The sequence below is a fragment of the Tessaracoccus sp. SD287 genome (assembly GCF_017355265.1).
GTDB lineage: Bacteria > Actinomycetota > Actinomycetes > Propionibacteriales > Propionibacteriaceae > Aestuariimicrobium.
This window is the reverse complement of sequence record NZ_JADIJQ010000006.1, coordinates 1-113,837: the sequence shown is the minus strand read 5'-3', so window position 1 is coordinate 113,837 and position 113,837 is coordinate 1. Positions and strand designations below refer to the sequence as shown.

Here is a 113,837-nt window from a genome sequence, read left to right as displayed (position 1 = left end):
CGGGTGCGGTTCGGTGTTGCTCACGGTCAGGACTGGTAGTTGCGCGGCTTGCCGAGCGCAGTGCCCAGTTCCACGTCGTCGGGGCCTGAGCCGGACCGCTCGTCGCGATTCAGCGCGGTGATGGCTGCCATCGCGTCGTCGTCCAGGGTGAAGTCCCCGAGCTGGAAGTTCTCGACCATCCGGCCGCGGTGGGTGGACTTCGGGATCACCACCTCGCCGCGCTGCAGATGCCAGCGCAGGACGACCTGGGCGGGGCTGCGGCCCACCCGGTCGGCCACCTCTTCCAGGGCAGGGTCGTCCAGGAGCCGGCCCCGGGCCAACGGCGACCAGGCCTGGGTGACGATGCCCAGCTCGGCGTGCACGGCACGCAGCGGGTCCTGGGTGAAGTAGGGGTTCACCTCGACCTGGTTGACGGCCGGGGTGACCCCCGTCGCACCAATGACGGCCCGCAGGTGCTCGGCCGTGAAGTTGGAAACGCCGATCTCGCGGACGCGTCCAGTGGCCTGCAACTCCACCAGGGCAGCCCAGGTGGCGACGTAGTCGGTGGTGCGCGGCAGTGGCCAGTGGATCAGGTAGAGATCGAGCACCTCCACCCCGAGGGCGTCCATGGAGCGGTCGAAGGCCGCCTTCGCCGCGGCGGGCTCGTGGTAGGGGTTGTCCAGCTTGGTGGTGACGAACAGGTCGTCACGAATGATGCCCGAGGACCGGATGGCGGCACCGACCTCGGCCTCGTTGCCGTACATGGCGGCGGTGTCGATGTGGCGGTAGCCCACCTCGAGCGCCGTCTCGACGGCAGCCCGGGCATCCTCGGGGGCGACCTTGTAGGTGCCGAAGCCGACGCGGGGCATGGCCGTGCTCCCGGCCAGGGTAATGGTGTCATCCATGGCCAAAACCTACCCCCCGCCGCCGGTCAGGTGGTGGCTGTCGGGCCTTCTGGGTCGGCGTCCCGATCTAGTCTTGGCGACATGGGGCATCCGCAGATGTTCAACGACGATGATCCGGTGCTGGCCCAGGTCCGCCAGATCTGTCTGGCGCTGCCGGGCGCCGCCGAGAAGATCAGCCACGGTCGGCCCGCGTTCTTCACCCGGAAGGTCTTCGCCTACTACGGCGGCTCGACCAGGCTCGACGGTGTCTGGCACGCCCACGACACCTCCATCCTGATCGTTCCCGGGCCAGAGGATGCGGAGGCGCTGGCCCAGGACGAGCGATGCTGGGTGCCGGCATATCTGGGTGCCCACGGCTGGCTGGGCCTCGACCTGACCGGGCCGATCGACTGGGCCGAGGTGGCGGAACTGGTCGAGGTCTCCTACCGCCAAACGGCCCCGACAAGGGTCACGGCTGAACTGGACGCAATGAATGGATGAACGGACAAGTTTTTTTCACGGGAACGGAATACAACCAGCCTCGACCCGGTTACACTCAACATAAGCTTGAATCTTCAACCACCCACTTCGCCCAGGAGCATCACATGACCGGTCTGACCACCATCAACGGCACCTTCACCCTCGACCCCTCGCACACCCGCCTCGGCTTCGTGGCCCGTCACGCCATGGTGACCAAGGTCCGCGGCTCGTTCGACGAGATCGAGGGCACCGCCTCGGGTGACGGCCAGAACCCCACCAGCGCCCAGATCCACGTCGTGGCCCAGGCCGCCTCGCTGAACACCGGCAACGCCGGTCGCGACGAGCACGTCCGTGGCGCCGACTTCCTGGACGTGGAGCAGTTCCCGACCGTCACCTTCACCTCGACCTCCGTCGACGTCGTCGACGAGGACACCCTGAACGTGACCGGCGACCTGACCATCAAGGACGTCACCAAGCCCGTCACCATCGCCTTTGACTTCAACGGCCAGGCGCAGGACCCCTTCGGCAACGTTCGGATCGGCTTCGAGGGCAAGACCAAGATCAGCCGCAAGGACTGGGGCCTGACCTGGAACGCCGCCCTGGAGACCGGTGGCGTGCTGGTCAGCGACGAGATCACCCTGGAGCTCGAGGTCTCGGCCATCAAGGCCGCCTGAGCCGCAGCACACCCACGCACCACGACCACCCGGGCAATCACCGATTGCCCGGGTGTTCTGCGTCCGACGGCAGCCTGGCCCTAGGCTGGGGCCCATGTCTGTTCAGCAACTGGTCGGTGTCGTCGGACGCGGTGTGTTCCCCGCAGGGCACCTGGTCATCACCGCCGACGACCTGGGCTTCACCCGCGGTGACGGCTGCTTCGACGCCACCCGCGTGGTCACCCGGGCCGACGGGTCGTCGACCATCGACAACCTGGACGCCCACTTCAACCGCTTCGATGCCTCGATCACCGGGGTCGGCGGCACCCCCATCGACCGCGCCGCCTGGCGGGCCACCATCGACGAGGCGCTGTCCCAGTGGACCACCCCCGGTGAGGCCGTGCTCAAGATCATGTACAGCAATGGCCAGGAGACCCAGTCGTTCACCGAGGGCACCCAGCGGGCCACCGAGGTCTTCACGCTGACCCAGATGAGCGCCAGCAACATCAGCGACCGCGCCGGTGTCGACGCGATCACCCTGAACCGCGGCATGTCCAGCGACGCCTTCACCGAAGCCCCCTGGCTGCTCGGCGGAGTGAAGTCCCTCGCCTACGCCGTCAACGTGGCGGCCAAGCGTGAGGCGCATCGTCGCGGTGCCCAGGACGTCCTGTTCACCAGCAGCGACGGCTACTGCCTGGAGGCCCCGACCTCGGCACTGGTGGTCCTGCTCGACGGCACGCTGGTCACCACCCCGGCCGAGGGCACCGGGATTCTGAAGTCCATCACCCAGCGGATGGCCTTCGCCGGTGCCGAGGACGCAGGTTTCGTCACCGACCATCGGCTGCTCACCGTTGCGCAGGTGCAGGACAGCAATGGCGCCTGGTTCCTCAGCTCGGTGCGTGGCGTGGTGCCGCTGCTGTCCCTGGACGGCCAGTCGCTGCCGCTGCACCGTGAACTGACCGAGCGGCTGCGTGTCTGGGCCCGCTTCACCGACCACTGACCGGCGGCGGGCTGAGCACCATGGAACTGCATGCCACCCGGGTTCGCCCAGGACGAGTGATCCACACCGCCCAGGCCCTGGTGGACGCCGTGGCCGAGGTGCCTCGCATCCCGCGTCGGGGCGGCAACGAGATGGCGACCCACTTCGCCCGGTACGCCGCCGGGGCAGTGAACATCCTGCTCGCCGCGCAGCGGCAGGGGGCCGAATGCGTCCACGCCGGTGCCGTCGGCACTGGACCCAATGGTGACCTGATCCGGACCACCCTGGCGGCGGCCGGCATCAGCGTCGCCGGCGACCCGGTGCGCGACCAGGACTCTGGCATCTGCTTCGTGATGGTGGAACCGGGTGCCGAGCGCACCTTCGTCACCACCCTGGGCGCCGAGCGCGAACTCACCGTCGAGATGCTGCAGGCCAGCAGCCCCCGCGCCGGTGACGTGGTCTGCGTCAGCGGCTACAGCCTGGCGGTCGAGTCCACCCGCATCCCGCTGCTGACCTGGTTGGCGTTGCTGCCCGACGGGGTCGGCGTCATCCTCGACCCCGGCGCCGCCTTCGAACACCTGGACCCCGACACCCACGCCACCATGCTGGGGTTGACCACGGTCTGGACCGGCAACATGGAGGAGACCCAGGCACTGACCGGGGTCGACACGATGGAGGCCGCGGCCGCCGCGGCAGCCGACCACCTGCCCGATGAGTCGGTGGTGCTGGTCCGCGACGGGGACCGCGGCTGCGCCCTGCACGTCGAGGGTCGGACGATGCTGGTACCCGGCTTCCCGCAGACCCCCGTCGACACCAATGGCGCCGGGGATTGCCACACCGGGGCCCTGATCGCGGCCCGCCAGACCGGTGCGACCTGGCCGGAGGCCTGCCGCCGGGCCAACGCGGCGGCAGCCATCAAGGTCACCCGTCGAGGACCCGACACCGCGCCCACCGCGGCCGAGGTGGACGCGTTCCTGGCCTCGTCGGCCGACTGAGCAGCACCCTTACGGGGCTGGCGACGCGCCCCCGAACGCCAACTCGAAACCCCGCAGGGTGTAGCCGGCGACCAGGTCGTCCCACTCGATGGTGGGTTCGCGCACGATCACCGGGGCCGCTGCCAGCAGTCGCACCAGCAGCACGTCGGTCTCGATGAGGGCCAGCGGTTGTCCCGGGCAGCGGTGGGCACCGTCGCCGAAGCTCAACCCCGCCGCGTGCACCCCGCGCGCGAGCGGACGGCCGGGACAGATGGCCATGGGTTCCTCGCCGACGGCTTCGGCGTCGGTATTGGTCTGGCGGATGCACAGGTCGACCAGGTCGCCGGGGGCCAGTTCGTGGGTGGCCTCGCCGTCGTTGATGGTCATGGCCACCTGCATCCGGCGATAGAGATGGCCCACCACGGGCTCGAGTCGAATGATCTCGTTGAGCACCTCGAGCCTGGCCGGCTGGTCGGCGGACTGGTAGCGATCCAGCAGGTCGGGGGTGGTCAGCAGGTGCCACAGCGCCATGGCGATGAACTCGCGGGTGGTGACCATTCCGGCGGTGCCGTAGGTCAGGCACTCGACCAGGATGTCGAGGTCGGTGTAGCCCTCAGCGATCAGGTGGCTGACCACGTCCTCCCCGGGTGCCTTCCGCCTGGCCCGGATCGCCGGGCGCACGTCGGCCAGGTGGAAGCGCACGATGGGGCCCAGCCCATGGAGGGCCGCCATCGCCCACTGTCGCCGGGAGCGGCCGAGGTCGGGCTGGGTGATGTCGAAGGGCGGCTGGTTGAAGAAGCTCACCAGTCGGCGGGCCATCCCCCGCACCGAGGAGTTGGTGAGACCGACCACCTGGCGGGTCACCTCCACCGAGTACAGCAGGGCCATCTCGTCGACCAGGCACCTGTTCTTGCTGACCGCCGCCTGCACCAACTGCTCGGCTGCGCCGGCCATCACCTCGCCGTACCGGTCGGTGACCACCTGGGGGGCGAAGAAGCGCCCCACCTTGCGTCGCTGGTCGTCGTGCAACGGGCCGTCGGAGATCAGGATCGGGTGGTGCTTGAGATAGCCGGTGGGGATGTACTCGGCGGTGAACCCGGCCTGGGAGGTGCCGCCCCTGGCTGCCAGCACCTGCCGTGCCGCAGCGTGCGAGCGGATGTGCCAGATGCCGGGTGCCCGCTCCACGGCAGGGGTCCGGGCCTCGCCGCCACGGTGGGCGCGGCGCTGGTCTGACGTCGGGTCCATCGTGCTCCTGTCGTGGTGGTGACCACCAGATTAGCCGTGGCGGCTTTCCCGGCTGGCTAGACTGCACGGCGACGCCGAACTCGGCCCATCTCACCGACGAAGCACGTCATCCACGACAGCACCACATCACTGGAAGGTCGACGCCCCATGGACCAGTGGCAGTACCTGATCCTGATGGCGGGGTGCCTGCTCATCACCCTTCCCCTGGAGTTCGTCCTGGGGGCCAGGGTCTACCGGTCGCCCCGACGGCTGCTGCTTTCGATGCTGCCGATGGTGGTGGTGTTCTCCGCCTGGGACGTGGTGGGCATCCTGCGCAAGCACTGGTGGTACGAGCCGCGGTTCATGTCGGGGCTGCACATCGGCCCGCTGCCGTTGGAGGAACTGGTGTTCTTCCTGGTCATCCCGATCTGCGGGCTGCTCAGCTACGAGGCGGTCGGGCGGGTCTTCGCCCTGGTCCGCGGCCGCGGGCGGTGGGGTTTCCGGTGGCGCGAGGGCCTGGTGCGGGTGGAGGACGCCGCCCCGTCGGCCGCGTCCCAGGCAGGAGTGCAGCATGGCTGAGTACACCGTGCTGACCGTCGTGGGCGTGGTCGCCGTCGTCGTCCTGGAACTGGTCTGGGCCCGCACCGGCATCTTCCGGTCCGCGCAGTACTGGACGGCCATGGGCATCATCTTCTTCTTCCAGATCTGGGTCGACGGCTGGCTCACGAAGTTGTCGGCGCCCATCGTCATCTACAACCCGGATGAGTTCAGCGGCGTCCGGGTGCCGTGGGACATTCCTGTCGAGGACTTCGGGTTCGGGTTCGCCATGCTCACGCTGACGATCATCTGCTGGCTGCGCCTGGCGCCGCGGAGGACGGCATGACCGACCTCGCTGCCGTCTTCGATCGCGGCGCCGACCACTACGACCTGCTCGTGTCGATGAACCCGGGCTACCATGCCCATCTGCGGTCGGCGGCGGCCGAGCTGGTCGGACGGATCACCCACCCCTCGCGTCCGTTGCGAGTGCTCGACCTGGCGTGCGGTTCGGGTGCCTCGACGCGGGCCGTCGTCGACCGTGCACCGGCCGGGACGCGGGTGGTCGGCATCGACTTCTCCCACGGCATGCTCGACCACGCGCGCAGCAAGATCTGGCCTGCCCACACCCACTTCCGGCATGGTCGGGTCGGCGACCTGGACGTCGACGCACTGGGTGCCGGATCCTGGCACGGCATCTTCGCCAGCTACCTGTTCCGCAACGTGGCGGCACCCGAGCGGGATGCGGCCATCGCCGAGTCCCACCGGCTGCTCGCCCCGGGCGGATGGCTGGTGACCCAGGAGTACTCGGTGGCTGGCAATCGTGGCGCCACCGCCGTCTGGGACGCCGTCAATGCCGCTGCCATCATGCCGTTGGCCCTGGTCGTCGATCGCAACCCCAGCCTGTACCGCTACCTGTGGCGCAGCGTCCGCGCCTTTGATTCCACGACGCAGTTCATGGACCGTCTTGCCCGCGCCGGTTTCACCGACGTCGCCTGCCGCACCGTGCCCGGCTGGCAACGCGGCATCCTGCACACCTTTGTCGCCCGGAAGGCTCACCATGACCAATGACCGTCCCGGATTCCCCGGCCGCGACCCACGGGCCGTCCTGCACCCCGCCAGCCCCGGCCAGTACCGTTCCACCGCCGACCATCACGTGGCCGTGGTCGGCGGCGGCATCGCCGGCCTGACGGCGTCGACCGTGCTGGCCGAGCGCGGCATTCGCGTCACCCTGCTGGAGTCCGACGACCGGCTCGGCGGACGGGTCTCGGCCTGGCCGCTGGACGACGGACGCACCATGAGCCGCGGATTCCACGCCTTCTTCCGGCAGTACTACAACCTGCGCACCCTGCTGGGGCGCGTCGACCCGGGGCTCGGGCGACTGGTCGGGGTCGACGACTACCCGCTCCAGCGCCCCGACGGGGTGCGGGACTCCTTCTCGAACATCCCCCGCACGCCGCCGTGGAGCATCCTCGGCTTCGTCGCCAAGAGCCCCACCTTCACCGCCCGTTCCCTGCTGCAGGTCGACGTGGGCACCGCCCTGGACCTGCTGCGCGTCCGGTTCCCCCGCACCTACTCCGACTACGAGGGCGAGTCGGCTGCCGCCTTCCTGGATCGGCTCAAGTTCCCGCCGGCGGCCCGCGACCTGGCCCTGGAGGTCTTCGCCCGGTCGTTCTTCGCCGACCCCGACGACTTCGCCGCCGGGGAGCTGGTGGCCATGTTCCACACCTACTTCCTCGGCTCGGCCGAGGGCCTGGTCTTCGACGTGCCCGACGACGACTACGACACCGCCTTGTGGTCGCCGATGGGACGCTACCTGGCCGACCTCGGTGTGGACGTACTGACCTCGACCCGGGTCGGGTCCATCGACGTCGGCCCGGACGCTGCCGTCCTCGACCTGCCCGGCGGCGAACTCAGCGTCGACGCCGTCGTCCTGGCGACCGACCCCCGCGCGGCCCGCGAGCTGGCGGCCGGCACCAACGCTGCCGTGTTGGCCAGTTGGCGCCAGGACGTGGCCCAGACCCGCAACGCCCCTCCGTTCGCGGTGGTGAGGCTCTGGCTCGATGGTCTGGTCAACCCCGATCGACCGGCCTTCATCGGCACCAGCGGCTACGCCGCCCTGGACAACGTCTCGGTGCTGGAACGCTTCGAGGCGGGCGCCGCGGAATGGTCGTCGCGTCATGGTGGCTCGGTCGTCGAACTCCATGCCTACGCCTGCGACCCAGCGGTGGCCGACGACCGGGCCGCCGCCGACGCTCTGGTCGCCGGCCTCGAGGAGCAACTGCACCGACTGTTCCCCGAGACCGCCCGTCTCGGTGTGCGGCACCGCGAGGTGCTGATCAGGGATGACTGCACGCTCATTGAGCCGGTCGGCTGGAACCGCAGGCCCGGGGTCAGCACCCCGTCCGACCGGCTGGTGCTGGCCGGTGACTGGGTTCGCTGCGACTACCCGGTGGCGCTGATGGAGCGGGCGGCCACCACGGGGTACCTGGCGGCCAATGCCCTGCTGGACCGCTGGGGCGTGCAGGGCCAGGACGTCTGGACCACCCCCATGGGCGGACTGCTCGCCCGAAACGCCACCTCGAACTAGTCCTGCGGCTGGGCCCAGTCGGCGTCGGTGATGTCGATCTCGCGGGTCATGTCCTCGAGGAAGCCGATCACCACCTCGCGCTCCTGGGGCGTCAGCCGTGCGGCCGAATTGAACCGTTTGGCCTGCTGGCGGCCCACCGTGTCCCTGGCGGACTGGTGGGTGGCGGGGGTGATCCGGATGACCAGCGCCCGGCGGTCGGAGGGGTGGGGTTGCCGGGTGATGTGGCCGCCACGGGCCAGTCGGTCCAGCAGTTTGGTGGTCGAGGCGGTGGAGATGCCCAGGTGAGCGGCAATCGCACCCGGAGTGGCCAGTTCGCCGCGGTTCTGGCTGACAATGAGGTAGTGAAGAGCCCGCATGTCGGTCTTGTTCAGCTTCATGTAGGTGGTCGAGGCCTCGCTGAGCCGCTCCTCGGCCTTCCGCAACGCCCCCAGCGCCCCCATCAGCCGATTGATCTGGGCCAGGTCCTCGGCGCTCATCGACGATCGGTCGACCAGGACGCTTTCAGGGTCGCCCGATTCCACGTGGTACACGCTCTGAGTGAAATCTGGGCGTTCCCGGTCGTCGGACATGACAGGACATTATCATTACCACTAGATTTACGCTTTGTTACTTACTAGACTAGCTAACTACTTCTCGTAGTGGTCGTCCACCCGTCGTCCCAACCCCAGGAGTTCGTATGTCCGAGGAACTGGTCGTCCTCGTCGACCACGACGGTCGCGACATCGGCAGTGCCGCCAAGGCCACTGTCCACACCCACGACACCCCGCTGCATCGGGCCTTCTCGTGCTACATCTTCAACGACGACGGCCTGGTGCTGCTGACCCGTCGGGCGCTGTCCAAGAAGACGTGGCCGGGAGTGTGGACCAACAGCCTGTGCGGCCACCCCGCCCCGGGTGAGTCCAACGGCCAGGCCATCCAGCGGCGCATGCGCGAGGAACTCGGAGCCGAACTGCGCGACATCTCGGTCGTCCTGCCCGACTTCGCCTACCAGGCGGTGGACTCCAGCGGAATCATGGAGAACGAGGTCTGCCCCGTCCACACCGCCCGCCTGGTCGGCGCGCTGCGACCCGAGCGCGCCGAGGTCGAGGAATGGAGCTGGGTGCACCCCCAGGGTCTGGTCACCGCACTCCAGGGCACCCCCGACGTGTTCAGCCCCTGGCTGCAACTGCAGGTGCCGCAACTGGCCGCCGGCGGCATCCTCGGCGGCGGGGCACGATCATGAGCCTGGCCGCCAGCGACGACCGCATCGCCGGTCGGCCGTTGGTCGAGGAACGCCTGCGCGAGGTCTTCGACCAGGGCCGAGCCCGGGCTCGTCGCTACGGTGAGCAGTTCGAGCAGTTGTGGACGTTGGCCGGCCGGACGGTGCTGGGCGGCAAGCTGGTGCGACCCATGCTGCTGGTCGACGTGTGGGCCGCGTTGTCGCCCACCGCCCCAGAGGAGCGCCGCGAAACCGTCATCGACCTGGCCGTGGCCCTGGAACTGCTGCACTACTCCTTCCTGCTGCATGACGACATCATTGACGGCGACCTGCTGCGCCGCGGTCGACCCAACCTGATCGGGGCGCTGCTCGACTCCACGGCCTCTGACCCGCGACGGGCGATGCACTGGGCCCATACCGGCGGCATCCTGATGGGCGACCTGCTGCTGGCCGAGAGCCACCAGGTCTTCGCCCGGGCCGAACTGCCCCAGCAGCAGCGGCTGCGGCTGCTCGACCTGCTGCAGCACACCGTCGTCGAGTCGGTGGCAGGCGAGCACACCGACGTCGGGTTGGCCGACGAGATGGTGGCCGCCGAACTGGCCACCATCCTGGCGATGACCAGCCACAAGACCGCCACCTACACCTTTGAGCTGCCGCTGCGAATGGCGGCCGTCCTGGCCGGCGCCCGTGAGGGCATCGAGGACCGGCTGGGGGCGATTGGGCTGCACGTGGGGCTCGGCTTCCAGCTGCAGGACGACCTGCTGTCGGCCTTTGGTGACCCCGACTGCCACGGCAAGGACCGGTTCTCCGACCTGCGCGAGGGCAAGCAGACCGCCATCGTCGCCCATGCCCGCCACACCCCCGCCTGGTCACGCATCGAACCCCTGCTGGGACGCCCCGGACTCACCGAGGAGCAGGCCGAGCAGTTGTCCCAACTGCTCGCCGACTGCGGCGCCAAGGCATTCGTCGAGGGACTCGTGGAGGAACAGCTGCGCTCGGCCCAGGCGCTGATCAGTGGCGGCGACCACGATCTGCCCGTGGGCGTACGTCGGGTCCTGATGGGAATGGTCGACCAGCTGAGAGGACGCCGGACGTGAACGACACCAACCTCGCCACCTTCACCCGCACCGCCGAACAGGCCGCCAACCAGGTGATTGCCTGTTACTCGACGTCCTTCGGTGCCGCCACCCGGCTGCTCGGCCCCCGGCACCGCCAGCACATTCGCAACATCTATGCCCTGGTCAGGGTCGCCGACGAACTGGTCGACGGCGTCGCCACCGAGGCGGGCCTGACCCTGGACGAGCAACGCGTCGCTCTCGACCGGTTCGTCGAGCAGACCCACCGGGCCGTGGCCAGCGGCTACAGCAGCGACCTGGTCATCCACGCCTTCTGCCGGACCGCCCGCGCCTGCGGGATCGACGCCACCCTGATCGACCCGTTCTTCGACTCCATGCGCGCCGACCTGGTGAACGCGGGCCACGACGGTCCCGCTGCCTTCGACGCCGACGCCCACGACAGCTACGTCCACGGTTCAGCCGAGGTGGTCGGGCTGATGTGCCTGCGCGTGTTCATCCGCGACCAGGCGCACAGCCCCGACCAGGTGCTGCGCCTCGAGCACGGCGCCCGGCAGCTGGGGGCAGCCTTCCAGGACGTGAACTTCCTGCGTGACCTGGCCGATGACACCAGCCGTCTGGGCAGGGCCTACCTGGGCACCTCGACCCGAATCACCACGGCCGATCGTGACGACTGCCTGCGGCGGATCCGCGGCCAGCTCGCCGACGCCGAAGCCGTCGTGCCGCTGCTGCCCCGCGATGCCCGCTCAGCGGTCAGGAGCGCCGCCGCACTCTTCTCAGCCCTGGCCGACCGGGTCGAGGTGACCAGTGTCGACGAGCTGTACCGGCGCCGGGTCCGGGTGCCGGATGCCACCAAGGCGGCCATCATTGCGCGCGCCGTGACCCGCACCCTGAAGGAGGGCCGACCATGACCCGCACCATCATCATCGGCGGAGGCGCCGCCGGGCTGGCCACTGCCGCCCTGCTGGCCCGTGAGGGACACCAGGTGCGGCTGCTGGAGCGCCGCGCCGACATCGGCGGCCGGGCCGGCAGCCTGGAACGCGACGGGTTCCGCTTCGACGTCGGCCCCTCCTGGTACCTGTTGCCGCGGGTCTTCGACCACTTCTTCGAGCTGCTGGGCACCACCACCCGCGAGCAGCTCGACCTGACCATGCTCGACCCCGCCTATGCGGTCTTCAGCGAACCCCAAGCCGACGGCAGCACCCGCGCGCCGCTGGTCATCCCCCACGGACAGGAGCGGGTGGAGGCGGTCTTCGAGGAGCAGGAGCCGGGTGCCGCGGCCCGGCTGCGGACCTACCTCACCTCGGCGGAGCGCGCCTCGGTGATGGCCGAACGGTTCTTCCTGTACAACCCCTTCACCCGATTGCACACCCTGCTGCATCCCGAGATCCTGCGGTCCCTGCCCACCCTGGTCGACCTGCTGGCCCGCTCACTGGGCAGCTTTGTCGCCCGCCGCTTCACCCACCCGGTGCTGCGGCAGGTGCTGGGCTACCCGGCCGTGTTCCTGGGCGCCAGTCCCTCGACGGCACCGGCCATCTACCACCTGATGAGCGCCCTGGACCTGGGCGACGGGGTGCAGTACCCCCAGGGCGGGTTCTGGGCCCTGATGGAACGCCTGGCCGCCCTGGCCCGGCAGCAGGGGGCCGAGATCACCACCGGCGCCGACGTGCAGTCGATCACCACCGAGCGCGACGGTCGACGCGGACGACGCGTCACCGGCGTCACCTGGCGCGACCCCGACGGCCTGCTGCACCACGAGGAGGCCGACGTGGTCGTGTCCGCCGCCGACCTGCACCACACCGAGACGGCACTGCTGCAACCCGCCGAACGCACCTTCCCCCAGAAGTGGTGGGACCGGCGCACCAGCGGGCCGGGAGCGGTGCTGGTGCTGCTCGGGGTCCGCGGCAGGCTGCCCCAGCTGCCCCACCACTCGCTGTTCTTCACCACCGACTGGGACGCCAACTTCGAGGCCATCTTCGGCGACCAGCCGCACGTGCCCGACCCGGCGTCGATCTACGTGTGTGCCCCCAGCAACACCGACCCCGACGTCGCCCCTGCCGGACACGAGAACCTGTTCGTGCTGGTGCCCGTGCCGGCCGACACCGGCCTCGGCCGTGGCGGCGCCGACGGCAGCGGGTCGGTGGCCGTGGAACGGGTCGCCGACGCCGCCATCGCGCAGATCGCCGCCTGGGCCGACGTGCCCGACCTGGCGGAGCGCGTCGTGGTCCGCCAGACCATCGGCCCCGCCGACTTTGCCGAGCAGTACCACTCCTGGAGCGGCGGCATGCTCGGCCCGGCGCACATCCTGAGCCAGAGCGCCATGTTCCGCGCCCAGAACCAGTCGAAGAAGGTGCGCGGCCTGTACTACGCCGGCGCCACCACGGCCCCCGGGGTCGGCGTCCCGATGTGCCTGATCAGCGCCGAACTCGTCCTCAAACGCCTCCGCGGTGACCATTCCGCGGGTCCCACTTCCCCCCATGCCCCAAGGAAACACCGATGAGCACAACCCCCACCCGGCGACGATGGCTGCGCGTGCTGCTGCCAGCGGTGCTGATCCTGATGTGGCTGGCGGGTGCCGCCATCGGCGGACCCTACTTCGGTCGCGTCGGCGAGGTCTCGTCCAACGAGCAGGCCAACTACCTGCCCAGTTCGGCCGATGCGACCAAGGTGCAGGCACTGCTCGGCGAGTTCAACGACTCCGACGCCATTCCTGCCATCGTCGTGTTCACCTCCGAGACGCCGCTGAGCGAGGCGGACCTCGGGGCGATCAGTGCCCAGGTCGCCGACCTGGCCCAACTGCAGGGTGTGGCTGAGGGCGTCTCGCCGGCCATCCCGTCCGAGGACGGCCTGGCGGTCCAGGCGTTCGTGCCGATCAGCAGTGACCTCGAACTCGCCGAGGTCGTCGCCGAACTGAGCCAGGTGCTGCGTGACGGGGCCCCCGACGGGGTCGAGGTCCACGTCACCGGCCCGGCGGGTTTCGCCGCCGACATCGGCGACGCATTCGCCGGCATTGACGGACTGCTGTTGGGGGTGGCACTGCTGGCGGTCTTCGTGATCCTGGTGGTGGTCTACCGATCGCTGCTGCTGCCCATCGTGGTGCTGGCCACCAGCCTGTTCGCGTTGTGCGTCGCCCTGTTGAGCGTGTGGTGGCTGGCCAAGGCCGACGTGCTGCTGCTCAGTGGGCAGACCCAGGGCATCCTGTTCATTCTGGTGATCGGTGCGGCCACCGACTACTCCTTGCTCTACGTGGCCCGATTCCGTGAGGAGTTGCGCAGTACCCGTGACACGTGGCAGGCCACCCAGGCGGCACTGCGAGGATCCTTCGAGCCGATCCTGGCCTCCGGCAGCACCGTCATCGCCGGCCTGCTGTGCCTGCTGCTCAGCGACCTGAAGTCCAACAGCACCCTGGGTCCGGTGGCCTCGATCGGCATCGTCTTCGCGATGCTGTCGGCGCTGACCCTGCTGCCCGCGTTGCTGCTGCTGCTGGGACGCGCCGCCTTCTGGCCGCGCCGCCCGCGGTTCGAACCTGATGTGGTGGCCGCCGAGCACGGCGTCCACACCGGCGGCCTGTGGTCGTGGCTGGGTCTCAAGATCAAGAAGCGAGCGCGGACCATCTGGATCATCACCGCAGCAGTCCTGGCCCTGGGCGTGGTCGGCGCCACCCAACTGAACGCCGTCGGGGTTCCCCAGTCCGACCTGGTGCTCGGCGAGTCGCAGGCCCGTGACGGGCAGGTGCTACTGGGCGAACACTTCCCGGGTGGCAGCGGCAGCCCCGCGATCGTCGTGGTCCCCCAGGACCGGATGCAGGACGCCGCCAACATCCTGCTGAAGAACTCCGGTGTCCAGGGGGTCAGCATCGTGGCCGCCGACTCCCCCAGCGGCACCGCCCCGGTGACCGCCGACGGCATCCAGCCCTTGGGCCAGCCGGGCACCCCGGCCCCCGCCCCGACCGTGGTGGACGGGCAGGTCATGCTGCAGGCCACCCTGGACGCTGCGGCCGACTCCGACCAGGCCGCCGAGACGGTGCGCACCCTGCGCACCGAACTGGACGCCGCGGTGCCGGGTGCACTGGTGGGCGGGGTGACCGCGACCGCGGTGGACACCAACGACTCCTCCATTCATGACCGGAACCTGATCATCCCGGTGATCCTGGCGGTGATCCTGGTCATCCTGGCGCTGCTGCTGCGCTCGATCCTGGCCCCGGTGCTGCTGGTGGCCACCACGGTGCTGTCCTTTGGCGCCGCCCTGGGGGTCGCGGCACTGGTCTTCAACAATCTGCTGGACTTCCCCGGGGCCGACCCGGCGGTGCCGCTGTACAGCTTCGTCTTCCTGGTTGCGCTGGGCATCGACTACAACATCTTCCTGATGACCCGGGTCCGTGAGGAGTCGCTGCGCCACGGCACCCGTCAGGGCATCCTGCGAGGGCTGTCGATCACCGGCGGGGTGATCACCTCGGCAGGTCTGGTGCTGGCGGCGACCTTCGCAGCGCTGTCGGTGATCCCGATCCTGTTCCTGGTGCAGATCGCGTTCATCGTCGCCTTCGGTGTGCTGCTGGACACCTTCATCGTGCGATCGTTGCTGGTGCCGGCGCTGTCATACGACATCGGACGCGCCATCTGGTGGCCGAGCAAGCTGTCCCGCCAGGACCCGCCGCAGCGGGCGGCCGAGGAACCGGCCGGGGAAGACGCCGAGGAGCCGGTCGCCGAACTCACCCACTGACAGCCGGCCCACTGACAGCCGGCCCACTGACAGACAGCCCACTGACAGACAGCCCGCTGACAGACAACAAAGCCGCCGCCGGACCCTGGTCCGGCGGCGGCTTTCTGCGTGGTTGCTCAGACGGCCTTGGTCCTGCGCGAGCTCAGGGTGGTCAACGCGACGGTGGCGATCAGGATGAGGACACCGAGCACGATGTGGATCATCTCGACGTCGGCCTCGCCGATCGCGAACTGGACGAGCAGCAGGATCGGCAGCGACAGGGCGTGGAAGAAGGTGCCCAGGTTGGCCTTGGCCTTGCCATAGCGCCAGGCCAACACCGCGGCGACGATCGAGAGAACGATCAGCAGGTACGCGATGCCCTTGTGCGCGTCGCGCAGGCCGTGGTTGTCCGCGGCGATGCCGATGCCCAGCCCCAGCATCACCAGCATCAGCACGGTGGTGGCCGCCGAGGCGTAGAACAGCGGCTTGCGCCGGGCCTCGACGCGGACGGGATCAACAGCGGTGGTTGTCGTGGCCACCGATTCAGGAGCGTGTGTCATGGGTCCCAGTCTAGGGCGGGGCCGGCGGCAGGGTTCCTAGTCCTCGGTGACCTCGAACTCCCAGCCCGCGATCGGGGCATAGGCGCTGGTGCCCGAGTACCAGGCCGTCGCACGTCCGGCGCGAGGCTCCACCTGAACCATCGCCGTGCCGTCCTCCACCTCGGCGGTCACGGTCTGCTCCTGGCCGTCCTCGTAGACCACCCGGACGACGACCGTGCCGTCGGGTGGTGGTGGTGCCCCGTCGGGTCCCTGGACCAGCAACCAGTAGGTGCCGTGGCCACGTTCCCCCACCCGCATCGTCGATTCGACGGCGGTGATCGTCCCCAGGGTTACCCCGGTCCCGGTCGTCGCTGTGCAGCCCGCCCCGGGCAGCCAGGTGCGCAACCACGTCCTGCCGTCGGGCCAGTGCGATTCAATGGCGTCCCAGATCGAGGTCGCCTTGGACTCCACTTCGAGGCGCACCATCCGGGTCTGGCCGGCCATCAGGTGCAGCCAGCGGTGGTCGACGTAGGACCGGTACTTCGTCGAGTCCTGGCTCACCTCGACCTGGGCGTCGATCGGGTGGTGGAACGGATTGTGCACCTCGATCAGCGACACCTCACGGGTGGCTGGCGACTTCGGCTTGGAGAAGATCTCGAAGTAGTTCGACTGGGCCAGGTTGTTGTCCACATCCGGCTCGTCGGCGGCTGCCCCGGGTACCCGCACGTAACGGTCGATCCGTGCCTGCACGCAGTAGTGGCGATCCTCGGGTGGCTGCCAGTCCACCTGGAACTCCACGGTGGCACCCGCCGGCACGTCATGGGTGACTCGCGGATCCAGGCCCGGGCCGGGCAGCGGCGTCCACCGTTCGGAGTTCTTGTCGTCGGTGTTGAACGGCAGCACCTGGAACCGGACCGACACGTTCGGGGCGGCCAGGCCACCCTCGTTGTGCACCTTGGCCACCACCCGGTTCGGTTCACCCACCAGCGGCTTGTTGAGCCATGTCGGGTCGACATCGCTGACCGCATGACGAATCTCGATGTCGGGGCTCTTGTGGTCGCTGAGCTCGCCGGCATTGTTGAGCAGCACCGGGTCGGGCTGGTCGACCCGTCCGATGTTGATCCTCACCCGGGCCACGCCCGCTGTGATCGAGACGACCTCGAGCATGAATCGTTGGATGTTGTTCTGGTTCGCGGCGTCCAGTGACTCGTAGTCCTCACCGGTGGCCAGCAGCGGGCCCTGCCCGTCGCCGTCGTCCAGCAGCAGGATGATCGGGCGGCGCGTGTCGGCGATGATCGCGGGACGCTCGTAGCTGATGGCGTCGTAGCCGATGATCTCCCCGCCGGCGGGGAAGGTGGTGGTGTCACCGATCCTGGCGGGTACGGACTGGCGCAACTCGAAGTACCAGGACAGGCGTGGCGCGATCCGCACCTCGATGGCCGAGAAGCGGCCTGCCGGCGGGGGCCCCGAGGCCACCGGCACCAGGTCGACCAGAATGTTGGTCTCGGCGAAGCCCACCGTGAAGCTGCGCACATGGCCTGGGTCCAGGAACCCCAGCAGCGTCTTGTGTCGGGCGCACAGGTGCGGCAGTCCCTGCTGGTTGCCCATCAGTTCACGCTGCCCCAGGTCACGTGCGGCCATCGCCGCCGGCCACCCGCTCATGTAGATGTCGTCGAGTCCCAGGGTGTGGCCCAGCTCGTGGGAACTGAGCTCGACGTGGGTGAACCCGAGGGTGGGCACGGTGGTGTGGTTGTGCGGCATGGTCACCTTGGCGAGTTTGACCGAGGTGTCCTTGCCCGCCGGATTCTTGACGGTGACATTCTGCGTCCTGCCGATGGACGCCCGTGGCCAGACGAAGTTGCCGCCGGCCGAGCGCATCACCATGAACACCGCGTCGACGGCGGTCCAGTTCACGTTCGGGGTGCCCTGCAGGGCGCCGACGACCCGATCGAGCACCTCGTCCTTGGGTGCCCAGTTGCCGTCCTTCATCACGTGCCAGTCCCCCCAGGTGCCGCCCAGGTTGACCGGGCCCAGCACACCGCCGGAGACCAGGGTCATGCCCATCCGTCCGCCGGACAGCTCGGTGAAGAAGGTGTCGACCCCATTGGCAGCGGTCAGCCAGTCGCGCCAGGTGGTCTGGGCGGTGGCAACGGTCGGCGCGGGGGTGGTGGCGGTGACGGTGGTCGGCCACAGGGCGTCATTGGTGTCGACCAGCACCATCACGACCCGCCAGTCGGCCAGGACGTTGCCGGCAGCATCCCGCGGACGCAACTGCCCGGCGTCATCGGTGCCCGGCACAGAGCTCAGGAACTTCATCAGCAGCGGTGGGTCGGTGGGGTTGTCGAGCCACAGTGGCGGGCCGTCGACCAGCGGACCTGCGTCGAAGTCGACGGTGAGGGTGGCCCGGCCCAGTTCCTCACCGCTGGTGGCGTCGCTGGCGACGACATCGGTCGCGCCCGTCAAGGCGCCGGCGAGCAATCTGATCGTTGGACGGGTCGGGTCGGCGTCGACCGCCGGATGGGTGCTGATCTCGACCAGCGGGGCGCCCTGGACAGTGATGTCGAGGTCGGCACGCGTGTAACCGGTGACGCCAGTGTCGATGGGGACGTCGACCCAGGCACCCGGCCACAGCGGGCCGTCCGGTAGTTCCAGGTGGACCTGGCCGTCGAGTCGGGTGGCGTCCATGCTGATCAGCCGTCCGGCGCCGGTGACGACCAGCCGGTCGCGGCAGATGAGGGCCTGCGAGGGTTGGCTGATGCCCCGTCCGACCAGGCGCTGCAGGGTGGGTGGTGCCTGGTGCAGGTCGACCAGGCCCACCCGGTGCGCCGGGGCGCGTTCGGTGACCAGGATGGCGGCGCGGGCGGCGCTGGTCCACGACAGCAGGAACGGTGAGACCAGGCCGCTGACGATGGTGGTCCGAGCACCGTCGGGGTCGATCCGGGTCAGGGCACCGGTGCCCTGTTCGGTGACGTAGTACTCGCCCTGCTCGCCGACGAGCAGGCCCAGGGGCTTGGCCAGGCCATCGACCACCACCTCGACCGCGCCGGTGGACACGGTGACCGCCAGGATGCGTCCACCGGCGTGGTCGGTGACGTGGGCAACGTCGTCGACCCAGACGACCGCGTGGGCCGACCCGAGTCCGGTGGCGACGGTGGTGGCGTTGGCGCGGCCGGGGTTGAGCAGGTCCTGGTGCAGCAGCACCCCGGCCTGCTCCACGACCAGCGCCGCGTCACCGGTGATGGCGATGCCCTCGGGGTGCAGGTAGCCGTCACCCCAGGCGGTGTACTCGCCGGTCTCGACGGTGAATGCGTGCAATGCGCCGCTCGACCAGTCGGTGGCCAGCACCGTCCGCTCGTTCCAGACGGTCGCTCCGATGGCGGTCGCAACGACTGCCTCACCCCACACCTGCAGTTCGGCCATGGCCGGATCCCTTCTCGCGGATTGGTGCTCCACGAGACAGGAGCAGGTGCGGGTCGCCCTGATACACGGACGCCGGTCTGCCGTCGGCCCCGGGTGGCTACGCTGGGGCCACCGGCGACCAGACAGGGGCCCACAGGGTGAGTGACAAGATCGTCATCTTCAGCGGTTCAGCGCACCAGGCGTTCGCCGAGGAGGTCTGCACGGAACTCGGGGTGCCGCTGTCGGGGTCGGTCACCAGCCGGTTCAGCAATGACTGCGTGCAGGCCCAACTGCTGGCCAACTGCCGCAAGCGCGACGTGTTCATCGTCCAGCCCCTGGTGCCGCCGACCCAGGAGCACCTGGTCGAGTTGTTGATGATGGTGGATGCCGCCCGGGGTGCCTCGGCCGCGCAGATCACGGCTGTGATGCCGCACTTCGCCTATGCCCGCTCGGACAAGAAGGACAAGTCGCGCATCTCGCTGGGTGGCCGGCTGGTCGCCGACATGCTGCACACCGCCGGCGTCAGCCGGGTGCTGACCATGAACCTGCACTCACCCCAGGTGCATGGCTTCTTCAGCTGCCCGGTCGACCACCTCACCGCCATTGGCGAACTGGCCAACCACTACCGCGGACGCGACCTGTCCCACCATGTCGTCGTCTCCCCCGACCTGGGTGCTGCCAAGCAGGCCAGCCAGTTCGCCCGACTGCTGAATCTGCCGGTGGCGGCGGGCCAGAAGCAGCGGCTGGCCGACGACCAGGTGGTGATCGACTCGATCGTCGGTGACGTGGCCGGCAAGCATGCGATCGTGCTGGACGACGAGATCGCCACCGGCGGTTCGATCCTCGAACTGGTGGACCGCCTCAAGGAGTTCGGCGCACTCGACGCTGCCGTGACCACCACCCACGGCCTGTTCACCGGCAAGGCCGTCGAACGGCTCAGCAACCACCCCTTCATCTGCGAGGTGGTCTGCACCAACACGGTGCCCCGTCCGAAGGACTGGCCCGGTCTGGTGACCCGCTCGGTGGCGCCCCTGTTCGCCGACGCGATCCGTCGGATCCATGCCGGCAAGTCGGTGTCCAAGCTGTTCCGCGGTGTCGACCCGACCCATGCGCCGCCGGTCGAGGACGGCCTGTTCTAGCGCACCCGCTTGGCCATCTCGACATGCCAGATCCGAGCGTCCAGGAATCGCTCCCGGGCGGTGCGCTGGTAGCCGAGCGAGGCGTAGAAGCCGGACGCGTACTCCTGGGCGTCCAGCAGCAGCCGCAGCGGGCCGGCGGTGTGCTCGGCAGCCAGTCGCTCCAGTCCCACCATCAGTTCCCGACCCAGTCCGGTGCCGCGGTGGCTGGCGGCCACCGCCACCCGTCCGAGGTGGGCGACGATGCTGTCCAGGTCTCCGGTGTCCGGGTCCGGGCTGTCCAGGTCTCGGCTGTCCGGGTCTCGGCTGTCCAGGTCGAGCAGTCGTCCGGCCGCGACCACCTCACCGTCCTGGAGCCCGACCACCCGCAGGGTGCCGGGAAGTTCGTCGCGGCCGTCCCACTCCTCGTCCTCGGTGACGCCCTGCTCGTCGATGAAGACCTCGCGGCGAATGCGGTGGTGTTCGTCCAGCAGGTGTTCGGTGTCGGCGATGACGACGTCCATGCGGTGGCCTTCCTCGGGGTCACGACGAGGGTAGTCGTCCTGGTGAAGGCTGACTCCGCGAGGCGCAGCGAACCTACGACGAGAGGGCAGCGAAACTACGGTGACGACTCGTCAGTGGGCAGAAATCCACCGACTACGGGATGAAATTCGCCACAGTCGAATGGTCACGAACGTCACCCGTGCACACTGCGGTCGCAGGGAGGCCCAGCGAGCCGACGACACAGCCGCGGCGACATTCCGGCGGCCGTCACCTACCCTCGAGTCATGAACCGAATCCACGTCCGACTGGTGGCCTCGCTGGTGGCGGCGCTGCTGCTGTCGGCCGGTGTACTGGTGAGCCCGCACCGGGCCGCGGCCTGCGCCTGCGGGGCGGTGATCTCCGAGGCCAAGGTCAGCGGCGAGGTCTCCATCCTGGCCTGGGACGGCAAGCGGCAGTCCATTGACATGTCCATGATGCTCGACCGGTCGACGAAGAACGCCGGATGGATCATGCCGACCCCGACCGTGGCCGACATCACCCTGGGGTCGAGCGACGACATCTCGGTGCTGGCCAGGGCCTCGGCGCCCCGGGTCGAGGTGAAGAAGGTCTTCCGGCCGCTCGACCACTTCTTCGGGGTGGGCTCGGACGGCACCGGCGCCGAGCCGCGCTCGACCGGCGCCCAGGTGCTGCGCACCGCCGAGGTGGGCCCGTTCACGGTGACGACGCTGACCGGCACGGACGCCGGTGCCGTCAACGACTGGTTGAGCAGCAACGGCTACCCCAGCCGCGACGACCTGGTCCCCGCCTTCCAGACCTACCTCGACCAGGGTTGGGTGCTGCAGGCGGTCAGGCTGACCGCCAGGACGGGCGGTACCGCGTTCCAGGAGGCACTGCCACCGCTGCGGATGACCTTTGCGACGGCGCAGCCGGTCTACCCCATCCTGTTGTCGGCGCAGGCCAGCATCGAGCAGAACCTGCGCCTCTACGTGCTGGCCGCGGGTCCGATGGCCGTCAGCCAGGACGCCAGCGAGCACCACCCGCTGAACCTGGTCTTCTCGGGGAAGATCCCCAGCGACCAGCTCGACAATCGTCTGGTCCCCGGTGACATGGTGCACCTCACCGCCTACGAGGCGTTCTACTACGACCCCGCCGACATCAGCCACGACATCACCTTCGCCGCCGACCCCCAGCTGAGCGACTACCAACAGGTGCACACCATCTACCAGAACACCGCCGGCGGGCTGGTCGGGCTGCTGGTGGTGGTGCTGCTGCTGGTGGCACCGGTCGCGGTGATCCTGCTGATCGCCCGACGCATCATGCGAACGGCCACGCCTCCCGCATAGGGCCGACGCCCTCCTCGATGAAGTACTCGTGGCGGAAGGCCAGCATGAAGAACTCCTCGGGCATCTCGAGCAACTGCTTGGCATCGCTCTGGCTGGCGTGCGCGGCCAGGGCCGCCCGCTTGCGCATCACGGTCTGGCTGACGTCGATCTTCCAGGCCAGTTCCGATTCGGGGGTGCCGAAGGGGTTGCCGTCGTCTGAGGGGGCATCGGGGTCAATGCCGATGTCGGACTCGGCGTCGTAGCCCTCGCGCATGGCGTCGCGATTCATCGTGGCCTGCAGCACCCGGGGCCTGGTGGCGGCCTGATCGGCGGCGGCGTTCATCACCTTGTGCACCATCACGTGGTCGGGGTGGCCGTAGTTGCCGTGCCAGTCGTAGCCGACCAGCACGTCGGCCTGCTCCTCGTCCAGGATCTCGGCGACGTCGCGACCCACCACCTGCGGGTCAACATTCATGAAGGCATCCGGGTCCTTGTTGCTCTGCCAACCCGTCATGCCCGAGTCGAGGTGGTCGAGGAAGACCACCCGGTCGACGCCCAGGATGGCGGCACTGTCCAAGGCCTCCCGGCGCCGGACGGCGGCCACCGACTCGTCGGCGTCACCGGTGGGGGTGCCCTGCGACCCGTCGGTGCAGCAGATCCACACCACCCGGTGGCCCAGGTCATGGGCCAGCGCCATCGTCCCGCCGGTCGAGGTCGCCTCGTCGTCCGGGTGGGCGTGCAGGAAGACCAGCGTGGCCATGGGTTCTCCGTTCGTGAGTCCCCCATCCACGGGGGTACCGCCCGATTCAACCATGGACGCGGCGCAGGGTCGCGCCGCGGACTAGGTTCAAGTCATGACTGATGTCGCACTGCCCAAGGGCGTGAGCATGGTGGACGAACCCATGCCCGCCGTCACGATCAGCACCCGCGCCGTCGAGGCGACGGTGACCCTGCAAGGTGCCCAGATCGTGGGCTGGAAACCGGCCGGCGCCGACCCGGTGCTGTACCTCAGCGAGGACTCGCGGTGGCAGCCCGGGGTCGCGATTCGCGGCGGCATTCCGGTGTGCTTCCCCTGGTTCGGGGGCGGACGAAACCACCTCGCCACCTCCGCGTCCCACCACGAGCCAGTGGTCACCTTGGAACCCAGCCATGGATGGGCCCGGCTGGTCAACTGGACGCTGGTCGACGCGTCGGCCACCCGGGACGGCACCGTCAGCCTCACCTGGGAGTTGTCCGGGGCGGCCCTCGCCAACCTGCCGTACGATCGCCACGTCCCGTCCGACGCGTCGGTGCGCTACACCATGCACCTGGGCGCCGAGTTGGTGCTGGAGTTCGAGGTCATCTCCGGCGGCAGCCTGATTGACGTCGAGACCCTGCTGCACACCTACCTGGCGGTCCCCGACGTCGAGCAGGTGACCATCAGCGGCCTTGACCAGTCCCCGTACTGGGACAAGGTCGAGCGCAAGGCCCGCACCCAGACCGGTGACCTGGTCATCAGCGGCCAGGTCGACCGCGTCTACGACACCTCGGCGACGGTCCGGGTGGCCACCGGTCAGCGCACCCTGGAGATCACCACCACGGGATCGAAGTCGACAGTGGTGTGGAACCCCGGGGCAGCCAAGGCGCAGACCATGGACGACTTCGATGACCAGGACTACCGGCGAATGGTGTGCGTCGAGTCCGGAAATGTCCTGCACAACGCCATCACGGTCGCGCCGGGTCAGTCGCAGGTGATGACGGTCAACTACCGGATCATCTGACGTGGCGGCACGATCGATCCCCGCCGAGCCCAGCTTCGTCACCACCTCGGAATCCGACGTCTGGCGCCGCCTGTGCCGACAGCTGGATGGCAGCACCCTGCTGGCGAACTTCCGGCTCACCGACCAGCACAAGGACCACGAGGTCGACCTGGTGGCACTGATGCCGGGGTCGGGCATCGTCACCATCGAGGTGAAGGGTTCCCACGTGTGGCACGACGGGGAGAACTGGCGGATCGTCCGCGCCGCCGGCACGGAGGTGATCCATCCGGTCGGCCAGGCGCGCGACTCCTGCTACTCGATGCGGCACTACGTCGAGTCAGACCCCCGCTGGGGTTCGCGGACTCGGGTGCGCTGGAGCCATCACGTGGTCCTCGCCAACACCGCCCTGGCCGACGACTTCGCGACCCCGGACTGTCCTCGCTGGCAGATCAGCGGCGCCAGCGACCTGGAGATGGTCGGTGATCGCGTCTGGGACACCACCTCGCTGCACCGCACCGACGCCCGAATCCCCGACGCCGACGACATCGACCTGATCCGCGACATCCTGACCGGACGCCACCTGCCGGGGATCGACCCGGTGGCGCTGGCCGAGGACCGGCAGGCGCTCAGCCACCGCCTGACCATGGAGCAGACCAACCTGCTGAAGGTCATCCGCCTGGTCAATCGGGTCGAGGTGCGCGGCGGCGCCGGCAGCGGCAAGACGGTCCTGGCCGAGCGCCAGGCCGCCGAGCTGGCGTCGGGGCAGTTGACCGGTCAGCCGCAGCGGGTCGCGGTCGTCTGCTACTCCTACGGTCTGGCCAGGCACCTCGCCGGCGCGCTGTTGGTGGGTTCGCGCAAGAAGCGGCCCGCGTTCGTGGGCACCTTCGAGGACCTGGCCCGCCAGTGGGGCGTCGAGATCACTGGCGACCGGCTGGACTCCCACTTCTGGGAGATCGACCTGCCCGCCCGGATGACCCAGGCCGCCGCCGGTCTGGGCCACGACCAGTTGTTCGACTCCATCATCATCGACGAGGCCCAGGATTTCGCCCACGACTGGTGGCAGGCCCTGCTGAAGGGGTTGAGGGACGAGGACCGAGGCGGCGTCTACGCCTACGCCGACGAACGCCAGCGGGTCTTCAACCGGTTCGGGCGTCCCCCCGTCGCCCTGGTGCCGCTGGTGCTCGACCACAACCTGCGCAACACCCGCCAGATCGCCCAGAGTTTCGTCCCCCTGGCACCGACCTCAATGAACCTGCGCGGCTCGGACGGGCCCGAGGTCGGATTCGTCCAGACCTCGACCGCCGAGGCGCTCGACGCGGCCGACGAGCAGGTCGACGTGCTGCTGGACGAGGGCTGGAACCCGCAGGACGTGGTGCTGCTCACCACGGGCAGACGTCACCCCGTGCAGGTCGAGCGGCAGCAGGCGATGGGCTTCGCCGAGTACTGGGATGACGTCGGCTCCCACGACGACGTCTTCTACAGCCACGTGCTCGGTTTCAAGGGCCTGGAGCGTCGCGCGGTGGTGCTGTGCATCAACGAGGACGGCACCCGCGACCGCAGCCGCGAACGGCTCTACGTGGGGCTGTCGCGGGCCACCGACCGCCTGGTCGTGGTCGGCGACCTGGCCGTCATCGAGAAGATGGGTGGCGCCGAGGTGGCGCAGCGGTTGGCCGGCCCCTCCCGGGAGCGCAACCCCCGCTGAGCGGTTCAGCCCTCGAGTTCGACGACCTCGAACTCGAACAACTCGGCCCCGGTGGCCACCGGCGGGCGCTCCGCGCCGGAGTCCGCACCACCATGGGCGGCTGCGGCCCGGTTGTCCCGCCAGGTCTCAAAGGCCTCGCGGGACGCCCAGGTGGTGACCACGAAGTAGCGGTCCTCGCCGGCGATCGGACGCAGCAATTGGAAGCTCTCGAACCCGGGCTCGGTGTCAACGGCGTGCTTGCGGGCGGCGAAGCGGGCCTCCAGTTCCTGGCCGCGACCCTCGGGCACGGAAATGGCGTTGATGGCGATGTAGGACGACATGCCACCAGCTTGGCACACGGGTCCGCAGCCTCGCCGGCGTCGCGCCGCTGACCCCCGGTCCGTGCCACCATGGGGGCCGACGTCGGCAGACAGGAGTCACCATGGCCACCGCCGGGAAGCAGTCCTGGGACAGGACACCAACGGCCAGGGCCCTGGCCGTCCTGGTGGTGATCGCCGTCGGCCTGGTCGGGTTCACCTCGCGCCAGGACGACGACAGCCTCGCCAGCCAGAGCGTCCAGGGGTTCTTCGAGACCCTGAACAAGCCGGGTGCCCGACCCAATGACTTCGCCAAGTACCTCACCGGGACGTCCACCACCAGGATCCGTGAGGCGACCACCAACAAGCCCCGTGGCCGCTACGGCGTCGACTCGGTCGGCGGGATCGTCAACAACACGGTGCGGGTGACGTTCACCCAGGACGGTGAACCCTTCACGGCGACGATGGCGGTCCGCAAGGTGGGCCGCACCTGGAAGCTGGACGACCCCTTTCCCACCGTGAGGTTCCAGGCTGAGGACCGAGACCTGCGGTTCGTCGTCGCCGACCCCGGCACCCTGCTGCGACCCGGACGCGACTACACGCTCTTCCCGGGTCGACACACCCTGGCCATCCCGCCGTCGAGATCCTCACCGGCGCGCGGCTGGGAACTGATCGAGCCACAGTTCGTGGCGTTGCCCGGACCGAAGAGCGAGGTGACCGTGCAGGGCAAGGTCATCGCCGACGTCGAGGCCGAGATCACCCAACGCATCAGCACCGCGTTCGCCGAATGCCTGGCCTCCGACGAGTTCCGCCCGGTGGGTTGTCCGAACCGGGCGGTGGTGCCGGTCTCGGCGGCAACCACCCCGCAGGTGCAGTGGAGCATCGACCCCAGCAACGCCCCTGGTCGACCGACCTTTCTGGTGGGCTCCTCGGTGCTGGCTCCCTGCTACGTCGTCAGCGGCACACTGTCCTACAGCTACCTCAACCGGGAAGGCGTCCGGGTCACCCGGCAGCTGGACGGGGATGGGGTCGTGGGCTGCACCGAGCCCGACAGCCGCGAGATCATCTGGCGCGACTAGTCGGGTCGCTCCCGTTCCGCGACGAGGTGACTGTGTGAACCGGGTTCAGAAGAGCTGCGGGATGCTGCGAGCCGCGGTGTAGAGCGCCACGACGACCAGCAGCACGGTGAAGGCCAACTGGAGTCGGGCAGGGCTCACCCTCGCGGTGATGCGGGCTCCGAGGAGGCTGCCCACCACCGAGGCGGCAGTGAAGGAGCCAATGAGCACCCAGTCGAGGGTGACGTCCTGGCCGAGGCGCGAGAACAGCGCACTCGCACTGTTGATGGTGATGACCACCAGCGAGGTGCCGACGGCCACCGGCATGGGCAGCCGCATGGCCAGCACGAGGGCGGGAACCACGACGAACCCGCCCCCGACACCGAAGAACCCGGTGAGCAGCCCGACCGCGGTGGCGGTCAGCAGCAGGACGCCCACGGCGCGGCAGTCGCAGCGGAACGGGCGCAGTGTGAGCATCGCGATGGCGCTGGCCTCGACCTCTGGCTGTCCTGCGGCCTGCCTGCGGGCAGGGGCCGGCTGCCGCCGGATCATCACCCCGGCGACGACGAACATGAGTCCCGCGAAGGCGACGAGCAGGACGTTCGGGGGCACCGCCGTCGAGAGCAACGAGCCGAGGAACGCCCCGCCGATGCCGAGGACGCCGAAAACGACGCCCTGTCCGAGACGTACCCGACCGGCGCGCAGGTGGGGAATCATCCCGATCAGGGTCGTGATGCCGACGATGACCAACGAGCCGGTCGTCGCGGCGCGGGCGTCGAGGCCCAGTAGGTAGACGAGGGCGGGGACGGTGAGGATGGAGCCACCGCCCCCCAGGGCGCCCAGGGTGATCCCGACGACGACCCCGATCGCAACGGCAACGGCGAGCGTGCTCACGCCGAGGCGGGCGCCTGGTCGGTGACGATCTCCAGCCCCGCGGCCTCGGCGGAGCGGTCGAAGCTGTCGTCGACCACGACCACCCGACGGCCCGTGGCCGCGACCAGGGACGCGGCGATGGAGGCGCGGTAGCCCGAGGCGCAGTGCACCCAGAGTTCACCCTCAGGCACCTCGTCCATGCGCTTGATGATCTCGTGGATGGGAAGGTGCACGGCGCCGTCGATGTGGCCCTCACGCCACTCGCTGACCCGGCGGACGTCCAGGACGGTGACGGACCGGTGGTGACGGACCTGTTCGAGGTCGGCGAAGCTGGCGCTGGGCAACGCGGCGAGCGGTGCGTCGGTCCAGTCCTCCGGCCGTCCGGTGGCGGCAGCAGCGGGCCGGTCGATGCCGATCCGAGTCAGTTCGCGCTGGGCCTCGGCCACCTGCTGCTGACTCTCGCCGAGGAGCGTGACCGGCGTGCCCCAGGGAATGAGCCAGCCCAGGTAGGTGGCGAACTGGCCGTCCAACCCGAAGTTGAACGTGCCGGGCGCGTGGCCCTTCGCGAAGGCGGTGCGGGTGCGCAGGTCCACCAGCCACTCGCCCGCCTCGAGCCGACGACGCAGCTGGTCCTTGTCAGCCCGCTCGGGCTCGGACAGGTCGGCGGCATCGGGGCCGGCGGAGTTGGCTGGGCCCATGTGCACGTAGTAGGCGGGGTAGGCATCCAGACCGGCGAGGGTGTCCGCGACGAAGTCCTCCTCATCCTGGGACATCACCGGGTTGATGCGCCGCTCGCGACCGATGGTGGACTCGGTGGTGTCTCCTCCGGCGGAGGTGGCGGCGCAGAAGCTGCCGAACCCATGGGTCGGCATGACCTTCGTGTCATCGCTCAGCTCGGCGGCCAGTCGGCGGGCGGAGCTGTACTGGTGCCGGGCGAGCTGGTGGGTGTGTGCCTCACCGAGCAGGTCCGGACGTCCCGTGGAGCCGAAGAGCAGGGAGCCACCGGAGAACACTGCGGGGTCCTCGCCCTCGAGGACGTAGGAGAGGTGCGTGAAGGTGTGCCCGGGGGTGTGCATGGCGCGGACGTGCATGCTGGGGCTGACCTCGACCACGTCGCCGTCGCGGATGCCGGTCCGCTCGAAGGAGACCTCTTCCTCGGCGTTGACGTAGTACGCCGCCCCGGTCTCGGCCGCCAAGGCGTGGCCGCCGGTGACGTAGTCGTTGTGGATGTGGGTCTCGAACACGTGGGTGATCACGACCCCCGCACTGGCGGCCTCGTCCAGGACGCGGTCAATGTCGCGCTGCGGATCGACGACGAAGGCGACCTCGCCGTCGTGTACCAGGTAGCTGCGGTCGCCGAGCGAGGGGGTCTCGATGGAGATGATCGTGGTGGTCATGGAGTTGGTCCTTCCGGGGGGCGGATGGGTTGGTGGGGTGGGGTGCTGCTCAGGCCCCGGCGTTCTGGCCGGTGACGACGCGATGGCCGGCGCGGATCCAGCCTGAGGTCCCGCCACTCACGGAGTGGGCGTCGAGCCCCGCTGCGCGCAGGTGCTCGGTCGCGCGCAGGCTGCGGTTGCCGCTGGCACAGATGACGTAGACGGGCTGGTTCGTCGGCAGGGCGGCGATCCGCTGCGGAACCTCACCCAGCGGGATGAGTTCCGCACCGGCCACGTGGCCTTGCACGTACTCGGCCGGCTCGCGGACGTCAAGGATGAACGCGCCCTTCGCTTTCGCGGCGGCGAACTGGTCGATGGACACCTCGGTCATATGAACGATCTCCTCACTCGGGAGGCGTCACCCTCCCTCACCAATGTGCGCGTTTCACGGACGGGAACCGTCAGCGTCGGCGCCGTCCCGTCTCCGGCCCGGACGCGGGTTGCAGTTCCCAGACCATGACACCACTATATACCCCCTGGGGTATCGCTGTGGGCATGGGTGGCCAATCTCCCCCTGGACCGCTCCCGCATCGCGCCGGTGCACATCTGCAACGGTGGCGCCCTGTTGCAGCGTGTGAAGCCGTGCACCTGCGCTCAACCGCTGCAGCTGTCTCCTGGGCGACGCCTGAGGGTGAGTGGTTGACGTCTGAGGGTGAGTCGTTGACGGTCCGAGTGGCGAGTGCCGATGAGGACGCGGCCCTGCAGCCCGTGTGGGGACGGGAGCGGGGCAGGGAGGCACGGGAGCGTCAGGACGCCGATGCGGGGGGGCCGCAGTGACCCACCTCGAACCCCCCGGGCCGGGACCCTCCGAGGGCGAACCCACCGTGCGCCCGACGTGGACCCTGCTGACCAACCATGGTCACGTCCTGCTGGCTGTCTGGAAGGCCGATGACGCCCGGGTGAGCGACATCGCGGCCCGGGTGGGCATCACCACCCGGGCCACTTTGACCATCCTCAAGGACCTCGAGGAGGCCGGGTACCTGCAACGCCGGCGCGTCGGTCGCCGGACGCAGTACACGATCGATGCCCACCAGCGCTTTCGTCACCCTGCCACCGCCGCCCATGAAGTCGGAGAGTTGCTGGTCATCTTCACACCCGATCAGCCATCAGGGGCCGAAGAAGTCCCTCCCGAGTCGGCACCGTGACACCGTGGCCACCACCTCGTCCCGGTCCTGCGCTTCAGCACGGGAGCCGGGCAGGGTGGGGACCGCCCTGACCCCGGCACCATGGCACCATGTTCGCGGAGGTGCCCATGTCCTACCCGCCGCACAACCCGCAATCCCCCGGCCAGCAGCAGCCCTGGGGCCCACAGCCCTGGGGTCAGCAGCCCCCAGTGCATCAGCCCCCGGTTCAACAACCCTGGGTCCAGCAGCCCGGCCACGACCCGTCCGGTGGCTGGGGCTCCCAGTACGCACAGTCATGGGCCCCATCCCCAGCGCCCAAGAAGTCCAGCACCGGGCTGGTCGCCATCCTGGTCGCGGTGGCCATCCTGATCGCCGGGGTCGGCATCTGGGCGGTGACCGCCACCGGCCGCAACAAGGCCGAGCCGGCCGTGCGGGAGTTCTTCGAACTGCTGAACACCCCCAAGCCGAGCTACTCCGAATTCTCCAAGCACGTCGCCGGCATCGACTTCAGGAACGTCTACGACGCGACGCGGCACTCCCCGGGCGGCACCTGGTCGTTGGTCTCGGTCGGGAAGGTCACCGACGACACGGTGCCCGTGACCTACAAGCACAACGAGCAGGAGTTCACGGCTGACTTCGCGGTGCGTCAGGAGGACAACAAGACCAAGCTGTACAAGCCCTTCACCTACGTCACCTTCAGCGCCGAGGAGCGGCTGCGCTTCGTGCTGGGCAGCAACGACGACATCGGTGTCTTCCTCGACCAGCAAATCGCCCTGTTCCCCGGCAGCTACACGATCACGCCGCTGCCCAGCTACACCGGGGACGCGCCGACCTGGCAGCCGAGCGAACCCACATTGGACATGCTGCCGGGCGCCATCAAGACCATCACCCTGCAACCGCGTCTGACCGACGACCACGCGGCCAGCACCAGCAAGGCCGTCACCGACGCCTTCACCACCTGCCTGCAGTCGGACAGCTTCTATCCGGTGAGCTGCCCGTTCCGCAGCACCCGGCCCGCCGACGCCGACTTCCCTGCCCAGGTGGTCTGGAGCATCACGCCCGCCGATGCCCCCAGCAAGCCCGTCCTGGACGAGAACTCCGGCGTCCTGAACCCCTGCTACCAGGTGCGGGGGATGATGGCCTACACCTACGCCACCCGCACCGGTGGCTCGAACCAGTCCACCCAGACCCAGGTCACGGCCACCGGTTGCGTCCGCACCTCGCTGGGCACCACGCGGGTGACCTGGAAGCGGTGAGCCGACCCGCACCTGGCGCACATGACGACGCGGACATGACAACGCGGACATGACAACGGCGCCCCGCACTGTGCGGGACGCCGTTGGGTTCCGGGACAGACCCGGGTGATGCGTCTGTCAGCTGGCCCGGGCAGCTGTTCGCTCGGGGGCCAACACCTCGCGCCACGAGGTGACCTCCGGGTGCTGGCGAAGGAGTGCGCGGCGTTCCCGTTCGGTCAGCCCACCCCAGATGCCCCATTCCAGACGGTTGTCGAGGGCTTCGATCAAGCAGTCCTGCCGCACCGGGCACCCCATGCAGATGGCAGCCGCACGCTTCTGCTGCTTGCCTTCGGGGAACAAGTCGTCCTCAGCGCCACGGCACCGAGCGAGCTCGACCCAGGACTGGTGGGTCTTCGTGGAATCAACCATGTACAGCCTCCTTTCGACATCGGTCGCCCGAGGGAAACCGAGGGTCGTACAATGTTTGTTCAACCTTGATGCCCTCACATTTCCACGGAAGGGCCAGCCTGTCCACCCCCCCTTTTGGCAGGTCTTGGGCTTCAAGGTTTGGTCACGAACTGTCCCGGCGGCGATATCGAGGACCGATCTGTGCCACAGTCCTGTCCGGTGAGCAGGTCGAGAGGAGGCGGGCGTGTACACGGTAAAACAGGTAGTCGCGATGACAGGACTGACCGCGGCCCGGCTGCGTGCCTGGGAGCGGCGCTATGGCGTGGTCTCGCCACGGCGCACCGATACTGCCTATCGCAGGTACAACGAAGAAGACGTGCAGCGGCTGCGCACAATGGCTCAGCTCATCGAGTCCGGGGTCTCCGCGTCGTCGGCGGCTGCCATCGTCACCTCCGACCCGCGAATCAACGACGTCCCTGCCGATGACCAGCCGCCGCCGTCCACCGAGCTCGCCGACGCCGCCGCCGCGCTGGACGTGGTTCGGTTGTCCAAGGTCCTGGACCGCGCACTGGGCCTGGACGGCTTCGAGATGGTTTGTGACGGCTGGTTGACCGAGGCCGTGGTCGAACTGGATGAGCGACGCCGCCGCGCCGAACTGCTGGACGTTCACGTCCGGGCCGCCGAGCAGGCGATCATCCTGCACCTGGGCTCCATGTTCGCCCAGGCCGTGACCAGCCCGACCCCGTGGCAGGCCCATCGCCAGCCGGGGGCGTCCCCCATGGTGCTGATCGGCCAGCAGGAGGCAACCGGACGCGACGTGGTGCCGATGCTGTTCTCGGTCGCACTGCGCCGCCACGGCGTCGACTCGCGCTACCTGGGCCGCGCCATCAGCACCGACGGCTGGCTGCAGGCGGTTCGCCAACTGCGACCCCGGGCGGTGGCGATCTCAAGTTCGACGGCGCGGGGACGACGCCAGGCACAAGAACTGTCGACCGTTCTCGCCGCGTCCAAGCCGCCGGTACAGGTGTGGCTGGGCGGGCCCGGGCACGACCCGTCAGAACCGTGGGTCCTGCCGATGCACATGCTCGGCGCCACCCATGCCATGCTCGGCCAACTCCGGGGCGGGGCACCCCGTTCGTCGCAGTGAGTCAGCCCACCGAGCAGCTGGCCGGGGTGCCCGGCGAGGCGCCGAACTCCACGCCCTGGAAGATCTGGGTGCGCGCCCACTCGTAGTACTTCTCGTTGCCGGGCTTGTCATAGGGGTTGTTCTTGGCGCAGCGGGCGACGTAGTAGCCGAGCACGTCGGCATAGGTCTCCATGTCGTTGTGCCCGTAGTCCGAGAACCGGCCCTCGCTGGCGTAGAGGCGGTGGAAGCTGGCCCAGTAGGCAGGGTCCTGGCCGCGGTCGACGCTGTAGGCATGGCCCATCTCGTGGATGACCAGACGCACCAACCGGCCCGGGTCGCCCTCGTCCAGTGCCTGCTGCCACTTGGCGAAGTCAAAGGTCAGCGCCCCGGGACGGGTCAGGCCCCAGTCACCCCACGCCCAGCTGCGGGTAGGAGCAGCGGCAATGGTGAGGGTGTTGTTGACCTTGGCCCGGGTCAGGGTGACGAAATCAGTGCAGCTCACGGCGTCCAGCGTCTGCCAGACGATCTTCACCATGGGGCGGTACTGCGGGTCGGTCCACCAGTCCCCGACCAGGCGAATGCCGAAGTTCTTCTGCAGCAGGTTGCGCGTGTGGGTGGGCGTCGCGTCCGCCGGCCACGTGAACCGGGCGGCGCACGGGTCGGGAATGCCGGTGACCGGTGTCACCTTGGGCGGGGCGATCGGCAGCGCCGCCGCCGGGGTCGCCACGGCGCCCAGCAGCACCAACACCGGAAGTACGATTCCGGCCAACCAACGGCCCACGCGCATGTCAATCCCCCTTTTGACCCATCACCACCCCGAAGCCTAAGAGAATCTCAGCTATTCTTCAACTGCTGGTGGTCAGATGACGCCGAGGGCGAGCATGGCGTCGGCCACCCGAATGAAACCGGCCACGTTGGCCCCGATGACGTAGTCGCCAGCGGCGCCGAACTCCTCGGCGGTGTTGATGCAGTCGTCGTGGATGTCGATCATGATCTGGCGCAGGCGCTCCTCGGTGGTCTCGAAGTCCCATGAATCACGGCTGGCGTTCTGCTGCATCTCCAGGGCGCTGGTGGCCACCCCGCCGGCATTGGACGCCTTGCCGGGCGCGTAGAGCACACCTGCTGCCTGGAAGACGGCCAGGGCTGCCGGGGTGGTGGGCATGTTGGCGCCCTCGGCCACCAGCTTGACGCCGTTCTTCACCAGCTCGCGGGCATGGGCCTCGTCCAGCTCGTTCTGGGTGGCGCAGGGCAGCGCGACGTCGGCCTGCACGTCCCAGATGGACGACCCGTTGCCCGCCGCGGTGTGAACGGCGTTGGGGCGACGCTCGGCGTAGTCGCTGAGCCGTCCGCGGTTGACCTCCTTGACGTCGATGAGGGTCTCAATGTCCAGACCGTCCTCGTCCACGACGAAGCCGGACGAGTCGGAACAGGCGACCACGGTGGCCCCGTACTGGATCGCCTTCTCGGCCGCGTAGATCGCGACGTTGCCGGAACCGGAGATGATGACCCGCTTGCCCTCGAAGGAGTCGTTCACCCGACGCAGCATCTCTTCGGCGAAGAAGACGGTGCCGTAGCCGGTGGCCTCCTTGCGGGCCTGCGACCCGCCCCAGGTGATGCCCTTGCCGGTGATGACGCCGGCCTCGTAGCGGTTCGTGATCCGCTTGTACTGGCCGAACAGGTAACCAATCTCGCGGCCACCCACGCCGATGTCACCGGCCGGCACGTCGGTGTACTCACCGATGTGGCGGTACAGCTCGGTCATGAAGGACTGGCAGAAGCGCATGACCTCGCCGTCGGACTTGCCCTTGGGATCGAAGTCCGACCCGCCCTTGCCACCGCCAATGGGCAGACCGGTCAGGGCGTTCTTGAAGGTCTGCTCGAAACCGAGGAACTTGATGATCGACAGGTTCACCGACGGGTGGAACCGCAGCCCGCCCTTGTAGGGGCCCAGGGCCGAGTTGAACTCCACCCGGAAACCGCGGTTGATCTGGATCTCACCCTTGTCGTCGACCCACGGCACCCGGAAGATGATCTGGCGCTCCGGCTCGCAGATGCGCTGGATGATCGAGCGGCCCGCGTACTCCTTGTGGGTGCCGACGATGGGGCTCATGCTCTGCATGACCTCGAAGACGGCCTGCTGGAACTCGGCCTCACCTGCGTTGCGCTGCAGAACGGTCTCGAAAGTGGGCTGCAAGCTGGGGTGCAGGCTGCTGGTGTCGCTCATGGTCATCCTCTAGGACGGGGCCCACGTCACCCGCCCAGGGCATTGAGAAACCAGGGTCGGGACGCCATTGGGCCTGCGGTCAGACTTGTCCACCCTACCGAGCGGGCGCCGATGGCGGAATTCTGGTCGGTCAGTGGATGATCGCGCACGGGTCGCGGTGACCCGGCACACTAGCCTGTCCCCATGGCACATTCCCCTGCAGGCGCATTCCCGGTCACGCCCAATTCCGCGGCGGTGTCCGAGGCGCAACTGTCCGAGATCATGACCAATCCTGGTTTCGGGGCGCACTTCACCGACCACATGGTGCTGATCGACTGGGAGGAGGGCCGCGGATGGCACGACCACCGGATCGTTCCCACCGGCCCGATCGCCATGCATCCGTCCTCGGCGGTGCTGCACTACGCGCAGGAGATCTTCGAAGGCCTCAAGGCCTACCGCCTCGACGACGACACCATCCGCCTGTTCCGTCCGGAGATGAACGCGGCGCGGATGGCGCGTTCGGCGGAACGGATGAGCATGCCGCCGTTGCCCGAACCGGTCTTCCTGAACGCCGTGCGCCAGTTGGTCGACCTCGACCGTCGCTGGGTGCCGGGGAACAAGCATGAGGAGAACCTCTACATCCGCCCGTTCACCTTCGCCACCGAGCGACTGATCGGGGTGCGGCCGGCCAAGTCGTACACCTTCTGCGTGCTGATGACCCCCGCCGGCGCCTACTACAACCAGCCGATGAGGTTGTGGGTGACACCGAACTACTCCCGGGTCGCCCCGGGCGGCACCGGCAAGGCCAAGACGGGTGGCAGCTACGCCGCGTCCCTGATCGCCGCCGACGAGGCCGCCGAGCAGGGCTGCGGCCAGGTGTTGTGGCTGGACGGCGCCGAGCACCGCTGGCTCGAGGAGTGCGGCACCATGAACATCATGTTCGTCACCTCCGACGGAGAATTGCTCACCCCGGAATCGCCCTCGATCCTGGACGGGGTCACCCGCGACTCGATTCTGCAGCTGGCACCCGACCATGACCTGGTCGGCGTGGAGCGTCCGATCAGCGTCGACGAACTGCGTGAGCGGGTCACCGACGGCAGCATCATCGAGGCCTTCGCCTGCGGCACCGCCGCCGTGGTCACCCCCATCACTGGTTTCAAGGCTCCCGACTGGCAGGTGCAGGTGGCCAATGGCCAGGTCGGGGAGAAGACGCAGGCGATTCGGACCAGCCTGCTCGACATCCAGTACGGGCGCGTCCCCGACAGCCGTGGCTGGACCCAGCAGGTCTGAGCTATTCGCTTCCTCGCCGCCGGTTCGCTGTGCCACAGTGGTGCCCATGACTGACCCGAAGACCGGCAACGGCACCGAGAGCCCCGACCCTCGCGACGCCATGCGCGAGGCGCTCGAGCGCAAGAAGCAGCAGCAGCACGGGTCGGCAGCCGCCGGACCGTCGAAGGGTCCGACTGTTCCCGGCGGCCCGCACGGGCAGGCCGGGGGCAAGCGCACCTTCCGCCGCAAGAGCGGCAGCTAGTCCGCCCCGTTTCCTACGATTCCACCAGTCCGGCAGGCGGTTGCAGCGAATGCACCGCCTGCCGGGTCTGTTCCCGGGCCGTCCTCAGCCGGGCCTGCGGGCCCGTCCCGGAGCGCAGGGCCTGGTTGACCGGATAGAGCCTGGCGTGGCCATCGGTGAGGTGGCTGGTCACCAGGGTGGGGATGTACTCGGCCCGGGTGACCATGAAACGGCCACGCTTGCCCGGCAGTGGCGCGTCCTGCTCGGTCCAGGTGAACCGCACGGTGATGCCCTCGAAGCCCCGCGGGACGGTGTCGTGGTGCTGGGCGACCATGTTGCCCATGCCGTAGACCACCCAGGTGTTGTCGACCATGGTGATGGGCTGGACGACGTGGACGTGCTCGCCGAAGACCAGGTCGATCTCGGGTGACTGGGCCAGGGCGGTGGCGCGGGCGACCTGGTCGACGCTGGGACGCATCTGGTACTCCTCACCACCGTGCAGGTGCGCCAGCACAATCTCGGCGCCGGCAGCCCTGGCCGCCCTGGCCCGCGCGATCATCGCATCGACGTCCCACAGGTCCACGCACCAGGGCTTGCCCGGCGGCAACCCGATGCCGTTCAGCCCATAGGTGCCGCTGACGACGCTGACCCTCACCCCGGCCCGGGTGATCACCAGCGGTCTGCCGGCGTCGACCTCGGTGACGTGGGTGCCGACCACCCCCATGCCGGCGTCGCGCAGCAATTGCGCAGTGCGCGCCAGCCCGGTGAAACCCTGGTCGAGGCTGTGGTTGGAGGCGGTCGTGGCCAGGTCCCAGCCCATGGTGGCCATCCACGCCGCGATCTGCGGTGGGGCGGCGAAGGACGGGTAGTTGCGGTAGGGCCCGCCACGCTCGGCGAAGGGCACCTCATTGTGCGCAATGGCCAGGTCGGCCCCCATGATGAGGGGCTTCATCGCGGCGAACATGGGGTCGAAGTCGAACTCGTCGCCCTTGCCGGTGCGCCGGTGGTCGTTCGCGGCGGTGAACCACAAGGTGTTGTGCCACAGCAGGTCGCCCGACATCACCGTGGTCAGCGACCGGGGCCGCACCGCCGGACTGCTGGTGGCCGGGCTTCGAGTGGTGGGGCTACGAGTGGCGGGGCCGCTGGCCGAGGATGCGTTGACCGACGGTGCCGTGGGAACCGAGGCGTCGGGTGGGTCGGCCGCGGGACGGACACACCCGGCCAGGCCCGCTGCGGCAGCGCCCAGGACGAGGCGTCGGGGCACCCGCCTGGACATCTGTCCTCCTGCCACCCGGTCCTGTCCGTGCACGACATCGGCGTGCACGAGATCGTGTGGGCTCCAGTCTATCCGGGGCTCCCGGTGTAACTCTTGGCAACCGCTGTGTCACGGGTCGAGGCCCGGTGTTTGAATGGGGACGTGACTGAACTCGACCCCGCCGCCAGCGACACCACCACCGTCGCGGCAGCTGCGCCCACGCCCCGGCTGGGACTCCTCACCAGTGGTGGCGACGCCCAGGGCATGAACGCCGCCGTCCGCGCCGTGGTCCGCAGCGCGCTGACCCTGGGCGCCGAGGTCTACGCCATCTTCGAGGGCTACCAGGGCATGATCGACGGCGGTGACGGCATTCGCGCCTTTGGCTGGGAGGATGTCGGCTCGATCCTGCACAAGGGTGGCACCGTCATCGGCACCTACCGCTCGCCGGAGTTCCGGGAGCGGGACGGGCGCCGCCGGGCCGCGCGCAACCTGGTGCAGCGGGGCATCGACCGCCTGGTCGTGATCGGCGGTGACGGGTCGCTGTCCGGCCTGGACCTGTTCCGCCAGGAATGGCCCAGCCTGCTGACCGAACTGGTCGAGTCCGGTGACCTCACCCCCGAGCAGGTGGCGGCGCACCCGTCCCTGATGATCACCGGCCTGGTCGGCTCCATCGACAATGACCTGGTCGGCACCGACATGACCATTGGCGCCGACACCGCCCTGCATCGCATCGTCGACGCCATTGACGCCCTGGCCAGCACCGCGGCCAGCCACCAACGTCGTTTCGTGGTCGAGGTGATGGGTCGCCACTGCGGCTACCTGGCGCTGATGGCCGCCATCGCCGGTGGCTGCGACTACGTGTTCATTCCCGAGAACCCGCCGCCGGTCGACTGGGAGACCTCGATGTGCGAGGGTCTGCGCCAGGGTCGCGCGGCCGGGCGACGCGACTCCATCGTCCTGGTCGCCGAGGGAGCCCGCGACCAGTCCGGCGCCACCATCACCAGCCAGCGCATCGCCGACGTCATCCGCGAGCAGACCGGCGAGGACGCCCGGGTCACCATCCTGGGACACGTCCAGCGCGGTGGCGCGCCCAGCGCCTACGACCGGTGGGCCAGCACCTGGCTCGGCTACGAGGCCGTCCAGGACGTGCTGCACGCCACCCCCGCCAGTGAGGCATCCGTGATCGGCATCCACGGCAACCGGACGACCCGGCTGAGCCTGCAGCAGTCGGTCGCCGACACCCACCGGGTGCCGACCCTGATCGAGAACCACGACTACGAGGGCGCCATGGCCCTGCGCGGCTCAAGTTTCGCCTCCTCGGCGCGCATCCATGCCGAACTCATCTCGACCACGCTGACCCAGGCCGTCCCGGGCTCCAAGCGCATCGCGATCCTGCATGCCGGTGGACTGGCCCCGGGCATGAACACCGCCCTGCGGGCCGCGGTCCGGCTCGGCATCTCCCGCGGGTTCACCATGCTGGGCGTGCGCAATGGCTACGAGGGCCTGCGCAAGGGCGACATCAACGAGATGAGCTGGCGAGAGGTGGAGGGGCTGACAGCCGAGGGCGGCTCGGTACTGGGCACCCGGCGCACCCTGCCGCAGGTCGAGGAGATGTACGCCATCAACCGCGCCCTGGAGGACCACCACGTCGACGCCCTGCTCGTGGTGGGCGGCTTCAATGCCTACGAGGGGGCATGGCGGTTGCACAACGAGCGCGGCCGCTACCCCGCCTTCAGCCTGCCCATCGTCTGCATCCCCGCCAGCATCGACAACAACCTGCCCGGCTCAGAACTGTCGATCGGTGCCGACTCGGCGCTGAACGCGATCGTCGACTCCATCGACAAGATCAAGATGTCGGGGTCGGCGGCCCAGCGCTGCTTCGTGGTCGAGACCATGGGCCGCTACTGCGGCTACCTGGCGTTGATGGGCGGACTGGCCGGCGGTGCCGAACGCGTCTACCTGCACGAGGAGGGCATCACCCTGGACGCGCTCACCGACGACGTCCACTGGTTGAAGAACGAGTTCGAGACCGGACGGCGACTCTTCCTCGCCGTCCGCAACGAGAACGCCAACGCCCACTTCACCACTGACTTCCTCACCCGCCTGCTCGAAGAGGCGGGCGGCGACGCCTATGACGTGCGGCAGTCGATCCTGGGCCACATCCAGCAAGGGGCGAACCCGTCCCCCTTCGACCGACTGATGGCGACGCGGCTGGTCAGCCGCGGCATCGACATCCTGGCCGGGGAACTCGCCTCGCCCGAGGAACCCAACAGCTGGTACATCGGGCAGGTGGGTTCGGCGATCGAGCAGGCGCCGCTGCAGCACATGCACGAGCAACTCGACCCGAAGTTCCGGCGCCCGAAGAAGCAGTGGTGGATGGCGCTGCGCGCCGTCCACGAGGCGGTCTCGGCAGGACCCCACCCCAACTGAGCTGATTCTTCGACTGCTCTCAGGATCCCGTGCGCGGGGCGCGATCCGGGGGGTGCGAATGGGGCAGGCGCCCTACTACTAGGCCATCAACTGGTAGTCAGCTGGTGCCGTCATGATCGCAGTCGGCACGCCCCAGTACCCGTGCTTGTTTTCGTAGATGAAGACCACGCCGTCCTTGCGCTGACCGACCAGGTCCCTCACTCCGTCGCCGGAAAGGTCACCGGCCGAGAAGGCCCGCGTGAAACCCTCCCAGCCGCGCCCGACCCGGGTGGCCGGGCCGATGCCTCCGTTGGAGGTACCGAGATAGGACCACAGCATTCCGTCCGAACGAATCGCCAGGATGTCGGAGCGACCATCCAGGCTGACGTCGCCGACGGAGAGGATCTGCGTCATGCCGTTCCAGTTCTTCCCGATGTGTTTGATGTCGGTCAAGCCATTGGCAGTCACCGTGTAACGGAACAGGGCTCCGTCCGAGGCGCGCCGAGCCACCACGTACTGGGTGGATCCCCCGGCCAGGTTGCCCGCCGGAACGATCTGGTCCATCCCGCCCCAGTTGCTGCCCATCTGCTTCCAGGCGGCCACAGAACCCCCACCCACTGAGCGGTAGAGCCACAGGGAATGGTCCGTGCCACGCCGCGCCAACAGGTCCGAGCGCCGGTCCCCGGTGAGGTCGTCGATTTGGGCCAGATATGTCATCGAGCCCCACCCTGTACCGACCACGCCGACCTCGCTGGCGGGGGCCTTGGCGGAGCCCCGGTGAAAGATCAACTGCCCAGCGCCATCGACGGCGAACAGGTCCCCGATACCGTCCCCGGTGTGGTCACCGAAGACACCCGAGGCCGGTGCAGGCGTCGTCTGGAGAGCCTTCTGCACAATGATGCCGTCGTAGTGACCGGCTCGTGAGCCGGAGAAAGGTACCTCATAGGTGCCCGGCTGCGAGTAGTTGAGCAAGCTCCCGCTGGCCGTCACGTGGGTGGGAGCGGTGACGACCACGGGCTTGCCTGCCTCGTCCAGAACGTTGATGCGGTAGGGCACGCCCACTTCCGCGGCCGGAAGGACGAGTCGTTGCCGCTCTGCCCGGACGATTCCTGGCGACGCCCAGGCCAGACCCGACAGGTCCGCCAACTGGTTCTCGATCAGCTCGACGTAGTACAGGGCTGTCAGTGTGTCCGGCACGTGCACAGTGGTGAGCTGGTTCGTGGCGATGTTGAGGTACTGCAACTTCACCAGGCTGCCGGGCAACGACAGGTTCGAAAGCTGGTTTTCGTGAAGTTTGAGAATTTCGAGGTCCACCAGTTCGGCGGGCACCATCAGCGAACTGAGCCGGTTCTCCGCCAACCCCAGCCTCCACAATTTCGTGGCTGTGGACGGGACCGTGAAGTCGGTCAACCGGTTGGAACCCAGTTCAAGGGAACGAAGCTCAGTCAGGCTCTCGGGGACTACCAGGTTCGGCAGCAGGTTGCTGGTGGCATGCACGCTCTGCAACCTGGTCAGCGTGTCCGGCAGGGTCAGGCTCGTGATCCTGTTCTGGTCGAGGAACAACGTGGTCAGCGACGTCAGGGTTTCGGGCGGGGAGAAACTCGTCAGCTCGTTCCAGGTCAGGTCTACGTACGCGAGACTGACCAGCGTTTCCGGGATGGTCAGGGAGGAGAGCTGGTTCCCCGTCGCCTCGATCCGCCGCAGACTGGTCAACGTGGGCGGGATGACCAGCGAGGTCATCTTGTTGCCATAGAGGTCGACGGACTCGAGGGCCGTCAGGTTCGCCGGCAGGGTCACCGCCCCCAGGTTCTGCCAATACACCTGGAGGTTGACGAGGTTCGGTGCATGTTCGAGTTCGGACAGATCGCGGATCGTGTCAGCCCGATCACAGAGCAAGCTCCTCACGTTGCCCAAATCTGCTGCCCTGAGCGGCGTCCCGGGAAGCAGAGCCAAATTCGCCGAGAGGCACACCCGCAACCCCGGATCGTCAATCGTGATGATGGGTGAGTTGGCTTCCCGAGGAAGGACACGAGCGTCGGCGATCGCGGGAGACATGACGGTCAGCAAGGTAATCAGGAGGACAATGAGCAGGCAAGGTCGGGGACGCATTGCGGGGCCTTTCTTGGCCGCCCTGAGCGTACGGGACCGCCCACTGAGGTACTTCACCACGCCGGTGTGGCAAGGGATCGGACTTGGACGAGAACATAACAGTCACCGCGTGGTCGATGGAAGACCGTTCGGGCAGAATCTGCAGCACATGCACGAGCAACTCGACCCGAAGTTCCGACGCCCGAAGAAGCAGTGGTGGATGGCGTTGCGCGCCGTCCACGAGGCGGTCTCAGCAGGACCCCACCCCAACTGAGCTGATTCTTCGACTGCTCTCAGGATCCCGTGCGCGGGGCGGGATCCGGGTGGCCGAAATGGGGGGTTTCAAAACTGCGTTACGACAGCGACCATGGTGCCATGACCCGTACACATTTCGGACGCACCCTGTTGCGCCGACTCGGTTCGGCCACCCTCGGCCTGACCCTTGCACTCGGCCTCGGGTTGGCCTCCTCCCAACCCGCCAAGGCCGCCGTCCCCCAGCCCGGAAACGTGCCCTGGGTGAACTTCGCAGATGGCGGCACCCAACTGGGTGTCTCCCTGCTCGTCAACTATCCGCAGCAGATGAGCGGGCACTGGCGCACGCACGTCAAGGTCTGCAACTACACCGGTGCGGCGCTGCCGGTGGGTACCTACACCTTCAGCTACACCAACTACAACTACGGCACGTTCTTCTTCACCGAGTGGACCGATTCGCTGCCCAACAGCTGGCTGGCGAACAACGCCTGCGTCAGCGGCGACTTGATGAGCACCGAAGAACCGCTGCAGATGGCCTTCCACAAGATCCTGAGCGGCCAGACGCGCATCGACATCCTGCCGGCCACCGAGTGGGAGGGCATCCTCAAGGTGCGCGAACCCAAGTCCCCGGGCACCAGCTATGTGCACGGCGACTACTCCGGGGACTCCCGGGCCGACCTCAACGGCAGCTTCGGCTTCAACTTCTACACCTTCCGTACGGTGACCCCGTCGCTGGAGCCCGTGTCCTTCCACATGTCCGATGTCGTGGGTCCCAGCATCACCTGGATGTCGAAGCTGCCCGACATGGACGTCAACGGCGCCTCCGACCTGTTGGTGCGCACCACCGACGGCAAGATGCACTTCCAGCGCATGATGGACGTCGGCAAGCGCGGATTCAGCAACCAGGTCGGCACCAACTGGAATGGGATCAGCATCATGGCCGTGGTGAACAAGCGCAGCACGGCCACCAACCAGCACCCGTGGCTGCTCGGACGGGCGGCCAATGGCGACCTGATCCGCTACCAGGTCAGCCCCACCGGCATCTACAGCGCCGCCAAGATTGGCCAGCACTGGAACGCCATCGCCAAGATCTTCAGCGTCGGTGACTTCTCCGGCGACGGCACCCCCGACCTGATGGCCATTGGCACCAACGGCCTGCTGTACCGCTACAACATGACCGCCACCGGCAACATCAGCTCGGTCAACGTGGTCGGCCACGGCTGGGCGACGTTCCTGCACGCCGTCAGCCCCGGCGACATGAACGGAGACGGTCGCTGGGACCTGGTGGGTGTGCGCAGCGACGGCAAGATGTTCTTCTACGCCAACGCCGGGCCCGGCCGCTGGAGTTCGGCACGACAGATCGACCAGAACTGGGACGGCATCCAGACGCTGGCCTGACACTCACGCCCTCGACCAGCGGCCCGTCCCGGAACCATCCCGGGGCGGGCCGCTGGTGCGACGCGAACTGGTCGAACGCGGCGGATCAGGCCTTGTTCGGGTGGGTCATGTCGGCGGGGACCACCCAGGCGTCGAACTCCTCGGCACTCAGGTGCCCCGACGCGATGGCCGACTCGCGCAGGCTCAGTCCGGCCTTGTGGGCGTGCTTGGCAATGGCGGCGGCCTTGTCGTAGCCGATGTGGCGGTTCAGGGCGGTCACCAGCATCAGGTTCTTCGACAGGTTGTCCTCGATCACCGCCCGGTTCGGCTCGATGCCGACGGCGCAGTGGGCGGTGAAGCTGCGGCAGCCGTCCGCGATCAGCCGAATCGACTCCAGCACCGCGTGGGCCATCACTGGCTTGAACACGTTGAGCTGGAAGTTGCCCTGGCTGGCGGCAAAGCCGACGGTCGCGTCATTGCCGAAGACGCGGGTGGCCACCATCGTCAGAGCCTCGGACTGGGTCGGGTTGACCTTGCCGGGCATGATCGAGCTGCCGGGCTCGTTCTCGGGGATGACGAGTTCCCCAATGCCGTTGCGGGGGCCCGAGGCGTACCAGCGGACGTCGTTGGCAATCTTCATCAGGGCCATGGCCGAGGTGCGCAGCGCCGAGGAGACCTCGGCCAGGGCGTCGTGGGCACTGAGCGCCGCGAACAGGTTCGGTGCCTGGACGAACTCGGTGCCGGTCTCCTCGCTGATCTTCTGGGCAGTCAGCGCACCGAACTTCTCGTGCGCGTTCAGTCCGGTGCCGACGGCGGTGCCGCCGATGGCGAGCTCACGCACCCCGCCCTCCGCCTGCTTCACGGCATTGATGGCGAAGTCCAGCTGGGCGACCCAGCCGCCGATGACCTGGCCCAGCAGCACCGGGGTGGCGTCCTGCAGGTGGGTGCGACCGACCATCACGACGTCGGCGAACTCGCGCGCCTTGCCGTCGAGGCAGTCACGCAGCTCGGCGACGCTGGGGTACAGCTTCTCGACGAGGTCCAGGACGACGGCAATGTGCATGGCCGTGGGGAAGGTGTCATTGGACGACTGGCCGCGATTGACGTGGTCGTTGGGGTGCACGGGGGCCTTGGAGCCGAGCTCACCACCGGCGATCTCAATGGCCCGGTTGCTGATCACCTCGTTGGAGTTCATGTTCGACTGGGTGCCCGACCCCGTCTGGAAGACGACCAATGGGAAGTGGTCGTCCAGTGTGCCGGCAATCACCTCATCCGCGGCCTGGACGATCAGGTCGGCCACGTCAGTGGGCAGCTCGCCCAGCTCGCCATTGGCCTGGGCGGTCGCCTTCTTCAGGATGCCGAGGGCGCGCACCATCGAGCGGCCCCAGACAAAGGTGTCACGGCCAATGTCAAAGTTGTGCAGCGAGCGCTCGGTCTGCGCGCCCCAGTAGCGGTCGGAGGCCACGTCAATGGGGCCCATGGAGTCCTTTTCGACACGAGTAGTCATGGGCTGAGCCTATGGTGTGGGCGGGTCGGTCCGACCGCCGGGGTCACCGTCCGGGACGCCGCGGCGGCGCGGCCAACGATCCTGAACGCAGCCTGAGACACGACGGCGTTTTTGTTCGCGCGCCTTGGTCATCCTGCCCCAAATACATGACTAGACTAACCAATCGTGGCCCGACCGAAATTGCACGACGAATCCCTTCGCCAGCGACTGCTTGAGGCAGCGACCGACCTGGTGGCCGAAAAGGGCGACACCTTCGCCCTGCGGCCCCTGGCAGAGTCACTCGATACCTCAACCACCGCCATCTACTCGCTGTTCGGCTCCCGCGACGCCCTGCTCGAGGCCGTCGCCGAGCAGGCCGTGAGCAGCTTCAGCGATGCCCTGGAGGCGGTGCGCGATGACGATCCGCTGACCTGGATCCTCGGGCTCGGCATGGGCTACCGCCGGTGGGCACTGGAGAGCCCGGCACGCTTCCACATCGTGTCCGACGGGCGACTCGACTCCGAGGCCGTCCTCTGCGCCAGGGCGCGGTCACTGGAACCCCTCGCGGCGGCGGTCCGACTGGCCATGGACGCCGGGTACGTCAGCGGTGAGATCGACGACATCTGCACCACCTGGTACGCGGGGGTGCACGGCTTCATCATGCTGGAGATCAGCGGTGCGCTGCCCGGCGGCGACGTCCAGTTCTCGCGGTTGGCCGACGCGCTGTTCCTGGGGCATGCCACCGAGAAGGGCATTGCCCGGCTCGAGGAGCAGTCCTTTGACGACCTGCGTCAGCGACTGAGCTTGCCCGAACAGGTTTGAGCATTTTTTCACGCGCACGGACCAGCGCGATAGTCTGTGCACCACGTGACCCGTGGGCGTGCCCGTGCGGGTCGTCTCGTTTCAAGGAGGAACCGACCCCATGACCGATGCCGCAACTCTCCACCTCGGCGACACCAGCGTCGACATGCCCATCATTCCCGCCACCACGGGGCAGAACGGCTTCGACGCCTCAAAGGTGCTCGCCAAGACGGGCCATGTGGCCTTGGACGTTGGCTTCGTGAACACCGCCTCATGCACGTCCTCGATCACCTTCATCGATGGTGACGAGGGCATTCTGCGCTACCGCGGTTACCCGATCGAACAATTGGCCGAGCAGTCGACCTTCCTCGAGGTGGCCTACCTGCTCATCTACGGCGAACTGCCCTCGGCCGACGAACTCGCCGAGTTCGAGGGCAAGATCGCTCGCCGGATGATGATCGACGAGCGCCTCAAGGAGGTGTACCGCGCCTTCCCGCGCGGCGCCCACCCCATGATGGTCCTGGCCGCCGGTGTCGTCGGTCTGGGCGCCTACAACCGCACCACCCTCGACCCCCACGACCCCGAGCACATCCAGGAGTCGACGCTGCGTCTGCTGGGCTCGATGCCGACCCTGGCGGCCTACGCCTACAAGAGCTCGGTGGGTGAGCCGTACCTGTACCCGCAGACCAAGCTCAGCTACGTCGAGAACTACCTGCGGCTGTCGTTCGGCACCCCGCAGGAGGAGTACCAGCTCGACCCGACCGTGGTCAGGGCCTTTGAGACCCTCTTCATCCTGCACGCCGACCACGAGCAGAACTGTTCGACCTCGACGGTGCGCATGGTCGGCTCGTCGGACGCGAACATCTATGCCTCGATCAGCTCCGGCGTCAACGCCCTGTCCGGTCCGCTGCACGGCGGCGCCAACCAGGCCGTCCTGGAGATGCTGGCCGACATGCGCCGCGACGGCATCGACACCAAGACCTTCGTCAGCCAGGTCAAGGACAAGAAGTCCGGACGCAAGCTGATGGGCTTCGGCCACCGGGTCTACAAGAACTACGACCCGCGCGCCAAGATCATCAAGGGCCACGCTGATGAGATCCTGCGTGCGTCGGGCAAGTCCAACGCCCTGCTCGACATGGCGTTGGAGCTTGAGGAAGCAGCACTGAACGATGAGTACTTCATCGAGCGCAAGCTGTACCCGAACGTCGACTTCTACACCGGTCTGATCTACGAGGCCATGGGCTTCCCGGCGCAGTTCTTCACCGCGCTGTTCGCCCTGGGTCGTCTGCCGGGTTGGATCGCCCAGTGGCGCGAGCAGGAGTCCGACCCGGCCCGCAAGATCGGGCGTCCGCGCCAGGTCTACACCGGTGAGGTGCTGCGCGACTACGTGCCGCTCGACCAGCGCTGAGCCATCCGCGAAGGGCCCCGACCACACGGTCGGGGCCCTTCGCGGTTCCCCCCGACCCGCCTCTGGGTAGCCTTGGACGAGTTGGTGCGTCCATCGAAGGAGAGTCATGAAGTCGTGCGGATCCATCCTGATCGGCGGCGCCATCGTCCTGGGCATTGGGCTCGTCGCCACCGGCAGCACCGAGAACTCAGCGAACTTCTTCACCGTCCTGGTGGTGATGGCCGTCATCGGCTTCGTGATCAGCAGGTCCAGCAAGAAGGGACCCGCCCCGTCAAAGGCCGCCGATGCCCAGCGGCGGCCGCGACCCGACCTGCGCGACCCACGCCAACCGCCCGGGTGGAGCCTGACCCAGCGCGCCGACTCCCTGGCGCAGGAGTGGAAGGGCAACCATCCGGTGCTGCCAAGCACCGGCATCTGGAACGTGCGCAGTGGCCGGGCCCACCGGCGCCAGGTCCACGTCTTCCAGTCGGCACGCACTTCACCGGCGCCCACCTTCATGATCTTCCGGATGCCCGACTACCACGGCCCCCTGTTCGAGGCCGTCAGCGACGGTCGCAACGAGGTGAACGTGCGCGGCTCGATGCCTCCGGGCGGCTCCGAACTGCTGAGCCGGATCGGCCCCCGCAACTTCCGCCGGTTGGGCGTGCTGCCCGGCAAGTTGTTCTGGATGGACGTCGGCACCCTCAGCGAGACCCAGGTGGCCACCTTCGTGGTCAGCAGGGTGCCCAGCATCGTCGAAACGGCGAACGAGCATTTGCCCCCCGGCAAGCCGGCCCAGCAGTCGAGTCGGCAGCCAAGCCGCCAGCCGAGTCGGCAGCGCCCGACCCAGCAGCGTCCGGCCCAGCAACGCCCAGCCCAGCAACGCCCCGCCCAACAGCACCCGCGTCCGGCAGCCCTGCCAGCAAGCAAGCTGCCCCACGATTTCGGGCCGAACCCCGATGACATCCTGCGGACCGCCCCCATTGAGCTGACCGAGCGACCGGCCCTCAAACCGGCCGCGGCTGATCCGGTCTCGGCGAGCCTGGAGAACCCGGAGCTGAGCACTGCGTGGAAGCCGATCGAGTGGACGCCTGCCCCGTTCGCGCTGACCGCACCGATGGGGTTGGGTGAGACGCCCTCTGCCGTCGAGGAGCTGGCGACCGGCTGGAAGCCGAGGGAGTGGACGCCGCCCACCTATGGTCAGCAAGGGGTCGGCGAGTGGAAGCCGGCGGCCGCGTGGCAACCGAACTACAGCACCACCGGCGAGGACTGACGGCTCACGCGGCAGGGACCCGGGCCACGAACACCGCGCCCACCGGGCCAGGCAGTTCCACCCCGTGCGCCACGCTGCCGTGGACCACGTCCCCGCCCATCGCCCTGGCGTAGCCGCGCGCAATGGCCAGTCCGAGACCGGAGCCCCGGCGCGAACTGGCCGTGCTGGGCAGGCGCACCAGACGGTCGAAGACCCGCTCACGGTCGTCGACGGGAATGCCCGACCCGGAGTCCATCACCGTCACCTCGACCATGGGGCGACCGTCCCCCGACACCTCGTGGCACACGATCCGCACCCAGCCCTGCGGACCCGCCGCGGTCGAGGCATTCTCGATGAGGTTGCGCAGCACACTGACGTAGCCGTGACGGTCCGCCATGGCGGTCACGTGGTCGCCCTCGATCTGCACGTCCAGCTGGGGCTGGGCCAGCCGCAGCCGCCGACGTTCGGCCTGCAGCAGGGGCATCACCGCCAACGGCACCGGGTCCACCTGCCCACCGACCTCGACGTGGGCGGCCTCCAGCAGGCTGCTGACCAGCTGGCCGCCGCGGCTGGCCTCGCGACCCAACAGGAACTCCAGTTCCTCGCGTTCCTGCCCGGGGGCGTTCTCGGGCAGGTGCACCAGGGCCTCGGCGGCCGCCTGGATGCCGGCCAGCGGCGTCTTCAACTCGTGGGCGGCGTCGGCCAAGAAGGCCTGGATCCTGGTGTGGGCGGCGACCGCGTAGGCCTCTGCCTCGGTGGCCTTGCGTTCGGAGCGCTCCAGTTCGTCCAGCATCCTGTCGACCGGGCGCAGTGCCGCGTCGGTCACCAACATCGTCACCAGCACCGACGCGGCCACCGCCGCCAACCCGACCAGGACCAGGCTGCGCTGCAACCGATGGTGGTCGGCCATGATCAGGTCGGCCGGCATCCACAGGGTCGCGGTGGCCCCGTCCAGGTCACCGCTGCCCTCGAGCAGGATGACCCGGTACCGGTGGTCGGTGCTGTCCAGAGGGTCGGGCAGGGGCGCGCCGAGTTGGCGTCCGTCGGCCGTGGTGATGCTCAGGCTGGTGGTGTGGGGGCCGAGTCGTTGCTGCAGGTTGGCCAGGTCAGCGGAGTCGGTCGCGACGCTGGCCACGGTCGCGGTACGTGCGTCGAGCGTGGCCGCCGTGGACCGCTCCAGGGCGCGGGCGTGGGCACGGCTCGCCGTATGGATCACGAGGGAGGTGGTGACCAGCAGCACGACGGAGATCGCGGCCACGATACGCGTCCGCATCGAGGCGCGATGCCTCACGATGGCTGGTCCAGTTTGTATCCCCGACCCCGCACCGTGTGGATGAGGCGCGGACCCAGCGCCTCGAGCCGGCGACGCAACGACGAGACATGCACCTCGACGATGTTCTCGTCATAGCCCTCGTAGCCCCAGATCGAGGTCAACAGGTGGGTCTTCGACACCACGCGACCCGGCGACCTGGCCAACTCGGCCAGAACCTTGCGCTCGGTGTCGGTCAGCGTGACCTCGACCCCGTCACGCTCGACCTTGGTGGCATCGTCGGCGATGTTCAGGTCAGCGACGGTGACCACGTGACCGTCGTCACCGACGCGGCGCAGCAGCGACTCGACCCGGGCCAGCAATTCGGACATGGTGAACGGCTTGGAGATGTAGTCGTCGGCACCCTCGGTCAGGCCACGCACACGGCTCTCGACCTCGTCGCGGGCCGAGAGCATGATGACGCCGGTCCGGCTGAGTCGACGCACCACCTTGAGCAGTTCGAACCCGTCACGGCCGCCGGGCAGCATGACGTCGAGAATCACCACGTCGGGTCGTCCCTGCACCAGCGCCGACTCAAGATCGGTCCCGTCGGCGAGGAGCTTGACCCGGTGCCCCCGGGACCGCAGCGCAGAGCCGACCGCCGCCCGGATGACGTCCGAGTCCTCGACGACAGCTACCCTGCTCACGCGGTTCATTCTGCACCGGCCACCGCGGCTGCGCCACGCTGTTCCGTATCTGGGACGTGGCGTCTCAAACACTGGTTGTCGTCGACAACTATGGTGATGACCACCCCCTTGAGGAGCCCGACCCATGTCCTCTGTGACCCGTTCCGTTCCCACGCCTCGGCTGCGCTGGCTGGCCGTGCTCCTGGCGCTGTGCCTGGCCCTCAGTGGCTGTTCCAGGATCGACGCCGATGACCCGGACGATGTGGGCACGACGCCGGGGGTGACCCACGGCAAGCCGCCGGCCGGTGAGCCCGAGGCCGTGGGGGCGGTCGACGCACTGGCCAACGCGCTGCAGACCGGTGATCTGTCCCGGCTGCCGGTCATCGGCGACCCCGCCACCGCGGCCAAGTTGGCCGCCGACGACTACGCCACCATCATGTCGGGCATGGACGGCTACAAGCCCTCGGTGGTGGTCCGACCGATCGACTACCGGGGCAACGGGGTGGCCAGCGTCACCCTGGAGCAGACCTATGCGATGGGTGACAAGCCGTGGCAGTTCACCACGACGGCCGGGCTGAACCTGGTCGCCGGCCAGTGGCGGGTGGTGTGGAAGCCGGAGATCGTCCACGAACAGGTGACCGCGACCACGCGGATGCGGCACACCCGGGAGTTGCCGACCCGGGCGCCGATCCTGGATGCCAGCGGCAAGGCCGTGATGGAGTCCCGCGACCTGTACCAGGTGGGTCTGGACAAGCAGAACACCCCGGCCACCCAGTGGGCGGACTCGGCCAAGCGCATCGCCGAGACGATGAAGATCGATGTCGTCGGCTACCAGCGCAAGGTCGCAGCGCACGGTGCCCTGGCCTTCGTGCTGGCCACCACGGTGCGCAAGAGCCAGGTGCCGGAGGCGCTGTACACCATTCCCGGCGCCACGACCGTCACCGTGGAGAGCACGGTGGCGGTGACCGATGGCTTCGCCGGTTCGCTGCTGGGGACTGTCGGCAAGGCCACCGAGGAACAGGCCAAGGCCAGCAAGGGCGCCTACGAGGCTGGTGACCAGATCGGTCTGACCGGCCTGCAGCTGCGCTACGACGCGCAGCTGCGCGGCACCAGCGGTCACCTGGTGATGCTGGTCAAACGCCGCAACGCCCCCTCGCCGGGGCCTTCGGAGCCTCCGCACGTCGACCTGACCCTGCATGCCCAGGAGCCGGCCGATGGCGCCCCGTTGCAGCTGTCGCTGAACACCGAGTGGCAGCAGCGTGCCCAGAACACCCTGGCCGGTGAGAAGCGGGTGGCGGCACTGGTGGCCGTCAATGCCAAGACCGGTGAGGTGATCGCCGCCGCCGAATCGCCCGCCGCCGAGGGGCAGCCGTTCGCGACCTTTGGGCAGTACGAACCGGGGTCGACGTTCAAGACCGTGACGGCCCTGGCGATGGTGCGCACTGGGATGAGTGCCCAGACCATGGTCGATTGCCCGGCCACGACGGTGGTCAATGGACGCACCTTCAAGAACTACAGCGACTACCCCGCGGGCAAGGTCGGACGGATCACCTTGTCGGACGCCTTCGCGCACAGCTGCAACACCGCCTTCATCAGGGCGGCGGCGGCCCTGCCCAAGGGAGCGTTGGCCTCGGCTGCCGCCTCGCTCGGGTTCGGCGTCGACTTCGATGGAGGCTTCCCGGTGTTCTACGGCCAGGTGCCGGCCAGCGACGACCCCGTGGTGAATGCCGCCAACGCCATTGGTCAGGGTCAGATCCTGGCCTCGCCGTTGGCCGTGGCGGGTCTTGGCGCCTCGATCGCTGGTGGCAGGACGGTGGTGCCATGGCTGGTCAAGGGCAAGCAGCCCACCGCCACGGCCGAGCCGCTGAACGCCAACGAGGTCGCCCAGATGCAGGCCATGATGAAGGCCACCGTCAATGGTGGGGCGGCCTCGTCCCTGGCCGGTGTGGTGACCGGTGCGAAGACCGGGACGGCCGAGTACGGCAACGCGAACCCTCCCCGGACGCATGCCTGGATGGTGGTGTACCGAGGCGACATGGCGATCGCGGTGCTGGTGGCGGACGGGACGTCCGGATCGAAGGACGCGGCACCCTTGATCAAGGCGTTCCTGCGTTAGGCGCGTCGCGGCGCCAGGTCGCCGGGGCGAGGTCTGACTCAAAGGACGCGGCGCCCTGATCAAGACGTACCCGGGCTCGATGGGAGTGCTCGCCGTTGCTCCCCCGAGAAGCGCGCTCCATGCCGTTGCTGCCCATCAGCGCATGCCAGTGACCCGCCGGGGTGACGGCGGGTACTGGCTGCTCGCGGTGTCAGCTGGCGAGTGCTGACGGTGCCGGATGTTCTTGTCGGGGCAGGATCTGGCCCGACGGGTCCTCGATCATCCAGGAGTGGGACGGCGTGACCAGGTAGCCGAACCCGAGTGGTGAGCGCCACAGAAAGGTGCCCGGTGAGGGCTGGGTGAGTTGCCAGCCGCCGAAGGTTTTCGCTCGATGCACCTTGCGGGACAGCGGGCCCAGGTTGCCGGGCCGAGTCGAGGGGGTCCGCCCGCCCTTGGTTCGACCCGCCGACGGCCGGTCGTCGAGCCAGCCATCACCAGCACCCTCGGCCCCGCCAACGCCAACGCGATCATCATGACCGTGACGGTTGTGGCTCTCGGCCAACTGGTCGATCCAGTGGTCACGGGTCGCATCCCAGGCCAGTGGTGGTTTCCACGTGATGGTGTGGTCCAGATCTGCATGCCGGGAGGTCTTCTTCGAGAACGGGAACACCTCATACGGATTGCGGAGCTGGACCCATTCGCGCATCCAGTGCGAACACTCATACGCATCGGTCGGAACCAGGTTGTCCGGATGCAGCACCGGCCTCACCGTCACCCGGGTGTGGCCCAGCAGGTCCTTGACCCAGCCGGCCAGCAGCGGACCCATGCCCTCGGTGCGGACCAGCCCGGCACCGGTCTCCAGACCCGAGCCGCTGATGTGCACCACGACCTCCGCCTTCGGCAACAACCGCTCCGGGTCGACGGTGACCATCCCGCAGGTATGACCCGGCTGACCCTCAGCCGGGCACACCTGATCCAGGTCCAGATCCGGCAACTGGTCGGTCAGCGCGGCTTGCAGCAACTGCAGGGCCCGCGCCGGGTTCGCCAACAGGCCCAGTGCCTGCGCGCGGCGGACGTCCAGGGTCTCGGTCGAGCCGCCCTGGCGCAGCAGGATCGCCAACCGCGTCAGCTGGCGGTCCAGCACCGTCGCATCCACCGCCCCCACCACCGCGGTCACGTCGGTCACCCCCAGGCAGGACTCGCCGAACTCCACCCGACGTCTGGCCAACTGCGCAGCATGGTCGGACTCGGCGTCCTCGCGCAGGGTCTCCATCACGCGGGCCTTGACCAATTCCAGCACCCGGGTGAACGCCATCGACTCGACCAGGATGTCGATCTCCTCGTCCAGGTCCAGGGCCTGGTAGTAGGACAACTTGTGGGTGGCCGACGCGAGTTCGCAGGCCTGCCACACCCGCAAACCACCGGACATGACCCGCGCCCACAGGTGAGGCAGCCGGTGCCGGACCGCCAGGGCCAAGCCGATCTCAATACGGACCTTCTCCTCCGACATCCTCAGTGCGGCGGCCACTTCGAGGGTGCAGAACTCCGCCACCCCAGGCGTCCCGTCCCCGCCCCACTGCATCAACCGCTCGGTACCGGCCAGCACCGGACCCTCATCAGGGACGTAGCGGTACTGGTCGGCGAACTCCGCGAAACAGCGGAACTGCTCGGCCTCGGCACGCTTCTTCGCCTCGAAGGCCGCATTCAACTCGACCAGCTTCTGCCGCGCACCCGCAGCACTGAAACACGGGCCACTGGTAGTTCTTGCGCTGGATCCCATTCGGACCACCCCGCCTCTGTGTGAACCATGCCCGAATCACCGTTGACTCGAACGTTTGTACTATTCTATGCCTTGGTGGCGCTGAGAACAACCCCGAATCAGGAATTCTCGGGCACTTTCTTGGCTGGAGCAGTGGCGCCCCTGGAACGGTGACGTCGACTGCATAGGCATCACTCGGGACGTGGGCACTCCACAATCGCGTGTCGCAGGTAGCCCAGACTCGGTTGTCAGCCGTTGCACGTCGGCATGGACGCGGCGTTCACAGAGCCGCGGGATGAGACAGCAGGTGCGCTGCAACAGGTCCCCAAGGTTCTCGACTTCAGGCAGAACCTGTTCCCACCCGATGACTGTCGGCGACGCAACTCACTTGGGCTGCCTTCACGGCCGCCAGCAGCCGGACCGGTCGCTCCCCCGCTGACCCACCGAGGCTGCCACCACCCAGCCCGAGCGTGGCGACGCTGCGGGCGGTGACATCGGCGGCAATCACCTGCCCGCCGCCCAGTCGGACCCGCACCCTCACCAGGGCACCTCGCGGTTCAACACCGACCACCTCCACCGGCCACACATTGCGGGCACTGCCATGGGGACGGTCGTCGGCAGGGTGCAGCACCACTGCGGCCGGGTCGAACAGGCCCATGGTGGGCTCCCCGACCGCCGGGGGATCAGCGGCGGATGGAATTCCGACCACGTCGTCGCCCCCGACCCGCAAAGTGTCGGTCGAGGTGGCCACGCCGACCAACCGGTTGGTGCCCAGCAGGCCGGCCAGGAAGGTCGATGCCGGACGTTCGGCCACGGCGTCCAGGGCACCGAGTTGCAGGACCCGTCCGCCCTCCAGGACGGCTACGTCGTCGGCCAGGGTCCACAGGTCCAGCGAGTCATGGGTGACCAGCACCACCGTGCGCCCACGCAACCGCTGCGCGAGCAGGGAACGCATCTGCAGAGCCGCCTCGACGTCGAGGGCGGCCAGCGGTTCGTCCAGCATCAGCACCGCCGGGTCGGTGGCCAGCGCTCGGGCCAGGGCGACCCGCTGGGCCTGTCCGCCGGACAGGTGGCGCGGACGACGACCGGCCAACTCGGCGAGCCCGACCGCCTCGAGCTCGACCATCGCCCGGGCGGCGGCATCCCTCGCACCGACGCCACGGGCGCGCACCCCGAAGGCGACGTTGTCGAGCACGCTGAGATGGTTGAAGAGCAGGGCACGCTGGGTCAACAGAACCACCCCCCGGCGGTGCACGGGCACCTGCCCACCCGCGCGGGAGACCACCTGGCCGTCGATCTCGACGACACCAACCCCGTCCGGACGCACCAGTCCGGCAATCAGGTGCAGCAGCGTCGACTTGCCGGCACCGTTGGGGCCGACGACCGCCAGCGTCCGTCCGGCGGCCCCCTCGAGTTCCAGGTCCACCCCCCGGGCCTGGACGCTGGCCGCGACCCGCCACGCCGCCTCGGTCATGCCCGACTCCACCGACGCTGCAGCAACGCGGAGCCGGCCATCAGGACCACGGCCACCACGATCAGGACCAACGCCAGCGCGAGTGCGGCGTCCAGGTCGCCTTCACGCTGCAGGTAGATCTCCAGCGGCATGGTCCGGGTGGTCCCCTGCAGGGACCCGGCGAACGTCAGCGTGGCACCGAATTCGCCCAGTGAACGGGCAAAAGCCATGGCGGCGCCGTTGACGATGGCGGGCAGCACCATGGGCAGGGTCACCCGGCGCAGCACCGTATTCGGGGTCGCCCCCAGGGTCGCGGCGACCACATCATGGTCGGGGTCGAGGGTCCGCAGGGCTCCATCGACGGCCACCACGAAGAAGGGCATCGACACGAAGGTCTGGGCGATCACCACGGCGGTGGTCGTGAAGCCGATGGTGATGCCGACCTGGTCGAGGTACTGGCCGATCAGTCCGCGGCGGCCCAGGGTGACCAGCAGCACCAGGCCGGCGACGACCGGCGGCAGCACCATGGGCAGCAGCGAGAGCGTGCGCACCACGAAGGCCGACCGTCCCGAAAGCCGCGACAGGTACAGCGCCAACGGCAGGCCGAAGACGATCGAGAGCAGCATGGAGGCCGCGCAGGTGCGCAGGCTCAGCCACAGCGCCGCGCGCGCCGGTTCGGTGTCGAGCAGGGCCGGCAGGCGCGCCCAGGGCAGGGTGACCAACAACCCGACCAGTGGGATCGCGAGGAACACGATGGCCAGTGCCGCTGGAATGGCCAGCCACCGGGGCAGGGCGGGACGGGTGCTCACCTGGTCACCCCTACGGCGCCAGGAAGCCATGGGCGGCCAGCACCCTTTGCCCCGCCGCGGACAGGACGTAGTCGAGGAACTTCTGTCCGCCGGCGTTGTTGGTCGGCTCGGTGGTCAGGGCGATCGGGTACGTGCTGATGACCTGCTCGGAACCCTTGATCTGGACAGTCGTGACCCGCTGACCGGCGGACGCGGCGTCGGTGGCGTAGACGACCCCGGCGTCGCCCTCACCGGTGGTGATCTTCGCCATCACGTCACTCACCTTTTGCTCCTGGGAGACCGGGCTCAGGGTCACCGACAGCTTCTTGGCCAGGGTCGCGGTGGCGTTGCCGCAGGGGACGGCCTGGTCGCAGATGACCAGCTTCTTGCCGTCCAGCGACGCGTCAAGGCCGGTGATGCCGGCCGGGTTGCCGGGCGGGGTGACCAGCACCAGGGTGTTTCGGGCGAAGATCGCGGCTTGGCCGACGAGCTCTTGGTCGGCAGCCTTGGCCATGGATGTCTCATCGGCGGTGGCCAACACGTCGGCCCTGGCACCCCCGGCCAGGTGCGCCACCAGGTCCTGGGAGCCGAGGAAGCTGAAGGTGACGTTGACGCCCTCGGCCGCGGTGAACTCGGGGGCCATGGTCTCGAAGGCGGACCTCAGCGATGCTGCGGCGAAGACGGTGACGACGCCGTCGTGGTTGCCCGCACCGGTGCTGGTGCCGCAGCCGCTGAGCAACAGCGCGAGGCCGACGAGTGGGGCGAACAGGCGTTTCATGGGTTGTCCGGACGGTCGATGACCACATTGGTGGCCTTGATGCGGGCGCTGGCAATCGTGCCGGGCTCCAGCCCCAGGTCGCGGACGGCCTCGGTGCTGACCAGCGCCATCACCCGATAGGGGCCGCACTGCAGTTCCACCGAACTCATCACCGTGTCGCTGACCACCCGGGTAATCAGCCCGGTGAAGACGTTGCGTGCCGAGGTGCCGTGCGGACGCTCGCTGTTGGCCCGGTCCTGCGCGAAACGGGCAAGGTCTGCGCCCTGGATCACCTGTCGGCCTGACCCGTCCGGGCTGGCCGACAGCTGCCCCTGGTCGATCCAGCGGCGCACGGTGTCGTCGCTGACTCCGAGCAGTTCACCCGCTTGGCTGATACGAATCTGCGTCACACCCGCCACTCTATCAGCGCGTCTGCGGCAGAAATATGGCAGGTTCTCCGAGTTTGCGGCGGAATGGGGCCGACGGCCTGCGAACGGAGGCCACAGGGTAGGTTGGGAGCATGCCCCAGGACCTCGCGACCGTGGTCACCGTGTCGGACCGGAGCGCCGCCGGCGAACGGCAGGACAGCTCCGGTCCGGTGGCCGTTGCCCGCCTGGAAGAGGCGGGTTTCCGCACGAATCTGCGCGTCGTCCCTGACGGTGCCGAGTCGGTCGCTGCCGCACTGCGCGAGGCCGTTGAGGTCGGCGCCCGGGTGGTCATCACCTCGGGCGGCACCGGCATCGGCCCCCGCGACCTGACCCCCGAGGGCACCCGTCTGGTCATCACCCGCGAGGTCAACGGCATTGCCGAACTGCTGCGCCTGCGCGCCATCGAGGTGGCCCCGCACGCAGCACTGGGACGCGGCACCGCCGGTGTCGTCGGCCAGACCTTGATCATCAACCTGCCCGGTAGCCCCCGGGCAGTCGACCAGGGGCTCGACGTGGTGCTGCCGCTGCTGCCCCATGCCCTGTCCCAGTTGTCCGGAGGAGATCACTGATGCCCGTCGTCCATGCCCACGTCAGCGAAGAGGTCATCGACGCCGAGAAGTTGCGGTTGTTGGTCGACTCCCCCACCGCCGGTGCGGTCGCGGTGTTCCTCGGCCAGATCCGCAACCACGACGCCGAGGCTCAGGGCGAGGTCGCCAGCATCGACTACTCCGGTCATCCCGACGCCGACGCCATGATCGGCCCCATCGTCGCGGCCGTCCTGGACGAGCTGGACCCGAACGGCGAAGCCCTCGTCAGCGCCCAACACCGCGTGGGCCACCTGGAGGTCGGCGAACTGGCCATCGTGGTGGCCGCATCCTCCGGCCACCGCCGGCTGGCCTTCTCGGTGTGCGAAACCGTGGTCGAGCGCATCAAGGCCGACCTGCCGATCTGGAAGCACCAGACCGAGGTGGACGGGCGCAAGGTCTGGTCGAATCTGGGCCTGGACGACGGCTCCACGGCAGGGACGGGGACATCATGACGCTCGAGGACAACTACGGACGGGTCCACCGTGACCTGCGGATCTCGCTGACCGACCACTGCAACCTGCGCTGCACCTACTGCATGCCCGCCGAGGGAGTGCCGTGGCTGCCACGCCAGACCCTGCTCACCCCCGAAGAACTCATGCGGATCGTCCGGGTCGGTCTGTCCCAGGGCATCACCGAGGTGCGGCTGACCGGTGGCGAGCCGCTGCTGCGTCCCGACATCGTCGAGATCGTGGCACGGATCGCGGCGCTGCAACTGCCCGACGGCAGTCACCCCGAGATCTCGATCACCACCAATGGCATCGGCTTGTCGAAGACTGCACCCGCCCTGGCCGATGCTGGCCTGACCCGGGCAAACATCTCCATGGACACCCTGGACCCGGAACGCTTCCACAAGCTGACCCGCCGCAACCGCCTCAACGACGTGATCGCCGGCATCGACGCCGCGCTCGCGGCCGGCCTGACGCCGATCAAGATCAACGCCGTGCCGATGCGCGAAACGAACCTGGACGAGGTCGCCGATCTGCTGGACTGGTGCCTCGATCGTGGGCTGGAGTTGCGCTTCATCGAGCAGATGCCGCTGGACGCCGGCCACATCTGGAACCGCAGCACCATGGTCACCCAGGCGGAGATGATCGAACTGCTGTCGGTCCGCCATGAGCTGACCCCCATCCAAGGACGCGGCGCAGCACCCGCCGAACGCTTCCTGGTCGACGGCGGCCCCGGGACGGTGGGCATCATCGCCTCAGTGACCGCGCCCTTCTGCGGGGCCTGCGACCGGCTGCGCCTGACCGCCGATGGTCAGCTGCGCAACTGCCTGTTCGCCCGCGGCGAGAGCGACCTGCGCGGTCCGATGCGTGATGGGGCCAGCGACGAGGAACTGGCCCAGATCTTCCACACCTGTCTGGCCGGTAAGTTGCCCGGGCATGGCATCAACGAGCCCGGCTTCCTGCAGCCCGATCGTCCGATGAGCGCGATCGGCGGCTGACGCGGCATCCCCGGCAAGGATCACTGCCTCGGCTCAGATGACTGCCTCGTAGCCAGAGCGCCCCAGAGATGTCCATGAACTCGGGATGATCACCCGTTGTGGGCTCGACAACCGCCACTTGCTGGACATTTCTGGGTGCTCAGTAGTGAGCGGTGCTCAACCCGCCGCGTGTTCGTGCGGGTGCTCGTGCTCGTGCTCGTGCGGGTTGCCCACCCGATGATCGTGGTCATGGGTCAGGGCATCGACCTGGTCCCAGTCCGGGCCGACCAGGGACACGGCGGCGGCCGGGAACAGGCTGTTGTCCTCGCGGTCAATGTGCTCGCGCAACGCGTCCTCGAAGACGCCGACCAGTTCCCGACGGCCCGCGTCAATCTGCTCCAGCAGCCCGTCCAGGGTGACGTGTTCGCCGCACAACTGGGTGACGTAGTCGACGAACTCGTCCTGCTGCTTCATGACGCTGAAGAGTCCGACCTCTTCGGCGCCGGTGTGCGGGCCCAGCAGGCCCGCCACTACTGCGACATGTGCGCGCACCTGCTCATCGGTTGCCCCGTCCTCGACGGCACGACGCAGTTCGCCGGTGGCATTGATGATCTCGACGTGCTCGTTCATGAATCGTCCGATCACGTCGATGGCGTCACAGCCGCAGTAGCTGCACATCAGCCTCGCACCATCTTCAGGCGCCACACCTCGGGGCCCTGTTCGACGTAGCTGATCTCGACGGTGCCATTGAACTGCTGGTCGATCTGGCGCAGCAGCGGCTGCGGGTCATGCGGGGCGGCCAGAATCATGGCGCCACCAGCCCCCAACTGGCCGAGCGCACCCAGGATCGCGCCGTGGCGAATCGCATGGGGAATGGCCCGGGCATCAAGTTCGGGCAGGTCCTGGTCGTGGTCACCGCAGCCGCACGCGTGCTTCTCGGTGATCGTCAGGGGGTTCTTGAGGGATTCTGTGGTCATGCGAGTACATTAATCCATGAGTGATGTAGCAATACCTCGGGGGTAGGTCATGACTGTGCACGGCACCGGCAACGGTCCACGACAGCGGACGACGCGACGGCTGTCGGCTGCGCGAGAACGCGTGCTGCGGGCGGTGGCTGGCCTGGCCGAGGCAGCCCCTGGCCAGTGGGTCACCCTGGACGTCGTCGCCCAGCACTTGGGCGGCCATCCCAACACCTCGCGCCAGCAGCTCTCGGCGCTGGCCGATGAGGGGATGGTCGAGGTGGCCTCCTTTCCCACCGGACGACCCGGTCGCCGACCCCAGGGTTTCCGCCTCACCCCACGTGGCCGCGCCGCCCTGGCCGAGCACGACCAGGCCGACGAGTACCGCGACCTCGTCGGTGCGTTCGCGACCTACCTCGTCGCCCAGGACCAGGACACCGCGCCCGAACATGCCCGCGCCATCGGCCAGATCTGGGGCAACCAGCAGGCCGAACACTTCACGGCCGCAGATGCGCAGCCCGGGCAGGCACCCATTGACGGGTTGATCGAGGTCCTCGACATGCTCGGCTTCTCACCGACCCGGACGGCCACCGCCGACGGCGAGGCACTGACCCTCAGCAGCTGTCCCCTGCTCGACCTGGCCGTGCAGCATCCCCAGGTCATCTGCGAAATGCATGAAGGCATGGTCGACGCCGTCATGCGCAACCTCGGCTCCCGCGAGGGTGTGGAACTGTTGCCGATGGCTGACCCGACGGGTTGTCGTATCCAGATGCGTCCTGAGTAACATCCGGGACCCGTAGCCGCGAGCATCCGCCACTGGCGCCCTGGACGGGCAGGATGGACCCATGAGTTATGCCATCATCCTGACCGCGACCGAAGAGAGCGGTACCTTCTTGTCCGAGGACGAGCAGACCCGCGCCCGGGGAGTGGAGACCTTCAACCGGATCGAGTCCCGCACCCGTCAACTGTTCGGCGACGATGCGGGCACCTGGAGGCCTACCGAGCCTGGTGCCGCTTCCTTCGGCGAGGTCACCGACCGTTCCACCGGACTGCAGGTTGTCCTCACCGGCGAGGGCGCGCAGGTCCGCTTCCCCACCGACGGGTACGCCGACGCCACGGCCTTGCACGAGCGAGCCCGCCAGGTCATCCGGATCGTCCAGGAGGAGACCGGCTGGGACGCCTACGACCCGCAGACCGAGCGGGACTTCGACGGCCGTTTCCACGTCGTCGACCGCCCCGTCGTTGCTCCCCTCGCCCCCACGACCGACGCCGAGTCCGAACCCGCACGAGCACTGCTCAAGAGCCTCAAGCGCAGGGCCATCACGTCCTACATCCTGGCAGCGGTGATTCTCGGCGCCGCCGTGTGGGACCTCACCGTTGGTTCGGTCGGGACGTTCACCTGGGTACTGCTGGTGATCGGGGCGATCAACCTGATCTCGGCTGTGGTGGTCACCGTTCGGACGAAGGGCCTCACCGACGTGTCAGCCTTCCGGTGATCCGGTCGGATTACCCGGCTTGCACCGGTCTACCCGAGTTCCTCTCCGGGTAAATCGCGGGAACCCGGGTATCTGCGCCACCCGGCCCGGGTCGGCGCCTATCCCCCGGCGAACGGCGGCAGCACGTCCAGCTTCGCCCCGGCGGTCAACACCGTGGCCGGGTCGCTGACCTTGGCACCGTCCAGGAGCAGAGAGCACCGCCCGACCACCTCCGCGAGACGTTCGCCGTGGCGCTCGGTCATCACGGCCAGCACCTCGGCCAGGGTGCCGGGCTCGAACTGCTCGGCAGTGGTGCCGGCAGCATCGGCTGCGGCGGCGAAGTAACGCACGTTGACCATTCAGATCTCCTTGTCAGAGGGGTGTTCTTCAAGTCCAGGGGGAACCGGGGCGGCGGTGGCGGCGTCCTCGACCACCCGCAGCAGGAAGTCGGGGTCCCCACCGGCACCGACCGCCACGCCCAGGATGAAGGCGCTCACCGGCGCCATCGGACGCGCCCCGGCATGGGCGACCTCGCGGGTCATGTCCAGCAGGGCGTCCTCGTCGACCAGGTCGGGATCGACCCCCACCGCGGCGCAGACCCGCTCAATGAACGGACGCCACGGCGTGCGGTCCTCGGGCGGGCTGCCGGTGGCCAGCCGGATCGCGGCGTTCCAGCGGGCGTGGTCGTTCCAGGTGTCCAGGTCGCGGGCGGCGTTCTCCACGTCCGCCTCGACCACCACCGGATTGAGTACGCCGACCATGCCACGCACCGACCGGTCCCGCGGGTCGCCGTAGGCCGCGACCGCGGCCTGCAGCGCCGAGGTGCGGTAAATCCCGAACAACCACTCCGGCTTGCCGGGTTCGCGGGCCAGGCAGTAGGCGTCGGCGGTCGCCGACCCGGACGCCAGGAGGTCCAGCAGGTGGTGGACCGCCATCGGCGCGCCCGGCAGGTCGCAGGCCAGCAGCAGCGTCCACTCGGCGGGTTCGGTCACCGCCGCCATCCCGGCCGCGATCCCGGCGGCCGGTCCGGTGCCCGGCGGGTCCTCCCGGGTAACCAGCACTCCGTCGGGAGCACTGACCGGTCCGACCACGACCGTCGTCCGGGCGCCGCTGGTGGCCTCGAGCACGCGATCGAGCAGGCGGACGCCGCCGACCTTGAGCTCGGCCTTGTCGACCCCGCCCAGGCGGGACCCCTTGCCGCCAGCCAGCACGATTGCATCAAAGCTCGCCTGACGGCTCGGGGCATCAAAGCTACTCGTCACGGCGCCACACCCCCGATCGCCCGCCCTCCTTGGCGAGCAGTCGCACATTGCTGATGTGGGCGTGGCGGTCGGTGCCCTTGATCATGTCGATCACGGCCAGCGCGGCGACGGCCACGCTGGTCAGGGCCTCCATCTCGACGCCGGTCCTGTCTGCCGTCCGGACGGTCGCGACGATCTCGACACCATGATCAACGACCTCGACCTCGACCACTGCCCCGTGCACGCCGATCACATGCGCCAGCGGCAACAACTCAGGGGTCTTCTTGGCCGCCTGGATGCCGGCGATCCGCGCCATGGCGAGCACGTCACCCTTGGGCACCCGGCCCGAGCGCAGCAGTTCGACCACCTCGGGACTGCAGAGCACGGTCCCGGCGGCGGTGGCTGCCCGCACGGTGGGCTGCTTGGAGGTCACGTCGACCATCCGCGCCTGACCGCTGGCGTCCAGGTGGGTGAAGGGGTGTTGGCTCATCGAATGCTCCTGATCATGACGACATCGCCGGCCTCGACCCGGCTGACCGTCGCCGGAACATCGGCGATGGCGTGTGCGCGGGTCAGGGCGCTGACCATGTGGGAGGCCGAGCCGCGGCGGTGGGCCGGACGCACCAGGCGCCGACCGGTGGCGTCATGCTCGACGGTCACGGGGATGAACTGTCGGCGTCCGGCCGGGGTGTCCCAGGCTTCGGCCGCGACGGCCGCCGACCAGGGCTGCTGCGGACGGCCCAGGAACTTCTCGATCAGGGGGCGGACGAACAACTCATAGCTGGTGGCAGTGCTGAGCGGGTTGCCCGGCAGCCCGAGCACCGGGGTGCCATTCCACCGGGCCCACCCCTGCGGCTTGCCGGGCTGCATCAACACATGCCGGAAGGTCCCCTCAGCGCGGGCGGCCAGGGCGATGCGGACGACATCATGGTCGCCGGCGCTGATGCCACCGCTCATGACGATCAGGTCGGCAGCTCCAGCCACCGCGTCCAGCCCCGCCGCAAAGGCCTGTGGGTCGTCGGGCAACCAGAGCCGTTCAATGACCTCGGCACCATCGTCCTCGAGGGAGGCCGCCAGCTGGGTCAGGTTCGATTCGTGGATCTGGCCGGGGCCAAGGCTGCCGCCCGGGGGCACCAGTTCGTCGCCGGTGGCGACCACGACGACCCGCGGACGCCGCACGACCGCGACGGTGCCCGAACCACTCGAGGCGGCAAGCGAGACGTGGTGGGGACCCAACAGTTCGCCGGCCTGGATCAGTTCCTGGCCGATGCTGAAGTCCTCACCCACGTGGCGCACATGCAGGCCCTCGCGTCTGGGCAGTTCATTGACCTGAACGCCGGGCTGGCCGGGGCCAAAGGCATCGGGATGTTCGGTGACGAACTCCCGCTGGATGATCGTGTCGGCCTGACTCGGCACCGGCGCACCGGTCATCACGCGCACGCATTCGCCGGGGCCGAGGGCGGGGTCCAGACCGGAACCGGCGGGGACGTCACCGACCTCACGCAGCACCTCGCCCACCGCGACCGAAGCGAACTGCACGGCGAAACCATCCATCGCCGAGTTGTCGAAGCCCGGCACGTTGACCTTGGCGGTGACCGCCTCGGCCAGGGTGCGGCCGGCGGCGTGGGCGACGGGTACGGATTCGGTCTCCTTCAGCGGGCTGACCAGGGCCAGCACCTCGGCGAGGTACTCCTCGACCGTCACCTGCAGGCGCTCAACCATGGCTCTGGGCCAAGGGGGCGCGGGCGACGAGCGGCAGGACCTGCGGAGTGGCGGTCAGGGCGTCCAGGTACAGCAGCCGACCGATCAGCGGGTCACCAACGCCGGTGATCAGCTTGATGGCCTCGACAGCCATCCAGGAGCCGGCGATGCCGGTCAGCGGCGCGAAAACCCCGACGTCGTCCAACTTGGTGACCCCCGATTGCTGGTCCTCGTCGAGCAGGTCGCGCAGACCAATGCCCCAGGACGTGCGGAAGACGGTGACCTGGGCGCGGGTGCTGCTGACCGAGCCGTAGACGACAGGCAGGTCGAGCGTGTCGGCGGCATCAGCCATGGCGAAGCGCACGGGCAGGTTGTCGGTGGCGTCGACGAGCAGGTCGTGGCCGCCCAGTTCGGCAACCGCATTGGACGGGTCCAATCGCAGGTCACGCTCGATGATTTCGACCTCGGGGTTGAGGTCGCGCAGCCGGTCGGCGGCACTGGTCACCTTGGGCACCCCGACGGTCCCGGTGCCGTGGACGACCTGGCGTTGCAGGTTGTGCACCTCGACCACGTCATTGTCGATGATGGTGAGCCGGCCCACGCCGGCCCCGACCAGGTAGGTGAGCACCGGGGAGCCCAGCCCACCGGCTCCCACGACGGCCACCGAGGCGGCCCGCAGCCGGGCCTGCCCCTGCTCGCCGATGGCGGGGATGGCGGTGGTGCGGCTGTGGCGGTGCCGTTCGTCGGGGGTCAGCTCGCGGGCGTCAGCCACCAGCGGCCCAGGGTGCGTTTTCACCGGTACGTGCTCCTCGTCGTTGCCTGCTCCCACCCTAGCGAGCGCGGTGTGAGCGCCTTCTGGGGGTAGCCACTACGGACGGTTACACCGCGCCATGGGAAGCACATCCGGGCCTTCCGCCCATCTGGACTGCTCGCCGAGCCCCACAGCGACCCAGACACCCTAAAATACCTCCCTGTGCAGCCTACGATCTGTGTTGTATCAGCGTCGCTGACCTAACTAGCCAGGGCAGCGAGATGGCCCAGCATGTCCGCCCTTCCAGACGCTTACGCGGAGAATCAGCCACTCCCAAGCCTGCGAACTATGGGCGGGCTCACTTCAACTGAATCGCCAATATTCACCCGGCCCACTTTCCACCTTCAGACCTCTACGCCACAACCATTTGTACTCCACCACCTTGCCCTGAAGAAAATTGCAACAGACCGTCGCAATATCCTCCATCATCTCAAGATCAACCTCCCAATCCAGGGCGGTAGGCACCCGATTCTCTGCGAAGAAGAGCGGCCCCACTGCCAACCCAGTATCAAGCACCAACCACATAATAGGTGAAGAAAGCCTCGCCTCAATCCAAGGATCACCCGCGCTAATCTGAAACCGGATGGCGACATCAACGCGCGGATGAAACGTCGTCGATGCCGTCGCCTCCGGAACGCAACGACTCACCGAATCAATCAGAACTCGACTCCACCATTCAACATCCATGAACTTCACCCACTCTACTTCTGCCACACGCATCCACGGCCCTGGCCTCCCCACAGTGTGCAATTGAGACTCTTTGTCTTGAAGTGCAGATCGACGCCCCCGTAACGGCTTTGAAAATGCCCATGGAATCGTGTTGCCTGCCTCTCAAAGCCGCTGGACTTCAACCAAAGACCCCTCCTGTGACCGAACGAGTGGGGCGACGGTGACGCTGCCTGACAGCTCCGCCAGCCACTACCCCCGCGTCTTCTCCTTCTTCCGGGTGCCCGGACGACTGCCGTCCCAGCCCGGCTTGTTCCAGGTGCCCTGCGGCGTCTGCATCCGCTTCGGGCCGGCGCCACTGGCATGGCCGGCCGAGCGGTAGACGATGTAGGGCCGGTTCAGGTAGCCGATCGGGGCGCTGAAGACGTGCACCAGCCGCGTGAACGGCCACACCAGCACCAGCAGGAATGCCGTCAGGGCATGCAACTGGAACTGGATCGGGGCACTCGAGATCATGCTGGCATCAGGCGACAGCGCGAAGATGCTGCGGAACCACACCGAGACCCCCTCGCGATAGTTGTACTCGTCGCTGAGCGTGGTGCTGATGGTGTTCCACATGCCGGTGGCGATAGCGATCCCCAACAGCAGGTACATGGCCTTGTCGTTCCGGGTGGTGGCATTGAACACCGCTTTGGTCGTGCGGCGACGAAACACCAGGATGGTGAACCCGACGATGATCATTGCCCCCGACACCAGGCCGCCGATGACCGCGACCAGGTGATAGTTGTGCTGGCTGATCCCGATCGCATCGGTCCACGACTTGGGGAACACCAGCCCCATCACGTGCCCCAGCACGGCGAACAGCACGCCGAAGTGGAACAGCGGGCTGGCGATGCGCAGCATCCTCGACTCGTACAGCTGCGAGCTGCGGGTCGTCCACCCGAACTTGTCGTACTTGTAGCGCCAGATGTGGCCGACGACGAAGACGGCCAGGGCGATGTAGGGGAAGATCACCCACAGGAACGTGCTCATGACATGACTCCTTGGCCTGCCGGGGCGAACGAGGGCATGGCCTCGTCATCGGGATGCGGGTTGAGCCGCGGGTCGAGGGAATAGGCATCCAGGCCGACCGTCTCGTCCGGCGGGCCCTGCATCATCAGTTCGGCGACGGCCTGTTCCTGCTCGCCCTGCAGCACCGGAAGGGTCGCCAGCAGCGCGTTCAGGGCATCCACCCATGCCGAGGGACGATCCAGCAGGCCGCGGTACAGCAGTTCGATGCCGGCCCGGTGGTCGTTCAGCAGCTTCCACGCCAACCCGACGTCGTCGCCGGTGGCGCCGAACTCCAGCACCACCGCCAGGTGGTCAGGCAGCTCGTCGTCGGTCACCTCGAGCCCGCCCCGGCGGAACGCCTGCTTGAACTGCACCAGGGCAATCCCCCGCTTGCGGGTGTCGCCGTAGGCGTAGTAGCTCAGGTGCAGGGCGCATTTGCGGGTGGTGTCAAAGGTGTCGACGTAATCGGTCTGCAGCGCCTTCAACTCGGTGCCCTCGAGGTGGTCCATCAACCGCTGCAGCGGCGCCGCCACCGGCTCGGGCAACCGCTGCACCAGCTGCCGCAGCACCGGCAGCTGGTCGATGCCCTCTGGGGTGGGGTAGTCCAGCAGCAGGCTGATCACCTGCCAGGCCACCCTCAGGTCGGCCTCGCCGAGCTCCGGTTCGGGATGCTTGCGGCGCGGCGCCACCGCATCGCGCTTGCGCAGCCCCGGGATGTTGAGCCACTGCCTCATGACCGGGCCCCACCATCACTGCGATGCTCCCCCGAGGTGCCGGGGTCCCCGTCCAGGCGCGGCGCGCCCGCCATGAACGGATGATTCTCCCCGGACGGCTCGGCGCCAGGAATGCCGTGCCGCGAAGCGGCTTCGGCGGGGCTGGCCTTGCCGGGCATGCCCTGCCCGTCCCATTCCAGGTAGCTGACCGAGCCGGGCACCTGCGACATGTCGTCGGCCTGCATCCGGGCCTTGGTCTCGCGCAGGGTCTGGATGGCGACCGGCACCGGACCACCGCCCGAACCGCCGCCGAACAGGCCGGACTTGTTCGACTTGCCCTCGCCGACGGGGCAGTCGGTGCCGAGCTCCTCCAGCGAGTGCGCCTGCTCCTTGTGGGCGCTGGGAATGACGTAGCGGTCCTCGTACTTGGCGATGGCCAGCAGCCGGAACATCTCCTGCATTTCCCGCCCGGTCATGTCGACGGCGTTGGCGATCTCCTCCTGCGGTTCCCGGTCGAGGTTGATGTCTCGCATGTAGGAGCGCATTGCCGCGAGCTTGTCGAGCACCGCACGCACCGGCGCCACGTCACCGGCGGTGAACAGGTTGGCCAGGTACTCCATGGGAATGCGCAGGGCGTCGATGGCGCCGAACAGGTTGCCGGCGTCCTCGGCGTCGTGACCGGTCTGCTGCAGCTGCTCGACCACCGGTGACAGCGGCGGGATGTACCAGACCATCGGCATCGTCCGGTACTCCGGGTGCAGCGGCAGCGCCACCTGGTAGTCCTGGATGAGCTTGAGCACCGGCGACTTCTTGGCGGCCTCGATCCAGTCCAGGGGGATGCCCTGGCGTTCGGCCTCGGCGGCGATGGCCGGGTCTCGGGGGTCGACGAAGACGTCACGCTGTGCCTCATACAGCTTGGTGTCATCGGTGGTGGACGCCGCCGCCAGCACCCGGTCGGCGTCGTAGAGCATCAGGCCGATGTAGCGCAGCCGGCCGACGCAGGTCTCGGCGCACACCGTGGGGATGCCGACCTCGATGCGGGGGTAGCAGAAGGTGCACTTCTCGGCCTTGCCGGTGCTGTGGTTGAAGTAGACCTTCTTGTACGGGCAGCCCGAGACGCACATGCGCCAGCCGCGGCAACGATCCTGGTCGACCAGGACGATGCCGTCCTCGGAGCGCTTGTAGATCGCCCCCGACGGGCAGGACGCCACGCAGCTGGGGTTGAGGCAGTGCTCGCAGATCCGCGGCAGGTAGAACATGAAGGTCTGCTCGAACTCGAACTTCACCTTGTCCTCGATGCCCTTCAGCATCGGGTCAGCGTGGCCGGTGGCGTAGGTGCCGCCCAGGTCGTCGTCCCAGTTGGCGCCCCACTCGGGCTTCATCGGCTTGCCGGTCAGCATCGAGTGAGGACGTGCGACCGGGAAGTTCTTCTGCGCCGGTGCATTCAGCAGGGTCTCGTAGTCGTAGGTCCACGGCTCGTAGTAGTCGTCGATGTCGGGCATCTTCGGGTTGGAGAAGATGTTGAGCAGCTTGTTGAAGCGGCCGCCGCCCTTGAGCTTGAGGCGACCGTTCTTCTTCAGCTCCCAGCCGCCCTTCCACTCGTCCTGGTCTTCATAGCGGCGGGGGTAGCCGAGACCGGGACGGGTTTCGACGTTGTTGAACCAGACGTACTCGGTGCCGGTGCGGTTCGTCCAGGCCTGCTTGCAGGTCACCGAACAGGTGTGGCAGCCAATGCACTTGTCGAGGTTCATGACCATCGCCATCTGAGCCATGATGCGCATGTCAGTTGTCTCTCTTCCCTGTCGAGTCTCAGTACTCGACGTTCTGCGAACGGCGGCGAATCATGGTGACCTCATCACGGTTGTTCCCGGTGGGCCCGATGTAGTTGAAGGCGTAGGCCAACTGGGCGTAGCCGCCAATGATGTGGCTCGGCTTGATCAGGATCCGGGTCATCGAGTTGTGGATGCCCCCACGACGACCATTGGCCTCGGTCAGCGGCACGTCGATCAGCCGGTCCTGCGAGTGGTACATGAACACGGTGCCCTTGGGCATCCGATGGGAGACGATGGCGCGGGCGTTGACCACACCGTTGCGGTTGACCAGTTCCACCCAGTCGTTGTCCCCGATTCCCACCTTCTCGGCGTCCTGGACGCTCATCCACACCTGCTGGCCGCCGCGCGAGAGCTGCTGCATGAACCAGTTGTCCTGGTACTGGGAGTGGATGGCCCACTTGAAGTGCGGGGTCAGGTACCTGACCGAGACCCCCAACTCGTTGGTCTGCCCCAGCGGTGTCTCGTCGAAGAGCTGGCTCATGTTCAGCGGACCGCGGTAGGTCGGCAGCGTCTCGCCCAGGGCCTGCATCCAGTCGTGGTCGATGTAGAAGTGCTGACGCCCGGTCAGGGTGTGCCAGGGCTTCAGGCGCTCGACGTTGATGGTGAACGGGCTGTAGCGGCGGCCACCGCTCTCCGAACCGGACCATTCCGGCGAGGTGATCACCGGGGTGGGCTGGCCAACGATCTCGTCGAAGGTGATGATCTTGCCCTCGTGTTCGGCGGCCAGGTCGTGCATCAGGTGACCTGTGCGCTTCTCGAGGGTCTTGAAGCCCTGGGTCGCCAGGTGCCCGTTGGTGGTGCCCGACAGCGCCATGATCGCCTCGGACACCTGGATGCCGCTGACCAGCTTCGGTCGTCCGGCATTGACCCCGTCGCCGCCGTGGACGCCGTTGCGGCCCTTGAGGTATTCGACCGCGCTGCTCACGTCGTAGGTGACCGACTTGGTGGTGGTGCCCAGCTTGTCGAGCAGCGGACCGATCGCCGAGTACTTCTGGCCGATCAAGGTGTAGTCACGTTCGACGGCTGTCAGTTTCGGCATGGTGACGCCGGGAATGGGCTCGATCTCACCCTTCTTCCAGTCGGCGGCGATCCCGTGCACGTTGGCCATCGCGTCGGCGCTGTCATGCATGATCGGGGTGGCCACGATGTCGGTACGGGTGCCCAGGTGGGTCACGGCCAGCTCGGACAGCTTGTCGGCCAGCAGCCCGAAGATGTCCCAGTCGGTCTTGGCCTGCCACGGCGGGTTGATGGCCGGGGTGAACGGGTGCACGAAGGGGTGCATGTCGGTCGTGTTGATGTCGTGCTTCTCGTACCAGGTCGCCGCCGGCAGGATCACGTCGGACATCAGCGTCGAACTGGTCATCCGGAAGTCGAGGGTCAGGACCAGGTCGAGCTTGCCCTCGGGCGCCTTGTCATGCCACTTGATCGACGTGGGACGCAGGTGCTCGGGTGCCTCGTCGGCGGTGACCGCGCTGTCGGTGCCCAGCAGGTGCTTCAGGAAGTACTCGTCGCCCTTGGCGGAGTTGCCGAACAGGTTCGCCCGCCACAGGGTGAGCGCCCGGGGCCAGTTCTCCTCCGCGTCGGGGTCGTCAATGGCGAAGTTCAGTGCGCCCGACTTCAGGTTCTCGGTGACGTACTCCCCGACCGTCTGCCCGGAGGCCTTGACGTCATCGGCCAGGGTCAGCGAGCTGCGGTCAAAGGTCGGGTAGGACGGCATCCAGCCCGACCGTGCCGACTGGGCGAACAGGTCGGCGGTCACGCAGCCCTCGAAGGCGTTGTTGCCGAGTGCCTTGGCCGACAGCGACTCGGCCGAGAAGGTGTCGTGGCGCCACTGGTTGGTGTTGATGTACCAGTAGCCCGTCTGGATCATCTGGCGCGGTGGACGCTGCCAGTCCAGCGCAAAGGCCATGTTCGCCCACCCCGTGATGGGACGCGCCTTCTCCTGGCCGACGTAGTGCGCCCAGCCACCGCCATTGCGGCCCTGGCAACCGGTGATGGTGGTCAGCAGGATCATCGTCCGGTAGATGACGTCGGAGTGGTACCAGTGGTTGGTGCCGCCCCCCATCAGGATCATCGAGCGGCCCTTGGTGTCCTCCGAGTTCTGCGCGAACTCCCGGGCGATGCGCGAGACGGTCTCGGCCTTGACCCCGGTGATGCCCTCCTGCCAGGCCGGGGTGTAGGGCACGGTGGCATCGTCGTAGTCGGCGGGCCACACGCCCGGCAGGCCCGGGCGTCCGACGCCGTACTGGGCCAGCAGCAGGTCGAAGACGGTGGTGACCACCCGGTCGCCGACCCGACGCACCGGCACCCCGCGGCGCAGTTCCTGGACGTCGCCCAGGGCGTCGTCGAAGGCGGGCATCACCAGTTCGGCGGTCTCGGTCGCCGTCCCGAGCAGCGACAGCGAGGGCTGCAGATCGCCCAGGTCGAGGTTCCACTTGCCGACCCCCTCGTCACCAAAGCGGTCGCCGAGGGTGCCGTTGGGGATGGCGGGGCCGTCGGTGGCGCCGTCCCACAGTGCCGGCTTCCACATGGCGTTCTCGCCGGACTGCTCGGCCGCCTGGAAGTCGCCGGCCACCAGGAACTTGCCGGCCTTGTAGGTGCCGTCGGCCTGCGGGTCGAGGGTGACCAGGAACGGCAGGTCGGTGTACTGCTTGCAGTAGCCGTCGAAGAAGTCGACGGTGCGGTCGACGAAGAACTCCTTGAGCACGACGTGGCCCATGGCCATGCCCAGGGCTGCATCGGTGCCGGGAGCGACCGGCAGCCACTCGTCGGCGAACTTCACGTTCTCGGCGTAGTCGGGGCTCATCACCACGACCTTCTGGCCGCGATAACGCGCCTCGGTCATCCAGTGGGCGTCGGGGGTTCGGGTCAACGGCACGTTGGAGCCCCACATCAGCAGGTAGCCGGCGTCCCACCAGTCGCCCGACTCGGGCACGTCGGTCTGGTCGCCCCAGATCTGCGGGCTGGCCATCGGCAGGTCGGCATACCAGTCGTAGAAGCTCAGCATCGAGCCGCCGATCAGGCTGGTGTAGCGGGCGCCGGAGGCGTGCGAGACCATGCTCATGGCCGGGATCGGCGAGAAGCCGGCGATCCGGTCGGGGCCGTAGCGCTTGATGATGTAGGTGTGCGCCGCAGCGACCATCTCGATCGCCTCGTCCCAGCTGGCCCGGACCAGGCCGCCCTTGCCGCGCGAGGACTTGTAGCGCTTCGACTTCGCCTCGTCCTGGACGATCGAGGCCCACGCCAGAACGGGGTCGCCGTGCTCGGCCTTGGCCTGCCGGTACATCTCCAGCAGCACCCCGCGGATGTAGGGGTAGCGCACCCGGGTCGGGGAGTAGGTGTACCACGAGAAGGCCGCACCGCGGGGGCAGCCGCGGGGCTCGTACTCGGGCTTGTCGGGGCCGGTCGACGGGTAGTCGGTCTGCTGGGCCTCCCAGGTGATGATGCCGTCCTTGACGTAGACCTTCCACGAACACGAGCCCGTGCAGTTGACCCCGTGGGTCGAGCGGACGACCTTGTCGTAGGCCCACCGGTCACGGTAGAAGGCGTCCGAGCGACCGCCCTCGTTGTAGATCGACCGGCTGTCCTCGGAGACCTTCGCCTTGGTGAAGAAGCGCCGGGTCGAGACCAGGGCCTGGGTGAGGGGGTCGTCCAATCCCTGCGGGCGACGGGACTGCGTGTCGGTCATGATGACGGGCCTTTCGTGGCGGGCGGGCGGTGGGCGAGGTTGCGACGGGTGGTGATGCGGGCCAGGCAGACGTCGGGACTGGTCAACGGGGTGAGCTTGAGTTCGGCGTCACCCTCGCCGAGCGCCTCGAGGGTGCCCTGGATGATGCCACGGTGGACGCCGCAGGCGACGTCCGGGTTGGTGTCGACCAGGTCGCGCAGCGGACAGTGGTGCAACTGCAGTTCTGCGGTGTGGCCGGCGTTGGTGGTGGTCAGCTCCGGGGCGTAGCCCCAGTCGTCCAGCACGTCGAGGAGCATCCCGATCTTGGAGAACCACTGGGACCGGTTGCGGGCCGGTGGGGCCTGCCCGGGGTCGAAGAGGGCGGCGGCATTGGCCTCCAGCCAGTGGCGGCCGGCCTGTTCGGCGGTCGCGGGGGTGCCGTCGCTGAGCGCCTCGGCCAGCACGGACGAGAGCTTGGAGTACGACTCGGTGCCGGCCACCGCCGGCAGCGGCCCGGGGCTGGCGGCGTAGCGACGCTTGGGCCGACCCACGTGGCCGCGCTCGTCATGGCCGCTGACCAGACCGACGTCGATGAGTTGGTCCAGGTGAAAGCGTGCGGTGGTGACGTGCAGGTCGAGGCGCTCGCCCAGCTCTGCTGCCGTCAGTCCGCGGGCGCGGGTCATCGGCTCGGCCGCGGTGGGCACCCGCGGCAGGTTCGCGAGCAGGTCGAGGATGTCGCGACGCACCGGTGAGGCCAGCACCGCGAGCGCGTGCCGAGGCGGGTGCCCCCGGTCCAGCGCTGCGCTCATCAACCTGCTCCATACCTGTTGGTGGGGGTTCGGACATCCATGTCCGACGGCATTTAGCGGAATGCCAGTGCGACGATGCAATCACATCACATCGAGGGCCGCAATCCTCCGAATCATTCAAATACGCGTGACAGTTCCGATGCAGAAAATTGCCCACCCCTCGCCCGCGCCGCCGACGGGGTGTGCCACAGTTTCCACTGGACTCTGATTTGGCGGAGACCATTGTTGACGATTCAAGGACCTCATGAACGCCACCCCTGTCACCGAACTGCCTGGCTCTGGTCGAGTACTGACCTGGTCCACCATCGCCTTCACCGTGATGTTTGCCGTGTGGCTCATGTTCGGCATCCTCGGTGTCCCGATCAAGCAGGAGTTCGGCCTCACCAACGCGCAGTTGACCTGGATCAGTTCCCTGGCCGTTCTCAACGGTTCGATGTGGCGACTGCCTGCCGGGATGCTGGCCGACCGGATCGGTGGCCGCAAGGTGATGCTGGGGCTGCTGCTGATCGGCGCCGCGGCCTCGCTGGCGGTCTCCTATGCCCAGAACTACCCGATGCTGCTGGTGCTGGCCTTCCTGGTCGGCTTCGTTGGCAACGGTTTCTCCGTGGGCGTGTCGTGGAACTCGGCCTGGTTCAGCCAGCACCGCAAGGGCTTCGCCCTGGGCCTCTTCGGTGCCGGCAACGTGGGCGCCTCGGTGACGAAGTTCATTGGGCCGGCCATCATCGCCGCCACCGCAGGCTCCACCTACTTCCTCGGCATCCGGGGCGGCTGGCGCCTGATCCCGGTCATCTACGCGGTGCTGCTGCTGGTGCTGGCCGTGTGCGTGCTGCTGTTCACCCCGGCCAAGGACCGCATCCCCGGCGAGGCCAAACCCATCAAGCAGATGCTGCGCCCGCTGCGCGACGTCCGGGTGTGGCGGTTCAGCCTCTACTACGTGGTGGTCTTCGGCGCCTACGTGGCACTGTCGGCCTACCTGCCGAACTACTACGTGACGGTCTTCGGCCTCGACCTGCAGACCGCGGCGCTGCTGACGGCAACCTTCATCTTCCCCGCCTCGCTGCTGCGTCCCCTCGGCGGCTGGGTCAGCGACCGTTGGGGGGCCCGCCGCGCCATGTACGCCACGTTCTTCGTGATGCTGCTGACCTCGGGAATCCTGATGATGCCCAACGGGCACCTGGTCGTGGCCATGCCCGACGGCAGCGAACGCACCTTCCTGCCCTACCAGATGAACCTGTGGCTGTTCGTCGCGCTGGTCTTCCTGATGGGCTGCGCCATGGGCATTGGCAAGGCAGCGGTCTACAAGCACATCCCCACCTACTTCCCCGACAACGTGGGTTCCGTCGGGGGCCTGGTGGGAATGCTGGGCGGTCTGGGCGGATTCTTCCTGCCCTTGATGTTCAGCTACGGGCAGCAGGCCACCGGAATGTGGTCCAGCGCCTTCGTCGTGTTGTTCGGCTTCGTCCTGGTTTCCCTGCTATGGATGCATTGGACGATCCACCGCATGCTGCACGACCAGTCCCCACAACTGGAGGATGTGATTGACCGGCCCGACGCCGGGTCCGACCTCCTCGTCACCACCTGAGAGGCACGACGATGACCACCACCCCGAACGCGGCAACGGCTCGGCGCGGCAGTGAATGGCTGGACTCCTGGGACCCGGAGGACGAGTCGACCTGGGACAAACGGCTGGCCTGGCAGACGCTGTGGATCACCACCTTCACCCTGACCATGTGCTTCGTCGCCTGGTTCCTGCCCAGCGCCATCATTCCCAAGCTCAACGCCATCGGCTACTCGTTCAGCAAGCCGCAGTTGTACTGGCTGGCCGCCACCCCCGGCTTGGCCGCCGGGCTGCTGCGGCTGGTCTGGATGGTGCTGCCCCCCATCATGGGCACCCGCAAGATGGTCGCGCTGACCACCCTGCTGCTCGTCTTCCCGGTGCTCGGGTGGGGCGTGCGGACCATGGTCCCCAATGCCCCGTACTGGGAGTTGCTGGTGCTGGCCTTCCTGGCCGGCATCGGCGGCGGCGCGTTCTCGGGCTTCATGCCGTCCACCTCGTACTTCTTCCCCAAGCGGATGGCCGGCACCGCACTCGGCCTGCAGGCAGGCATCGGCAACTTCGGCGTCTCGCTGGTGCAGCTGATCACCCCCTGGATCATTGGCTTCGGCATGTTCTGGTGGATGGGCATCAGCCAGCAGATGAAGTTCCCGGGCAAGGCCGACCAGCAGGTCTGGTACCAGGCAGCATCCTTCGTCTGGTTGCCGTTCATCCTGATCGGCGCGTTCCTGGCCTGGCGGTACCTGAAGTCGGTGCCCATCAAGGCCAACATCCGCCAGCAGTTCGACATCTTCAGCAACCAGGACACCTGGTGGATGACGATCCTCTACATCATGACGTTCGGCACCTTCTCGGGCCTGTCGGCGCAGTTCGGTCTGCTGATGATCAACCTGTACGGGGCCGGCAACGCCGCCATCGTGCAGGGCAGCGGGGCGTCCGCGCAGCTGCTGGTGCAGGGCTATGACGTGCCCGACCCGGTCAAGTACGTGTTCCTCGGGCCCCTCATCGGCGCCGGCGCCCGGGTGCTGTTCGCGCCGCTGACCGACCGGACCGGCGGCGCCATCTGGACCCTGGTCTCCGGCGTGGGCCTGGTCGGCTCGATCTGGTGGACCATCGGCGGACTGACCCCCGACACGTCCTCGGCCGAGGCGCTGGCGGCAGGCTTCGACCGCTTCCTGTACGGCATGCTGCTGATCTTCCTGTTCTCGGGCATCGGCAACGCCTCGACGTTCAAGCAGATGCCGATGATCTTCGAGAAGCGTCAGGCCGGTGGCGTGATCGGTTGGACCGCCGCCATTGCCGCCTTCGGGCCGTTCCTGTTCGGCATCGGTATCACGGTGATGGGGGTCGTGCCGTTCTACGTGGTCGGCATCGCCTGGGCCGTGATGTGCGTCGTCATCACCTGGGTGCGCTACGCCCGTCCGGGAGCACCCAAGAAGAGCTGACCCGGGGCACCCGCATCGGCCGGGACGGCACAATGGAACCCATGCTCAGCTCCTGGACGTGGCCCGACACCCTCATTGAGATCGGCATCATCGTGGCGACGATGGTCGTTGCCTGGCAGCTGGCGGTGGTGTCGTCGCGGCGGGTGGTGCGCGCGGCACTGTCCAAGCGCGAGCAGAACCGCAGCCTGCCGGGTCTGTCCGGCACCCGGACGCGGCGGCTGCTGGGCCTCGACCACCCCCGGCAGGTGCAGCGCACCAAGACCCTGGGGTCCATGCTCAGCTCGATCGCCGGCTTCCTGATCATCACGATTGGCTCGTTGATGATCCTCTCGACGCTGGGCCTGCCGATGGGTCCGTTGCTCACCTCCGCCGGGATCGGCGGCGTGGCCATTGGTTTCGGTGCCCAGACCCTGATCAAGGACTTCCTGTCCGGGCTGTTCCTGATCGCCGAGGACCAGTACGGCGTCGGCGACATCGTTGACCTGGGCGAGGTCAGCGGCACCGTCGAGGAGGTCGGGCTGCGGGTCACCAAGGTCCGCGACCCCAACGGCCAGGTCTGGTACGTCCGCAATGGCGAGATCATTCGCGTCGGCAACGTCAGCCAGGGCTGGTCGAATGCCCTGGTCGACATCCCGGTCGACTACAAGGCGAACCCCGACCAGGTCACCGCCCTGATCACCGGGGTGCTGACCACCCTGGCCGAGGAGCCGCAGTGGAAGGACACCCTGCTCGAGGCACCGCAGGTTCTCGGCGTGGAGTCCATCACCGGCACGGCCATGACACTGCGGGTGACGGCCAAGTGCGTGGCCAACCAGCAGTGGGGGCTGCAGCGCGAGATCCGGGAGCGCAGCAAGGTGGCCCTGGACGCCGCCGGCATCGGCGGCCCGACCCTGGCGTGGGGCGGGTCGCCCAGCCTGACCTGAGGTTCACGGGGTCCCGGCAGGGCCCGGTGCCCGAGCCTCCATGGTGCACCAGGGCGACATCGGCAGCTGATTGCGGTGATGCCATAATCGGGTAACTGTCCGCGCCGAGCACCAGGACCCTTCTGTGATCATCGCCAGTCCTCCTCCGGAGACGGTGTGCACCACACCGTTACCACGCCCCCTGCGGAGCCTGCTGACCGCCGACTCACAGCTGCCGACCCTGAGATGATCCTTCACCTGGTCCGGCACGGGCAGTCCACCTGGAACGCCGAGGGGCGCCTGCAGGGGCAGACGATGGACGTGCCACTCACGGAACTCGGACTGGCTCAAGCCCGTGACGCTGCGGTCAGGTTGGCCGGCACCACCCTGACCGCGATACTGACCAGCGACCAGCTGCGCGCCCGGCAGACCGCCGAGCTCCTGGCCGAACCCCACGGGCTGATCCCCCAGGCCACCCCGCTCCTGCGCGAGCAGGCCCTCGGCGAACTTGAGGGGCGGTTGACCTCGGAATTGATGCCACAGCCTGTCCCCGCGGGCCTCGACATGGCGGAGGTCGCCTGGGGCGGCGGGGAATCCTTGGCCGACGTCTACCAGCGGCTGCAGCGCCTGCTGGCGGAACTCCGTACCCGCTTCGATCGACATGGGCGGGTGATGCTGGTCTCCCACGGTGACACGCTGCGGGTGCTGCTTGCCCTGCTGGAGGGACGAACGCACCGGGAGATCGCCTGGTCCCCCATCACCAACTGCGCCGTCATCACCCGCGAGTACCACTGCTAGCGTCTGACCCATGCCGAGCCCACCCCACCCGCCCCCTTGGCGCACGCGCGCCGTGGGGATGGCGATCGGGCTGGGCGCCGACGCCCTGTGGGGTGACCCGCGACGTCATCATCCCGTCGCCTGGTTCGGAACCGCCGCCTCCTGGGCGGAAGCCCAGATGTGGGCCGATTCGCGCGCGCGCGGACTGTGGTTCACCGCCGTGACCACCCTCCCCATGGCCACTGCGGGGGTCCTGCTCGAGCGCTGCACCCGCCGCCATCCGTGGCTGCACGTGCTGGCCACGGCGCTCACCACCTGGACGGTGGTCGGGGCGCGCAGTCTGGCCCGCGAGGGAACCCTGATGGCCGAACACCTCGAGGCTGGCGACCTGCTCGCGGCCCGGGCGCGCCTGGGCAACCTGTGCGGACGTGACCCGGCAGGGCTGGACGAACCTGAACTCGCCCGCGCGGCCGTTGAGTCGATGGCCGAGAACACCGCCGACTCTGCCGTCGCCTCCATCCTGTGGGGGGCGGTGCTGGGCATCCCCGGCATGATGACCCACCGGTGCGTGAACACCCTGGACGCCATGGTCGGGCGCCGCAACGAGCGGTATGGCCGCTTCGGCACGGCCAGCGCACGCCTCGACGACGTCATGGACCTGGTCCCCGCGCGGGTCACGGGGCTGACCGCGTGCCTGTTCGCCGGCACTGTCGGCGGGGACCGGTCGCACGCCTGGTCAATGATGCGCCGCGACGCGCATCGTCATCCATCCCCGAACGGTGGGTGGTGCGAATCCGCGTGGGCGGGTGCTCTCGGCGTTCAACTGGGCGGTCGCAACGTCTACTCCAGCCGGGTCGAGGAGCGCCCCCTGCTCGGCGAGGGCCCCCGACCCCACGCACCTGAACTGCGGCGCGCAGCCCAACTGGTCGGCGTCGTCACCGGGGCCGTCGGTACAGCCGCCGTCCTCACACTGCTGACCGGAGGAGCACGACGATGACAGGTTTCCTGGTGGCCGGCACCAGTTCGGACGCGGGCAAGTCGCTGGTGGTCACCGGGTTGTGCCGACTGGCGCGGCGTCGGGGTATCGACGTCGTGCCGTACAAGGCCCAGAACATGAGCAACAACTCGATGGTCTGCCCGGACGGATCCGAGATCGGGCGCGCCCAGTACCTGCAGTCCATCGGTGCCGGAGTCGAGGCCTCGGCCCTGATGAACCCCGTCCTGCTCAAACCGGGCAGCGACCGCTCCGCCTTCGTGGTGGTCCGCGGACAACCCGCAGGCACGCTGGAAGCCGGCGAGTACGCCACCGACCGCCGGCAACTCGCCGAGGCGGCCTGGTCCGCGCATCGGGAACTCGCCGACGCCCACGAATTGGTCATCTGCGAGGGTGCCGGTTCCCCTGCTGAGATCAACCTGCGCTCCGGCGACTACACCAACATGGGGCTGGCCAGGAGATTTGACCTGCCGGTGGTGCTTGTCGGGGACATCGACCGCGGGGGGGTCCTGGCCTCCATCTTCGGGACGTGGGCTCTGCTCGACGCGGAGGACCGCCGCCTGATGGCGGGCTACCTGATCAACAAGTTCCGAGGGGACCAGTCCGTGCTGGACCCCGGCCTGACCGAGATCAGCCGGCGTACCGGTCTGGCCAACCTCGGAGTGCTGCCCTGGATCCGCGGCGCCTGGCTCGATGGCGAGGACTCCCTCGACCTCGGCCGCTGGCGCGACGAGTCCGTGAATCGACGCATTCCCGGGCAGCCCACTCCCCTCCGGGTCGCGGCCCTCGCCTTCCCCCGGATCTCCAACGCCACCGACCTGGACGCGCTGGCCCAGGAACCCGGGGTGGACGTCATCCTCACCAGCGACCCCGCCGAGGTCCTCGCAGCCGACCTCGCAGTGCTGCCGGGATCGCGCTCCACCACCAGCGACCTGGCCTGGCTGCGCAGCCGCGGCCTGGACGACGCCATCACCATGCGCGCCGAACGCGGGCTGCCCGTGCTGGGAATCTGCGGTGGATTCCAGATGCTCGCCCGACACATCGAAGACGGCGTCGAGTCCCAGGGCCACCATGCCGCACTCGGCCTACTGCCCGCCGACGTCACCTTTCACCCTGACAAGGTGCTGCGCCGCGCCAGCGGGCAGTGGCGGGGTCACCCCGTGGACGGCTACGAGATTCATCATGGTCGGTGCGCCGTCGACGCCGATGCTGAGGAATTCCTGGGCGGCGTCCACGTCGGCAGCGTCTGGGGCACCATGTGGCACGGCTCATTGGAGAGCGACAACTTCCGTCGGGCGTGGCTGACCTCGATCGCAGCACTCGCCGGCCGGGACTGGACCCCTGACCCGACGGCACGCGGCTTCGCCGAGCGACGCGAGCACATGATCAACGGGATCGCCGATGCGATCGAGCAGGCCGTCGACGTCGACGCCCTGTTGGCGCTCGCCCGCTGAAGTGCTACCCCCCTCGAGCCCCCCACAGGCCGTCTGCAAGGATGACCGGTGCATGGCCCCGCGAGGAACCCGGTGCAAGTCCGGGACGGTGCCGCCACTGTAACCGTGCCTGCACGGGAGTCAGACACTCGACCCATGCACTCCGACCCTCGGGCGCGCCACCCAGGAGGCAGACATGGCCCTTGCACCACCACCCGTCACACCCACGCCGGCAGCCGGGCTTCGGCTGATCGGCATCGGGGTCGGACCCGGTGACCCCGAATTGATGACGCTGAAGGCGCTCAACGAACTGCGCCGTGCAGACCTCGTCCTGGTCCCCGCGACCGAGGAATCGGCAGGTGGCCCAGGCCGCGCCGAGACCATCGTCCTGGACACCTGCCCCGAGGCACGGGTCCAACGTGTCCCGTTCTCGATGGCAGACCGCTCCGGGGTCAGCGACCGCCGCCGACAGGCCTGGTGGGACTCGGCCGAGGCCGCGGTCGCCGCCTTCGCTTCAGGCGCCCGCACTGTCGCCCTGGCGACCATCGGCGACCCCAGCGTCTACTCCACGTTCTCCTACCTCGCCGCACACGTGCGCGAACGACTGCCCTCGGTGCGGGTCGACCTCGTGCCCGGTATCACCGCCATGCAGGCCCTGGCCGCACGGAGCGGCACCCCGCTGGTGGAGGGCACCGAGACCCTCGCCCTGGTACCCGCCACGGCCGGACTCGACACCCTCGCCACCATCACCGACCTCATCGACACCGTCGTGGTCTACAAGAGCGGCCGTCGCCTCCCCGAGGTCGTCGCACTGCTCCGATCGCGTGGGCGCGACGCCGTCCTCGGCGTCCAACTGGGTCTGGAAGATGAGCACATCCTGCAACTGGGCGACGTGGTCGACGGCCAGCAGGCCCCCTACCTGAGCACAGTCCTGGCCCCCGCCAGCCGCACCAGCACCGGGGGCAGACTGTGACCACCAGCGACTCGTCCACACCCCGTGCGGGCAAGGTCACCTTCGTGGGTGCCGGGCCTGGCGCCGCCGACCTGATCACGCTGCGTGGCGCCCGCGCCATCGCCGAGGCCGACATCGTCATCTGGGCATCCAGCCTGGTCCATCCCGACATCGTGGCCACGGCCAAGCCGAGTGCGACCCTCGTCGACTCCGCTTCCGAAGCGCTCGAGGAGACCGTCGTGCACTACCGGCGCGCTGCCGCCGACCGGCTGCAGGTGGCCCGCGTGCACACCGGCGACCCCTCCATCTACGGTGCCATCGCCGAGCAGATGACCATGTGTCGCGATCTTGGGCTCGAGATCGAGACCATCCCCGGGGTCAGTGCCTTCTCCGCCGCCGCCGCCCGCATGAACGCCGAAATCACCCTCCCCGAGATTTCACAGTCGCTCATCCTCACCCGACTCGAGGGCGGCCGGACCCCAATGCCCCCGAAGGAGACGGTGCGCTCGTTCGCCGCCCACGGCGCCACCATGGCGCTCTACCTGTCGGCGGCCCGTCACAAGCAATTGCAGGACGAATTGCTGTCCGGCGGCTACCCGCCGCACACCCCGTGCATCGTCGGCTTCCGGGTCAGCTGGCCCGACGAACTGATGTTGCGCTGCCCGCTGTCGGCGCTGTCGGCGACGATGCGCGAGCACAAACTGTGGAAGCACAGCGTCGTCCTGGTGGGCCCGGCACTGGCTGAGACGAACCCGGGCACCCGCAGCCACCTGTACCACCCCGGTTTCCGACACGAGTACCGCAAGGCCGACCCCACGGCGCAGCGCCACCTGCGCGACCACGGCGCGGGCCCCGTCAGCGCCGCACCCACCCAGAAGGACTCCCAGTGATCCACGTACACGGCTACCTCGGCGAGCTCAGCCAGACCACCCGGGAACTGGCCCGCAGCTGCGCGCTGGTGGTGGGCGGGCGCCGTCATCTCGAGGCGCTCGACGTCGAGCCAGAGCGCCAAGTGGTGCTCGGTGCCCTGGCCCCGGCCCTCGAGCGAATCCGGCAGGTCGCCGACCAGGACGTTTTGGTCATTGCGAGCGGAGACCCCGGTTTCCACGGGATCCTGCGCCGCATCCGTCAGGACGGACACCGGGTGAGCGTCCGGCCGGCCGTGAACTCCGTCAGCGCAGCGTTCGCCGCCGTCGCGTTGCCGTGGGACGACGCCGTGGTCGTCTCAGCCCACGGCAAGCCGTTGCACAAGGCCGTCGCCGCCGCCCGCACCCACCCCAAGGTGGCCGTGCTGACCGAGCCGGACGCCGGCATCGTCCAGCTTGCCCAGGCCCTCGAGGGCGTCGAGCGGACCTTCGTGCTGGCCGAACGACTCGGTGAGTCCGACGAGTGCGTTCGGATCCTCACTGGCGAGCAAGCGTGTTCGCTGACCGACGTCGCCGAGCCAAATGTGGTGCTGATCCTCGACGGTCACCCCGACGATCCGGGTCTGGTCGCCGGCACACCAGCCAGGCAGCCGGGTCATCACCAGATCATCGGCCAATTGGTCAACTCCCCCGCCGCACGTCGCCACGCCGACCAAATCGACCGAGCACTGGGGGTGACCAGCCGCCGCTACGACGGCCCCGCCGCGACGTTGGTCGCTCGTGCATGGGCCGAATGTGACCTCATCGTCAGTCACCTGGCGTTGGGTGCGACCACCCGGCTGGTCGCACCCCTGCTGGCGGACAAGAAGTCCGACCCGGGCGTCGTCGTGGTGGACGAGGCGGGCCGGTTCGCCGTGCCACTGGTCGGCGGCCATGGCGGCGGCGCCAATGCCCTGGCCCACCGGGTCGGCGACGCTTTGGGCGCCACAGCGGTGATCACCACCGCCACCGATGCCCTGAACCTGCCGGCGCTCGACACCCTGGGGTGGGCGCACGCTGGGGATGTCGCCCGGGTCACTCGCATCCTCATCGACGGCGGCCCCGTCCGGGTCGACAAGGATTGTCCGTGGCCGCTGCCCCCGCTGCCCATGAATGTCACCCCGGACGTCGAGGAGCCATCGGCGCGCATCCTGGTCACCGATCGCGCCGCAGTGCCCGCGTCCGACCTGCCCACGGTGGTGCTGCACCCGCGCAGCCTGGTCGTGGGCATGGGCTGCAACCGCGGAACTCCCGTCGAGGCGCTGCGCTCGCTGCTGCACCAGACCCTGGCCGAACACGACCTGGCCCTCGAATCGATCAGCGCGATCACCACCGTCGACCTCAAGGCCGGGGAACTGGGACTGCTGCAGTTGGTCCACGAACTCGGGGTGCCGCTGGTTGACTTTCCCGCCGATGAACTCGCCGAGCAGGCCGTGCCCACCCCGAGCGCGCTGGTCCAGGGCCATGTCGGCACGCCCTCGGTCAGCGAGGCGTCGGTGCTGGCCCGGGGGGCGGAACTGATCGTTCCCAAGCAACGCACCAAGGACGCCACCTGCGCCATCGGACGTCTGCCGGCCCGCGGCCGCCTCAGCGTCGTGGGCCTCGGTCCCGGCGCGCGCGACCTGCTGACACCCCGCGCCGTGGATCGACTGCGCCAGGCCACCTTCATCGTCGGTTACGGTCCGTACGTGAAGCAGATCCGCGACCTCGCCCGACCCGGGACGCGCATCATGGCCTCGAAGATGGGCACCGAGGAGGCCCGCACGGCCGCCGCCATCGACGCGGCCCGCCGCGGCGAGAACGTGGCCCTGGTCTGCGGGGGTGACCCGGCGGTCTACGCGATGGCCTCCCCCGTTCTCGAGCAGGGCACCGAGGGAATCGACGTGGACATCGTCCCCGGCGTCACCGCCAGCCTCGCGGTCTCAGCCATCCTCGGCGCCCCGCTGGGCCACGACCACGTCACGATCTCGTTGTCGGACCTGCACACCAGTTGGGAGACCATCGAGCAACGCCTGCAGGCCGCCGCCGATGGAGACCTGGTGACGGTGCTGTACAACCCCCGCAGCCGCACCCGAACCCGGCACCTGCCGCGGGCGCTGGAGATCATCGGCGCCAAACGGAACCCGGGCACCCCGGTGGCCGTGGTGCAGAACGCCTGTCGCCAGCGACAGAAGGCGACGATGAGCACCATGGCCGAGTTCCAACCGGAGTGGGTGGACATGAACTCGTTGGTGGTCATCGGCTCGACCACCACCCGGTATGTCACCTCGGGCGGCGGCGAGCAGCGCATCGTCACCCCGCGCGACTACCAGTGGATGCCCGGCACCGGTCAGCCCGACAGTCACCAGCCCGACAGTCACCAGCCCGACAGTCACCAGCCCGACAGTCACCAGCCCGACAGTCACCAGCCCGACGCCGCCGGTGAGCAGGTGGCTCGCGACCTGGCCGTGCGGGTGCAGCGCATGCTGCCCGACACCGACGTCAGCGTCGGGTTCGTCGAATTGTCTGAGCCGTCGGTGACCGAGGCGTTACGGACCACCATGGCCCGCCTCGACGGACCCACCGACACCGGGGCGGCCCACGGCCGGGCCCAGGTGGTGGTGGTGCCGTTGATGCTGGGTACCGGAAACCATGTGCTCGTCGACATACCCGGTTTCATCGATGAGGCGCGCGCGGAGTTCCCGCACGTCAACGTCGACTACGCCCGGCATCTTGGCCCCGACCCCGCCCTGCAGCAGGCCGTCAACAAGCGCCTGGACGAAGCGCTGGGCGATTGGAGTCGCGAGGACACCACCTTGGTCTTCTGTGGCCGGGGTGCCGCGGTCGCCGAGGCCAACGCCGACCACGTGCGGTTGGCGCGAGTGCACTACGAGGTGGGTGGCTGGGCAGAGGTCGTGCCGTGCTTCATCCAGGTCACCGGCCCGCGGCTGCCCGAGGCACTCGACCAGGCCTACGCCAGGGGCGCCCGGCAGTTGTTGGTCATGGGCCACTGGATGTTCCCCGGCCGGCTGCGGACCTGGACCCGCGAACAGACCGCGGCGTGGGCCCTCGCCCATCCCGACGCCGAGGTGCGGATCGCCGACGTGATCGGTGACTGCGATGAGCTCGCCGGAGTGGTGGCTGCCCGCTACCTCGAGATGCGGCCCACACGTCGCGGCGACGGATCGCCCGTCTATGTGAGCGGCCTGTTGCTGGAGGCCCGTCCCGTCCTGGTCGTTGGTGGCGGCGCGGTCGCCGAGCGGCGGGTGCCGAGGTTGCTCGACGCGGGAGCCAAGGTACGACTGGTGGCACCCCAGGTGACGCCTGCGCTCGCCGACCTGGCCTTGACCGGCGCCATCGACTGGGAGCGGCGTGAGTTCGTTGACGCAGACCTGGACGGCACCTGGTACGTGATGGCCGCCACCGACAACCCCGCGGTCAACCGCCGCGTGGCCGAGGGCGCCGAGGTGCGCCACACGTTCTGTGTCCGGGCCGACGACGCCTGGGGCGGCTCGGCGTGGACACCGGCCACCTCCCGCGTCGGCGGTGCCACCGTCGCCGTCATCAGCAACCGCGACCCGCGAGGATCCATGGCCCTGCGAGACCGCATCCACCATCTTCTCGAGGAGCAGGCCTGAGCCGTTCCGTGGTTGGTGCCAGTGGTGGGCTCAGCCGAACGCCTGGCCGATGACGTTGCCGGAGCGGTCGAGGCAGAGGATGTCGACTACCACGGGGGCACCCTTGAGCACGGCCATCGCCTCCCGGTGGGCTGCACCAGCCACGAGGTCGCCCAGGGGTAGGCCGGCGGCGTCCGCAAGCTGCCAGGCCCCCATGGCTGTGGTGGATGTGGTGATCGCTGCGATCACGTGGTCGTCGGCTCCGTGCTGGGCGGCCAAGCGGGCCAACTGGCTGGTGTCGATGCGGGTGCGGTGGGAGTGCAGGTCCAGGTGGCCGTTGGCCAGTTTGCTGAGCTTGGCGAATCCACCCACGATCGACAGCCGTGCCACGGGGTGTCGTCCTACGTACTTGAGCACCGCACCGACGAAGTCACCCATGTCGAGCAGAGCCAGTTCGGGCAGGTCGAACAGTTCCCCGGCCACCCGTTCCGAGGTCGAGCCGGTACAGCCCGCGAGGTGGTCCAGACCGGCCGCACGGGCGACGTCGACGCCGCGCCGGATGCTGTCGATCCAGGCGCTGCACGAGTAGGGGACGACCACCCCGGTGGTGCCGAGGATCGAGATTCCACCGCGGATCCCGATGCGAGGGTTCCACGTGTGGCTGGCGAGTTCCTCCCCGTCGTCAACGCTGATCTCCACCACGACATCCGCTGGTACCTCCAGCCGGGCCGAGATCGCGGCCAGGTTGTTGCAGATCATGGCCCGCGGGCCCGGGTTGATCGCCGGCTCACCCACCTCGAGCGGAAGCCCGGGCAGCGTCACCCGGCCGACGCCGTGGCCGCCGACGAAGGTCACGCCGGTACCAGTCTCCCCACGCCGCACCCGCGCCCGGACCAGGGCCCCGTGGGTCACGTCCGGGTCATCTCCGGAGTCCTTGGTGACCCCGGCCATTGCCTCGTCGGCTGATCGGGATTCGACGGTCAGGGCGAACGCGGGACGGCGTCCCTGGGGCAGGTCCACCTCGACCGGGTCAGGGAAGCTGCCGGTGAGAAGTGCTTCCCACGCCGCGGTGGCGGCGGCGGTGGCGCAGGCACCGGTCGTCCAGCCCGGACGCAGCCCAGAACTGGCCAACTGTCCCCGCCGGCCCCCCATCAGCCCTCCTGACGGGAGGTGTTCATCCGCTCGTCGATGCTGGCGATCGCGTTCACCGCGGCCACCGTCATCGCACTGCCACCACGTCGGCCGAGAACCACGAGGTGCTCCAGGTCGAGGTCGCTGTCCACCAACGCCTGCTTCGACTCCGCTGCCCCCACGAACCCGACCGGGATGCCGACCACCGCGGCAGGGCGCGCACCCGTCTGACGGATCACTTCGAGCAGCCGGAACAATGCGGTGGGAGCGTTGCCGATGGCGACCACCGCGCCCTCCAGCCGGGGCACCCACAGGTCGACGGCAGCCATTGTCTTGGTGATGCTCCGTTCGGCGGCCACTGCCGCAAGCGTGGGGTCCTTGATGTGACAGACCACCTCATTGTTGGCCGGCAGGCGCGAGGTGATGATCCCCGTGGCCACCATCGACGAGTCGCACAGAATCGGCGCCCCGGCACGCAGGGCGACGTTCGCGGCACGCACCACACCCTCGCTGAATGCCACCTCATCGGCGACCCCCGGATCCCCCGCGGCATGCACCATTCGGACCACCACGCGCTCGACATCCTCGGGGAACCTGGCCAGGTCCGCCTCATGTCGGATGATGCGAAACGACTCCTCGTAGATGGAGGGCCCAGTCCTCAAGTAGTGATCATTCATCGCACCACCGTAAGCGACGGCTGACCGGCGCCAGGCGGCACCCCCCATTCCCGCACCCTGCCTCATCGTGGACAAAACGCAATGCAAGACTGTGGCAACAAGTCAATTTGGAGGGCCACCAGGAACCCGGGGTTCACATCCGGGACGGTCGCGCCACTGTGGTCGCTCATGACGAGCGAAAGTCAGAAACTGGACCCTCTTCAGCCCGGGACGCGTCATCCCGAGAAGGGTCCCAGCATGCATATTGCTGAGGGGTTCCTGCCCCCTGTCCAGTGCGCCATCTGGTTCGCGGTTTCTGCCCCATTCGTCATCCATGGTTCACGTGAGGTCGTCGCGCGCTCCAAGGGATCCCCTGAGAACAAGCTGCTGTTGGCAGCTGCCGGAGCATTCACCCTGCTGCTGTCGGCCATCAAACTTCCGTCCGTGACGGGGTCGTCGTCGCACCCCACCGGCACCGGCGCCGGGACGATCCTCTTCAAGCCACCGGTGATGGCTTTCCTGGGCACCGTCGTGCTGCTCTTCCAGGCCCTGCTGCTGGCCCATGGCGGACTGACCACGCTGGGTGCCAACGTCTTCTCGATGGCCATCGCGGGCCCGTGGGTGGGATACCTGGCCTACGCGCTGCTGAAGTCGGTCCGGGCGCCGTGGTGGCTCGGGGTCTTCTGCGCGATGGCCGTCGCCAACCTGGTCACCTATGCCGTCACCTCGCTGCAACTGGCCATCGCCCACCCCGATGCCCAGGGCGGCGTCAGCGCCGCTGCGGCGAAGTTCCTCGGGGTCTTCGCGTTCACCCAGGTGCCGCTCGCCATCGCCGAGGGCATCGTGGGAATACTGGTGTTCGGATTCCTGCGCCGGGTTGCCCCCACCGAGTTGGTGCGCCTCGGCGTGCTGCGTAGCCGGGAGCCCGTCCATGTCGAGGCGTGAGTGGGTGATCGGTGGGCTACTGGTGGCACTGCTGGTCGCGGTCTTCTCCATCAGTCTCGTCCTGGCACCGGAACCCCCAGACGGTCACGAGGCCTTCGGCGGTACTGACGCCGCGGTGACCAGGATGCTCGAAGAACAAGGCGTCGAGCCCTGGTTCGAGTCACTGCTGGTGCCCGGCAGCGGCGAGGTCGAGTCCGGCCTGTTCGCGATGCAGGCTGCCATGGGCGCGGGCCTGCTCGGTTTCGTCCTCGGCACCTTTTCTGCCCGACGTCGAGCGCACACCCAGGACCAGATCGTGTCCGGTCTGCCCCACTCAGCAGTGGGCGAGTCCGATGTCGCAAACCCTGAGCGCCAATGAGCACCCACCACGCCGCCATCGATGACGCCGCCTGGCACAGCCCGTGGCGACGTCATCGGGTCAGCGAAAAGGTTCTGCTGAGCCTCGGACTGGTCTTCACGGCTCTGCTCACCCCGGCCTGGCCCGGCAGCCTGCTGGTGGGTGTCGTGGCAGTGTTCCTGATGCTGGGCCCTGCACAGATCCGCCCCCGCCTGCTGGCCTGGGTGGCGGCGGCGCCAGTCGGCTTCCTGCTGATCGGCACCATCCCCATCGCCGTGCAGTGGGGTGCCGCCCCCGCAGGTTGGAGCGTCGGCATCGGTCACTTGCACCTCACCACCGCCGGCCTGCGGGTCGCCGGTGAGTTGTGGGGCCACGGGCTGTCGGGCACCCTCGCGATCCTGCTGCTCGCCACCACCACGCCGATGGTTGACGTGCTCACCTGGACGCGGCGCCTGCACATCCCCGACGCCCTTCTCGACATCGCCTCCTTGATCTATCGCCTGGTCTTCCTGCTGTTGTCCACCACGCTCGCCATCCGCGAGGCGCAACGCGCCCGCCTGGGCGAGACGGCCAGCCTTCGTCGCCGCTGGGCCACTGTCGCCGCCACCCTCGGCAGCATCCTGATCGGGACCTGGCAGCGCGCCACCCGCATGCAGGCGGGTCTCGAGGGTCGTGGCTACGAGGAGTCGCTGCACACCCTGGCCATCCATCGTCCGCGCAACTGGGTCTTCGTCAGTGTGAGTGTTGGGGGTCTGGCCGTGATCTGGGCAGTCTGCGGGGCGCTGGCATGAACCTGTTGGCCGCAGACCACCTGAGCGCCTCGTTCCCCGACCGACCGCCAGTCCTCGACGACGCCTCCCTGATCATCACTCGGGGCCGTCGACTGGCGCTGCTCGGCGCGAACGGTTCCGGCAAGACCACGCTGCTGCGCTGCCTGTCGGGCGCCCTACGCCCGGACACGGGTCGGGTCCTCCTCGACGGCGTTCCGCTGGGCCAGGACCGGGCGTCGTTGCGCCAGCACCGGCGCATGGTCCAACTCGTCCTGCAGGACCCCGATGACCAGCTCTTCTCAGCCGACGTGACCCAGGACATCTCCTTCGGCCCCTTGAACCTGGGTCTGGACCAGGCCGAAGCCCGAGCGCGCGTCCAGGAGACCCTCGGCCTGCTCGGCATCACCCACCTGGCCGATCGTCCCACCCATCACCTCAGCTACGGCGAGCGCAAGCGCGTCGCCATCGCCGGCGCGGTCGCCATGCATCCCCGCGTGCTGCTGCTCGACGAGCCCACCGCCGGGCTCGACCCCATCGGCGTCCACGACCTCCTCCAGACGCTGGCCGGCCTGAGCAGCACCGTCGTCCTGGCCACCCATGACGTGGACCTGGTCTTCGCCTGGGCCGACGAGGTGGCCATCGTGGCCGACCACCAGGTTCACCAGGGCACCACTGCCCTGCTCACCGACACAGGGCTGCTGGCCGCCGCCCGGCTACGACGCCCCTGGCAGGTGGACGTGCTTGAAGCCTGCGGCATCAGACCCCACCACCCGCTCCCCCGCACCGCCACCGATGTGGCAGCCATCCTGAAAGTCCACCAATGATCACCGACCGCGATTGCAGCGTCCTGGGGCGCAGCCCCGGCCTGCCCGACGACGTGTACGAGCATGACGGCCTGATCACCAAGCGACATGTGCGAGCAACGGCACTGGCCCACCTGCGTCCGCGTCCGGGCGAACTGTTGTGGGACATCGGCACCGGCGCCGCGTCGATCGCCATCGAGTGGTGTCGCGCCGCAGACGGCGCCACCGCCATCGGCATTGAACGCCACCTCGACCGGGCAGCGCGGGCCCGTTCCAATGCCGCCCGGCTCACCCAGGACGCCGTCCGCGTCATCGACGGGGCTGCGGCCGAGTCGCTGACTGACCTGCCGACCCCCGATGCCGTCTTCATCGGTGGCGGACTGGCGATGGAGGTGTTGGAGCAGGCGATGACCGCGCTGCGCCCCGGCGGGCGGATGGTCGTCCACGGCATCACCATCGAGTCAGAACTGCTGTGCGTCTCCGCTCACCGCCGCTGGGGCGGACAACTCAGCAGGATGCACGTCGAACTGGCCCAACCGCTCGCGTCCCTGACCGGTTGGACCCCTGCCCGCACCGTCATCCAGTGGGTCGGCACCAAGGGGGAATCATGACGCACGGCAGACCAATGGTCGTCCCGGACGACGGCCTGACCACCCGGGAACGCCGGCTGCGACCCATCGTGGCGGTTCACACCGGGGACGGCAAGGGCAAGACCACCGCCGCCTGTGGCATGGCCCTGCGGGCCTGGGCCCAGGGCTGGTCAATCGGCGTCTACCAGTTCGTGAAGTCCGGCTCGTGGCAGACCGGTGAGCAGGACGCCTTCGCCGGGTTGGCCCGCCTCACCCCGCCCGGCAGCGACGAGCCGGGCGGCCTGGTGTGGGAACGGATGGGCACCGGCTGGTCCTGGGCACGGTCCACCGACACCGACGAGGCATCCGAGGTGGCCCGCGCCGGCTGGGAGCACGTACGCGCCGGTATCGCCGAGGAACGCCACCGCTTCTGGCTGCTGGACGAGTTCACCTACCCGATGGCGTGGGGATGGGTGGACGTCGACGACGTCATCACCACACTCCAGGGCCGGCCCGGCACGCAGCACGTCGTCATCACCGGACGCCGCTGCCCACAAGAGGTGCTCGACCTCGCAGACCTCGTCACCGAGATGCGCAAGCAGAAACACCCCTTCGACCAGGGCCAGAAAGGACAGGTCGGGATCGAATGGTGAAGCTGCCCCGACTCGTCATCGCCGCGCCCGCCTCCGGGCACGGAAAGACCACCCTCGCCACCGGACTGATGGCTGCCCTGTCCGCCCGCGGGCAGGTCGTGGCGCCGTTCAAGGTGGGCCCCGACTACATCGACCCGGGGTACCACACGCTCGCCTGCGGTCGTCCCGGCCGCAACCTCGATCCCGTGCTGTGCGGGGCCGACCTGGTCGGCCCGCTGCTTGCCCACGGGGCCGCCGGAGCCGACATCGCCGTCATCGAAGGTGTGATGGGTCTGTTCGACGGACGTCTGGGGACACGCGGGGAGGCTTCCACCGCCCATGTGGCCACCCTCATCAACGCCCCCGTGCTGCTGGTCGTCGACATCCGCCACACCTCCCGAAGCGTGGGTGCGCTGGTGAAAGGCATGGCCACCTTCGATCCGGACACCCGGATCGGCGGGGTGGTCCTGAACCAGGTGGGCAGCCCTCGCCACGAGCAAGAGGCCAGGGACGCCGTCGCCGAACTCGACATTCTCGTCCTGGGTGCGCTGCCACGTGACCTCGGCATCACCGCACCCTCGCGTCACCTCGGACTGGTGCCCGCAGCGGAGCGCGACGACGCCGGTATCGCCGCCATGGGGGCGGCCATCGCGGCCCATGTCGACCTGGACGCCGTCCTGGCTCTCGCCACCACCGCGCCTGCACTGGACGCCTCCCCTTGGGACCCCACGCGGGTGGTGACTCCGCCCAGTGACGCCCGGCCGCGGGTGGCGGTCGCCGGGGGGCGCGCCTTCACCTTCCGTTACCCCGAGACCGACGAACTCCTCCGCGCGGCGGGATGTGAGCCGGTGGTCTTCGACCCGACCACCGACACGGACCTGCCCGAGGTTGACGGTCTGTGGCTGGGCGGCGGCTTCCCGGAGGTGCACGCCGCCGACCTGTCGGGCAATGCCTCGCTGCGCTCGCACATCCGCGAACTCGTTGATGCAGGCCTGCCGACGGTGGCCGAATGCGCCGGTCTGCTCTACCTCTGTGACTCGATCGACGGCGTCGACATGGTCGGTGCGCTCCAGGCGGACGCGGTCATGTCCCCGAGCCTGGCGATGGGCTACCGGCGAGCCACCACTTCTCGGCCGACCCTGCTCGGCCGACCTGACGAGACCATCACCGGCCACGAATTCCACCGCACCCGGGTCACCTTCCCCGAGGAAGGCGCCGCGTGGTCGCTGGACGGGCGCCCCGATGGCATCGCCACCAGCACCGTCCACGCGTCCTACCTGCACATTCATTGGGCCGGGCACCCGCACCTCGCCCAACGCTTCGCCGAGGCGGTGCATGCCCACGCTGCCGCTCGCCCGCCCCTCGGCGAACCCGACCTGTGGCACCACGGCGACCGCGACGTGGCCCCGGGGCTGGTGGACTTCGCCGTCAACGTGCGCCGGTCCGCCACGCCCGCGTGGCTGGTTGAGGAGCTGACCCAGGACGTCGACTGGGCCAGCTATCCCGACCCGTCCGCCGCCCGTCAGGCCATCGCCAACCATCACCGGGTGCCCGTTGAGATGGTGCTGCCCGTGGCCGGTGCCGCGGAGGCGTTCACCTTGATCGCCCGCGCGGTGTCCGGGACGAGCCTGGTCATCCATCCCCAGTTCACCGAACCAGAGGCGGCTCTGCGGACGGCGGGACGCCACCCCGATCGGCACGTCCTGCGCGCAGCTGACGACTTCACCCTGCGTCCGGTCGACGTGCCCCCAGCCGATCTGGTCATCATCGGGAATCCCACCAACCCGACCGGAGTACTGCACCACCGCGATGACCTGCTGGCTCTGGATGCCGGTGTGCTGGTGGTCGACGAGGCCTTCCTCGACGCCGTCCCCGGTGAACCCGGCACCCTGATCGGACCGCTCATGCCCCACCAACTGGTGCTGCGTTCGCTGACGAAGACGTGGGCGCTGGCGGGCTTGCGGGCCGGCTACGTGGTCGGCGAACCCGCACTGGTGCGCGCCCTGGCCGAGCAGCAGCCCCCGTGGTCGGTGTCGACGCCGGCGGCGATGGCAATGGTGGCGTGCCTGCGACCGGGCGCCGTCCGAGAGGCGACTGCCCTGGCCGAGGCCACAGTCCTCCTCCGCGCCGACCTGGTGGCCCGGTTGGAGTCGATCGGGCTGGCACCCGTGCCGGGCCGTGCCCCCTTCGTGCTGGTTGACACCCATCCGCTCTCCACGACATCCCTGCGGCAAGCCCTGGCAGATCGCGGATTCGCCGTGCGCCGTGGCGAAACCTTCCCCGGCCTCGGTCCCACATGGCTGCGCCTGGCCGTCCGAACCCCCGACCAGCACCAGGCGCTGGTCGCTGCCCTCATCACCCTCAAGGAAGAATCATGAAGCCTATAGCCGCTGGCGAAGTCATCCTCGTCGGGGGCGGCCCGGGCGACCCTGACCTGATCACGGTCGCCGGACTGCGAGCCCTTCAGCAGGCCGACGTCATCGTCCACGACCGCCTCGGACCCATCTCGTTGCTGGACGACCTGCCCGAACACGTCGAACTGATCAACGTCGGGAAGATCCCGCGTGGCGCCTTCACCCCACAAGAACGCATCAATCGCATCCTCATCGACCAGGCCGAGGCCGGCCGGAAGGTCGTCCGGTTGAAGGGCGGTGACCCGTACGTCTTCGGACGCGGCGGTGAGGAGTGGATCGCCTGCGCCGAGGCGGGTGTCCCGGTGCGGGTGATCCCGGGTGTCACCTCGTCGGTGTCGGTGCCGGCCCTGGCCGGGGTACCCGTCACCCACCGCTCACTGGTGCAGGGGTTCACCGTCGTCTCGGGCCACGTGCCGCCCGGGGATGAGCGCAGCAGTGTCGACTGGCCCTCGTTGGCCACCTCCAATACGACGCTCGTGCTGTTGATGGCGGTGAAATACCTGCCGGAGATCACGGCATGCCTGATCGACTCCGGGCTGGCGCCGGACACTCCGGCCGCCATCCTCGTCGAAGGCTCACTTCCCGACCAGGAGGCCCACTTCAGCACCTTGGGCGACGTGGCGACGATGGCCCGCGACAAGGGCATCCGACCCCCCGCCATCGTGGTCGTTGGTCAGGTGGCAGGCGGGCACCTGACCATGCCCGCTTCATGAGCGAGTCCCTTCACCGCCACCAACGCCTCGTCCACGGACATGACAGTGGTGCCTTCCGGCTGGGACGAGGGGCGTCGCAGCATCACGACGTGCGCCCCACACCGGCGCGCGGCGTCCAGTTTGGCCTCGGTGGCCACCCCGCCGGCGTCCTTGGTCACCAGCACGTCGATGCGGTGTTCGCGCATCAGCGCCACCTCGTCGGACAGGATGAACGGCCCCCGGGCCTCGACGAGACGCCAGGCGTCAGGCAGGGTGCCCTGCGGGGCTTCCGCGACGCGAGCGAGGACGAAGCTGCCACCCAGTTCGTCGACGTAGTCCAACGTGTGCTGGCGACCCACCGTGAGCAGGACCCGCTGGCCCAGACTGCGAGCGCGTGCCGCCGCAGCGGCATGTCCGTCGACCCAGCTCCACCCGGCAGCGTTGGGGTGGTCGGCCCAACTCGGCCGCTCCAGGCGCACCAACGCGGCGTCAGCGGCGACGCAGGCCTGGGCCGCGTTGGCCGTGATCGCCTCGGCGAACGGGTGGGTGGCATCGGCGACGACGCGACAGTCATGCTCACGCAAGAAGGTCGCCAGACCCTCGGCGCCGCCAAATCCGCCGCATCGCACCTCCACGCCCTCGGGCAGGCGTGGGTTCGCGGTGCGCCCGCCGAGTGAGAGCAGCACGGCATACCCGTCAGCCGCCAGGCCAGCGGCCAGCCGCCGGCCCTCCACCGTCCCCCCCAACACCAAGATCATGACGCCATCCAACCATCGAAAGGCCACACCCATGTTCGTGTCTCTGCTCCAGCAGACCCTCGATGCCATCACTCCCGTCGACGCCGCCGCCATGACAGCAGCCACGCAGCGACAGGACCAGTTGACCAAAGTGCCCGGTTCCCTGGGCGTCCTCGAACGGGTCGGCATCAAGCTGGCCGGCATCGCCGGCACCTGTCCGCCGCCGGTGCCCGAACCGGCCGTCGTCGGGGTGTTCGCCGGCGACCATGGCGTCTGCGCGCAAGGAGTCAGCCCTTGGCCCCAGGACATCACCGTCGGCATGCTGATGAACATGGCGGCTGGCGGTGCTGCCATCAACGTGTTGTCCCGCCACGCCGGTGCCACCACGCTGCTCACCGACGTCGGCGTCGCGGGCGATTACCCTGACCAGCCCCTCATCCGCCGGATGAACGTTCGCAAGGGCACCGCTGACCTCTCGGTCGAGCCCGCCATGACCCGCGAGGAGGCTGTCGCCGCCCTCGAGGTCGGCATCGCGACCGCGCAGCAGGCACTCGACGCCGGCGCCGCCTGCCTGATGACCGGCGAGATGGGCATTGGCAACACCACTCCCTCCAGTGCCCTCATCGCGGTCTTCTCCCGCGCCGAGGTCGCCGCCGTCACCGGTCGGGGTGCTGGAGCGAACGACGACATGCTGGCCCACAAGACCGAGATCATCGAACGCGCCCTACAACTGCACCAGCCCGACGCCTCCGACCCCCTGGGGGTCCTGGCCGCCGTCGGCGGCCTCGAGCATGCCGCCCTGGCGGGCTTCATCCTGGCTGGTGCTGCTCGCAAGGTACCGGTCATCCTGGACGGCGTCATCGCCTGCTCGGCCGCTTGTGTGGCCGTGGGCCTCAACGAGGATGTGCGCGGCTACCTGATCTCCGGCCACGCCGGCGTCGAGCCCGGTATCCGCACCGCTGTCCAGCATCTGGGGCTCGAGTCACTGGTCGACCTTGGGCTGCGTCTGGGTGAAGGAACCGGTGCCGCACTCGCCCTGCCGATGGTGCAGGCGTCGGCGAAAATACTTGTCGAGATGGCCACCTTCGAAGAGGCAGGCATCGGCGACGACAACTGAGACCGCTGGCCTCGGTGGGGCGATGGGAAGCCCCACCGTCCGCGCTCGATGCAGCAAACGCCGGTGACACAAGCCCACGAGACTTGGCCGCCGTCCCGATGGCTCACGCCTTGGCGTTGAAGGCGCGGGCTTCGGCGATCCAGAAGTTCAGGAACTCATCGCCGGCGATCGCCTCGGCGTCGATCCGCAACCACGCCGGACCCATCGTCCGTCCACCCATCTCGGCCAGTCGAGCCTCGCCACGCTCACGCAGCAACTGCTCGCTGCGGGCCGGGTCGATGCGAACCAGCAGCGTCGCGTCAGCGCCGACCGAGACCATCAGCCGCTCGTTCACCATGAAGGCCAGGCCGCCGAACATGGGCACCTCCTGCAGCGGGCTCTCGGTGACCAGGGCGGCACGGACCCGTCCCGCCAGGTCGCTGTCGGTGATCGTCATGTCCTCATCTGATCATTCAGTTCGCCCCGACGACGGGATGGGGCCGAATCCGTCCAGCATCCTTGGCTCGGCCCGGCGGTCATGGGCGGTCCGGGTGGGTCGTCTAGATTGGCAGCACCCCGCCCCTGCGACCACCAGGACTGCTGATGCCCGTGCCCGCCCGACCCCGCGTGGGCCTGCGACAGGTGTGGTGGGTGCTAGCGCTGTTCTTCCTGCAGAAACTGCTCTTCCTGGCTCTGCTGGTCGCCACCACCGAGCGGGGTTATCTGGCCGACATGTTCCAGTGGGACGGTCCGCGCTACCTGGAGATCGCCGTTGAGGGCTACCACTACCCCGCCTATGACGCGGCCGGCCACGAGATCAACTCCAACCTGGCGTTCTTCCCGCTCTACCCGCTGGCCGGACGCCTGCTCGCGCTGGCGCCGGGTCTCGACGTGGCCCATGCCCTGCTGGCCGTCTCCCTGCTCGGCAGCCTGGCTGCGGCCTGGGGACTGTTCGCCCTGGGCGTCCGGTTGGCCAACCGCGCCGTCGGTGTCGCCCTGGCCCTGGGCTGGGGACTGCTGCCGCGCAGCTTCCTGCAGGTGATGCCCTATTCCGAGGGACTGTTCACGGCGTTGACGGCCTGGTCGTGCTACGCCCTGGTGCAGCGCCGCTACTGGCTGGCCGGGCTGTTGTGTGCGCTGGCCGGGTTCACCCGCCCCACCGGTGCCGCCACCCTGGCCGCCGTCGGTGGTTACCTGCTGGTGTTGCTGGCGCTCAGCCTGCTGCCGGCCACCCGCCACCGGGTGGGCACCGCACGGGTCACCATCATCGGGGCCGGACTGCTGTCCACGTCCGGGTTGGCCCTGGCCTTCGCCCACGTGGCCTGGCGCACCGGCAGCCTCGCCGGGTACGGCGACATCCAGGAGCGCTGGAACCTGCGGATGGGGCCCGTGACGACGACCTGGCGGCTGTGGCGCGCAGCCCTGACCACCGAGCAGCCGACCGGGTATGAGACCACCACGGCGGTGGCCTGGACGCTGCCGGTCTGGACGATGCTGCTGGTGGCGCTGCTGCTGATCGCCTGGCGACGCCCGGGGTGGTGGCCGGTGGCCGTGCATGCCGCGGTGACCTGGCTGATGATGGCCGCCACCCAGACCTACTTCCATTCCCGGGAGCGCTACCTGCTGCCGGCCTTCGGGCTGGTCCTGCCGGTGGCGCTGGCGGTGTCGTGGGCCTGGGCCCGGGGGCGAGGACGGTGGCTGCTGCGGCCACTGCTCATCAGCTGCTGCGCCGTGGCGAGCGTGGCCAGTGCCTGGTGGGGCGTCGAGCTGGTCACCACGTCGAAGATTTCGCCGTGACCAAGATTTCGCCGTGATAATGCAACGAAACGGTCGCCATCGACGTGGATAGGGATGTGGAGACCGATTTCGAGCGGTGGGTTGCCGAGCACCAGGGACACCTGGTCTCGTATGCCTACTTGGTCTGCCACGACCGCGAAGAGGCCCGCGACATCGTCCAGGACGTGCTGCTGGCAATCCACAAGCGCTGGCAGCACCTGATCCGCGCCGGCGACCCGTTGGCCTATGCCCGCCGTTCCATCACCAATGCCACGGTCGACCGCTGGCGTCGACACGGCCGCCACGAGGCTCCCCTGCCGCCGACCTCCGAACGTCCCGAAGCAACCGACGAACCCGGACGAACCACCGACGCCGTGCTCGCCTGGCAGCTGTGTGGCGAACTGCCGCCGAGCCAACGGGCCGTGGTGGTGCTGCGCTACTGGGCTGACCTGCCCCACCAGGAGATCGCCATCGTCCTCGACATGCCCGAGGCCACCGTGCGCTCCCACCTGCACCGTGCCCTGGTGGCCATGCAGCCCCGACTCACCCGGGAGGACCTGAAATCATGACCGACGACCAGAACCCGCAGAACCTGACGCCCCCGGATTCCCCAGCTCCGGACGACCGCGCTCCGGACGACGGGCGGACAGAGCAGGCATTCCGGGATGCCTTCGCGACACACGCCGGCGACGTCAATTCGGAAGGCATCTCGGTTCCGACCCGGACAGGGCCCCGACTGCACTGGCTGGCGGTGGCCGCGGCAGTCATCGTGGTGGCCATGATCGGCGCGCTGGCGATCCGCCAGTTCAGCCTGAACGAGGTGGCAGACGGTCCGACGTCTTTGGTCAGCACGCCACCCCCGGCGACGGCGACCGGACCACAGCTGGGCTCGCTGCCGGCACCCGAACCCGGTTTCCAGTGGGTGTCGTCGCGCGACGTCGCGGTTCAGGTGCCCGGTACCTGGGGGTTTGCCAATGCCCCTCAATTCACGAACCTCTGCAGCCTGGAAGGGAAACCGCAGGAGGAGCCCTACTACTCCACCTTCACCGGCGTCGTGCCGATGGTGGCGATCGCCTGTCCCGGGACGCTGACCCGTGAGCGTGACGTCATGCATCTTCGGCTCGTTCGTGGCAACACGTCCGACCCCTTCCCTGAGTGGTACCGGGTCAAGGAGGTGAGCGGTATCCAGGTGGCCGTCGCCGTGCCCAGCGGTTCGGCCGAGGATGAGGCCCTCGCCGAGAAGATCCTGGCCAGTGCCATCACGTTCACCGCTGACCAGGCCGGATGCACGCCCCGCTCGCCCATAGACCGGCTGCCGTGGGTCCGTCCCGCGCCGGCCTCCGACATCGAGGTGCTGTCGGAGGTGACGTCGATCTCCGTATGCCAGTACGAACGTCCCACCACGGCGGCCGAGGACCAGCAGCCCGGGCCGAGATTGGTGGCCTCCGCGGTCATTCCTGCCGCCGAGGTTCAGGGACTGCTCCAGGCCATCCGGTCCGCTCCCGCGACCGACCCGGCGAAGGTCGCCCGATGCGCCGCGACCGCAGCACAGAATGACGGGCTGGTGTTGATGTTGCAGACCAGTTCCGGACCTCGCGAGCTGTACGTCTACGTCGACGACTGCCATGGCGGCATTGACGACGGCACCGCCGTGCGGACAACCATGGCCGACTGGTGCGGACCGGCAACCAGAACTGAACCCGTGGGGGTGCTGCAGATGAGCTCAAGGGTGGGCGAGGCATGCTTCCCACTCGCCCCGAGCCCGACGCCCACACCTGTGCCCCGGACCTCGCCAGCGCAGCAGCCATCGCCCACTTCCCCGCCCGCCGCGCTGAGTGGCCTGCCGGCACCCATGGACGGATTCCAATGGGTCTCCAGCCGGGACGTGGCCGTCCAGGTGCCCGCCGAATGGGACTACGCGACCGCACCCGGTGGCGATTGGTGTGGTGGCGCGAAGAATCGCTTCCCGAGCGTGCCCTACTACTCAAGCTTCACAGGGTCACTGGCGCGGATGGCGATCGGTTGTCCGGGCCCGCTGCCCCGTGAGCAGGACGTCATGCACCTCTCCCTGAGCAGCCCCTACGGTGACCCTGTCGACCTCCAGGCCTGGCACCGAACCCGCGACATGGGCAATGTCCTGGTCACGGTGGCGGTCCCCAGCGGTCTGGCGGCCGACGAGGCGCTGGCTGACAAGATCCTGGCCACGGCCACGACCTTCACCAGGGATCACGTCGGCTGCGCACCGCGCTCCCCCATTGACCTGTGGGCGTGGACCCGACCCACCGAAAAGTTCGACGTGACCGCCGTCGGCCAGATCGACTCCCTGAGTCTGTGCCAGTACCAGAAGTCTCCGGAGTCAGCCGCGGACACCGTCCCCGGCCCACGGCTGATCGCCTCGCAGCGCCTCACCGGCGACGCTGCCCGCGCGATGCTCAGCGCCATCCAACAATCCCCGGTCGGCGGCGGGCCCAACCTTCCGGACAGCTGCCTGGCGGAGTACCACGACACGTCGGCCATCGTCGTCCGCCTCGCCACCGCCCAAGGCGTCCGCGAGTTGTACGCGACCGTCGGCAACTGCCGCAACAATGGCATCGACGACGGGACGAACCTGCGCGCGGTGACCCCCGGGTGGTGCTCGCCGCTGTTCACCAAGCCGCTGCTGTGGAGTTCCATGAGTGGGGCGGTCGCGTCGCTCTGTGACCCTGCCGGTCAAGTGCCCGGCGCCACGCCCAGCCCCACTCGTTGAAACCAGGGTCAGGACAGCTTGGCCAGCGCCTGCTCCAGGTCGGCGATCAGGTCGTCCACGTGCTCGATGCCCACCGACAGGCGGATCATCTCCGGCGGCACCCCGGCCGCCTGCAGTTCCTCCTCGGTGAGCTGGGAGTGGGTGGTCGAGGCGTTGTGGATCACCAGCGACTTGGTGTCGCCGATATTGGCCAGGTGGCTGAACAACTCCAGGCCCTCCACCACGGTCGAGCCGCCCTCGCGTCCGGCCTTGAGCCCGAACGCGACCAGGCCACCGAAGCCGCCCTTCAGGATGCGCTGGGCCACCTGGTGGTAGGGGCTGGACTCCAGACCGGGGTAGTTCACCCACGCCACGGCGGGGTGCTGCTCCAGGTACTTCGCCACCGCCAGCGCGTTCTGCGAATGGCGCTCCATGCGCAGGTGCAGCGTCTCGATGCCCTGCAGGAACAGCCACGAGTTCATCGGGGTGATGGCGGCTCCGGTGTTGCGCAGCAGCACGGTGCGGGCCCGCAGGATGTAGGCGGCGGGGCCGGCCGCGTCGGTCCACACCACGCCGTGGTAGGCGCCGTCGGGGCCGGTGAGGTTCTTGAACCGGTCGGCGTGGGCCGTCCAGTCGAACTTCCCGGAATCGACGATGATGCCGCCCATCGAGGTGCCGTGGCCGCCCAGGTACTTCGTCGCCGCGTGGATCGCGACGTCGGCGCCGTGGTCGAAGATGCGGGTCAGGTACGGGGTGGGCACGGTGTTGTCGATGACCAGGGGCAGGCCCTGGGCGTGCGCCGCCTCGGCCCAGGCATCGACGTCCATGACGTTCAGCTGCGGGTTGCCGACCGTCTCACCGAAGACCAGCCGGGTGTTCTCGTCGACGTGCCGGGCCAGGTCCTCGGGCTTGTTGGGGTCGACGAACCGGGTCTCGATGCCGAACTGCGGCAGGGTGTGGGCGAACAGGGCGAAGGTGCCGCCGTACAGGGTCGACAGGGCGACGATGTTGTCGCCGGCCCCGGCCAGGTTCAGCACGGCATAGGTCACCGCGGCAGCACCGGACGCGGTGGCCAGGGCGCCGACACCACCCTCCAGCGCGTTCACCCGCTCTTCGAAGACACTCTGGGTGGGGTTCATGATGCGGGTGTAGATGTTGCCGGGGGTGCGCAGGGCAAACAGGTCTGCCGCATGTTCGGTGCTGTCGAAGACGTACGAGGTGGTCTGGTAGATCGGCACCGCCCGGGCATTGGTGGTCGGGTCGGCGGTCTCCTGACCGGCGTGCACGGCAAGGGTTTCAGGACGAAGAGTCATGGGCTCCATCGTTGGTCACGCCGGGGTCGTCCGCTAGGGGGGTCCACGAAATGCGGTGTTCGCCCGCGGCGAAGACGGCCGACCGCAACACTGTTCCAGATGGCCGTCCCGGGGCTACCCTGAGGCCATGTCGGAGCAGCCATCGCAGCGCCCCTGGCCGACACCTGCCCCGCCCCAGAGCCCCGTCCACCCTCTCACCGTCACCTCTGACAGCGTCACCTCGCGCCTCCCCACCTCGCAACCCGGCCAGCAGAACCTCGTCCCCCACGAACAGCCGGGCATTGTCGCCACTCCCGCCGTCCGACAGCCCGCCACCTGGCTGGCGGTGGCCGCGGTGGTCATGGCCACCGTCGCCTCGTGGGCCCTGGCTGCGGTGGCCCGACCGGCGCCGCTCTACCCGGACGTGCCCGCCGCCCAGTACGTGGCACCCTCGGGGCACCGCACCGTCCTGCGCGACGAGGGGGGCAGCTCGGTGGTCGAGACCTCCCACCTGCCCGGTAGCCAGGGATGGGTCGAGCGCTCCGAGGCGGGCTGGGGGGCGATCGGTGGCCTCGAGTTCGAGGACCTGCAGACGTGGCACTGGGTGACCGAGACCGAGATGGCCGAGGACTCCACGACCCAGACCTTCTACCACCTGGGCGAGCAGGGTCTGCGGGTCTTCAGCGGCGGCACCACCACGTTTGAGTTCTCGGCCATCCCGGCCGTCATCGAGCTGCCCCCGGACCCGACACCGGGCACCACCTGGCAGCAGGAGTCGACGCTGCACCTGATGGGGTCCGCCCGCACGCTGAAGCTCGTCCGCTCCGCCTCGATCGCCGCGTCGCCCCTGGGTGAGGACTGCATCACCGTCACCTACCAGGACACCATCGACGAGGAACCCAGCCAGTCCGCGATCACCCGCTGCCCCGGCCGTGGCATCGTCGCCTGGGACGGGGCGAGCCTGACCACCGAACCGTTGACCTGGGCCGAGAAGGCCCTGACCACCGCCAGTGCCTCGGTGGACTTCAGCGCGCTGACCCCGATGCAGTCGGCCATCAAGAACGGTACCCTCGACCTGACGCCGTCGCTGGGCTCGGCCCCGGTGCCGCTGGGCACCGGCTTCGCCTACATCCACCAGGTCAGCAACCAGCTGGGCTTCCTGAAGCCCCACACCGCCGACGGCGCCGACCTCGGCCTGCAACTGGGCTGGGTGCGCCGTCCCGGGCCCACCACCCTGGCCCTACTTGGTGCTGGTGATCTGGTCGTGGCCGCCACCAGCGACCGCCAACTGGTGGCCTACGACGTCGACGGCCTGATGCGCTGGCAGGTGCCCACCGGCGACATCGCGGGGCTGCCCCCGGTGCAACTGGACGACGACACCTTGGTCATGCTGACCCTGGACGGCTTCCTGACGGCCCACGACCTGCGCACCGGCGCGCAGCGCTGGCGGGTGGCCGCACCCGCAGGTGAGGTGCCGCTGAGCATCATCGAGGTCGACGGGCGTCCGATGACGGTGCTGGTCGCCGGGCCTGACGTGCACCTCTATGACGGTCCCGCGCTGTACCTGTCGTTCACGATGCTCGACCAGGTCACCTCGGTGGTGCGCACCCCGTCCGGGTTGGTGGTGGCCGACACCGGGGGGCTGGTCAGCCTGGTCGACCTGGACGGACGCGCCCACTGGTCCACCTGGACCGATGAGTGCACCCAGCTGACGGCCATCGGCGACTCCGTCTTCTGCCCCCAGGAGACCGACCTGCTGGCCTTCTCGGCCGCCACCGGGGCACCGCTCTTCACCCGGGCCCTGCATGCCCAGACCCTGTCCAGCGACGGGTCGCTGCTGGCGGTGCTCACCGCCGACGGCATCACCGTGCTGGATCCCTCCGGCGACGTGCGCTCCGTGCTCCCGATGGCGCCACGCCAGGCGTACTCGTCCTGGTTGGTGCGTGGTCGCGACAACCTGTGCGTGATCACCAATCTCAGCGAGTTCTTCCGATGGGGCCGACCGTGACCACCTTCGACCCCGATGCGACCGTGCGTCGTCCGCGTGCCACCGCGGCACCGGGCCCACCACAGCCACGGCGGGTGGCGCCCCGGACGGCGCCGACCCCGCCCGCCGGGCCGCCCCTACCGACAGTTCCCGGCCCGGCCGCGGCCTGGGTTCCACCGAAGCCGGGGCTGCGCACCGTCATCGCCCAGATCGGCGGCAAGGTCATCGTCGACCCGATCAGGGACGGCTTCCCCGACACCAGGCACTGGCCGCGGGGCTTGGTGTCGGTCATCGTGGTCGCCGTGTTCGGCATCCTGGTGTGCTCGGGCATGATCCTGGGCTCGGGATGGATTCGGGGCGCCGACGACCCTGTGCCGGTCGGTGGACAGCAGCTGGTCGGCAGTTGGTCGGTGATGGTGCTGTTGTGGCTGTGCGTGTTGACCATCGCCCTGGGCCTGACCGCCAACCTGCACATCCACATCGGGGCGCGCTTTCTGGTGCTGCCCCTGCTGCTGTCACCGTTCCTCAGCGTGCTCTCGATCGCGTTGTTCCCGCCCTCCTGGTCGGCCGCCGGCGGTGTCGCGGCCATCGTGGCCATCGTGGTGTTCACCGTGGCCAGGATCGGGCGGCGCTTCGCCTGGTTCGAGTTCCCGGTGCTGCTGGTGCTCTCGGCGTTGGCGGTCTTCGTCCCGATGGGCTCGGGGATCCACTTCAGCTACGACTTCCGCGCCACCATGCTGCTCACCCTGCTGGTCACGTTCACCACCCTGGCCACCCCGGCGCTGATCGTCACCGGCTACTCGGCGGCCCAGGTGGCGGTCTCGCTCTCGGAGTGGACCGCCGACCGGGTCACCCGGATGCTGGAACGCCCCGCCACCATCGCTCTGTCCCTGATGCTCGGTGCTGCCGTGATCATCCGGGGGGTGGCGCTGTCCCGGGCCGGCGACCCGTCCTGGAGCCCGGAGGTCTGGGTCACCTCGATCGCGGTGCTCACCGCGGCGCTGCTGCTGTCGCTGGGGTTGCTGCGGTTCCGCCGCGACAAGGGTCTGCACCCGGTCCCCCCGGAGGCGCTGGACAACGCCTGGACACCGCTGGCCTACCCGTTGGCGTTCCTGGTCGTCCCCCAGTTGGCGCTGAGCCTGCTGGCGATCCACGTCGACATGTACCTGGACATCTTCAAGATCGGCAGCCTCGACCGGGTCGTCGAGGCGACCCAGGGCACCATCGCCAATGCCGTGATGCGGGTCATCTCGGTGGGCGGGGCACTGTGGCTGGCCGTGGTCAGGGCCAGGCGCAATGACCGGATCACGCCGGTCGTGCTGGCCTGCTACTGCGTGCTGATGCTGATGTCGGCGGTGCGCACCCTGACCGGCGGGGCGTTGCGGATCATCTGGACGATCGACGCCCTGGCGGTGGCGCTGGTGGCGCTGACCTTCGTGATGGTGGCCCTGTTGTGGATCCGTGAGGGGCATCGCGAGGTGGTGTGGAAGCAGGTGCTGCTGGTCAGCGCCCTGGCCACCCTGTTCCGCTTCCGGGAACCGCTCTCGGAACCGAGTCTGGTCTTCGCCGGGGTCTCGGGCACCATGGTGATCCTGCTCAGCCTGTTCTGGCGCATCCTGACCGACGGGACCCTCACCCACGGTGACTCCCAGGCGCTGCCGCGGGCCAGTCGGGTGCTGTTCTTCGTCACCGCGGTCCTGCTCTCGGCGGTGACCCTGGCGTGGTCGGCACAGACTCGCATCACGGGCATGAACGACCATGCCCTGATCGGCTCCCTGGGCGACCACATGCTCGGCAAGCCGCTGATGATGGCCGCCGGCATCTGCGCGGTCATCGCCCTGGTCGGCCGGCTCACCGACGACGACCCGGGGCTGGCCCGGTTCGGGTCAGAACAGGGCCGGTAGCGCCTGCGCGGAGGTGTACAGCGCCACCCCGCACACAAGCACCGCGAAACCGATCGACAGTTGCCGATTGTTCGCCCTGGCCGCCACGGCCGCGCCCAGCAGCAGCCCGACCACGGCGAAGGTGACCAGGGGGGCGACCAGCACCCACGGGGGTTGCACACCCGACGGTTCCGAAACCCACCTGGTCACCAGGGCCGCCGCGCACGAAATAGCTATCACCATCAACGAGGTGCCCGCCGCCTTCCGCATCGGCACCCCCAGCACCAGGGTCAGGGCCGGGACGATCATGAAGCCACCGCCCACCCCCAGGAATCCGGTCAGGAAGCCGACCACCGAGGCGACGGCCGCCACCTTGGCCACCTGCGCCCAGTCGAAGCGTCCCTCGGCCCACACCGGACGCGACTCGTGCACCGCGCCGGTGGGCGGCGTGACGAGTTTGCGCACCATGGTGAACCCCGTCACCAGCATCAGCACCGCGAAGCAGGCCATCAGCACCGCCGCGTCCACCCGGTGGGCCGCCAGCGCGCCCACCGCCGACCCGGCCACGGCCGCAGCCCCGAAGACCAGACCCTGGCCGACGTCCAGGCGCCGCTGCCGCCACGCCAGCCACGCCCCTAGAACTCCGGTGACGCCGACGACGACCAGCGACCCGGTGGTGGCTTGCAAGGGGGTCTGGTGCACCGCGTAGACGAGCACCGGCACGGCCAGGATCGCCCCGCCGCCGCCCACCGTCCCCATGCTGAACCCGATGGCCAACCCGGCCACCACCATGATCAGGAGTTCGAGGATGCTCACGGTCCCACCCTAGTTCCGGGCGACGGCATCCCAGCAGACTGCCCCAGGACCGGCTAACCAGGTGACTTCCAGCCCTGAAAGGCTCATCCTGGGGCATTCTGCTGGGTCCTCACCGCCCCGCCAGCGTCACGGCCCCCTAGCATGGGCGGTGCAGCCATCCCTAGGAGAAGCCCATGTTGGTCCTGATCACCGGCGGCGCCGGATTCATCGGCAGCACCGTCGCCTCGGCGTGCCTGGACGCCGGTCACCAGGTCGTCCTGCTCGACGACTTCTCCACCGGACGCCACGAGTACGTGCTGGGTCGTCCGGTCCACGAGGGTGACGTGGGCGACCGGGCCCTGCTGGACCGCGTCTTCACCGAGCACCGGATTGACGCGGTGGTGCACTGCGCGGCGAAGATCGTCGTGCCCGAGTCGGTGGCCGACCCGCTGGGCTACTACGAGAACAACGTGGCCAAGACCATCACCCTGCTGCAGGCGATGGCCGCCCACGGGGTCGACCGGATGCTGTTCAGCAGTTCAGCCTCGATCTATGCCACCAATGAGGTCTTCCAGGTCACCGAGGAGTCTCCGCTGGACCCGGGCAGCCCCTACGCGACGACCAAGTTCATGGTCGAGTACGTGCTGCGGGACACCGCAGCCGCGACCGACGTGCGGGTGATGAGCCTGCGCTACTTCAATCCGATCGGCGCTGACCCGCAGTTCCGCACGGGGCTGCAGACCGAGAAGCCCAGCCACGTGCTCGGCAAGATGATCGAGGCGTGGCAGAACCACGACACGTTCACCGTCACCGGCGTCGACTGGCCCACCCGGGACGGGTCGGGCATCCGCGACTACATCCACGTCTGGGACCTGGCCCGGGCCCACGTCGCCGCCCTGGAACACTTCGACCAGGCCACCGCCAATGAGCCCTACCAGGTGGTCAACCTGGGCACCGGCAAGGGCGCCACCGTCAAGGAGTTGGTGCAGGCCTTCGAGGCCGCCACCGGTGAACCGTTGCGCTCCACCGACGGGCCGTCGCGCCCCGGGGACGTGGCCGGCGCCTACACGGTCAGCACCAAGGCCGCCGACGTGCTGGGCTGGACCGCCGAACTCACCGAGGCCGACGGCATCCGCGACGCCCTGGCCTGGCTGCCCCGCCGACGCGAACTGCTCGGCTTCTGATCGGGCCAGCACATAGGGTGACTGCATGAAGAAGGTCATCCTGGTCGTGCTGGCAACCCTCGGAGTGGCCGTGGCCATCGCCGCCCGTCGTGAGGTGCGACGCGCCGAGGCCGAGGCCGCGCTGTGGGCGGAGGCCACCGACCCCATCGAGTGACCCTCAGCGTTCCTCGCGGGTGCAGCTGCTCCACTCCAGCCGCAGGGTGCGGTCACGGCCGTGCACCAGGATGCGGTCGGCGCCGCGGGCGGCTGCCACCCAGTCGTTGTCGTGGCGCCAGTAGTGCGGGTTCTGGGCGACCCCGTCCACCAGGAAACGGCCCTTGAACTCCAGCCGGTACTCGTGGGGACGCTGGGTGGTGGTGGTCGAGTTCGAATGGTCGACGTTGAAGACCATCGCCCCACGCAGGTGGTGCAGCGTCGACGTCTTCAACATGGCCACGAAGGACTGCAGGCTGCTGAACTCGCTCAGGTCCGAGGCCACCACCGCCCACCCGGTGACCAGCCCCCGCTGCACCAGCTCGGTCTGACTGACCAGTTCGATGCGTTGCAGCGAGACGATGCCGACCAGGCTGGTACCGATCCGCCCGGCCACCAGCCGCGCGCCCAACGTCGTCTCGTCGAACTTCACGAACGGGAAGTGCAGGTGGCTGTACTCGTGGCGCCGGGCCTCCAGGTAGCCGCGCCGGGTGCGCAGGTCGTGCAGCGCCAGCAGGACGTTGTTGAACTGCCCGACGGCGGGGTTCACGCCATTGCCCACCCAGGTCGTCGGTGATGGCGGACGACCCTCACCGGTCAGGTGCGTCGACCCCGGATGGGTCGAGAAGATGGAGATGTCGCGCGGGAAGGCAGCGTGCCACAGGTGCTGCTGGTCGCCGAATTCCCCCGGCCGGTAGTTCTGCGCACTGGAGATCAGGTAGTTCGGGGTGCGGTAGGTGAAGACATTGGCCCGGTGCAGGGCGGTGCCCGAAATGATCGGGTTCAGCGCCCGCAGCAGTGTCCGCTGGGCCGCCGGTGACTTGACCTTGGAGAAGGCCACCAGCGGACTGAGGAAACGGTTCTCCTCGAGCCGGTAGCGGGTCAGCGCCTTCATGGTCAGGGTGATCGTCTCGGGGGTGACGTAGGCCTGCTGCCCCCAGGCGGTGCGCACCAACCGGGTGAAGCGCTCCTCCTCCGGGGCGTTGCCCAGGCGGCGGTTCACGTCGTCAATGGCCTCGTCGACGTCACGCCCCTGACTGGTGCGGATCTGGCGGGCACCCTCGGCCTGGGCGATCTCGACGATGACGTCCGGCACCCGGTACTTCTCCCGGGCCACGAAGATGGCCGACAGCTGGTCGTGGTCGAACCGGGGCGGCGAGGCGAACGCCGAGGCCAGAATCACCTCGACCTCGGCCCGGGTGGGGTCCATCTTCTGCGGGCGGTGCACTCGTCCGCCGCTGGCCGCGAAGTGTCCCTGGAAGCGGTGCAGCGCCATGTCGAGCAGCAGCAGGTCGAGCACCATCGCGGCCCGGGTGGCCAGGTCGTCGTTTTCGGCGTGGTCGACCAGGGCCACCAGGGCGCAGGCCATCAACTCGTAGTAGGTGTTGGACAGCCATTCGCTGAAGCCGTGGTGGTAGCGGTCCTCGAGCCACTCCAGCAACTGCTGGTGGGCGTGGGCGCGCTTCATGGCGCCCGTGCGTCCGTCGTTGGAAAAAGTCTCGTCGGGATAGAACTGCCCCGCCAGGTACTCACAGGTCGCGAAGAGCAACTGGTGGTTCTCGGTCCAGGTGCACATGCCGTCGCGGCCGGGCTCCTCGATGCCGTACCGGAAACCGAGGACGGCGCTGCGCACCTGTTCGCGGGTCACGGGCGGCAACACGTCGCTCGAGGTGTGCAGCAGCTTCAACAGCACCAGCATCCTGTGGTCGGACAGGTCAAGGCGGGCGTTGACGAAGTCGAGCATCTGGTAGAGCCAGGCGCGGTGGATCGGACTGGTCTCGATCTGGCCTGCGAGCGCACGGTAGCCCCACGCGGCGGCACCGTGGGCAGGCACGAGGGGGATGCCCATGACGCGGCCACTGTCATCGGCGGGGACAGGCTGGACGCTCATTGGTTCTCAGGCTAGTCCCGATGGGGCTGTTGTGAACATCGTTCGTACGGTGGACACAGGGCCCGCCGGGTCAAAGCATCCCTCAGTCTGACGGCCCGGGTCAGTGCCGCGACCTAGGCTTGCTGCGATGAGTTTTCCCGCAGGGCCACGACCCGCATCGTCCGAGGACTCCGCGTTCAAGCTGAACGCGGTGCTGGTTGCTGCTGCCAGCGTGCTGCTGGGCGTGCCCCACCTGGCCATGCTGGCCTACGGGGGCGAGGGCCTGATGGCCTACGTCACCGGCCAGACCATGATGGTCAGCCTGTTGTGGCGACGCCGCAACCCCCGGCTGATGCTGACCATCGTCACCATCGCGGGCATCGTCCAGATGCTGACGGTGACCTGGCCCACGGGCTTCCTGGTCGCCATCCCGATCGCGGTCTACTCCTACGCCCGGTGGGTCGAGGGACGCCCGCGGCTGGTGCTGCTGATCGGGTGCGCCGCCGCGGTGCTGGGACCGCTGTCCTGGTTCCCGGGCCTGTTGAACCGGATGGCCGCCCAGTACGAGTCGGTCACCGGCGAGGTGATGTCCCTGGTGCTCTTTGTGCTGGTCTGCGCCGGTCTGGTGGTCACCCCCTACGCCTTCGGACGGCGGGTGCGTGACGCCGCCATGGTCAAGGAGCAGCGGCTGCGCGCCGAGCAGGAGCACTACCAGTCCCTGCTGCGTGGCCGCGAGCATGCCGCCCGCATCGCCGAGGTGAACACCCGCAACCAGATCGCCCGGGAGTTGCACGACATCGTGGCCCACTCGGTGTCGGTGATGATCGTCCAGGCCGAGGGCGGCCGGGCGATGGCCGCCAAGAAACCGGAGGCCGCGGCCGAGGTGCTCACCACCATCGCCGAGACCGGACGCGACGCGCTCACCGAGATGCGCCGACTGGTCGGCGTGCTGCGCGGCGGCCCCGACCAGCACGTCGACTACAACCCCACCCCGGGCGTCGATGACCTGCCCAGCATGGTCGAACGGGCTGGGGACCGGGTCGCGCTGCACCTGTCCGGTCAGCCTCGTCCGCTGTCGCCGGCGATGGAACTGACCATCTATCGGATTGCGCAGGAAGGCGTCACCAACTTCCTCAAGCACGCCGGCCCCGAGGCCCGCTGCATGGTCAGCCTCATCCATTCCCCCCACCAGGTCGTGTTGACGGTCACCGACAACGGTCTGGGCGCAGCGGCGACCAGTGACGGCGCCGGCCACGGGCTGCAGGGCATGCGCGAACGGGTCGCGGCCATGGGCGGACGCCTGACGGCACTGCCCCAACCCCACGGAGGTTTCATGATCAGAGCCGAGTTCCCCACCCCGGACGGCGACCCCTCGACCGGTCGCCATCCGAGCCCCGGCCAGCGGCCGCGTCCTGCCCCTGGCAGCCCGATGCCCGCGCCCCCACTGCGTGCGGAGCTCCGCCTTGCGCGCTCCCCTCCCCTCG

General features: G+C 68.6%; 105 protein-coding genes and 1 riboswitch (1 of these 106 running past the window's edge). Of the genes, 60 read left to right on the top strand and 45 right to left on the bottom strand.

Features of this window, described 5'->3' with window-relative positions:
- Together IPV09_RS04135 and IPV09_RS04130 are read right to left on the bottom strand one after the other, a co-directional pair.
- Positions 1-24, bottom strand: the start of a protein-coding gene (locus IPV09_RS04135) for a pirin family protein (RefSeq protein ID WP_207473899.1). Its footprint begins 954 nt before the window's first position; the window shows 24 of its 978 coding nt (coding positions 1-24); the start codon lies at positions 22-24; its stop codon lies off the left edge, out of view.
- Positions 25-26: 2 nt separating this feature from the next.
- A complete protein-coding gene (locus tag IPV09_RS04130) occupies positions 27-884 on the bottom strand; it encodes an aldo/keto reductase (protein WP_207473898.1) in 858 nt (285 codons plus the stop codon).
- Between the two features lie 81 nt (positions 885-965).
- On the opposite strand from IPV09_RS04130, the gene IPV09_RS04125 reads away from it, so the two are divergent.
- From IPV09_RS04125 to IPV09_RS04110, 4 genes are all read left to right on the top strand, one after another.
- Complete coding sequence (locus tag IPV09_RS04125) at positions 966-1,364, top strand: MmcQ/YjbR family DNA-binding protein (protein ID WP_207473897.1); 399 nt, start codon at positions 966-968, stop codon at positions 1,362-1,364.
- Between the two features lie 104 nt (positions 1,365-1,468).
- Entirely contained in the window at positions 1,469-2,017 is a 549-nt protein-coding gene (locus IPV09_RS04120) for a YceI family protein (protein WP_207473896.1), read from the top strand.
- A gap of 151 nt (positions 2,018-2,168) precedes the next feature.
- Positions 2,169-2,996: an aminodeoxychorismate lyase gene (locus IPV09_RS04115; protein WP_207473903.1), complete on the top strand. Its 828-nt coding sequence runs from the start codon at positions 2,169-2,171 to the stop codon at positions 2,994-2,996.
- Positions 2,997-3,016: 20 nt separating this feature from the next.
- Positions 3,017-3,970, top strand: a complete 954-nt coding sequence (locus tag IPV09_RS04110; RefSeq protein ID WP_207473895.1) for a PfkB family carbohydrate kinase — start codon at positions 3,017-3,019, stop codon at positions 3,968-3,970.
- 9 nt (positions 3,971-3,979) lie between these two features.
- Here IPV09_RS04110 and IPV09_RS04105 read toward each other — a convergent pair whose 3' ends face one another.
- Positions 3,980-5,194, bottom strand: a complete 1,215-nt coding sequence (locus IPV09_RS04105) for a cytochrome P450 (RefSeq protein ID WP_207473894.1) — start codon at positions 5,192-5,194, stop codon at positions 3,980-3,982.
- 147 nt (positions 5,195-5,341) lie between these two features.
- Here IPV09_RS04105 and IPV09_RS04100 point away from each other — a divergent pair, with 147 nt between their 5' ends.
- From IPV09_RS04100 to IPV09_RS04085, 4 genes are read left to right on the top strand one after another with little or no spacing between them, the layout of a single operon-like run.
- On the top strand, positions 5,342-5,752 hold the full coding sequence (locus IPV09_RS04100; protein WP_207473893.1) for a lycopene cyclase domain-containing protein: 411 nt from the start codon (positions 5,342-5,344) through the stop codon (positions 5,750-5,752).
- Complete coding sequence (locus IPV09_RS04095) at positions 5,745-6,056, top strand: lycopene cyclase domain-containing protein (protein ID WP_207473892.1); 312 nt, start codon at positions 5,745-5,747, stop codon at positions 6,054-6,056. Before IPV09_RS04100 ends, IPV09_RS04095 begins: the two co-directional genes overlap by 8 nt.
- On the top strand, positions 6,053-6,778 hold the full coding sequence (locus IPV09_RS04090; protein WP_207473891.1) for a class I SAM-dependent methyltransferase: 726 nt from the start codon (positions 6,053-6,055) through the stop codon (positions 6,776-6,778). Before IPV09_RS04095 ends, IPV09_RS04090 begins: the two co-directional genes overlap by 4 nt.
- Complete coding sequence (locus IPV09_RS04085; protein ID WP_207473890.1) at positions 6,768-8,297, top strand: FAD-dependent oxidoreductase; 1,530 nt, start codon at positions 6,768-6,770, stop codon at positions 8,295-8,297. The genes IPV09_RS04090 and IPV09_RS04085 overlap by 11 nt, the downstream gene beginning before the upstream one ends.
- Here IPV09_RS04085 and IPV09_RS04080 read toward each other — a convergent pair.
- Positions 8,294-8,827 carry a MarR family transcriptional regulator gene (locus IPV09_RS04080; protein WP_207473888.1) on the bottom strand — a complete coding sequence of 178 codons (534 nt, stop codon included), beginning with the start codon at positions 8,825-8,827 and terminating at the stop codon, positions 8,294-8,296. The genes IPV09_RS04085 and IPV09_RS04080 overlap by 4 nt on opposite strands.
- A 146-nt stretch (positions 8,828-8,973) precedes the next feature.
- Here IPV09_RS04080 and idi point away from each other — a divergent pair, with 146 nt between their 5' ends.
- The 5 genes from idi to IPV09_RS04055 are packed head-to-tail and all read left to right on the top strand — an operon-like array spanning position 8,974 to position 15,287.
- Positions 8,974-9,519: an isopentenyl-diphosphate Delta-isomerase gene (gene idi, locus IPV09_RS04075; RefSeq protein WP_207473887.1), complete on the top strand. Its 546-nt coding sequence runs from the start codon at positions 8,974-8,976 to the stop codon at positions 9,517-9,519.
- Positions 9,516-10,592: a polyprenyl synthetase family protein gene (locus IPV09_RS04070; RefSeq protein WP_207473885.1), complete on the top strand. Its 1,077-nt coding sequence runs from the start codon at positions 9,516-9,518 to the stop codon at positions 10,590-10,592. The genes idi and IPV09_RS04070 overlap by 4 nt, the downstream gene beginning before the upstream one ends.
- Positions 10,589-11,479: a squalene/phytoene synthase family protein gene (locus tag IPV09_RS04065; RefSeq protein ID WP_207473883.1), complete on the top strand. Its 891-nt coding sequence runs from the start codon at positions 10,589-10,591 to the stop codon at positions 11,477-11,479. Before IPV09_RS04070 ends, IPV09_RS04065 begins: the two co-directional genes overlap by 4 nt.
- On the top strand, positions 11,476-13,068 hold the full coding sequence (gene crtI / locus IPV09_RS04060; protein WP_207473881.1) for a phytoene desaturase family protein: 1,593 nt from the start codon (positions 11,476-11,478) through the stop codon (positions 13,066-13,068). Before IPV09_RS04065 ends, crtI begins: the two co-directional genes overlap by 4 nt.
- Positions 13,065-15,287: an efflux RND transporter permease subunit gene (locus tag IPV09_RS04055; RefSeq protein ID WP_207473880.1), complete on the top strand. Its 2,223-nt coding sequence runs from the start codon at positions 13,065-13,067 to the stop codon at positions 15,285-15,287. Before crtI ends, IPV09_RS04055 begins: the two co-directional genes overlap by 4 nt.
- Before the next feature lie 116 nt (positions 15,288-15,403).
- Here IPV09_RS04055 and IPV09_RS04050 read toward each other — a convergent pair whose 3' ends face one another.
- Entirely contained in the window at positions 15,404-15,826 is a 423-nt protein-coding gene (locus tag IPV09_RS04050) for a hypothetical protein (RefSeq protein WP_207473878.1), read from the bottom strand.
- A gap of 36 nt (positions 15,827-15,862) precedes the next feature.
- Entirely contained in the window at positions 15,863-19,225 is a 3,363-nt protein-coding gene (locus IPV09_RS04045) for a hypothetical protein (protein ID WP_207473877.1), read from the bottom strand.
- Between the two features lie 137 nt (positions 19,226-19,362).
- Here IPV09_RS04045 and IPV09_RS04040 point away from each other — a divergent pair, with 137 nt between their 5' ends.
- Positions 19,363-20,343, top strand: coding sequence for a ribose-phosphate pyrophosphokinase (locus tag IPV09_RS04040; RefSeq protein ID WP_207473875.1), 981 nt, complete (start codon positions 19,363-19,365; stop codon positions 20,341-20,343).
- On the opposite strand, the gene IPV09_RS04035 is transcribed toward IPV09_RS04040, so the two are convergent.
- Positions 20,340-20,843, bottom strand: coding sequence for a GNAT family N-acetyltransferase (locus IPV09_RS04035; protein ID WP_207473874.1), 504 nt, complete (start codon positions 20,841-20,843; stop codon positions 20,340-20,342). The two genes, IPV09_RS04040 and IPV09_RS04035, sit on opposite strands and share 4 nt — an antisense overlap.
- A gap of 264 nt (positions 20,844-21,107) precedes the next feature.
- Between IPV09_RS04035 and IPV09_RS04030 the strand changes: the two genes are divergently transcribed.
- Positions 21,108-22,166 (top strand): DUF2330 domain-containing protein, encoded by a 1,059-nt coding sequence (locus tag IPV09_RS04030; protein ID WP_207473872.1) that lies wholly within the window; start codon positions 21,108-21,110, stop codon positions 22,164-22,166.
- On the opposite strand, the gene IPV09_RS04025 is transcribed toward IPV09_RS04030, so the two are convergent.
- Positions 22,138-22,905 carry a PIG-L deacetylase family protein gene (locus IPV09_RS04025; RefSeq protein WP_207473870.1) on the bottom strand — a complete coding sequence of 256 codons (768 nt, stop codon included), beginning with the start codon at positions 22,903-22,905 and terminating at the stop codon, positions 22,138-22,140. The genes IPV09_RS04030 and IPV09_RS04025 overlap by 29 nt on opposite strands.
- A gap of 94 nt (positions 22,906-22,999) precedes the next feature.
- Between IPV09_RS04025 and IPV09_RS04020 the strand changes: the two genes are divergently transcribed.
- Together IPV09_RS04020 and IPV09_RS14575 are read left to right on the top strand one after the other, a co-directional pair.
- Entirely contained in the window at positions 23,000-23,905 is a 906-nt protein-coding gene (locus tag IPV09_RS04020; RefSeq protein WP_207473869.1) for a D-hexose-6-phosphate mutarotase, read from the top strand.
- A 1-nt stretch (position 23,906) separates the two neighbouring features.
- On the top strand, positions 23,907-25,586 hold the full coding sequence (locus IPV09_RS14575) for an ATP-binding domain-containing protein (protein ID WP_207473868.1): 1,680 nt from the start codon (positions 23,907-23,909) through the stop codon (positions 25,584-25,586).
- 5 nt (positions 25,587-25,591) lie between these two features.
- Here IPV09_RS14575 and IPV09_RS04010 read toward each other — a convergent pair whose 3' ends face one another.
- Positions 25,592-25,906 (bottom strand): antibiotic biosynthesis monooxygenase, encoded by a 315-nt coding sequence (locus tag IPV09_RS04010; protein WP_207473867.1) that lies wholly within the window; start codon positions 25,904-25,906, stop codon positions 25,592-25,594.
- Positions 25,907-26,007: 101 nt separating this feature from the next.
- On the opposite strand from IPV09_RS04010, the gene IPV09_RS04005 reads away from it, so the two are divergent.
- Positions 26,008-26,961 carry a hypothetical protein gene (locus IPV09_RS04005; RefSeq protein WP_207473866.1) on the top strand — a complete coding sequence of 318 codons (954 nt, stop codon included), beginning with the start codon at positions 26,008-26,010 and terminating at the stop codon, positions 26,959-26,961.
- 45 nt (positions 26,962-27,006) lie between these two features.
- On the opposite strand, the gene IPV09_RS04000 is transcribed toward IPV09_RS04005, so the two are convergent.
- Genes IPV09_RS04000 through IPV09_RS03990 form a run of 3 tightly spaced genes read right to left on the bottom strand, consistent with a single transcriptional unit; the run spans position 27,007 to position 29,577 of the window.
- Entirely contained in the window at positions 27,007-27,831 is an 825-nt protein-coding gene (locus tag IPV09_RS04000; RefSeq protein ID WP_207473865.1) for a sulfite exporter TauE/SafE family protein, read from the bottom strand.
- Positions 27,828-29,207, bottom strand: a complete 1,380-nt coding sequence (locus tag IPV09_RS03995; RefSeq protein WP_207473864.1) for a rhodanese-like domain-containing protein — start codon at positions 29,205-29,207, stop codon at positions 27,828-27,830. The genes IPV09_RS04000 and IPV09_RS03995 overlap by 4 nt, the downstream gene beginning before the upstream one ends.
- A 49-nt stretch (positions 29,208-29,256) precedes the next feature.
- The gene (locus tag IPV09_RS03990) at positions 29,257-29,577 is read right to left on the bottom strand and encodes a rhodanese-like domain-containing protein (protein ID WP_207473862.1); all 321 of its coding nucleotides are present in this window, start codon (positions 29,575-29,577) and stop codon (positions 29,257-29,259) included.
- A gap of 442 nt (positions 29,578-30,019) precedes the next feature.
- On the opposite strand from IPV09_RS03990, the gene IPV09_RS03985 reads away from it, so the two are divergent.
- Both IPV09_RS03985 and IPV09_RS03980 read left to right on the top strand, forming a co-directional pair.
- Positions 30,020-30,391 (top strand): winged helix-turn-helix domain-containing protein, encoded by a 372-nt coding sequence (locus IPV09_RS03985; RefSeq protein ID WP_207473860.1) that lies wholly within the window; start codon positions 30,020-30,022, stop codon positions 30,389-30,391.
- A gap of 89 nt (positions 30,392-30,480) precedes the next feature.
- Positions 30,481-31,626, top strand: coding sequence for a hypothetical protein (locus IPV09_RS03980; protein WP_207473858.1), 1,146 nt, complete (start codon positions 30,481-30,483; stop codon positions 31,624-31,626).
- Positions 31,627-31,743: 117 nt separating this feature from the next.
- On the opposite strand, the gene IPV09_RS03975 is transcribed toward IPV09_RS03980, so the two are convergent.
- The gene (locus tag IPV09_RS03975) at positions 31,744-32,034 is read right to left on the bottom strand and encodes a WhiB family transcriptional regulator (RefSeq protein WP_207473856.1); all 291 of its coding nucleotides are present in this window, start codon (positions 32,032-32,034) and stop codon (positions 31,744-31,746) included.
- Positions 32,035-32,257: 223 nt separating this feature from the next.
- On the opposite strand from IPV09_RS03975, the gene IPV09_RS03970 reads away from it, so the two are divergent.
- Positions 32,258-33,160, top strand: a complete 903-nt coding sequence (locus tag IPV09_RS03970; protein ID WP_370590212.1) for a MerR family transcriptional regulator — start codon at positions 32,258-32,260, stop codon at positions 33,158-33,160.
- Position 33,161: 1 nt separating this feature from the next.
- On the opposite strand, the gene IPV09_RS03965 is transcribed toward IPV09_RS03970, so the two are convergent.
- Entirely contained in the window at positions 33,162-33,926 is a 765-nt protein-coding gene (locus IPV09_RS03965) for a hypothetical protein (protein ID WP_207473853.1), read from the bottom strand.
- 72 nt (positions 33,927-33,998) lie between these two features.
- On the bottom strand, positions 33,999-35,369 hold the full coding sequence (gene gdhA / locus IPV09_RS03960; protein WP_207473852.1) for an NADP-specific glutamate dehydrogenase: 1,371 nt from the start codon (positions 35,367-35,369) through the stop codon (positions 33,999-34,001).
- A gap of 177 nt (positions 35,370-35,546) precedes the next feature.
- Between gdhA and IPV09_RS03955 the strand changes: the two genes are divergently transcribed.
- Entirely contained in the window at positions 35,547-36,632 is a 1,086-nt protein-coding gene (locus IPV09_RS03955; RefSeq protein WP_207473851.1) for a branched-chain amino acid aminotransferase, read from the top strand.
- Positions 36,633-36,678: 46 nt separating this feature from the next.
- Positions 36,679-36,873 (top strand): DUF5302 domain-containing protein, encoded by a 195-nt coding sequence (locus IPV09_RS03950; RefSeq protein ID WP_207473850.1) that lies wholly within the window; start codon positions 36,679-36,681, stop codon positions 36,871-36,873.
- Positions 36,874-36,886: 13 nt separating this feature from the next.
- On the opposite strand, the gene IPV09_RS03945 is transcribed toward IPV09_RS03950, so the two are convergent.
- Positions 36,887-38,128: a CapA family protein gene (locus tag IPV09_RS03945; RefSeq protein ID WP_207473849.1), complete on the bottom strand. Its 1,242-nt coding sequence runs from the start codon at positions 38,126-38,128 to the stop codon at positions 36,887-36,889.
- 207 nt (positions 38,129-38,335) lie between these two features.
- Here IPV09_RS03945 and IPV09_RS03940 point away from each other — a divergent pair, with 207 nt between their 5' ends.
- Positions 38,336-40,537, top strand: coding sequence for a 6-phosphofructokinase (locus IPV09_RS03940; protein ID WP_255521196.1), 2,202 nt, complete (start codon positions 38,336-38,338; stop codon positions 40,535-40,537).
- A gap of 78 nt (positions 40,538-40,615) precedes the next feature.
- Here IPV09_RS03940 and IPV09_RS03935 read toward each other — a convergent pair whose 3' ends face one another.
- On the bottom strand, positions 40,616-42,571 hold the full coding sequence (locus IPV09_RS03935) for an FG-GAP-like repeat-containing protein (protein ID WP_207473848.1): 1,956 nt from the start codon (positions 42,569-42,571) through the stop codon (positions 40,616-40,618).
- A gap of 408 nt (positions 42,572-42,979) precedes the next feature.
- Here IPV09_RS03935 and IPV09_RS03930 point away from each other — a divergent pair, with 408 nt between their 5' ends.
- Positions 42,980-44,254 (top strand): VCBS repeat-containing protein, encoded by a 1,275-nt coding sequence (locus tag IPV09_RS03930; RefSeq protein ID WP_207473846.1) that lies wholly within the window; start codon positions 42,980-42,982, stop codon positions 44,252-44,254.
- An 85-nt stretch (positions 44,255-44,339) separates the two neighbouring features.
- On the opposite strand, the gene fumC is transcribed toward IPV09_RS03930, so the two are convergent.
- Entirely contained in the window at positions 44,340-45,740 is a 1,401-nt protein-coding gene (gene fumC / locus IPV09_RS03925) for a class II fumarate hydratase (protein ID WP_207473844.1), read from the bottom strand.
- A gap of 165 nt (positions 45,741-45,905) precedes the next feature.
- Here fumC and IPV09_RS03920 point away from each other — a divergent pair, with 165 nt between their 5' ends.
- From IPV09_RS03920 to IPV09_RS03910, 3 genes are all read left to right on the top strand, one after another.
- Positions 45,906-46,541, top strand: a complete 636-nt coding sequence (locus tag IPV09_RS03920) for a TetR/AcrR family transcriptional regulator (protein ID WP_207473841.1) — start codon at positions 45,906-45,908, stop codon at positions 46,539-46,541.
- Between the two features lie 100 nt (positions 46,542-46,641).
- Complete coding sequence (locus IPV09_RS03915) at positions 46,642-47,928, top strand: citrate synthase (RefSeq protein WP_207473839.1); 1,287 nt, start codon at positions 46,642-46,644, stop codon at positions 47,926-47,928.
- 106 nt (positions 47,929-48,034) lie between these two features.
- The gene (locus tag IPV09_RS03910; protein WP_207473838.1) at positions 48,035-49,180 is read left to right on the top strand and encodes a hypothetical protein; all 1,146 of its coding nucleotides are present in this window, start codon (positions 48,035-48,037) and stop codon (positions 49,178-49,180) included.
- Positions 49,181-49,184: 4 nt separating this feature from the next.
- On the opposite strand, the gene IPV09_RS14570 is transcribed toward IPV09_RS03910, so the two are convergent.
- Both IPV09_RS14570 and IPV09_RS03900 read right to left on the bottom strand, forming a co-directional pair.
- Positions 49,185-50,417 carry a HAMP domain-containing sensor histidine kinase gene (locus IPV09_RS14570; protein WP_207473836.1) on the bottom strand — a complete coding sequence of 411 codons (1,233 nt, stop codon included), beginning with the start codon at positions 50,415-50,417 and terminating at the stop codon, positions 49,185-49,187.
- Between the two features lie 29 nt (positions 50,418-50,446).
- Entirely contained in the window at positions 50,447-51,115 is a 669-nt protein-coding gene (locus tag IPV09_RS03900) for a response regulator transcription factor (protein WP_370590210.1), read from the bottom strand.
- A gap of 124 nt (positions 51,116-51,239) precedes the next feature.
- On the opposite strand from IPV09_RS03900, the gene IPV09_RS03895 reads away from it, so the two are divergent.
- Positions 51,240-53,210: a penicillin-binding transpeptidase domain-containing protein gene (locus IPV09_RS03895; RefSeq protein WP_207473832.1), complete on the top strand. Its 1,971-nt coding sequence runs from the start codon at positions 51,240-51,242 to the stop codon at positions 53,208-53,210.
- 190 nt (positions 53,211-53,400) lie between these two features.
- Here the strand turns inward: IPV09_RS03895 and IPV09_RS03890 are convergent, their stop codons facing one another.
- The 5 genes from IPV09_RS03890 to IPV09_RS03870 form a co-directional block, all read right to left on the bottom strand.
- Entirely contained in the window at positions 53,401-54,897 is a 1,497-nt protein-coding gene (locus IPV09_RS03890) for a DUF222 domain-containing protein (RefSeq protein WP_207473830.1), read from the bottom strand.
- A 391-nt stretch (positions 54,898-55,288) separates the two neighbouring features.
- The gene (locus IPV09_RS03885) at positions 55,289-56,422 is read right to left on the bottom strand and encodes an ABC transporter ATP-binding protein (RefSeq protein ID WP_207473828.1); all 1,134 of its coding nucleotides are present in this window, start codon (positions 56,420-56,422) and stop codon (positions 55,289-55,291) included.
- Entirely contained in the window at positions 56,419-57,210 is a 792-nt protein-coding gene (locus tag IPV09_RS03880) for an ABC transporter permease (protein ID WP_370590209.1), read from the bottom strand. The genes IPV09_RS03885 and IPV09_RS03880 overlap by 4 nt, the downstream gene beginning before the upstream one ends.
- Before the next feature lie 10 nt (positions 57,211-57,220).
- On the bottom strand, positions 57,221-57,967 hold the full coding sequence (gene modA, locus IPV09_RS03875; RefSeq protein ID WP_207473823.1) for a molybdate ABC transporter substrate-binding protein: 747 nt from the start codon (positions 57,965-57,967) through the stop codon (positions 57,221-57,223).
- On the bottom strand, positions 57,964-58,356 hold the full coding sequence (locus IPV09_RS03870; RefSeq protein ID WP_207473822.1) for a TOBE domain-containing protein: 393 nt from the start codon (positions 58,354-58,356) through the stop codon (positions 57,964-57,966). Before IPV09_RS03870 ends, modA begins: the two co-directional genes overlap by 4 nt.
- A gap of 110 nt (positions 58,357-58,466) precedes the next feature.
- On the opposite strand from IPV09_RS03870, the gene IPV09_RS03865 reads away from it, so the two are divergent.
- The 3 genes from IPV09_RS03865 to moaA are packed head-to-tail and all read left to right on the top strand — an operon-like array spanning position 58,467 to position 60,405.
- Entirely contained in the window at positions 58,467-58,943 is a 477-nt protein-coding gene (locus IPV09_RS03865) for a molybdenum cofactor biosynthesis protein B (protein WP_207473821.1), read from the top strand.
- Positions 58,943-59,413, top strand: a complete 471-nt coding sequence (locus IPV09_RS03860; protein WP_207473820.1) for a molybdenum cofactor biosynthesis protein MoaE — start codon at positions 58,943-58,945, stop codon at positions 59,411-59,413. Before IPV09_RS03865 ends, IPV09_RS03860 begins: the two co-directional genes overlap by 1 nt.
- Positions 59,410-60,405, top strand: coding sequence for a GTP 3',8-cyclase MoaA (gene moaA / locus IPV09_RS03855; protein WP_207473819.1), 996 nt, complete (start codon positions 59,410-59,412; stop codon positions 60,403-60,405). The genes IPV09_RS03860 and moaA overlap by 4 nt, the downstream gene beginning before the upstream one ends.
- Before the next feature lie 156 nt (positions 60,406-60,561).
- Here moaA and IPV09_RS03850 read toward each other — a convergent pair whose 3' ends face one another.
- Complete coding sequence (locus IPV09_RS03850) at positions 60,562-61,062, bottom strand: hemerythrin domain-containing protein (RefSeq protein ID WP_207473818.1); 501 nt, start codon at positions 61,060-61,062, stop codon at positions 60,562-60,564.
- On the bottom strand, positions 61,062-61,361 hold the full coding sequence (locus IPV09_RS03845; protein ID WP_207473810.1) for a DUF2249 domain-containing protein: 300 nt from the start codon (positions 61,359-61,361) through the stop codon (positions 61,062-61,064). Before IPV09_RS03845 ends, IPV09_RS03850 begins: the two co-directional genes overlap by 1 nt.
- Before the next feature lie 49 nt (positions 61,362-61,410).
- Between IPV09_RS03845 and IPV09_RS03840 the strand changes: the two genes are divergently transcribed.
- Positions 61,411-62,127 carry a metalloregulator ArsR/SmtB family transcription factor gene (locus tag IPV09_RS03840; RefSeq protein ID WP_207473808.1) on the top strand — a complete coding sequence of 239 codons (717 nt, stop codon included), beginning with the start codon at positions 61,411-61,413 and terminating at the stop codon, positions 62,125-62,127.
- A 61-nt stretch (positions 62,128-62,188) separates the two neighbouring features.
- Positions 62,189-62,839: a hypothetical protein gene (locus IPV09_RS03835; protein WP_207473806.1), complete on the top strand. Its 651-nt coding sequence runs from the start codon at positions 62,189-62,191 to the stop codon at positions 62,837-62,839.
- Between the two features lie 98 nt (positions 62,840-62,937).
- Here IPV09_RS03835 and IPV09_RS03830 read toward each other — a convergent pair whose 3' ends face one another.
- The 11 genes from IPV09_RS03830 to IPV09_RS03780 all read right to left on the bottom strand — a co-directional run bounded on the left by IPV09_RS03830 (position 62,938) and on the right by IPV09_RS03780 (position 75,308).
- Positions 62,938-63,177: a MoaD/ThiS family protein gene (locus IPV09_RS03830; protein WP_207473804.1), complete on the bottom strand. Its 240-nt coding sequence runs from the start codon at positions 63,175-63,177 to the stop codon at positions 62,938-62,940.
- Positions 63,178-64,080, bottom strand: a complete 903-nt coding sequence (locus IPV09_RS03825; RefSeq protein WP_207473802.1) for an NTP transferase domain-containing protein — start codon at positions 64,078-64,080, stop codon at positions 63,178-63,180.
- Positions 64,070-64,549: a cyclic pyranopterin monophosphate synthase MoaC gene (gene moaC, locus IPV09_RS03820; protein WP_207473800.1), complete on the bottom strand. Its 480-nt coding sequence runs from the start codon at positions 64,547-64,549 to the stop codon at positions 64,070-64,072. Before moaC ends, IPV09_RS03825 begins: the two co-directional genes overlap by 11 nt.
- On the bottom strand, positions 64,546-65,781 hold the full coding sequence (gene glp, locus IPV09_RS03815; RefSeq protein ID WP_207473798.1) for a gephyrin-like molybdotransferase Glp: 1,236 nt from the start codon (positions 65,779-65,781) through the stop codon (positions 64,546-64,548). The genes moaC and glp overlap by 4 nt, the downstream gene beginning before the upstream one ends.
- Positions 65,774-66,556, bottom strand: a complete 783-nt coding sequence (locus IPV09_RS03810) for a HesA/MoeB/ThiF family protein (RefSeq protein WP_207473796.1) — start codon at positions 66,554-66,556, stop codon at positions 65,774-65,776. The genes glp and IPV09_RS03810 overlap by 8 nt, the downstream gene beginning before the upstream one ends.
- A gap of 318 nt (positions 66,557-66,874) precedes the next feature.
- Positions 66,875-67,267, bottom strand: a complete 393-nt coding sequence (locus IPV09_RS03805; RefSeq protein WP_207473794.1) for a hypothetical protein — start codon at positions 67,265-67,267, stop codon at positions 66,875-66,877.
- 222 nt (positions 67,268-67,489) lie between these two features.
- Entirely contained in the window at positions 67,490-68,269 is a 780-nt protein-coding gene (gene narI, locus IPV09_RS03800) for a respiratory nitrate reductase subunit gamma (protein WP_207473791.1), read from the bottom strand.
- Positions 68,266-69,021 (bottom strand): nitrate reductase molybdenum cofactor assembly chaperone, encoded by a 756-nt coding sequence (narJ, locus tag IPV09_RS03795; RefSeq protein ID WP_207473789.1) that lies wholly within the window; start codon positions 69,019-69,021, stop codon positions 68,266-68,268. Before narJ ends, narI begins: the two co-directional genes overlap by 4 nt.
- Positions 69,018-70,781, bottom strand: coding sequence for a nitrate reductase subunit beta (gene narH / locus IPV09_RS03790; RefSeq protein WP_207473788.1), 1,764 nt, complete (start codon positions 70,779-70,781; stop codon positions 69,018-69,020). Before narH ends, narJ begins: the two co-directional genes overlap by 4 nt.
- 28 nt (positions 70,782-70,809) lie before the next feature.
- A complete protein-coding gene (locus IPV09_RS03785; RefSeq protein ID WP_207473787.1) occupies positions 70,810-74,520 on the bottom strand; it encodes a nitrate reductase subunit alpha in 3,711 nt (1,236 codons plus the stop codon).
- Positions 74,517-75,308 (bottom strand): metalloregulator ArsR/SmtB family transcription factor, encoded by a 792-nt coding sequence (locus IPV09_RS03780; RefSeq protein WP_207473786.1) that lies wholly within the window; start codon positions 75,306-75,308, stop codon positions 74,517-74,519. Before IPV09_RS03780 ends, IPV09_RS03785 begins: the two co-directional genes overlap by 4 nt.
- Before the next feature lie 244 nt (positions 75,309-75,552).
- Here IPV09_RS03780 and IPV09_RS03775 point away from each other — a divergent pair, with 244 nt between their 5' ends.
- The 9 genes from IPV09_RS03775 to cobJ all read left to right on the top strand — a co-directional run bounded on the left by IPV09_RS03775 (position 75,553) and on the right by cobJ (position 87,888).
- Complete coding sequence (locus IPV09_RS03775; protein ID WP_207473785.1) at positions 75,553-76,890, top strand: nitrate/nitrite transporter; 1,338 nt, start codon at positions 75,553-75,555, stop codon at positions 76,888-76,890.
- Between the two features lie 11 nt (positions 76,891-76,901).
- Positions 76,902-78,308: an MFS transporter gene (locus tag IPV09_RS03770; RefSeq protein ID WP_207473784.1), complete on the top strand. Its 1,407-nt coding sequence runs from the start codon at positions 76,902-76,904 to the stop codon at positions 78,306-78,308.
- A 32-nt stretch (positions 78,309-78,340) separates the two neighbouring features.
- A complete protein-coding gene (locus IPV09_RS03765; RefSeq protein WP_370590208.1) occupies positions 78,341-79,231 on the top strand; it encodes a mechanosensitive ion channel family protein in 891 nt (296 codons plus the stop codon).
- A gap of 225 nt (positions 79,232-79,456) precedes the next feature.
- A complete protein-coding gene (locus IPV09_RS03760; RefSeq protein WP_207473781.1) occupies positions 79,457-80,008 on the top strand; it encodes a histidine phosphatase family protein in 552 nt (183 codons plus the stop codon).
- A 10-nt stretch (positions 80,009-80,018) separates the two neighbouring features.
- Entirely contained in the window at positions 80,019-80,984 is a 966-nt protein-coding gene (locus tag IPV09_RS03755) for a cobalamin biosynthesis protein (protein WP_207473780.1), read from the top strand.
- Positions 80,981-82,435 carry a cobyric acid synthase gene (locus IPV09_RS03750; protein WP_207473779.1) on the top strand — a complete coding sequence of 485 codons (1,455 nt, stop codon included), beginning with the start codon at positions 80,981-80,983 and terminating at the stop codon, positions 82,433-82,435. Before IPV09_RS03755 ends, IPV09_RS03750 begins: the two co-directional genes overlap by 4 nt.
- 62 nt (positions 82,436-82,497) lie before the next feature.
- A riboswitch (cobalamin riboswitch) is annotated at positions 82,498-82,565 on the top strand.
- A 45-nt stretch (positions 82,566-82,610) separates the two neighbouring features.
- Positions 82,611-83,387 (top strand): precorrin-2 C(20)-methyltransferase, encoded by a 777-nt coding sequence (gene cobI, locus IPV09_RS03745; protein ID WP_207473778.1) that lies wholly within the window; start codon positions 82,611-82,613, stop codon positions 83,385-83,387.
- Positions 83,384-84,256 carry a precorrin-4 C(11)-methyltransferase gene (gene cobM / locus IPV09_RS03740; RefSeq protein WP_207473777.1) on the top strand — a complete coding sequence of 291 codons (873 nt, stop codon included), beginning with the start codon at positions 83,384-83,386 and terminating at the stop codon, positions 84,254-84,256. The genes cobI and cobM overlap by 4 nt, the downstream gene beginning before the upstream one ends.
- Positions 84,253-87,888, top strand: coding sequence for a precorrin-3B C(17)-methyltransferase (gene cobJ, locus IPV09_RS14565; protein ID WP_207473776.1), 3,636 nt, complete (start codon positions 84,253-84,255; stop codon positions 87,886-87,888). The genes cobM and cobJ overlap by 4 nt, the downstream gene beginning before the upstream one ends.
- A 30-nt stretch (positions 87,889-87,918) precedes the next feature.
- Here cobJ and IPV09_RS03730 read toward each other — a convergent pair whose 3' ends face one another.
- Together IPV09_RS03730 and IPV09_RS03725 are read right to left on the bottom strand one after the other, a co-directional pair.
- Entirely contained in the window at positions 87,919-89,019 is a 1,101-nt protein-coding gene (locus IPV09_RS03730; protein ID WP_207473775.1) for a cobalt-precorrin-5B (C(1))-methyltransferase, read from the bottom strand.
- Positions 89,019-89,675, bottom strand: a complete 657-nt coding sequence (locus IPV09_RS03725; protein ID WP_207473773.1) for a precorrin-8X methylmutase — start codon at positions 89,673-89,675, stop codon at positions 89,019-89,021. Before IPV09_RS03725 ends, IPV09_RS03730 begins: the two co-directional genes overlap by 1 nt.
- Before the next feature lie 237 nt (positions 89,676-89,912).
- Here IPV09_RS03725 and IPV09_RS03720 point away from each other — a divergent pair, with 237 nt between their 5' ends.
- From IPV09_RS03720 to cobA, 8 genes are read left to right on the top strand one after another with little or no spacing between them, the layout of a single operon-like run.
- Complete coding sequence (locus IPV09_RS03720) at positions 89,913-90,599, top strand: energy-coupling factor ABC transporter permease (protein ID WP_207473772.1); 687 nt, start codon at positions 89,913-89,915, stop codon at positions 90,597-90,599.
- Entirely contained in the window at positions 90,586-90,957 is a 372-nt protein-coding gene (locus IPV09_RS03715; RefSeq protein WP_207473771.1) for an energy-coupling factor ABC transporter substrate-binding protein, read from the top strand. Before IPV09_RS03720 ends, IPV09_RS03715 begins: the two co-directional genes overlap by 14 nt.
- Positions 90,954-91,727, top strand: coding sequence for a cobalt ECF transporter T component CbiQ (cbiQ, locus tag IPV09_RS03710; protein ID WP_207473770.1), 774 nt, complete (start codon positions 90,954-90,956; stop codon positions 91,725-91,727). The genes IPV09_RS03715 and cbiQ overlap by 4 nt, the downstream gene beginning before the upstream one ends.
- Positions 91,724-92,530, top strand: a complete 807-nt coding sequence (locus IPV09_RS03705; RefSeq protein ID WP_207473769.1) for an energy-coupling factor ABC transporter ATP-binding protein — start codon at positions 91,724-91,726, stop codon at positions 92,528-92,530. The genes cbiQ and IPV09_RS03705 overlap by 4 nt, the downstream gene beginning before the upstream one ends.
- Positions 92,527-93,120, top strand: a complete 594-nt coding sequence (gene cbiT / locus IPV09_RS03700; RefSeq protein ID WP_207473768.1) for a precorrin-6Y C5,15-methyltransferase (decarboxylating) subunit CbiT — start codon at positions 92,527-92,529, stop codon at positions 93,118-93,120. The genes IPV09_RS03705 and cbiT overlap by 4 nt, the downstream gene beginning before the upstream one ends.
- Positions 93,117-93,731, top strand: a complete 615-nt coding sequence (gene cobO, locus IPV09_RS03695) for a cob(I)yrinic acid a,c-diamide adenosyltransferase (RefSeq protein ID WP_207473767.1) — start codon at positions 93,117-93,119, stop codon at positions 93,729-93,731. Before cbiT ends, cobO begins: the two co-directional genes overlap by 4 nt.
- Entirely contained in the window at positions 93,725-96,088 is a 2,364-nt protein-coding gene (locus IPV09_RS03690) for a cobyrinate a,c-diamide synthase (protein WP_242681203.1), read from the top strand. Before cobO ends, IPV09_RS03690 begins: the two co-directional genes overlap by 7 nt.
- Positions 96,085-96,837 carry a uroporphyrinogen-III C-methyltransferase gene (gene cobA, locus IPV09_RS03685; RefSeq protein WP_207473763.1) on the top strand — a complete coding sequence of 251 codons (753 nt, stop codon included), beginning with the start codon at positions 96,085-96,087 and terminating at the stop codon, positions 96,835-96,837. Before IPV09_RS03690 ends, cobA begins: the two co-directional genes overlap by 4 nt.
- On the opposite strand, the gene IPV09_RS03680 is transcribed toward cobA, so the two are convergent.
- Entirely contained in the window at positions 96,798-97,574 is a 777-nt protein-coding gene (locus IPV09_RS03680; RefSeq protein ID WP_242681202.1) for a cobalt-precorrin-6A reductase, read from the bottom strand. The genes cobA and IPV09_RS03680 overlap by 40 nt on opposite strands.
- 31 nt (positions 97,575-97,605) lie before the next feature.
- Here IPV09_RS03680 and cobT point away from each other — a divergent pair, with 31 nt between their 5' ends.
- The gene (cobT, locus tag IPV09_RS03675; protein WP_207473759.1) at positions 97,606-98,670 is read left to right on the top strand and encodes a nicotinate-nucleotide--dimethylbenzimidazole phosphoribosyltransferase; all 1,065 of its coding nucleotides are present in this window, start codon (positions 97,606-97,608) and stop codon (positions 98,668-98,670) included.
- 103 nt (positions 98,671-98,773) lie between these two features.
- On the opposite strand, the gene IPV09_RS03670 is transcribed toward cobT, so the two are convergent.
- The gene (locus tag IPV09_RS03670) at positions 98,774-99,106 is read right to left on the bottom strand and encodes a TfoX/Sxy family protein (RefSeq protein ID WP_207473757.1); all 333 of its coding nucleotides are present in this window, start codon (positions 99,104-99,106) and stop codon (positions 98,774-98,776) included.
- Positions 99,107-99,252: 146 nt separating this feature from the next.
- Here IPV09_RS03670 and IPV09_RS03665 point away from each other — a divergent pair, with 146 nt between their 5' ends.
- Genes IPV09_RS03665 through IPV09_RS03655 form a run of 3 tightly spaced genes read left to right on the top strand, consistent with a single transcriptional unit; the run spans position 99,253 to position 103,171 of the window.
- Positions 99,253-100,446, top strand: a complete 1,194-nt coding sequence (locus tag IPV09_RS03665) for a mannosyltransferase family protein (protein ID WP_207473756.1) — start codon at positions 99,253-99,255, stop codon at positions 100,444-100,446.
- A 56-nt stretch (positions 100,447-100,502) separates the two neighbouring features.
- Positions 100,503-100,994, top strand: a complete 492-nt coding sequence (locus tag IPV09_RS03660; RefSeq protein WP_207473755.1) for a sigma-70 family RNA polymerase sigma factor — start codon at positions 100,503-100,505, stop codon at positions 100,992-100,994.
- The gene (locus IPV09_RS03655; protein WP_207473754.1) at positions 100,991-103,171 is read left to right on the top strand and encodes a hypothetical protein; all 2,181 of its coding nucleotides are present in this window, start codon (positions 100,991-100,993) and stop codon (positions 103,169-103,171) included. The genes IPV09_RS03660 and IPV09_RS03655 overlap by 4 nt, the downstream gene beginning before the upstream one ends.
- An 8-nt stretch (positions 103,172-103,179) precedes the next feature.
- Here IPV09_RS03655 and IPV09_RS03650 read toward each other — a convergent pair whose 3' ends face one another.
- The gene (locus IPV09_RS03650) at positions 103,180-104,463 is read right to left on the bottom strand and encodes an O-acetylhomoserine aminocarboxypropyltransferase/cysteine synthase family protein (RefSeq protein ID WP_207473753.1); all 1,284 of its coding nucleotides are present in this window, start codon (positions 104,461-104,463) and stop codon (positions 103,180-103,182) included.
- 127 nt (positions 104,464-104,590) lie between these two features.
- Between IPV09_RS03650 and IPV09_RS03645 the strand changes: the two genes are divergently transcribed.
- The gene (locus tag IPV09_RS03645) at positions 104,591-106,450 is read left to right on the top strand and encodes a PQQ-binding-like beta-propeller repeat protein (RefSeq protein ID WP_207473752.1); all 1,860 of its coding nucleotides are present in this window, start codon (positions 104,591-104,593) and stop codon (positions 106,448-106,450) included.
- Complete coding sequence (locus IPV09_RS03640) at positions 106,447-108,333, top strand: hypothetical protein (RefSeq protein WP_207473751.1); 1,887 nt, start codon at positions 106,447-106,449, stop codon at positions 108,331-108,333. Before IPV09_RS03645 ends, IPV09_RS03640 begins: the two co-directional genes overlap by 4 nt.
- Here IPV09_RS03640 and IPV09_RS03635 read toward each other — a convergent pair.
- Complete coding sequence (locus IPV09_RS03635; RefSeq protein ID WP_207473749.1) at positions 108,316-109,128, bottom strand: sulfite exporter TauE/SafE family protein; 813 nt, start codon at positions 109,126-109,128, stop codon at positions 108,316-108,318. The genes IPV09_RS03640 and IPV09_RS03635 overlap by 18 nt on opposite strands.
- A gap of 173 nt (positions 109,129-109,301) precedes the next feature.
- Here IPV09_RS03635 and galE point away from each other — a divergent pair, with 173 nt between their 5' ends.
- On the top strand, positions 109,302-110,291 hold the full coding sequence (gene galE / locus IPV09_RS03630) for a UDP-glucose 4-epimerase GalE (protein WP_207473748.1): 990 nt from the start codon (positions 109,302-109,304) through the stop codon (positions 110,289-110,291).
- Positions 110,292-110,316: 25 nt separating this feature from the next.
- Positions 110,317-110,445, top strand: a complete 129-nt coding sequence (locus IPV09_RS14125; RefSeq protein ID WP_242681201.1) for a DLW-39 family protein — start codon at positions 110,317-110,319, stop codon at positions 110,443-110,445.
- Positions 110,446-110,448: 3 nt separating this feature from the next.
- Here the strand turns inward: IPV09_RS14125 and IPV09_RS03625 are convergent, their stop codons facing one another.
- Positions 110,449-112,374: a hypothetical protein gene (locus IPV09_RS03625; RefSeq protein ID WP_207473747.1), complete on the bottom strand. Its 1,926-nt coding sequence runs from the start codon at positions 112,372-112,374 to the stop codon at positions 110,449-110,451.
- Positions 112,375-112,501: 127 nt separating this feature from the next.
- Between IPV09_RS03625 and IPV09_RS03620 the strand changes: the two genes are divergently transcribed.
- A partial coding sequence (locus IPV09_RS03620) for a sensor histidine kinase (RefSeq protein ID WP_207473746.1) occupies positions 112,502-113,837 on the top strand: 1,336 nt, incomplete at its 3' end.

Bases quoted from the DNA above. Each gene is read 5' to 3' on its own strand.
- IPV09_RS04130 (WP_207473898.1), bottom strand. From the start codon at position 884: ATGGATGACACCATTACCCTGGCCGGGAGCACGGCCATGCCCCGCGTC.
- IPV09_RS04125 (WP_207473897.1), top strand. From the start codon at position 966: ATGGGGCATCCGCAGATGTTCAACGACGATGATCCGGTGCTGGCCCAG.
- IPV09_RS04120 (WP_207473896.1), top strand. From the start codon at position 1,469: ATGACCGGTCTGACCACCATCAACGGCACCTTCACCCTCGACCCCTCG.
- IPV09_RS04110 (WP_207473895.1), top strand. From the start codon at position 3,017: ATGGAACTGCATGCCACCCGGGTTCGCCCAGGACGAGTGATCCACACC.
- IPV09_RS04105 (WP_207473894.1), bottom strand. From the start codon at position 5,194: ATGGACCCGACGTCAGACCAGCGCCGCGCCCACCGTGGCGGCGAGGCC.
- IPV09_RS04100 (WP_207473893.1), top strand. From the start codon at position 5,342: ATGGACCAGTGGCAGTACCTGATCCTGATGGCGGGGTGCCTGCTCATC.
- IPV09_RS04095 (WP_207473892.1), top strand. From the start codon at position 5,745: ATGGCTGAGTACACCGTGCTGACCGTCGTGGGCGTGGTCGCCGTCGTC.
- IPV09_RS04090 (WP_207473891.1), top strand. From the start codon at position 6,053: ATGACCGACCTCGCTGCCGTCTTCGATCGCGGCGCCGACCACTACGAC.
- IPV09_RS04085 (WP_207473890.1), top strand. From the start codon at position 6,768: ATGACCAATGACCGTCCCGGATTCCCCGGCCGCGACCCACGGGCCGTC.
- idi (WP_207473887.1), top strand. From the start codon at position 8,974: ATGTCCGAGGAACTGGTCGTCCTCGTCGACCACGACGGTCGCGACATC.
- IPV09_RS04070 (WP_207473885.1), top strand. From the start codon at position 9,516: ATGAGCCTGGCCGCCAGCGACGACCGCATCGCCGGTCGGCCGTTGGTC.
- crtI (WP_207473881.1), top strand. From the start codon at position 11,476: ATGACCCGCACCATCATCATCGGCGGAGGCGCCGCCGGGCTGGCCACT.
- IPV09_RS04055 (WP_207473880.1), top strand. From the start codon at position 13,065: ATGAGCACAACCCCCACCCGGCGACGATGGCTGCGCGTGCTGCTGCCA.
- IPV09_RS04050 (WP_207473878.1), bottom strand. From the start codon at position 15,826: ATGACACACGCTCCTGAATCGGTGGCCACGACAACCACCGCTGTTGAT.
- IPV09_RS04045 (WP_207473877.1), bottom strand. From the start codon at position 19,225: ATGGCCGAACTGCAGGTGTGGGGTGAGGCAGTCGTTGCGACCGCCATC.
- IPV09_RS04035 (WP_207473874.1), bottom strand. From the start codon at position 20,843: ATGGACGTCGTCATCGCCGACACCGAACACCTGCTGGACGAACACCAC.
- IPV09_RS04030 (WP_207473872.1), top strand. From the start codon at position 21,108: ATGAACCGAATCCACGTCCGACTGGTGGCCTCGCTGGTGGCGGCGCTG.
- IPV09_RS04025 (WP_207473870.1), bottom strand. From the start codon at position 22,905: ATGGCCACGCTGGTCTTCCTGCACGCCCACCCGGACGACGAGGCGACC.
- IPV09_RS04020 (WP_207473869.1), top strand. From the start codon at position 23,000: ATGACTGATGTCGCACTGCCCAAGGGCGTGAGCATGGTGGACGAACCC.
- IPV09_RS04010 (WP_207473867.1), bottom strand. From the start codon at position 25,906: ATGTCGTCCTACATCGCCATCAACGCCATTTCCGTGCCCGAGGGTCGC.
- IPV09_RS04005 (WP_207473866.1), top strand. From the start codon at position 26,008: ATGGCCACCGCCGGGAAGCAGTCCTGGGACAGGACACCAACGGCCAGG.
- IPV09_RS03995 (WP_207473864.1), bottom strand. From the start codon at position 29,207: ATGACCACCACGATCATCTCCATCGAGACCCCCTCGCTCGGCGACCGC.
- IPV09_RS03990 (WP_207473862.1), bottom strand. From the start codon at position 29,577: ATGACCGAGGTGTCCATCGACCAGTTCGCCGCCGCGAAAGCGAAGGGC.
- IPV09_RS03980 (WP_207473858.1), top strand. From the start codon at position 30,481: ATGTTCGCGGAGGTGCCCATGTCCTACCCGCCGCACAACCCGCAATCC.
- IPV09_RS03975 (WP_207473856.1), bottom strand. From the start codon at position 32,034: ATGGTTGATTCCACGAAGACCCACCAGTCCTGGGTCGAGCTCGCTCGG.
- IPV09_RS03965 (WP_207473853.1), bottom strand. From the start codon at position 33,926: ATGCGCGTGGGCCGTTGGTTGGCCGGAATCGTACTTCCGGTGTTGGTG.
- gdhA (WP_207473852.1), bottom strand. From the start codon at position 35,369: ATGACCATGAGCGACACCAGCAGCCTGCACCCCAGCTTGCAGCCCACT.
- IPV09_RS03955 (WP_207473851.1), top strand. From the start codon at position 35,547: ATGGCACATTCCCCTGCAGGCGCATTCCCGGTCACGCCCAATTCCGCG.
- IPV09_RS03950 (WP_207473850.1), top strand. From the start codon at position 36,679: ATGACTGACCCGAAGACCGGCAACGGCACCGAGAGCCCCGACCCTCGC.
- IPV09_RS03945 (WP_207473849.1), bottom strand. From the start codon at position 38,128: ATGTCCAGGCGGGTGCCCCGACGCCTCGTCCTGGGCGCTGCCGCAGCG.
- IPV09_RS03935 (WP_207473848.1), bottom strand. From the start codon at position 42,571: ATGTCTCCCGCGATCGCCGACGCTCGTGTCCTTCCTCGGGAAGCCAAC.
- IPV09_RS03930 (WP_207473846.1), top strand. From the start codon at position 42,980: ATGACCCGTACACATTTCGGACGCACCCTGTTGCGCCGACTCGGTTCG.
- fumC (WP_207473844.1), bottom strand. From the start codon at position 45,740: ATGACTACTCGTGTCGAAAAGGACTCCATGGGCCCCATTGACGTGGCC.
- IPV09_RS03915 (WP_207473839.1), top strand. From the start codon at position 46,642: ATGACCGATGCCGCAACTCTCCACCTCGGCGACACCAGCGTCGACATG.
- IPV09_RS03910 (WP_207473838.1), top strand. From the start codon at position 48,035: ATGAAGTCGTGCGGATCCATCCTGATCGGCGGCGCCATCGTCCTGGGC.
- IPV09_RS03895 (WP_207473832.1), top strand. From the start codon at position 51,240: ATGTCCTCTGTGACCCGTTCCGTTCCCACGCCTCGGCTGCGCTGGCTG.
- IPV09_RS03885 (WP_207473828.1), bottom strand. From the start codon at position 56,422: ATGACCGAGGCGGCGTGGCGGGTCGCGGCCAGCGTCCAGGCCCGGGGG.
- modA (WP_207473823.1), bottom strand. From the start codon at position 57,967: ATGAAACGCCTGTTCGCCCCACTCGTCGGCCTCGCGCTGTTGCTCAGC.
- IPV09_RS03865 (WP_207473821.1), top strand. From the start codon at position 58,467: ATGCCCCAGGACCTCGCGACCGTGGTCACCGTGTCGGACCGGAGCGCC.
- IPV09_RS03860 (WP_207473820.1), top strand. From the start codon at position 58,943: ATGCCCGTCGTCCATGCCCACGTCAGCGAAGAGGTCATCGACGCCGAG.
- moaA (WP_207473819.1), top strand. From the start codon at position 59,410: ATGACGCTCGAGGACAACTACGGACGGGTCCACCGTGACCTGCGGATC.
- IPV09_RS03850 (WP_207473818.1), bottom strand. From the start codon at position 61,062: ATGTGCAGCTACTGCGGCTGTGACGCCATCGACGTGATCGGACGATTC.
- IPV09_RS03845 (WP_207473810.1), bottom strand. From the start codon at position 61,361: ATGACCACAGAATCCCTCAAGAACCCCCTGACGATCACCGAGAAGCAC.
- IPV09_RS03840 (WP_207473808.1), top strand. From the start codon at position 61,411: ATGACTGTGCACGGCACCGGCAACGGTCCACGACAGCGGACGACGCGA.
- IPV09_RS03835 (WP_207473806.1), top strand. From the start codon at position 62,189: ATGAGTTATGCCATCATCCTGACCGCGACCGAAGAGAGCGGTACCTTC.
- IPV09_RS03830 (WP_207473804.1), bottom strand. From the start codon at position 63,177: ATGGTCAACGTGCGTTACTTCGCCGCCGCAGCCGATGCTGCCGGCACC.
- moaC (WP_207473800.1), bottom strand. From the start codon at position 64,549: ATGAGCCAACACCCCTTCACCCACCTGGACGCCAGCGGTCAGGCGCGG.
- glp (WP_207473798.1), bottom strand. From the start codon at position 65,781: ATGGTTGAGCGCCTGCAGGTGACGGTCGAGGAGTACCTCGCCGAGGTG.
- narI (WP_207473791.1), bottom strand. From the start codon at position 68,269: ATGAGCACGTTCCTGTGGGTGATCTTCCCCTACATCGCCCTGGCCGTC.
- narJ (WP_207473789.1), bottom strand. From the start codon at position 69,021: ATGAGGCAGTGGCTCAACATCCCGGGGCTGCGCAAGCGCGATGCGGTG.
- narH (WP_207473788.1), bottom strand. From the start codon at position 70,781: ATGCGCATCATGGCTCAGATGGCGATGGTCATGAACCTCGACAAGTGC.
- IPV09_RS03785 (WP_207473787.1), bottom strand. From the start codon at position 74,520: ATGACCGACACGCAGTCCCGTCGCCCGCAGGGATTGGACGACCCCCTC.
- IPV09_RS03780 (WP_207473786.1), bottom strand. From the start codon at position 75,308: ATGAGCGCAGCGCTGGACCGGGGGCACCCGCCTCGGCACGCGCTCGCG.
- IPV09_RS03775 (WP_207473785.1), top strand. From the start codon at position 75,553: ATGAACGCCACCCCTGTCACCGAACTGCCTGGCTCTGGTCGAGTACTG.
- IPV09_RS03770 (WP_207473784.1), top strand. From the start codon at position 76,902: ATGACCACCACCCCGAACGCGGCAACGGCTCGGCGCGGCAGTGAATGG.
- IPV09_RS03765 (WP_370590208.1), top strand. From the start codon at position 78,341: ATGGAACCCATGCTCAGCTCCTGGACGTGGCCCGACACCCTCATTGAG.
- IPV09_RS03760 (WP_207473781.1), top strand. From the start codon at position 79,457: ATGATCCTTCACCTGGTCCGGCACGGGCAGTCCACCTGGAACGCCGAG.
- IPV09_RS03755 (WP_207473780.1), top strand. From the start codon at position 80,019: ATGCCGAGCCCACCCCACCCGCCCCCTTGGCGCACGCGCGCCGTGGGG.
- IPV09_RS03750 (WP_207473779.1), top strand. From the start codon at position 80,981: ATGACAGGTTTCCTGGTGGCCGGCACCAGTTCGGACGCGGGCAAGTCG.
- cobI (WP_207473778.1), top strand. From the start codon at position 82,611: ATGGCCCTTGCACCACCACCCGTCACACCCACGCCGGCAGCCGGGCTT.
- IPV09_RS03730 (WP_207473775.1), bottom strand. From the start codon at position 89,019: ATGGGGGGCCGGCGGGGACAGTTGGCCAGTTCTGGGCTGCGTCCGGGC.
- IPV09_RS03725 (WP_207473773.1), bottom strand. From the start codon at position 89,675: ATGAATGATCACTACTTGAGGACTGGGCCCTCCATCTACGAGGAGTCG.
- IPV09_RS03720 (WP_207473772.1), top strand. From the start codon at position 89,913: ATGCATATTGCTGAGGGGTTCCTGCCCCCTGTCCAGTGCGCCATCTGG.
- IPV09_RS03715 (WP_207473771.1), top strand. From the start codon at position 90,586: ATGTCGAGGCGTGAGTGGGTGATCGGTGGGCTACTGGTGGCACTGCTG.
- cbiQ (WP_207473770.1), top strand. From the start codon at position 90,954: ATGAGCACCCACCACGCCGCCATCGATGACGCCGCCTGGCACAGCCCG.
- IPV09_RS03705 (WP_207473769.1), top strand. From the start codon at position 91,724: ATGAACCTGTTGGCCGCAGACCACCTGAGCGCCTCGTTCCCCGACCGA.
- cbiT (WP_207473768.1), top strand. From the start codon at position 92,527: ATGATCACCGACCGCGATTGCAGCGTCCTGGGGCGCAGCCCCGGCCTG.
- cobO (WP_207473767.1), top strand. From the start codon at position 93,117: ATGACGCACGGCAGACCAATGGTCGTCCCGGACGACGGCCTGACCACC.
- IPV09_RS03690 (WP_242681203.1), top strand. From the start codon at position 93,725: ATGGTGAAGCTGCCCCGACTCGTCATCGCCGCGCCCGCCTCCGGGCAC.
- cobA (WP_207473763.1), top strand. From the start codon at position 96,085: ATGAAGCCTATAGCCGCTGGCGAAGTCATCCTCGTCGGGGGCGGCCCG.
- IPV09_RS03680 (WP_242681202.1), bottom strand. From the start codon at position 97,574: ATGATCTTGGTGTTGGGGGGGACGGTGGAGGGCCGGCGGCTGGCCGCT.
- cobT (WP_207473759.1), top strand. From the start codon at position 97,606: ATGTTCGTGTCTCTGCTCCAGCAGACCCTCGATGCCATCACTCCCGTC.
- IPV09_RS03670 (WP_207473757.1), bottom strand. From the start codon at position 99,106: ATGACGATCACCGACAGCGACCTGGCGGGACGGGTCCGTGCCGCCCTG.
- IPV09_RS03665 (WP_207473756.1), top strand. From the start codon at position 99,253: ATGCCCGTGCCCGCCCGACCCCGCGTGGGCCTGCGACAGGTGTGGTGG.
- IPV09_RS03655 (WP_207473754.1), top strand. From the start codon at position 100,991: ATGACCGACGACCAGAACCCGCAGAACCTGACGCCCCCGGATTCCCCA.
- IPV09_RS03650 (WP_207473753.1), bottom strand. From the start codon at position 104,463: ATGACTCTTCGTCCTGAAACCCTTGCCGTGCACGCCGGTCAGGAGACC.
- IPV09_RS03645 (WP_207473752.1), top strand. From the start codon at position 104,591: ATGTCGGAGCAGCCATCGCAGCGCCCCTGGCCGACACCTGCCCCGCCC.
- galE (WP_207473748.1), top strand. From the start codon at position 109,302: ATGTTGGTCCTGATCACCGGCGGCGCCGGATTCATCGGCAGCACCGTC.
- IPV09_RS14125 (WP_242681201.1), top strand. From the start codon at position 110,317: ATGAAGAAGGTCATCCTGGTCGTGCTGGCAACCCTCGGAGTGGCCGTG.
- IPV09_RS03625 (WP_207473747.1), bottom strand. From the start codon at position 112,374: ATGAGCGTCCAGCCTGTCCCCGCCGATGACAGTGGCCGCGTCATGGGC.